Raw genomic sequence first — 85,919 nt, 5'->3', positions numbered from 1 at the left:
CAAGCGGGCTGGGCTTGACGCTTCCACGGCATCATCTATGATCTTAAAAAGTTAAGAAAAGTCTCTGCACGACCAATATTAAACAACTTTTCGTTATTTTGGTGTCCACTTTCTTGACAGAGGTCCAGAGGAACCGCCACCCCCGTAAAAAAAGCTCGAAAAAGGGAAATAACGGAACGAGGGCCCGCCTTATAGTCGGAAGCGGATTCTGATTCCGCTAATCGCATCAAAAACCGCCAAAAGGAGGACGAAGCGGATCCACACACCCCACCCACACACCACAGGCCGAATTCCAGTTCTATTTTTCACATGGGCTGTATATATATAACTACTAAACATTCGTTTGAGGCAGCAGCTAACGCAATCCAACATTTTAATCATAATCAGACCATCGGCTTAATAAACTGTTAAAAAACTGACAAACAAGATAGGTCTAAGGTGAAAGTGTGTGGGGCTTCCATTGAACAAACATTTATAATCTGAACACGCATCTTTCATACATACTCGTAGTAGACCACGACTTGAATCACCATGTCTCATTGACACCTTGGACGTACAACTTAGGGAGGCGAGTGGTGTGCACGATTACATCAAAGAGAGAACGATCAAGATCGGTCGTCATCTCGTGGAGACGAAGAAGACGGTTCGAATCATTGCCAAGGAATTCGGCGTTTCGAAAAGTACGGTCCACAAAGATTTGACGGAACGATTGCCAGAGATTAACCCCGAACTGTACAACCAAGTAAAGTATATCCTCGACCATCACAAAGCAATTAGGCATCTTCGTGGTGGGGAAGCAACCAAGCTCAAATATAATAGTGAAAACGATTTGTCCACTACTACAACGGACAACCAAGAACAAGATCAACCGATTAAACCGGTTAGTTAACAGCTAATCAGATCCTCCCAAAATACGTAAATCTATCCAATACGACAATTTTTTTTATTTCCTATAACTAAGATATTAAATTTGTGATAATATATATAAATAGAAGCATTATGTCTCGGACTTAAAACTTCGCAATTATATTAGTCAGGGAGGATCAAAGTTATGTTTTCTAGGGATATTGGAATAGACCTTGGAACAGCTAACGTATTAATTCATGTAAAAGGGAAAGGAATCGTCCTCGACGAACCCTCAGTTGTTGCCATGGATCGTACCACAGGAAAAGTGTTAGAGGTTGGCGAAGAGGCTCGTCGCATGGTTGGACGGACTCCAGGAAATATTGAGGCGATTCGCCCATTAAAAGACGGTGTCATCGCTGATTTTGATGTAACCGAAGCGATGTTAAAATATTTCATCAATAAAATTAATGTACGTGGCTTTCTATCTAAACCTAGAATGCTAATTTGTTGCCCAACCAACACCACGAAAGTAGAACAGAAAGCAATCAAAGAAGCGGCTGAAAAGTCTGGCGGCAAAAAAGTATATCTAGAAGAAGAACCAAAAGTAGCTGCAATCGGAGCTGGAATGGATATTTTCCAGCCAAGCGGGAATATGGTCGTCGACGTCGGTGGAGGTACCACAGATGTTGCTGTACTTTCCATGGGAGATATTGTCACCGCTCAATCCGTTAAAATGGCCGGGGACAAGTTTGATGTCGAGATCTTAAATTATGTCAAACGTACATATAAACTCCTAATCGGTGAACGAACTGCCGAAGATATAAAAATTAATGTAGCAACCGTTTTTCCGGATTCAAGAAGCGAAGAAATTGAAATTCGCGGTCGCGATATGGTTAGTGGCTTGCCACGCACGATCACAATTAAATCAAAGGAAATCGAAGAAGCATTACGCGAACCGGTGTCCTTGATCACGCAAGCAGCGAAATCTGTTTTAGAAAAAACACCACCAGAATTATCTGCCGATATCATTGATCGCGGTGTCATCTTGACTGGCGGCGGTGCTATTTTACATGGGCTAGACCAGTTACTTGCGGAGCAATTGAAAGTACCAGTGCTGATGGCCGAAGAACCAACCCATTGCGTTGCAAAAGGAACTGGGATCATGCTAGAAAATATTGATAAAATTGAAAGACGTAAAATCGTTTAATTTATAGAAAACTTATGCGCGGGCGCAGGCCATTTATGGTAGACGAAGCTAGATTTGGTAAGTAAACGCAAATAAGCTATCTCAACATAGGCCAAAAAGCCGGGTTTGGTAACCAAGCGTAAAAATGCAGTTCAAACTAAAGGTGCGCATACTGAACTCGGTAAAAAAATAGTAACAGCTGTGACCATGTGTCACATTAATTTTTGACTATTTTGCGAAATTTGTAAGAAAAACTCGGATAGCCCCATGCACTAGAACATGGGATAATGATAAAGAATCAATCTGATCGAACGATAATAAGTAAAAGCGTTCAATCTGGAGAGGGGAATGTATTTTGTTAAGAGGTTTTTATACGGCAGCAGCAGGAATGACAGCACAACAACGACGCCAGGAAGCTTTATCCAATAACATTACAAACGCATTAACCCCAGGCTATAAACAAGACCAGTCGACATTACGTGCTTTTCCAGAAATGATGATGCAGCGAATAGAAGGGAATACTCCTTCTAGGATTCAGAATAAAAATATACCAATGAATGCAAGAATGGGCGCGATTAACACGGGTGTTTATATGCAAGAGGCAGTTCCTGACTTTTCCCAAGGGAGTTTAAAAGAAACGGGGATTGATACGGACTTAGCGCTTGTCAATGACAGATTGCCTGATGAAACAGGTGCACTGTTTTTCACTGTGCAGCAACAGAATGGGGAACAAGGTTATACAAGAAATGGGAATTTCACGGTTGATAGTGAAGGGATGTTAGTTACCAACGATGGTAACTATGTTCTGGATCAAGAGGGGAATCCAATTTTTACGGATGGTCTTGATTTTAATGTGACATCAGAAGGAAATTTACAAGTGCAAGACCAAACGATTCCACTTGGTATTGCCTATAGTCCAGATGCCAATGATTTAGTTAAACAAGGGTCTGGGATTTTTCAATTAGCCGAAGATGGCCAAGCACCTATCAATGCTAGGGAGCAAGGCATTGATTACAAGATCCAACAAGGCTATTTAGAAAATTCCAATGTCGATTCGAACCAGGCAATGACAGACATGATGCAGGCGTATCGTTTGTTTGAAACAAATCAACGAGTGGTAAAAGCGTATGATCAAAGTTTGGATAAAGCCGTCAATGAGATTGCGAGACTTCGTTAGGAGGGGAAATAATGAGTAGAATGTCGATTCAAGCAGCAGTAACAATGGGGCAACTACAACAAAAGATGGATTTGATCGGAAACAATATGGCCAATTCCAGTACAACAGGATACAAAAGTCGAAATGCTGATTTCCAATCCTTGCTATTCCAACAAATTGACCACCATTTAGGGTCAGAAAACGAATCACCTCGTTTAACTCCTGACGGTATACGTGTTGGCGCCGGAGCAGCACTTGGTAGTACAAACAGTAATCTATCACAGGGACAAGTCCAAGATACCGGTCGTGACTTAGATGTTGCATTACTAGAAAAAAATCAGTTATTCCAAATCCAAACGACTAATGACAATGGTGAAACAGAAACCCAATACACACGAGCAGGAAACTTTTATTTAAGCCCACAAGATAATGGCGAGGTTATGCTCACCACCAGTAATGGACATCCGGTTGTCGGTGCAAATGGGGACCCTATTGTGTTAGAAGATGGTTTTGAATCGCTTAATATTAACAAAGATGGTAGTATTGAGACAACTAGAAACGGACAGTCTCAACAAGAAGCACAACTAGCGATTGTCCAAGCAGTGCGCCCGCGCGTGTTAGAAGCTGTCGGTGAAAATAATTTCCGAATCCCTGAAGATGCAGGAGTCGCAGCCGATGAGATCATCGAGGAGCTTGAAGCAGGTACAGTTGAAGTGAAAAGTAAAGCATTGGAAGGTTCCAATGTCGATCTTTCGCAGCAGATGACGGATTTGTTAACGACCCAACGTGCTTACCAGTTTAATGCACGGTCGATTTCAACGAGTGATGAAATGTCAGGATTAATTAATCAATTACGTTAAAAAACATGATTTACCCCGGTGCTTCAAAACATGAAGGAAAACGGAGAGGTTTAAGTGGGAGGAAAACGGCCGCTAACACCCCGAATGGTTCAAGGGCCTGCGGGTCTCCCTTGTCGTACTAACACTCAATGAGGGAAGAGCAACCCCTCTTACTGAGTGAGTTTTACTTTATCTTTAGTAAGGAGTCATATGCCATGCCAGAACAATCAAGTGGTCCAATTAAACGAACGGAACGGAAAGAGTTACGGAAAAAGGAACGACTATTGGATCGCAAACAAAATCGACAACAAAAGCATGAACAACGAGTAGACAAAAAGAAGCGTAAACAAGAACGAAAACAGAATAAGATACCGAAGCGCCGTCTGATTCCAATTTGGCTCAAAATCGTTCTCGTACTCGTTCTCTCTGCGATCGCACTACTAATAGGTTTGATGGTGGGCTATGGCGTACTTGGAAACGGCAATCCAACTGATGCCCTAGAGTTAGAAACATGGGAACACATCATCCGAATTGTTACAGGATAGTTCGTTTTCGTTTTGAAGCTAATCGCCTTGTGGTGGTTAGTTTTTTTTATTGGATTTATGGATGGTTTTTCTTACGTCGCGGGGCGGTAGTGATATCGAACGACGTCTGATTAACGTTTTTTAACGCGTTGAGGCACTAATTTCAACGAACGGCGTATGATTAGCAACTTTTATCCCAGCACTTACTTTTTTTATATCAAATGACTCATGATCTTGTTCGCCATCTGTTATACTAAACAAGAATCACTGATTCATACATAGGATTACATGAGGAAAGGTAGGATGAACATGCTCGATATTCAGCAAATTAAAGAGATAATCCCGCATCGCTATCCATTTTTATTAGTGGATGAAGTGACGGAAATCGAAGAAAAACGCATTGTTGGCAAGAAAAATGTAAGCATCAATGAACCATTTTTCCAGGGACATTTTCCAGATTATCCTGTCATGCCAGGTGTTTTGATTGTGGAGGCACTTGCCCAAGTTGGTGCAGTGTCCATTTTAAGTAAGGAAGAAAACAAAGGAAAAATCGGCTTCCTAGCAGGAATTGACAGCTGCCGATTTAAGCGCCAAGTAACCCCTGGCGATCAGTTGAAGTTAGAAGTGGAAATCACTCGTCTAAAAGGACCAATCGGCAAAGGGAAAGCAGTTGCCACAGTCGATGGGGAAGTTGCTTGTGAAGCAGAAATTATGTTTGCCGTAAAATAAATAAACAGATTAAAAAACGTTTGAATAGTACACACTATTCAAACGTTTTTTTTATTGGGACAAGGGGACAGGTTTGTTGTCCCACTCATATGGGACAACAAACCTGTCCCTCTGTCCCACCACTTCAAATGGTGTATAATTTTATTTTTTTTGAGGAATCTAATCATGACTGTTTTTATACAGTTCTGCTACCATAGCCTATTCGGGGGTTATTTCTTCTATATATTGGATAGAAGAAGAAAAGTACAACTTGAAAAAATTCCAGTCAACTGGGAATGCTACTAAGGAATTAAACTAAAAGGAGGATGTAGTGATGCATAAAAAATGGTTAGCTAAACTAGGTGCGTCTGCATTAGCGTTATCATTAGTAACAGCGTGTGCAGAAGACGAGGAGCCACCACCAGAAGATGATGCTCCAATCGAGAATGAAGATCCAGCAGAAAACAATGATCTAGAGGATCCAGTAGGTGACGATGCTCCAGCAGATGAAATTGAAGATGAAATGGACGACATCACGGACGAAGGCAATGCTGGTGAAAATGGCGCAGAAGAAGAGGATGCTGACACTGGCGACGCAGGCCAAGAAGGTAACATGGACAATAACGGCGGAGAAAACGGTGCTGGCGATGCAGGCGAAAATGGCAATGCCGGCGAAGACGACCTAATCGGAACTGACGACGAAGAAGACGAATAATAATCAGTGGGACAAGGGGACAGGGACCTTGTCCCATTTTTTATGTTATAAAGTGGGACAGTGGACCTGTCCCCGTGTCCCATCATTAAAAATAAAAAGTCACGTACATGTCTGTCCATTTTTCTTCATATAGTGAAGTAACAATTAAAAATGGGGGTCGTACGAATGACAGCTACTAATTATGCAACAGGAGCAGAAATTAAAACGTACCTGTTGCAACATAAGGATCAAATTTTCAGTGAATGGGACGCAGAAACAACGGAAATTTACTTATTTTTACGAGATGAACTTAGGAAAGGTCCGATTCTCGACAATACGCTGTTTAAGTTTATCTTTCGCTCGTTCTACCATATGGACAATCGCAGTGTGACAGAAGCATTTGATCAGCGCTTTTTTTCTATCATGGACAAGCAGCTAGCAAGCCCCAACCTACCAAATTTAACAACAATCACCTATGATTTATACCAAGTGAAAAATAAAAATAATAATCCATCGATGCAGTTTCCATTGGTGACAAACATGGCGAATACAATCCATCCTAACTTTCCGACCTATACACCAGAGGTTGCCAAGCTGTTTACGTTTACGTCGACTAAACATCTGTCTGGCTTTTACAAAAAAATGAAACGATTCATCGAACAGTACCGCTACCTCCATCGCACTTATGTCCAACTTGCTTTAGATCCCGACATCCAAGTCCTTCTCAACCAAATCGATGTAGACCTACCACTATTTAAAAAAGTGGACAGCCTTGTATTTGAAGCAAGCAAACTAGCCAACTGAAGTGGGACAAGAAATCTTGTCCCGCTTGTTTTTTGGAGGTTGTCTAGCTCTTTTGTTGGACAGTGAACCTGCCCCGCCCGGCGTGTTCCGTGTGTGGTGCGACTTGTTGATCCCGTGCGTGGTGCCTGATACTTGATGTGATTTGTTGTCCGTAAAAATGATGATTATTCCGCAAAAGATTCAATAATCTCGTAAAACATCCCCATTTTCCCCCAAAAATCCTCCCTATTCAGCATCAACCACCCACCCTTTCACTCGAATGATATTTCTAATTAAGGACAATCTAATATACAGAACTTTTATTCTGAGAAATAAGGGCAGGTAGGACAGAAAAAGGATGATCCGCCGGTGGATTACTCAAGCGGGACAGTGGACCTGTCCCCGTGTCCCACTGTGGGACAACATCCCTGTCCCCGTGTCCCGGAAGAGGGGGTTTTGTGTATGTGGCAATTGTTTGGGCGTTTGTTCATGATTGGGGTTATGATTTGTTTGCTTGCGGCGTGTGGGCAAGGGAATGATGATGATCCGAATGCGGGGGAGCAGGCCGACGAGGAGATGGCTGCTACGCCGGTGGAAGTTGGTAAGGTTAGCCAGGGGGATTTGGTGAAACGGAAGCAGTTCTATGGGCGGACGATGCCAACTGCTTCGACACCTGTTGTTCCTCCTGTTGCCGGAGAAATTGATCAACTTAACATCGCAAAGGGGGAGATGGTTGAAGAGGATGATGTGATTGCTATGATTACTCGTGCCGACCAAGGTGGCACAATCGACATCACAGCTCCTGCCAGTGGACAGATCACCTCATTGGAGGCACGGGAAGGTAGTATCGTTTCCAATACCGAGCCACTGGCAGTCATTATCGACCTTGATACAATTCAAATCCAACTAGGAGTTACTGCCAATAACCTCGATTTATTTAATAATAGAAAATCAGCTACCGTTCATTTTAACGATATCGAACTCGAAACGACAGCAACGGTGGAACATGTTGCGTCTGTCTCCGATGAAACGGGCCTTTATCCAATCGAATTTGAAGTAGATAATCCAGACAAAAAGATAAAAGCAGGAATGGTAGCGACCATTTTCATTAAAGAAATAGCGGTAGAAGATACACTGCTTATCCCAACCGAAGCGCTTGTCGAGCAGACGAACCAAACGTTTGTCTATGTAGTCGATGGCGGACAAGTGAAAAAAACCGATGTTACCGTTACCGAATCGCAAACGAGCCAAACAGCAATTGAGGCTTCCCTAAGAGAAGGGGACACGATCGTCACGGGTGGCCAATTGACCTTAACCGATGGAGCGAGTGTTCGCATCGTGAAGGAGGATCGGTAACCGTGAAGCTAGTCGATACGTCTGTCCGGCGTCCGGTTGGGGTAATCATGATTGTATTGGCCGTCATCGCCCTCGGGACGATTTCGGTGCGGAATTTAGCGATTGATCTTTTTCCTGAAATTGACCTACCGATCGCAGTGGTGGCGACTAACTACGAGGATGCCGCGCCGCAAGAGGTCGAACAGCTCATTAGCCGACCGATTGAATCATCGTTAAGTACAATTGAAGGGGTCAACACGATCCAATCGCAATCACAAGCAGGTGCGTCGCTCGTTATTTTGCAGTTTAATACGGGTGTTAATTTGGACAATGCCCTGCTACAAGTACGGGAAAGTGTTGATCGTGTCAAAGCGATGCTACCCGAGGGGGCAAGCGATCCTAATGTACTCAGATTTAATCCTAACCAAATGCCAATTATGTGGGTCGGTTTAACTGGTGATGATGTGGTGCAACTGCAGCAAATTGCCGAAGATCAGGTTGGTCCGCATTTTGAACGTCAAGGCGGTGTTGCATCCGTTACAATTGAAGGTGGCAAGCAACGTGTGATTGAAATCGAGTTAGACCGTGCTAAATTAATCGAGTATGGCTTGACGCCGCAACTGTTGATGCAATCGTTACAAGGTGCGAATCAATCCGGTTCAGCCGGTGTGGTGGCCAAAGGAGATAAAGATCTGCAAATTCGCATCCGTGGCGACTATGATTCAATCGATGACATTAGGGAAACGATTGTGCAAACGCCACAGGGCGCAAGGGTGCATGTGGAAGATGTGGCGAACGTGACGAGTACTTTTTCCGAATCAGGTACTTCTCTAGTTAACGGAAAGCCTGCTGTTGTGTTGTCAGTCATGAAGCAATCCGATGGCAATACGGTCGAAGTCTCTGAAAATATTGCGGCTGCAGTGGAAGAATTGCAGGCAGACATGCCGAGTGACGCTCGTTTGGATGTAGTCGTTGACACGTCTACTTTTATAAAACAGTCAATTGCGTCTGTGATTCAAAATATGATTCTTGGTGGCGTTTTTGCTGTCTTGGTTTTATTGTTATTTTTAAAAAGCATTCGAGCAACATTGGTTGTCGGTCTATCGATTCCAATCGCGCTCATCTCGACGTTTACCCTGATCTATTTTACCGGCGAGACGCTCAATGTACTTACCATGGGCGGTCTAGCGCTCGGAATTGGGATGATGGTCGACAGCTCGATTGTTATTTTGGAAAATATCGTGTCCTACCGGCAGCGAGGCTTTGCGATGGTGGAGGCGGCAAAACGCGGTGCATCGGAATTAGCGCCGGCCGTGATCGCATCCACCACGACGACATTGGTGGTGTTTCTGCCGATCGCATTTGTGGAAGGCATTGCATCCGAGTTGTTCACGCCACTCGCGATGACCGTAGCGTTTGCGCTGATTGCATCACTGATTGCATCGATCACACTTATTCCGATGTTATCATCCAAACTATTGTCCAGGGCGATGGATGATCATGGCCGTCGCTATTGGTTTGACCAATGGCTTGATCGATTTAACAACGGCTATGCTGGTGTGTTGCAGAAGGCGTTGCGATTTCGGAAAACAACCATTCTAATCACGATTTTGGCGATCGTCGGAAGTTTGGCACTGGTTCCGCGGATTGGTACCGAATTTATCCCACAAGCCGATCAAGGGCAAATCGCGGTCGATGTCGAGACTCCTGTTGGTACATCCAAGGAAAAAACAGAACAAATCGCCGAACAAGTCAATAACCAATTAGAAAAATATGAGGAAATTGGTGTCAACTACGTCACAGTTGGTGGAGGAGATCCAATGATGGGCGGCACTGGCGGTAGCGGCAACACTGCATCTTACACGATCCAGTTGGTGCCTCCAGCACAGCGCGATCAATCGACAACCGAGGTGGTGCAACAAATAAGTGCGGAACTTGAGGATATCGTTGGTGCCGAGGTCACCGTTAGTGCGATGGGTGCAACGATGGGAACCGGCAGCCCGATTGAAGTACAACTGAATGGTCCGGAGCATGAGGTGTTGCGCGAACTGTCCGATCAAGTGATCAGACAAATTTCGGAAGTGGATGGCGTGCTCAATCCGACTTCATCGGTTGCGGAAACACGCCCAGAACTTAATGTTGATGTCGATCGCGAAATGGCAGCACAATACGGGCTAAGCTATCAGGAAATTATGAGTCAAATCCAACTCGGCTTCACTGGGCAAACGATCATGCAATATCGTGAGGCAGGAGATGAAATGAACGTAAGGCTGATTTTTCCTGAAGACGAGCGAGACACGATTAGTGATTTAGAAAATATAGCCATTCAAAATCAACAAGGTACGATGGTGCCATTAGATGCAGTTGCTGACTTTGTCCAAGTCCAAGGCCCGGCAACGTTGGCGCGGCAAAATCAACAGCGTCAAGTCAATGTCACCTCCGATATTATCAATCGTGATTTAGGGAGTGTATCTGCTGACATTGAAGCGGTCCTAGCGGATATGCACTTTCCAGAAGATTACAGCTATTCTGTCGGTGGCGAAGCAGAGGACATGGTTGAGGCGTTCTCAGACCTGGCACTAGCGCTAGTGCTATCGATTTTTCTCGTGTATGCCGTCATGGCCGTCCAGTTTGAAAACTTCTTAACGCCATTTGTGATCATGTTCTCGATGCCAGCAACCGTCGTTGGGGTGATTGGTGGACTTTATATAACAAACACACCGTTAAGTATCACAGCTTTTATCGGCATCATTATCCTGGCGGGAATTGTCGTCAACAATGCGATCGTACTGGTGGATTACATTAACATCGTCCGCGCACGAGGGGTGGACCGACACGAAGCGATTGTGGAAGCAGGAGTCAGCCGCATGCGCCCAATCCTAATGACGACCCTGACCACAATCTTAGCAATGGTGCCACTCGCACTAGGGATCGGCGAAGGTGCAGAAACCCAACAACCAATGGCGATCACCGTCATATTCGGCCTAGGCCTATCCAGCATCTTCACCCTAATCCTCATCCCAGTCGTCTACACCTACACCGACGACCTCACCAGAAGAGTAAGTGGGACATAGGGACAGGTTTGTTGTCCCACTTTTGCCTTTGGTGTTGTGCTTGGCCACTTCAAAACAAGTGATGCACCAGAAAGAGCACTTCTTATGGAGAGGTGTTCTTTTTGGTGCGTCATTTTTCAATTGAAATACAAATCGCTGCTGGCTGGGGCTTATCCAATTCCGTAAAAACTGACATATATCCGTGGAAATGGGCTAAATATCCGTGAAAGTGCAATATATATCTGTAAAAATGAATGCTTATCCGTATTTCGATTCTCTATAACCTCCCCCATCTTCATCCAATTACAGTGATAGATTATCTACATGATACGACAATTTCATATAGCTAAGGAGTATCGATTCGGTTATAATAAATGCAAAAGGAGGTGAAAAAGTGAGTCAACAACAATTAGATCGAATTGAGAATATGTTAGCATCATTAATAAAAACTGTCGGCGGAGTAATGGAAGAGCAAACCTCAATGAAAGAAAACCAGGCTATTATGAAGAAAGATCAAGCCATCATGAAACAGGACCAAGCAACAATGAAGCAGGATATCGTCAAAATGAAAGAAGACCAAGCAACAATAAAGCAGGATATGATCGAGATGAAACAGGATCAGGCAACAATAAAACAAGATATTGTCAAAATGAATGAAGATCAAGCCATCATGCAACAGGATATTATTGAGATGAAACAAGGTATCGCCGAGATGAAAGAAGAAAATCAATCTCGACATCAAGAAGTAATCGGATCATTAAGCTTTGTGAAAGCAGACAATGAGCTCCTTTGGGAAAAATCTACTAAACATGAGCGCGAAATAGGACTCCTAAAAAAACTACACGAAAATTAACCTACAACAGACATGCTTTCCGAACATTTACATTCCCTTAATAGTAAAGTGGGACAGGTTTATTGTCCCACTTTTGCCCTTGGTGTGGCGTTAGGCCATTCCCGTACGCATGAAAAAGAGCACTTCTCACGAAGAAGTGCTCTTTTTTCATGTGTGTCGTGATCCAATCTGCTAAAATAAACTGTATATCCGCAACTCCCATTTCCCACCCAACAATCAGAACCGAGCAACATCATACCTCCAGCAAAAAAATTATAAACATAACATCCGCTCAAATGGTAAACAATAAACAGACAAACTCACATTTAAGTAGGGATAGTATGTTTAGTACAACAGAACTGCTGATAGCATTTTTTATTTCCTTCATTACAACACTATTACTCGTTTATCCAGTTAGAAAAATAGCAATCAAGCTGGGGATAATGGATGCCCCTGATTATCGAAAAATCCATAAAGTTGTGACACCGCGATTAGGTGGACTTGCCATATTTTTAGGCGCACTGACTGGTGCGATTTATCTTGGACCAAACCATGACTATTTACTTGAAATCACGATTGGGGCGATTGTTATTGTGGTGACTGGGTTGTTGGATGATAAATATCAACTACGCCCTGTTGTTAAGTTACTAGGCCAGTTGCTTGCTGCTGGTTGTTTACTTTATGGGGGATTAATCATTGAGCGAATTAATGTCCCATTACTTGGTTTGGTGGAGCTTAATACGACTGTTAGTATTTTGATCACAACACTTTGGATTATTGGCATTGCAAATGCGATCAATTTAATTGATGGGTTGGATGGATTAGCATCAGGAATTTCTGCGATTGCGCTAACTAGTATTTTGATCATGGCAATTGCCGATCAACGTGTTGTCGTTATTTATCTTTGTGTGATTTTAATCGGAAGTAATATTGGTTTTTTATTTCATAACTTTCACCCGGCTAAAATTTATATGGGGGATACTGGATCGATGTTCTTAGGTTATATGATTGCCGTGATTTCCATCCTCGGTCTGTTTAAAAATGTGACCCTGTTTAGTTTTGTGATACCGGTCATTGTACTCGCTATCCCCATTTTTGATACATTGTTTTCCATTATAAGAAGAGCGAATAAAGGAACCGGGATTATGATGCCAGATAAGCAACATTTGCATCATCAATTGCTTGCTGCGGGCCTCAGTCATCGTAACACCGTTCTTTTATTATATGGGTTTAGTATGACGTTTGGCGTGTTAGCAATCCTTTTTTCCGGTGCATCGATCGGGCTTTCCTTGATCATTACCTTGATTGTGCTATTTTTACTACAGATGTTTGCTGAATTCGTTGGGATTGTTGGAAAAGGAAAAATGCCAGTGCTACGCTATAGCAAACGACTGATCAAAAAGGTAACCAACCGATCGACTCAAAGTTAGAAAGTTGTTTTCTCTATGTTGAGAACAACTTTCTTTTTATTGTCCAAAAAACTGCGGCATAACCGCCGTCCTTACAATACCCCTTCATCTATTGCCAATTTAAAAATTATTACAGAATCATTTCCATTATTACGTGAATAGTAATTTTTACAACGACCAATCGAAGGCGTTGCCAATTACCGCGTCAGGCGAATTGTCCAGTTTGTGCAACCACATAAAAGCACGATTGCAAAAGGAACGTCATTAACATAATTCGGTTCGTTCCACGTTTTTCGACTTGATTTACGCTTGAAGTTTGTCGATTTGTAAAGAAATCGTAATCGTAACGGAACTTATAGACTATTGATTTTTTAAAAAGGTTTCATTATAATAAATCAGAATGCATTAGACGTAAAAAAATCTAAAAAACTTTTAAACTATTAAAACTAATAAATATCTCAATAATAGGGGGATAACGATGTCGTATATTGCTATGGCAGTTGCTTTTGTATTAGCGATTGTAATCACACCATTTGTAATTAAGTTTGCAATCAAAATTGGAGCAGTTGATCAACCAAATGATCGAAAAGTTCATAAAAAAATTATGCCTAGAATGGGCGGCTTAGCTATATATTTAAGCTTTGTCATAGGCTTTCTCATCTTTCTACCACAAACCATATCAGCGTGGCCAATCTTTGTTGGGGCATTCATCATTATTCTTACAGGATTTATTGATGATCTAAAAGAAATTAGTGCGAAAGCGAAGTTATCCGGGCAACTACTTGCAGCACTGGTAACCGTGCTTGGTGGCGTGCAAATTGATTTCGTAACATTGCCTTTTAACCTATTAGGTGGAAGAATCGAGTTTGGCTTTTTGGCAATTCCAATCACGATTTTATGGATTGTCGGCATCACAAACGCGATTAACTTGATCGACGGGTTAGATGGATTGGCAGCAGGTGTATCGTCGATTGCGTTGCTGACGATTTCAGGATTGGCGATTACAATGGGAGAACCATTGATTGCATTAGTTGGCTTCATCATGCTTGGAAGTACGTTAGGCTTCCTTGTGTTTAACTTCCACCCGGCCAAAATCTTTATGGGGGATACTGGTTCGCTATTTTTAGGTTACATGGTAAGTGTGCTTGCAACGATGGGCTTATTTAAAAACGTTGCTGTATTCTCACTAGTGGTACCAATCATTATTTTAGCGGTACCAATCATTGACACATTGTTTGCGATCATTCGCCGCATTGTTCACAACAAACCATTGTCGTCACCGGATAAATTACACTTACATCATTGCTTATTACGATTAGGGTTTAGTCATCGCCAAACCGTGATCATCATTTATGCATTAAGTGGGTTGTTCAGTGTTTCCGCGATTATCTTTACCGAAGCAACGATGTGGGGATCAACCATGCTCTTGATCACACTATTGGTCTTAGTTGAACTGATTGTGGAAGTAACAGGCTTAATCAGCGAACAATACCGCCCAATCTTAAAATTAATAGATGGCGGCAGAAAGAAATAACAAACCAACACAGTCTGTCCACCAAGGGCAGACTATTTTTTAGTGGGACAGGGACCGGGTGGGACATGGGGACAGGGCACTTGTCCCATTCTTAACTGGGACAACAAACCTGTCCCCCTGTCCCATTCTATGATAAACTATTTGTAAGTGGATTCTAGAATAGATGTATGGGATTAAAGGAGAGTAGCATATGCGAGTAAAGAAGGCGATTATTCCTGCTGCTGGTCTTGGTACACGTTTTTTGCCAGCGACCAAAGCGCAGCCGAAGGAAATGTTACCAATTGTTGATAAACCAACGATTCAATATATTGTTGAAGAAGCGGTCGCTTCCGGGATAGAAGATATTATTATCGTATCTGGTCGTGGTAAGCGCGCGATCGAGGACCACTTTGATATCTCTTATGAATTAGAAGAGACATTAGCGAAAAAAGGGAAAACAGAGCAACTTCAAGAAGTACGAGCTATTTCTGATTTGGCCAATATCCATTACATACGACAAAAGGAACCCAAAGGCTTAGGGCATGCAATCAGTGTTGCGAACCGTTTCATTGGCAACGAGCCATTTGCGGTGCTATTAGGTGATGACATCGTGCAGTCTGATGAGCTATGCTTGAAGCAATTAATCGATGTGTATGATCAGCAACAAGCATCGGTGATCGGTGTTCAGGAAGTGCCATATGATCAAGTTTCAAATTATGGGGTTATTAATCCGAAACAACCGGATGCCGACGGGCAAAAAACAAAGCAGGTGCAATCGCTTGTGGAGAAACCATCAAGAGATCAAGCGCCTTCCAACTTAGCGATTATGGGGCGCTACATACTGACGCCAGAAATCTTCCCGATCTTAGACAATCTGCCACCAGGAAAAGGGAATGAAATCCAGCTAACCGATGCAATTGAACAGTTAAATGCTACCCAACAAGTGTTTGCCTATAATTTTACCGGACGACGGTATGATATTGGTAATAAATTTGGCTTTGTCAAAGCAACCGTGGATTTTAGCTTGGAACGCGAGGATTTAAAAGAAGATCTTCTTGATTATATGGAAGGCATTGTGAAAAAATATAGACAGTAATACTCGGGGAATGCGCATCTTTAATGGTGCGCATTTTTTGCATCCTCAATCAGTACGCTCGAATGGAGAGTTGCGCGCTAGCTGATGGCAGATGCGCGCAAGTTCGAGTAGGATACGCGCAAGTTTGAGTGAGATGCGCGCAAGTTCGAGTGAGATGCGCGCAAGTTCGAGCCAGATGCGCGCAAGTTTGAGCCAGATACGCGCAAGTTTGAGCCAGATGCGCGCAAGTTTGAGCAGGATGCGCGCAAGTCTGAGTAAGATACGCGCAAGTCTGAGTCAGATACGCGCAAGTTCGAGTGAGATGCGCGCAAGTTCGAGCGGGATGCGCGCAAGTTCGAGCGGGATGCGCGCAAGTCCGAGTGAGATGCGCGCAAGTCGTAGCCGGAAACGCGCAAGTTTGAGCCAGATACGCGCAAGTCGTAGTAGGATGCGCGCAAGTGCGATCCGGATGCGCGCAAGTCGTAGTAGGATGCGCGCAAGTTCGAGCCGGAAACGCGCAAGTTCGAGTCAGATGCGCGCATGTCCCAGTATGCGCGTATCTGTAAAAAATTTGCGAAAACCCCACGCTATAACAATCAAGCTTTCATCATGATGTTATATGTATTCAAGATATTGCATTCCAACAATAGTTTATGGTTGCAGTAGCATAGAAGCATTAACAGATTATTACACTACTCTATATAAACATTTAGTTATTTTCGGATAGTTGTACTTTAACAGTAAAAAAACCGATTATATTAAAAAATCGGTTTTTATTATAATCATGGTTAATTATTTTTTTATGAATTGTTCCCATACTGGTAGTGCCCAATCAGGGATGCTACTTGATTCATAAGTAATGGTACCATTATTTATTTCGAGTACCCTATCACCATCATCTTTACTGTTATCAATTAAAACTAAATTATCAATGATGGATGCATAGTCATAAAGGTGTTGAAAAGAAGTATTGTTTCTTCTAATGATATCTTCTGTTGGGATGTGGTGACCACCGTTTCTAACCCGCATGGCAACCCGTTCAATATTTTGGTTGACATCACTGAGTGCAACGTAGAACATGGTTACTTCATAGCCCATCTTTCTGGCCTTTTGTATTGCCTGATCGCATTTTTACCGGCAAGTGTAGTCTCGATGGAAAAATCTTTTCCTTCTTTGATATACGTATGCACCGATTTAATGACTTCTTTTCCTGCAGTAACTCTGTAAGATTCCGGGTGATTAGGATTGATTCTTCGAGCGATCGCATCGGGGTCAATATTAATATCAACCCCCATTTTATCAACGATTAAATTACGTAACGTACTTTTCCCACTTCCATTATTCCCCGCAAACACAAAGAATATCGGTCGATGTGTGTGCATTAGGATTCACCCTTCTGATCAAACGGGACAATATCTCCATTGGGAAACTCCTTGACCAGTTTTCCGTTTTTCTCATAGACAATATAGGTGTTGTTTACTTTTGCGTCAATTCTTGCACGTTCACCGGTCATTTTCGCCCATTTTCCAACCCAAGCGTATTTGCTTTTGGATTCGTTGTTTTGTTGTTCTAACATAAAACCACCACCTTTCTTCATATTATATCAGATTATAACAAGTAGATAATAAGATGTACCTCTTTCCATAGTAGCATTTAATAATACGGATATATGTGTCCGAATCTTACGTCAGTATAGTTCATGTTTCTAGTCAGTATATGTATACAGATACTTTCTATTTATCAGTGTTATTGGGGGGAGTAACAGCAATAATTACCAGTTGTTGTTGTGTATAGGAATAATAATCTGGCCACAAACACTTACAGAAATATGTAAATAAGAATAAAAGAATTTCGTGACGGTTTTAGATTTCATCCGCAAAAATTAAGATGCAACCGCAACTCTCGATCTGCATCTTCAATCAGTACGCTCGAATGGAGAGTTGCGCGTAAGCTTATGGCAGATGCGCGCAAGTCCGATCAGGATACGCGCAAGTCCGAGTAAGATGCGCGCAAGTTCGAGCCAGATACGCGCAAGTTCGAGCCGGAAACGCGCAAGTTCGAGCCGGAAACGCGCAAGTCCGAGCGAGATACGCGCAAGTCCGAGTGAGATACGCGCAAGTTTGAGCGGGATACGCGCAAGTGCGAGCCAGATACGCGCAAGTGCGAGTAGGATACGCGCAAGTCCGCTAAAGTTGCGCGTATCCGCCCAAAAGTTACGCGCACCCACCCCAACCAAGCCCCCCCCACCCCACTCCAACCAAAAAAAGCGCACCCTCCAAGGATGCGCTTCATCAATTATTTCTTAACCAATCGAATTACATTATAAAAACTAGTCCGGTTCAATACATATGTTGCACCGACATAGAGCACAGCGCCTAGCGGTACAATGATGATGAGCTGCATGAGTGGTGCTAGCGCTGGAACCGGTGTGTAGCTGCGTAATAGGACCAGCGGGATGACCATGACTGCAGCGGACATGATTACTTTCCCGATTAGTAGGAACACTTTATTAAATTCGCCTTTGTCAAAGTTGCGGTATAACGAAAAGGCGCACATCGAGAAGTAATAGAATGATACTAACGAACTAGAAACCGCTAAGCCTGGGTAGCCAAACGGCTGTACCAATACGGCATTTAATATAATATTCAATAAGATCGTCGTGATGCTAATGCGGAAGATCGTCGCCACTTTTCCGAGCGAATACATCGCTTTGGCCACAATGAACTGCATCCCTTGCGTAATAATTAACGGCAAGTACATCAGCATTGCCAGGAATGTGTTCGCAGTGTCCTGGGACGTGAACGCGCCGCCTTCGTAGATCAAGGCTATCAAAGGTTGGCCAGCAACAATAAACCCAAATGAAATCGGCACGAGTAAAATCAAACTCAATTCAAGCCCACTGTAAACCGTTCGCTTAAATTTATCCAGATTGTCAGTCTGTTCCGACAGTAACGTAAAAATGATCACAGCTAGTGTCGTGGAAAAAATTTGCCCGGGAATATTGACGAGCAAGGAGGAGCTGTTTAAATAAGTGACCGCCCCCTCGGTCGTTCCTGAAGCAAAGATTTTATTAACAAACAAATTGACCTGACCAACGACCGCATTTAATAAAGCGGGAAATAATAAGGCAAGGAACTGCTTTCGATAAGTAGGTTCCATCTGTAAGGACGGTTGCCAGTGGAAATTCGTGCGCCACAGCATCACACCTTGCACGGTAATCCCTAAGATCGTTCCGACCACAAACCCATACGGTAAACTGAGAATGCCTAATTGGTCATCAAAGAATAACGCGAAAAACGCACTCATTAACGTTTGCGACAATCGCGCAATATGGGAAGGGACGAACACGCGCTTCGCCTGTAAAAACGACTCAAACATCCCGTTTAATGAAACAGCACTTAAAAATAGGGCAAACACACGCGTGGATTGCGTTGCAACAATTTCTGTTTGCCCACTAGCAGCTTGAAAAATAAACGATACAATTTGCCCAGCAAAGATAAAACAAATAATCGAAAACGCCAAGAACGCTAAAAACAGCCAGTTGATGACACTGCTGGCATTGCGATCGGATGCGGTTCCGTTTTTACTATCTTTCACATATAAAGGTAAAAATGCATTATTAAAACCGTTTGTAATCATGGCAACGACTAACGTTACAAACGTAAACGAAAGTAAATACCCATCGGTTTCTGCCGATGCACCGAATTGCCGGGCCATAATGCTTTCACGCAAAAAGCCCGACAACTTCGTGACAATCGATAAAAATGTAATAATCAGGGCGGTGCCAGCTAACTTTTTAGACATGTGCCTTCCTACGTTCATATAAAGATTGGTAAGCAGCTAAAAATTGATCAGCCGCAGCTAAGTGAGAATGCTCTGCCTCAATTTTTTCACGTGCATTTGCGGCGAGTTTTTCTCCCGTCTCCAAATCACCTAAGAGCTCGGTAATTGCTGTTTCCAATTGTTCCGGTTCTTCAGCGCGGACAAGCAGGCCGTGTACGTGGTCATCAATTAACTCTTTCAATCCACCAACAGCGCCAGCAATGACAGGGGTACCAAAGCCCATTGCCTCAAGTGCAGAAATCGAAGTTGCTTCCTCCACCCCTTTGGAATGGATGCTTGGCACGAGCACGATGTCTGATAAGGAATAGTACTCGCGCATCGTATCATGAGACACAGACCCTAACATCGTCACATTGTCTTGCACACCTAATTCATTTGCTAATCGCTCAATCGGTTGGCGTTCTTCCCCGTCACCAGCAAACAACAAGTGTGTATTCGGGAATTTTTCCAATACTTTCGGTAAAGCTTTCACCGGTTGAATCACACCATTTTTTCGTGTTAGACGACGCGGGATGAATAAAATATTGGCGTCTTGATCAATGTTGTATTTGCTGCGAAATGCTTCTTTCTTATCTTTACTTGGTGCAAAGTCGGTCACATTAATGAAGTTTTTAATCGCAATCGCATCGACATCTGCGCGTTCCTTCACATAATCTTTAATACGCTGGTCGACAGTTAGGACTTGCCCTGCGGATTGGTATGCGACCACTTCCATTCTGTGTAGGTGGTCTGCTTGCGGGCTGCCTTCTTCAACCGATCCTTTACTAATCATCTCAAACGCCATATATCCATGGGTTGTCATCACCGTTGGCACACCAGTTTTAACCGATGCTAACGTCGCATACGCATCTTGCGCGTTAATAATATCAACATCATGACTTTTTAAATAGTTTCTAATTTGGTCTAAAAGAAGTTTGCGTCGTGCTCGGCGGCTCCAAATAATGCCAGAACCTTTGACAAATTTATTCATCACAAAACTAGGTCCTCGAACCACTCCTAATTGAGCAGCCTTGCTTATGTCGGAAAAAGACAGGACATCGACCGTGTGTCCTTTTTCTTCTAGTCCAGCTTTTAACGTGTGGACGTGGGTAGACAAACCGCCTGTGTGAGGATAGTCAAAACTCGTCGTTAATAAAATATGCATAGTAAGTCCTCCAACTTTTTATCTTTCTTTCACAAAATGGTCTTTTAATAGGTCAATGTTACGTAACGCCTCTGCCCGTAGTGTTTCAAGAGACTTGGCTAAATTCGCTTTAAACGTTGCTTCGTTTTCCAAAATATGATGCGCATTATCTGCCAATTGTGCCGGGTCGATCTCATCAAGCGGGAACGAATAATCCCACAGCTCATTTCGTTTTAATAGACTTTCCACTTTCGGGTCATAACTAATCCCGATGTGTGGCACATTGCCAATCGTCGCAAAAATAAGGGCGTGCAGGCGCATCCCTACCACTAGTTTGGACGTGGCAATAAAGTTTAAATATTGGTTCGGGGTAAAATCTTCCTTTAAAATCGTACACTGTTCGGCATGCTTCATGCGCTTGACGACTTGTTCGGATGCACGCACGTCGTGTTTACCTTCCATCGGCACGAACACAGGGTACACCCCGTCTTGTTCGATCATGCGGTCCAAGCTGTCGGCAAAATTGTCGTAATGGTCCTCACGACCAAACCATGGACGGATCGAAACAGAAACGAGCTTATCTTTATTGTCTTTCCATTGTTGTGGCAAACTGTCAAAGCAACTCGTATCTTGTTTTTGTTGAAACGCAAACACAATATCAGAAGTGACCACTGTCTCTGGTCTAGTCACTTTCAATTTCTTTAACAATGATTTGGAATGCTCATCACGGACCGTAATCAAGTTCGCCATGTTGGCAATGCTAAGCATTAGTGATTTCCCGTATTTCGTATTGACGGGGCCAATCCCTTGTGAAAAAAACATCACTTTTGTGCGAGCAAGTTTTGCCATTAGCACAATAATTAAATAGTAGGGAAGTGGTCCAGAGATCACCTTAGTCGGGTACGTATCTTGTAGTAGCCCACCACCACCACTGATTAGCAGGTCGGATTCCCGTAACACTTGCCATTTGTCTTTATTTTCTTTGCGCCAACCTTTATAGACGGTTTTGACGTTATGGCGTTTCGCAGTTTGTTCAGGGTTCAATGTCAAAACCGTTATGTCTGGGGAATCTAAATGTTCCTTTAAATTATCAACAATCGCTTCTAAAATTGCTTCATCACCGGTATTTCCAGCACCATAGAAGCCTGAAAGTGTTATTTTCAATGTATAATCCACCCATTTCCATAAAATACGTGTTAAAAAACAGAGGCAACAGTCGACAAATGTGGACTTTTTCCACCTCTAAAAATCATTAATATCTTATCATCTTTAGGATATAAACACAATCTGCCTAGCGTTGGAGGGGGAATGTGGTTTTTACGAAATAATGGAGATTATTACGGGAATATGTTGTTTATTACGGAATTCTTTCATTATTTACGGAATTACGCTACCTTTTCACTGGATCCTCCGTCTCTTGGAGGTGCTGTCACCAGAGTGTATACTTAGGGGGGGCGGTGTGAGCGTTTCACGGAATTCGCCACAGTTTTCACGGTATCAACCCTCTGACCCAAAAGCCCCTACCACCCCTCTACATTAAATTTATGTAACAAACGATTACAAAACGTTAAAGTTAGCGTTCACCGTGCGGTCAAATGGGGACTGTCCGTCATCGATCCTTATTTGTCATCTCCCTTGTCCAATGCTATAATAATCTAGAATTTTTATTAAACTTAAGGATGGTACTTTGCATGCAGCACATAATAAAGGATAATACAACAATTTTGATTTCGATTCTGTTATTAGTGATTGGGGTGCTGTTCCCGCTTCGAATGGTGGCACTGGCAATCACAGCGATATTTTTTGTGATTGGATTACTACGACCGAAGCAAGCGATGCTACTGCTTGTCGTCTACATTCCAATACGGCCTTTATTAACCACCTATCAGGATGCATTAAAGGGCGTCAGTGATGCGATGATCTTTGGTGCACTTATTTCTGTGATCATTATTTATATCCTAAATGGAAACTGGAAAAAGCTCTTTCACTTTCGCCTATTCGAATGGGCATTTTTTGCCTATCTCGTCGTCGGGGCGATTTCAGCACTACTAACCGGGATTGAGCCGGTTGCGATCATTTTTCAATTCCGAGCTTTTCTTTTACTATATTTGATTTATTATATTGTGGTTCGGCTCGAGATTACGCGCGAAGATGTCAAAAAGTTCCTATGGCTCACATTTGGCATGATGATTCTGTTAATCATCCAAGGCTTGGCTGAAAAAATATCAGCACGAGAATGGTTGATGCCACTTGAATGGCAAGAAACAGAGTTGAATCACCGCAACAGATTACGTATCTATGGATTAATTAATAACCCGAATCAGTTAGCGATTTATATGGTGTTTGCGTTCATCACGACCATGTATTTACGTCGATTCATCAAGGAAAACTTGAGATGGTTGATCGACCTGTCACTTGTATTCGCTGCAGGGATCTTCTTCTTAACCGACTCGAAAGGGATGCTGTTAATTACAGCAGCACTTGTACTGATCTATGTAATCATGGTTCGAAACTGGCGAAAAATTCTTAATCTAGGATTGATTTTAGTCATCGCGCAATTGCTTGTCGTCGAACCTGTTCAATTTGTTTCTACGCAACCTGATTTTGGTTGGGAGACGATTCAACTATTATTCTCTGAAGATGGGATTAATCAATTAAGAGAAAGAGAAAGTGAAAATGAAAACAGTGTAAGCCAACCAGGCGGAAGTTTATCAGAGATTGTTAGACAAGAAGGCGGTGTTGGTTCATCTGCAGACCGAAGCGCAAACAGTGGCCGTCTCATGTTTATTAGGGGCGCGTTCGACAATCTCATGCAGCACCCACTGATTGGTACTGGCTTTGGAACGTATGGGGATTCTGCTACGAAAGCATATGGCTCCCCAATTGCTGAAGAGTATGGATTTAAAGAAGACTTTTATTCAGATGGACAATATACTCAAGTCATCGCCCAAACAGGAGTCATCGGTGTGCTTTTATTTGCGATCTTCTTGATTGGCATGCTGTATCTCGTATGGAAACAACGCGATAGCCATCCATTCACACAGTTAGGCATTTTAATCGTGCTATTTAGTTGGAGTGGCGGTGCGATTTATAATATTTGGGAAATGGATGTGTTCCCACTGTTCTTCTTTGTTCTGTTCGGTTTTATTATGGGGCAGCGCGACTTTGACACGTATTTGCCAAGAGAATCCGAATAGGAACCAAGCCACCTGTGCTTAAGAAAGGTGATCATGATGAAAAGACAACTGATTCGGTCAGCGCGACCGTTAATTACACCGTTAAATAAAACGATTCTTGCCAAGATGTACCAAGGCAATCAGTCGTTATATACCGACGTACCAAACCGGGTGCTCGTACTGGCGCCACATGTGGATGATGAAACGATCGGTGCTGGCGGTACATTGAAGGCGTGGAGTAAGCAAGGTACAGACATCCATGTCGCCTACATGACTGATGGGTCGAAAAGTAATTCCAACCTGCCAGCCGAAACGATTATGAAACAGCGTCGGGATGAAGCGATGAAGGTAAAACAGATTCTTGGCATTAATGAGATGCACTTCTTAGATTTTAAAGACCAAGAACTAGTGGCAAATGAACCGTTTATCGCAGCAATTGCGAATCTTATTAAAACCGTGAAACCTGATCTCATTTTGGTTCCGATTTATATTGATTGCCATCCCGACCATGTGGCAACGGCCAACACGTTAAAAGAAGCCGTCAAAAGGGAAGATTACCAAGGACAAATATGGTGTTATGAAATCAACTGCCCGATTGAGCCAGTCTACATCAATCGGGTCGTTGATGTTTCAGCAGTGCAAACGGAAAAAAATCAAGCGATTGAACAATTCACCTCACAAGCAATAGATTTTGACGGTTTTGTGGCATTATCGAACCATAAAACTTCCTTATTATACAGTACCGACAATGTCACTCATGTGGAAACTTTCCAAGCATTTGAGGCAGGGGAATTCGTTGCAGTATGTGAGGCGCTGGAACCATCGGCCAACTATGGCGAGATCTTTAAACAAGTCAACAAAACAGAAACATTGTTATGGGGACTGTTCCAAGCACGAAACAAAAAGCAACAATTTTACAAGCAGGCAAATCAGCGGGAAGCTGGTGACAAAGCGTGAACAAGCGAGTATTAGTGTTAAGTAATATGTACCCAACCAAGGATTATCCTACGTTCGGTATTTTTGTCAAAAAACAAGTCGAGCAACTAAAAGGGCGTGGCTGGCTGGCGTCGGTTGTGGCGATTCATGACCCACGCTCAGGAAAAGTCAATGTAGTGCGTAAATATTTGCTATGGATGTTCCAAGCCTTTTTACATGTGTTACTAAAGGGTAAACAGTACCAAGTCGTCCATGTTCATTACGTGTTCCCGGCTGGCATCTTTGGGTTAATGGCAAAAAAACTGTGGAAACGCCGGTTGATCGTCACCGTTCATGGTGGTGACATTGATAAAATGGCTCGAAAAAATGAGCGGATTTTCAACTGGACGAAACGGATTTTACATGAGGCTGATCATGTTATTTGTGTCGGCCATGGCTTGTACCAAGATTTGCGTGAAGACTTCGAAGTGGAAGCAGGTAAGCTTTCGATTATTTCGATGGGTGTGGATCAGCAAATTTTCAAGCCAAGAGACCCAGAAGCCATCAAGCAAAAGTTAAACGTCCAAGATCAAAAAGTGATCTTGTTTGTTGGAAACATTATTCGCGAAAAAGGGGTGCTAGAGCTTTTGGAGGCATTCCAAAACGTACACCAATCAGAACCAACAGCACGGCTTCACTTAGCTGGTACTCATAAACAAGCAGCCTTCCTAACCGAGGTCGAACAAAAACTGAGTGACCTGTCGATTGAAGATGCTGTTACCTTCCATGGGGTATTATCCCCTGAAGATGTAGCCGAATGGATGAACACCGCTGAGATGTTAGTGCTTCCGTCCTGGATGGAAGGCTTTGGGCTTGTGGCACTTGAAGCGATGAGTTCTGGCACGGTTGTCGTTGGCAGTGATGTCGGGGGCTTGTCAGTCCTGTTAAAGGATGAGTGTGGGATTCGAGTCCCGGTTAAAGATGCAGGAAAACTAGCTGAAGCAATGGAAAACGTGTTATCTGATGACGCGCAGGTGGCAACGATCCAGCAAAATGGATTGCGCCGTGCGAGTGAGCATAATAGTGAGGCCTTATTGGATAAGGTGATTGCGATATACAAGGGAGAATTGATTGATGAGCAACAAACAGAAACAAACTAAAAAGCTGTTATTGATTGCCTCTGTTGGTGGCCACTTGACGCAACTATTGGAGTTGAAGTCACTATTTGAACAGTATGACTATCATATTGTGACTGAATCAACGCCAGTGACGAAGCAGATGAAGGATAAATACCCGATGTCATTTTTAGTATATGGGGCAAGAAACAATCCAATCCGCTATATTTTCAAATTTAGTTTTAATATCATCAAGTCTGTCGGTTTGTTTTTACGCGAACGACCAGATATCGTGATTACAACCGGCGCCCATACCTCGGTGCCGATGTGTTACATTGCCAAGCTGTTTCGAAAAAAAGTGATCTTTATTGAAAGCTTTGCCAAATCAAAAAGCCCAACCTTATCAGGACGAATGGTGTACCCAATTGCCGATTTATTTGTCGTCCAGTGGGAGTCGATGAAGGAATTTTATCCGAACGCTGTCTATGGAGGGACGATCTATTGATACTCGTTACATTAGGAACGCATGAGATGCCATTTGACAGGTTACTTCAAGCGATCGAACAAGCAAAACAACAGCTTCAGTTGGATGAAGAGATCATCGTCCAATCTGGTAATACCAAATACAAAAGCGACGCAATGAAACTGATTCCGTTCGTTTCCTATGAGGAAATGTCAAAGTTATATGATGATGCCCGGTTGATCATTTGTCACGGTGGTACTGGATCAATCATAACTGGTTTGAAAAAAGATAAGCGCGTCATCGCAGCGGCACGTTTGAACAAATACGGCGAGCACAATGATGACCACCAACTCGAGATCATTAGCATCTTTACCGAAGCGGGCTATATCTTAGAGTGGAAAGAAGACGAATCGCTTGCTGATGTGATCGAGCAAGCGAGCACGTTTGAGCCGAAGAAGTTTGTATCGAAGAAAGAGCAGTTGTTGTCGGTGTTGGAGGATTTTATAGAGCAGGTATAGAGCTAAGAAGACTTTTACTAGTGATAGTGAAGGTCTTTTTTTTTTTTTGTCGCAATTTTAAGCTGTTTTCTAAAAAGATTGTTGTTTTTGGTGCTCCTTTTTAACTTTTTTACTAAGTTATCTTTTTCCTACTGTTAATTGAGTGGTACACAATCGCTTCGGTAGAATACTCCGCTTTCCATGGGCACGGCCTCAGCTAACTTGGTAAAGAAAACCACTTTACCAAGTGGATCTTCGGCTCGTGCTGTTACCATAGGAGTCTCCGTATTCTACCTACGCTGTATTGGTGTTCTGATTAACGTCACATAAAACACCTAAACAATAGCTGAATCTGAGCAAATTGTTATCTACGAGAAAAGGATCACGAATCAACCGAGAGCGAGACCTGTCACAGCAGATCCATGAAAAATCCCCTAGGCATCCTTCTACCAACCCATAATAAAACTAACAGACTACCCACCCTTCCGAAAAACAAAAACACGATTATTCCCCATGAAATAGACCCACTTATAACTAAAACTCCTAAATTCTACTATTATATAATATAAATCATCCAAGCTTATCCTCGCCGGTTATGTGTGATAAACTAGTAAATGTTGTTACTAGTTATCTAATAGAATGCGAGTATAATAGACAATAGGAATAGTAGAAGGGATGGGAGAAAAAGATGAGAAAAGTTAAGCCGTTACTAGTTGGATTGGTGTTAGCAATGGTTGCTTTTGCGCAAGTGGGTAGCGTAGCGGCAAGTGATGCGCAATCAGATAGTCACGAAAACCCACCGACTGCAGAAATCAACCAATTGTTAACAGAGGCAGCGATCGAACATGATGTTCCACCTGAGATTGTGAAAGCAATAGCGTGGCAAGAAAGTAGATGGCGTCAATTTGATTCAGATGGTAACCCATTATTAAATGCAAGTGAGGATGGTGGGATTGGCATCATGCAAGTGACGTTGTCAGACAGTTATTTTGATGACAACCCTGAAGAAAAAGACAAGTTAAGCTATGATATCGACTATAATATCGAAATAGGGATTGATATTCTGCTAGAGAAGTGGGAACTAGCGAATAAAACCTATGCAGAAACGGCACTACCTGTCATCAATGATGGCTCAAAGGAAAAGTTAGAAAACTGGTATTTTGCGGTGATGGCCTATAATGGTAGATCAGAGATCAATGACCCAACATTAGACGAACAAGTACGAGAAGAAAAATACGGCCATACGATCTCAGATGAATATGGTGCAGAAACCTATCAAGACAAGGTGTATCGTCATATTGAACAAAATAGTTTTACGACAGTCCCGTTAGTTAAGCCAAGTCAGCTTGATCTAGAATACAAACCAGACAGCTCGCTAATCTATTTTAACAATAAACTCCATTACAATATAGATGCTTCACCGGTGAAATCCCATCAAGTATACGAACAGGGAGATACGATTGTAACGACTGGTAATGTTAATCTTCGTGATGCTCCTGATGGTGAGGTGATCCGAGAACAACCACTACCTGAAGGTGAACTCCTTCAACTAACAGGGGAAATGGAATATCCATCCTCCCAATATAATCACTTTGTTTGGTATCCGATTGAGACAGAAGATGGGGAAGCGGGCTATGTCGCTTCTAGCTATGTTGATCTGATCCGTTTTAATGACTTTCATGCTTATTCCCCTAATCATCGTGGGTTAGAGGAAGTCAATCAACTTGTGGATCAAGGCATTATTGGCGGTTTTAATGACGATACCTTCCGTCCGAAACAAACATTAACACGCGTGCAAGCAGCGCTCATGTTTGTTCGAGCATTAGAACTCCCAACACCAGATGTGGATGACACTGGTTTTGCAGATGTTCAGGTAGGGGAAGACTTCTATCGTGAAATTGCAGCTGCAAAAGAAGCGGGGATTTTCCGTGGTGCAGGCGGTGAATTTAATCGTTCGGAAAAATTAACACGTAGCGAAATGGCCGCTGTACTTGCACGTGCATTCAAGATTAGCGGAGAGTCCGATAAACAGTTTACTGATATACCGAAAGGACATCAATTTGAAGCGGCAATCCAAGCGCTTTATGCCAATGATATTACAAAAGGGATCAATCAATCTGAATTTGGCTTCCACGATCCAATTACAAGACAAGACTTTTCAATTCTGATGTATAAAACAATCGATGCAAAATAAACAGCGAAAAACTGGAAGAGGCTCTATGGCCCTTCCAGTTTTTTATTTATCCCGCATGCCCCTATTTCAATCTACGAGGTAACACCAAATAAGGTAAGTTGAGATCAGCTGCCAGTAAATGTCCGATTAACAATCAGTGGGTTTGAAAGCCCCCCCATTGATAGAAGTTTCACTTTATTAAAAAAAGGAGTTCTAGATTGAAAATAGTGTACATAAGATTTGAAGGTTCATAGAATTTTAATAATTGATTGGGTGGTGGAAGTTTGTTACAATAGTACTAGCATTTTGGATAATTTTACCAATTACCAAATATGGAATTATTTGTCTAATCTAGTTGACTATTACCAGGATGTTTAATATACTAATCCTTGTAATGATAAACATCTAGTAATCCAACTATTACTTTAGGAAACTATTATACATAGTTTTAAATATATTCCTAAATGTATAGTCAAAATAAGGGAGGAAATTTAAATAATGGGTGAGCAAAAAAAGAACAACCGTAAAGTTTTTGCAACAACATTAACAGCTGCAGTAGCTGGTGCAGCTATAGTACCTGCAGCGGTATCTGCTGCGGATACTAACCTAACTGATGTAGCAGGTACTGAATTCGAAGCAGAAATCAGTTTCTTGGCATCTCAAGATATCATTGGCGGATTCCCTGACGACACATTCCGTCCAAAAGAAGAAGTAACACGTGCACAGTCAGCGAAGTACCTTGCAAACGCACTAGGACTTGAAGCTGACGGTGTTGAAGATTATGCAGACGTAACTCCTGTAAACTCTCCGACATTCTATGAGCACATTGATGCTGTATCAGACATTTTCGGTGGAGATTTCGATGGTAACTTCAACGCTAATGATAACCTAACTCGTGAAGCTGCTGCTGCAACGATCGTTAGAGCGTTCGGCTTAAATGGTGGCGTTGAGACTTCTTTTGAAGATCTTCAAGGTACACTAAAAGCGGAAGTTGAAACTGCTTACGCAAACGGAATCGTTAATGGTTATAGCGATACTACTTTCGCACCAAAAGATAACGTAACACGCGGTGAATTAGCTGCAATGATCTATCGTGCTCTAGAAGCTACTGATCAAATCAGCTACGAGCCAGCTGTTGATGAAGTAAGTGCTTCTAACAACAAGCAAGTTGAATTAACTCTATCTGGTGATGTAGATCTTGACGCTGTTGAAGATGTGGACAACTACATTCTTGAAGATGAAGATGGAGAAGAATTAGATATTTCTGTTGACGTTGTAGAAAGTGACGTACAAGTAGCTTCAGTTAATTCTCAAGTAAAAGTTGTTGTTACAATTGACGATAATGAAAAAGTAGCAAACAACCAAGATGTATACACTTTAACTGTTGATGAAGTTGTAACTGGTGAAGAAGTGGTTGAAGAAGTTGAATTCTTCGATACTACTATTCCAGAAGTTACTGGTGCAGAAGTTGCTGGTAAAGATACAATTAAAGTTAAATTCAGTGAACCACTTGATGTTTATTATGATGAAGATAGTAGTTCATTCAAAAACCAAGCTGGTGAAACTGTAGACTTAAAAGATGCATTTGAAGTAGATGGTGGAGACTACTACATTGAATCTGTAGAAGTATTAAACAATGGTACAGAGGTTAACGTTACTACTTACGCTGATCTTGAAGAAGGACCAGTTGATATTTCTGTAGATAGTTCACTAGAAGATTATGCTGGATACAACGTTAAGGCAACTACTGAAACTCTAAATGTTGTAGTTGATGAAGATGCTCCAGAAGTAGTTGGATACAAAGATGCTTCTCCAAGAAGTGTAACATTAGTATTCGATGAAGATATCGATATCGATGAAAATGATATAGATGCTGATGAGTTCTATCATACAAACTCTAACAACCCAGCTGTTGACTATGAACTTGATGGTAATGAACTAACATTAACTTTTGTGGACGATGATAATGACAATGAACTTCCACAAGGTACAGCATACGTTTACCTACCAGGTGAAGCTATTGTTGACCTTTGGGGTAACGATATCAAAAATCAAACAACTGTAGAAGTAGAAGTAACTGTTGATGAAGAAGCTCCAGTACTTGAAGAAATTGATGCTTCTGAATCAGAAGTAGAGCTAACATTCTCTGAAGATGTTAAAGCTGACAGAGATAACTTCACTATCCTTGATGAAGATGGCGAAGAAACTGACCTTGCTGGTTCAATCGATGTAGATGGCGATGTTGTAACAATTAACGCTACTGATGATTTAGTAGGAGATTATACTATTGTAGTTGATGGCGTAGAAGACTTAGCAGGTAACGAAATTGATAAAACAACTAAAGACTTCGCTGTTGCAGATGAGAATGCTCCTAATTTAACTGCAGATGCTACATCTAAATTCTATGAGGGCACTGATGAGCATAAGTTAGTAGTAAGATACCCTGAAAAGATGTCTACTACTGGTGAATACTCAATTGCTGACTTAGAAAAGTATGTAATTGTTGATACTACCGATGAAGATAAAGCTTATGATTTATCGGATGTAGATGGAACTGAAATTAAAACTCTAGATGATTCATCAGTAGAAATCACTATTCTTGATGAAGAGTGGGATGGTTCAACTAACTATGATGATTTAGAACTATATGTTGGACGTGTAGCTGATGATTCAGGTAATAAAACTGGTCTTCAATCCGAAGTAGATGTTGCTGGCGAAGATGTTGTTGAGTTTGACGAAATCTATGCAACAGATACTAACACTGTAGTCGCTGTACTTAAAGATCGTCTAGATGAATTTGATAAAGATGATTTTGAATTCAACGGCTTAAATGAAAGTGCAGATATTGAGAAAGTATCTACTAGCTTGAATTCAGCTGGTAACACAGTATTAACATTCGAACTTTCTGACGATGCTCTACCTGCCGACTTAGACAGTGTTCAACTTGAGGTCGTAGACGAAAATTCTGTTAATGAATACGGTGAAGAAGTTGACCAAGGTACACATGATGTAGAAGACCGCATTGCACCAGAAGTATATGATGAAGATGCTGATAGTAACACCCCTAACTTAGTTAATGAAACAGGTAATGTAAGTGAGATTGAATTAACATTTACAGAAGCTGTAGTAGCATCAAACGAAGGGGCTGCAGCAACTTACTTTACTGTTGTTGATGCTGACGGCGAAAAACTAGAACTAGCTTCTGACTTTGATACTACAAATCCAAGCGAAGGTGAGTTCAGTGTAGTATTCAGTGAAAGTGCATCAAGTACTGTAACTGTTTATGTGTATGGTGCTGACCATGAAGATGGAGATGAAATCGAAATCGACTTCACTTCAAACAAATACTTCACAGATGATTCTGATGAAGCGAACGAAGTTAAAGAATTTGGTGTAACAGTTGATGTTTACCAAGACTAATTAATAAAAAGAGTGGGCCTCGTGCTCACTCTTTTTTTGGTTATATTCAAATGAAAGTAATTTCCGCTCCAATTCATTATCCTACCCTTTCATCTTCCAATAAAATAAGATATTATATAATAGTAATGGACTACTATATTGGAGGTTAATATAGATGTTAAAGAATTTATACATACTACTAACTACAGTTTTTCTATTATTCTTGCTAACTGCTTGTAACAACTCGGATGATGAGAAGTTATTAGGTGAGGAAGGAAAAGAAGAATCTAACTTTAATATCACCTTTGGCGAAAAAGTTAACGATACAGAAGTCCAAGCCAGAAACCTATTCACCATAGGCGAAACCCCGTACTTCGTTGTGAATGCAAAAGAGACTCAAACAGCCGAAGATATTAAGATCCAACTAAGCAAAAACGAAGGGGAAGATTGGGAAGTCCTAACGGAAGCTCCATACGACCTTCAGGGTGAATGGAAACAATTCATGAATGGTCTTCCAGCTCAAACATTTGAACAATTAGGTTCTGGAGCATACAGATTAACAGTGCTTGAAGGCGATGAAGAACTGGTATCTGGAGACTTTGTATTTGAAGAACAAGAGGAAGAATAACAGACACATGTTGCCTTTTACAGGAAATGCTGTAAAAGGTATTTTTTTGTACATTGAAATGCTATAATGATGGAGGAACAATGGAAAAGGAGCACTAATTATGACGAAAAACATCGTTTTATATATTTTATTTAGCTTAGTATCTCTTACATATATTATTTCACCCTATTCAAAAGGGTTATTTTTTGATACACATTTTATCTGGTGGTCGTTGGTCATCCTAGTTAGTACATTGATTTGGGTTCTGATCAATCAAGACTTTCAATATAAGTATGCATATATATTTATCTTTCCTCTATTATATGCATTAAGTGTTTTTACCGCCGAATCACCAAATGACACCATTCATGAAGTTATTCGTTGGTCTACCTATGCATCGATGCTTTATCTTTTAATTGATGCAAAAAGACTTCCGTTCGTTAAAACAGCATTACCTTACATATTCTATTTAACCGGTACATGGATTGCTGTATTTGGTATTTTATCGAAATGGGGCGTTGTGGAATTTCAAGATAGTTTTCTAGGTAGTAGAATGAGTAGCGTGATTCAATATCCGAATACATTTGCTGCAATAACAGCTGCATTTCTTTTATTTGGCTTAATTCAACTAACAAAATCCAAGCTTTCTTGGTATGATGGCATCATTTATGCAATTCCACTCGTACCACTGTTAATAGGAGTTGTATTCTCCTCATCAAGGGGAGTATTCGTCATTTTCCCAATTGTATGGTTTGTTGGCTTAATCTTGTTAAGTAATGTCCGACGACAACTAGAGTATATGGTGTTTACGTTGTTCCTTGTCATAGGAAGTGGAATTGTTTATATTAATATGCTACAAGGTGATTTAAAAACGTTTCAAGTGTCAGAACTGATTTATCTACTTGTTGCTTCTATTTTACTAACGTTAATGGTGATAGGGTATAAACATATAACAAAGAATGTCACACCGAATCTATCAAAGCGTGTGAACATTGCGGTCATTATGGGAATTCCTACTTTGATGGCGGTCATTGGAGTGGCATTAGTACTTGATATCGTGAATAAAGGATTCATTTACGGGCTGTTACCTTCAAATTTACAAAATAGAGTCAGCACAATTAGTCTGTCCGATGGCAGTCTTGGCGCTCGTCAAGATATGTATAATACAGCTATGCAAATGTTCAAGGATGCACCTCTATTTGGCTTTGGTGGAGGTAGTTGGAGTGTCCTATTTACACAGTATCAAGAGATTCCCTTCTGGGCAACAGATGTTCATAACTTTTATATAAATGAACTACTAAACCTTGGTTGGATTGGTGGGTTGTTGTTTTTAGGCGTGCTTGTAGGTTTAATCGTATTGTCAGTACAAGTCGCTTGGAGGGAACGTAAAGTAAATGCGGAAACTCTTAATCTTGCAGCGCTTGTTTCCATTGTCATGATTTTAGCTCATAGTGCGATGGATTTTAATATGTCATATGGTACTACTGCGTTTGTATTATTTTGGGCATTTGCAATCCTTTTACCTCCTCAAGAAACGAAATGGATACATACATTAAAAACAAAGAAAATCTTAAAGTATGCTGTGATTTTACCTTTAACACTAGTAATGGTGTTTACTACTAGTAGAGTAGCATTAGCAAATTATGAATATAAGCAGTTAGCGAAAGAAAACTCTTTATCCAGTCAAGAGGATAGGTTATTAAGTGTAATAAACTACCATCCATACGATCCAGACAGAATTATTGATTTGGCCAAGTTATATGAAGAAGCGTATGCCCAATCTAACAATCCTAATATGAAAGAAGAAATCATTGATTTAATCCATCAAGCTGAAGAACTAGAGCCACATAATGGTGAATTAATGTATGATCTAGCAGGAATGGCTGAACGATTAGGTGAAAGAGAACGGGCAGTTGCTTTATTAGAAAAATCCATTAAAAATGATCGTTTCCGTGTTTCTGCTTATCACGCACTCATTGGTATTCAATCGGAGCAATCACTAAAACAGGCAACCAAAAATAAGCTAGATCGAGCACTAGATGATGCGGCTATAGCTGTTGCTTATTATGAGCAATATATGGATATAAGTGAACGATACAGCGAGCGTTTTACAGATAAAAGAAACATCAACATCAACAAAGATGCTCATTATTTTGCAGGACAGGCGTATATCATTCAAGGTGAACTTCAGAAAGCAGATCAAGCATTACAAAGGGGCTCTGTTTCCGCGGATGAGGATTTGGAACAGTACCTCAGACAGCAAGCAATAAGGTATGTAGCATTGAAGGAAAATAATCAAGACGAAGCAAATAAGCTATATGCCGAGGTATCAGAAGAATACGAACAATTTAGTGGCTATGTAAAAGGCTATGAACAAATTGTTAACAATAGAGATTAATATCAGGGGTATCGCGAGCACAGAAGTTGTCCACAGTATAGAGAGGCCTTATGATAAAAGAAGTCTTGTTGAGAGCAATCTCGCAAGGCTTCTTCTTTAGATGGGCATAACCAACATGTAATCCTTCGCATATGGAATAGCTTCGGGAACAACCCCGCAATCAATCCGTTTGACTAAGGTGCTCTATCAAGGTCTGACTTAATTGTTCCTCTAGGTTAGAAAACAAAATAGGTAGGAAATATATATCAATGAACTTTTGGGGAGGTCATCAATAAATATGTTTTCCTACCTATTTATATATATATACTAACATGATTTTACAAAAAAATGCATTGAAAAGTATAAAAATTCAGATTTTATTTAAAATTCCAAAGGTATATGTGCCTTTATCGGTATTTTTAGATGTTTTAATGGATAGGTATACAACAATTATTCCGGGCGGGTTTTGCCCGGTTTTCTTACATTGATAGAAATTATAAAATTTAACGCAGTTGAATCATCGGCGTAGTTGAAAATTTCAAGAGCACTAAGCCTATGTCTTCGCCAAAGCATTACCAATCGACAAGTTTCTATAAAAGAATAATAGATTAGTAATTTTCATATTTCAAAATGTAGAATTTTGTAATATAATGTAAATTGTTACATATTTTAATAGTTTATGATAGGCAACTATAATGCACCTTAGTACAGGTTGAAAATCGGAGTGAATGTAAATGGAAGAAGAAATATCCTTAAAGGAAATTATTGATACGTTATTAAAAGGTATAAAAACAATTGTGATCGTGACGCTTGTTCTTACGTTGTTAGCTGGTGCGTTCAGTAAATTCTTTTTAACACCATCGTATGAAACAAATGCAACCATCCTAGTAAACAGTGTCAATCAAGAAGACATATCTGGAGAGTATGCATCATACTTAAATGAAGCTGTGTCACCACAAATTATGCAAGAGCGTCTAACTTCGTTGGATTTATTAACTAGAGTAGCAGATAAATTAGATGTGGAAGACTTAGATGCAAGAGATATTCAACGAAATCTTACAGTAGAATTGGCTGAAGATAGCGAAATGATTGATATGACCTATTCAGGAACGGATCCACAACAAATGCAAGAAATACTAAATACCGTGATTGATGAATCGATCGATTATACATCAGAGACTATTACAGAACGTCTTACAACGCTAACAGAAGATTATAAACAACAAGCTGAAGTTGAGAAAGAATCTCTAGATGAATTGTTAGTCGAATACAATGACATCCGAGCAACAGAAGGGTTACCAACCATCGTTATCATGGATGCTGTCACAAGCTCATCGAATCAATTCGTTATTGATACCGAAGAAATCCAAGAGTTTGACACGTTAGATCGAAATAAGCAAGTAGAATTTGAAAAGATTAATAGTAAAATTACAAGCTTAACTAATATGTACAACCGTTATTACAACAACTATGAAGAAGGAAGAAGTTTACTAGATGTCTATCAAGTAGAAAACAAATTTTCGATTCTAGCACAACCATACGAACCAGAAAATCCAGTTTCACCAAACGTGATGCTTAACACAGCCATAGCCTTTGTCCTAGGCCTAATGCTATCCGTCGGCTGGGTATTCCTACGCGAATACTGGAAAGAAGCAAGTAAAACCGAAAAGTAAAAGTGGGACACGGGGACAGGGCACTTGTCCCACTCAGTCCCATCCGTACAACGGGAACAGTGCCTGTCATCACCCGTAATTTGACAAAAAATGTCGAATGATATACTGGTTATAAAAGGGAGCACACCTCGCTTAAGTTTATCGTGTTAGCACCTGTCTTTTAGGCAGGTGCTTTTATTATCGGGTCTAACAAAACCCTCCTGGGAGTGAACATAAATCAGAAAACAGTGAATAAACCTGGGAAAAGAGTGAACAAAAATTTGAAACTAGTGAACAAAACCAAGCCAAGCATGATCCAAAATCAAAGATCAGTCAACCATATCAACTGTCCACTCCGCATTCCAAATTCCTACCACTTACGTTGCCTTAGAAATGTTCTTATCCTCTTTCTCTTTCAAATAATTATCTAGCATGGCCTTTGCCTTCGCTACTTCTACAGGATCTGCAACCTCTTGTGAAACTGACGCAGCGGGTTTATCCTTTCGTTCCTCGAACCAACTTGGTATAATTTCCTTCTCTTTGCCAGGATTCTTATTTTGTTTTGCTGATTTAAACGCTTGTCGATCTGCTTCCACTTGTTCGATCGTTGTAAGGCCCTTTTTGTCCCATTCTCTCAGGATTCCTTTGACATAATTCCACTTATAAATATTGCTTTCCACTGCTTGTTTCATCGCTTCTAGCAGGAGTTCTTCTCCGACTTTTTGCTCCCATGCTTGTAATTCATTTTTTAAATGACCTTTTACGTTCCCAAAGTTTTCTTGATAAAAGATAACTGTAGCTGTTGTTGTATTGTCTGTGTTTTCTTTTAAAATATGTTGTTTATTTAATAGGGCCGGTTTGTCGGCTTGTTTGTGGGTCATGTTGTGGGTTGTTTTCTGTTCCTTAGTTTGGCAGGCGTCTTCTTTGTCGTCGTTTATGTGGGTTGTACTGTGGTTCGGATTGACGTCTGAATTCGTTAAACTCACCATCTGATAGATGGCTGATTGGTTCCCGTCGCGAGATTGTACATGAATAAAACCTTTTTCCTCTAATTCCGTCCGCCCATTTCTAAATTTAGCTTTGGAAAGTCCGCTTTTGCTAAGAAGTAACGGGGCCGCAACGGTAAACTCCTTTTTCCATCCTACTTTATTGTTCACTTGCAGCAAAGTATACCATAACACACATGCAGACGAGGATAGTTGGTGCAATTCACTTTGGATATAAAACGCATTCATTTCTTTGATCATATTCATTTGTTTACGCCCTTTCGGTAATGGAATTGAGAATGGGATGGTCGGTCGTGTGTTGCTGAAGTTAGACGGTAAAACGTTGGTTCTGAAAATCTGTATTGTACAAAATACAAATTGCCGTACGCTGCATTTGCTTTTCAAATACATAATAGGATTCATTCATAAATATTTGTTCACCGTTTTTGAAAGTAATAATCGTTTTGATGTCAGGATTTTTAATCGATAGGTTTGGCCTGATCGATTGGACATGGTGATAGAAGATCCAGTGGCAGTTAAACTCACTAGGTGACTGAGTAGGATAGGCGAAGAGTTTTCTCTGCGGGCATATCGGGATAGGTACTTTTCGTTTCACACCCATTTGATAAATAACAGCTTTGCGCCTGCCATCATAACTGGCGCCACCAGCTAGACATGCTTGCTTAATGAGTTGAAGCGGTGTTTTCTTGACGTAGAGCTTGCGGCCGACTTCCAGGACAATGGTGTCGTAGTCGATGTGAGTGGCTGGAAGTAGGGCGATTGTTTGTTCATTCACATGATAATCGATGAGAACATTTGTCATTTCATTGCTCCTTTTCGTTAAGATTTGAGATGCAATCTTGTTGATAGAGATGTGAAGGAAGAAAAAGCATAGGATTACAGTTAATAGTGATATAGCATTAAAATTGGTGTTTCCAATTTATTCGTTTTATAAACTCCGCGTTAAATTTACTGACATTAATATTTAAAACATACTCTAGTTTACAAACATTTGAAGAAAGCGGGGTTGTACTGCCAGTTTCAATTCGGGCTAAATTTCGATCACTCATATCAGCGCGATGAGCTAGTTCTTCTCTGGACCAACCTAATTCTTCTCTAGTTGTTCTTATAAGTGTTCCTAACTGTTGGCTATACAGCAAATTGAAATCAAAGTCACTATTTCCCATATCTATCTCCCTTTCGAATCTATTATCGATCCAGGGAGTGTGATACACCATGACATGCATGTCCTATTTGGCGAATTTAATGAAACTTTTATCTGGAACAGGGCGCTTGTCCCAGATGTGGATAACTATCAGAGCAAAGTTGTTACACAATCTATTACTAAAACTTGTTCTCTTAAAATCATTGGTGACAAGTATTCTATAGTAGAAACAAAAATCTCAAATTTTTTAAAATCGATACACACCTCCCCACCACCTCCAAACGATTATAGAAGTGAAAAGAGGAAAGGAGGTGAGCGGGACATGGCGGTAGCAACGAGAACAAATTCAAGACTTAAGCTAGAATTTGAGGATGGTTTAGATGTTGAATCAGGCAATGTGATCTTAAAGCGCAAAACATTTAACAATGTAAAAACAGCGTCGACAACGGAAGAATTATTAGCAGTAACGAAAGCTTTAGTACCATTACAACAACGTGAGCTTTATTCCATTAAGCGTGATGATACTGAATTGATCACAGAAGAATAAGCACGCCCTGAATCACAGCTGAGGGGAAGGAGGTGAATGTTTTGAAGAGTTTAGAGCTGAAATTTTTGAATGAAGATGAACATATCGTAACAATTTCGCTTGATCAACCTGTAGAACCAGTCGACACACAAGCAGTTAACGACGCAATGGATGAAATACTAACGCAAAATATCTTCTTTTCATCAGGTGGCGACCTAGTTAGTAAGAAGAGTGCACGAATTGTGGAGCGTAATGTGACACCTGTTGAATTATAAAGGGAAGGTTTCTCTCAATAGGAGATTCTACTATTGAGCTTAGCCGGAACGAAGGCAGTCGCCCCCTTGTATCTCTCCCGCAAATATTAAAAGTGAGGCTTACTACCTGTAAGGGAAAAAATGGATAGAAGAGCAACATGAAGCATGAGAAATGTTCTCATGCTTTTTTAGGATTTTCGTTATTAGTGAATTTTTTGCTATATACTTTTGCATATTTTTAATATGTTAGGCATATTTACTATTTAATTCAGTTTTTATGGTTTTTTTATAGAAGTATTTGGTATACTGAATGTAAAGAGGTGAAGTGAGATGGATAAACATACTCATGGCGAACTGAATCAACATGCTCAGCAAACGTTAGAAAACATCCTTGCCTTCATTAAAAGTGAAGGACTAAAAAGAAAACGATTGGCTAAAAAGTTAGAGATGTCGGAATCAAATTTTTCAGAGTATCTAAATGGAAAACGATCGGGAATTCTTGATTTTGCTAGCAGACTAGCTGAAGTGCTTGGACATGACCGTACCTTTTTTATTAGAGAGGATTTCGATGCTCATCGTTCTTCAGAAGAAACAGCAAAAATTGCTTTTTCTGCTGGGGACTTATCTGTGGACGGAAAAGAAGGGTTAGATCAACTGGTTAGAGTTTGTGATCTTATTGAAACGTATGATATTGGGGATGACCACAATGCCTGAGATTACGTTTCAAGATTTGCCTCGAATAATGGAAGAGAATAAGGAAATTCGTGCAGAGATTAACATGATGGTAAATCAGTATTTCAGAACGTATCATCCTAAGGGGTGGAACCGTATTGATGGAGCTAGAAAATTTATTGAACAACATCATTATTTAATAGAAGCTCCTGTCAATGATGCTACTTTTGGTGGCTTTATACGAACTACACATTCGAATAAACATATTTGTTATATCAATACGGCTCAGCCGCGAATGTATCAAAATTTCGTGTTATTTCATGAATTGTTTCATCTTATTTCGTTGCAACAGGAGATGGGAAGGTTCCATTTAGTAACAGCGGAATTAGATAATGAAAGTAATGAAAGAAAAGCCGACTATTTTGCTTCGCTAATGCTAATGGATGAGCATGAATTAAAGGCTTTCTTCACAGGGCCAGAGAATAAGGGGGAAACGGTATTTGACAAAACACTACTTTGTATGTTTGCTTTTAAAGCTCCGTACAAAGCTGTACTCATCCGTCTTTTCGAGTTGAATCTTATTTCTCGTGATTACCTTCAAGCATTCTTTGACCAAAACATCAATTTTTCGAGAGAATTCGCTCGTATTGGCAAAGATCAATTTATATTAGAAACAAGTAAAGTAAGAAACTTCCGTTGCCTAGAAACACTTATGGAAAAAAATCCCCTCCCAACATCTGCCCAAGCCTCTAATATAAAGGTATTAGAGGACATTAGGGAATTCTTCTCAGTGAAGGGAAGAAGCAATGATGAATAAAAAGAATCTTGACCATTTTATCCAATCGGAAACCAATTTTATAACAGATATCGAACAAATAGTCGATCTATTATATGAATCGGATCAAGTTTATCTTTATGATACTTCAGCGATATCAACACATGAATTAGCATTTAAAAAATATAATGATTTACTTTTCTTCGCATACTCAGATGACTTCCCTGTTTTAGTTACAGATACGATTGTCAACGAAATGAGGCTAATCGAGGATGAGGATTATCGTTACTTGACTTATCTCTCTAAATTTAGCAAAGTCCTTTTCGTTAAAGAAGAAAATTTAGTAGAGCTATTGAAGATAGATTATGAAGTCAGCGCTTCTAAATCCAAGTACTTAATTGCAAGTGAAAGGGCATTTTCGAATATACAATGGCTAAGAGAAAAGGTTATAGAAGCAAAGCGAAATTTTTCAAGTGCAGAAAAACTAGTTTACGATGCATACAGTAAATTTTTTGAACAAAATAGTAATAAAAACAGAGGAGAATTATCCTTACTGTGGGTTTCGGTAATGCTCGAACACATTGCGCCAAAGACGAAGATTACCTTTGTAGGGATCGATGATGACCTTTATGAATTCGTAGCAAGGTGTTACTTTTCACCACCTAAATTCTACCCTTTTTCGAATAATATCTTCTTTCTAAGCGATGATAAACTACTTCAAGATACCTATCAGACGACAAAAGATCAAGCGTTACTATTAAATTTAATGACGATTTATAGGAATGCAAACAGAGCAACAAGGTATCACATGCGGGAAAATGGCTTAATGAATCTAAATCGTATGAGAGAAAAAATAAATAATGACGACTACTTTTCTTGGGTAGTAGACAATAAGGTTGAAATTATTTATTGATTAAGTGCTTTTGGTAGAGTTGTTGTTGATAGAAATTTAGATGTAACGATTTTATTGCTCGTTTATAAAGTAAGAGCTAGTCTAGCGCTGCGGAAATACACCTACGCGCTTAGCAACCACAAAAGAATAGAGCTATTTTTCCTGCCACCCGTGACAAAAAAGATTGTAGAAAATATTTCTACAATCTTTTTTCAATTCCATACACACCTCCCCATCACCTCCAAACGATTATAGAAGTGAAAACAGGAAAGGAGGTGGAGGGATATGGCAGTAGCAACGAGAACAAATTCAAGACTTAAGCTAGAATTTGAGGATGGTTTAGATGTCGAATCAGGCAATGTGATCTTGAAGCGCAAGTCATTTAACAATGTGAAAACAGCGTCGACAACGGAAGAATTATTAGCAGTAACAAAAGCTTTAGTACCATTACAACAACGTGAGCTTTATTCCATTAAGCGTGATGATACTGAATTGATCACAGAAGAATAAGCACGCCCTAAATCATAAATGAGGGGAAGGAGGTGAATGCTTTGAAGAGTTTAGAGCTAAAATTTTTGAATGAAGATGACCATATCGTAACGATTTCACTTGATCAACCTGTAGAACCAGTTGACACACAAGCAGTTAACGACGCAATGGATGAAATTATAACGCAAAATATCTTCTTTTCATCAGGTGGAGACCTAGTTAGTAAGAAGAGTGCACGAATTGTTGAACGTAATGTGACACCTGTTGAATTATAAGGGGTAGACTTCCCTCAATAGGAGATTCTACATCTCCTATTGAGGCTTAGCCGGAACGAAGGCGGTCGCCCCTGTAGTTCTCCCCCTAATTTCAAAGTTGGGGGCTTACTGCTTGTTAAAGGAATAAATGGATTGAAGAACAACAAGAAGCATGGGGACGAGGGAGCACGAGAACCGTCCCCATGCTTCCTTACTTTACGGAAGGAGGAGACGATCATGGAGGAAACATGGATGTCGTTAATCACTGATGTTGGGTTTCCGGTTGCAGTAACGTTTTATTTATTGCACCGAATTGAAACGAAACTGAACACATTAATTGAATCCATCCTATCCTTACCAGATAAACTCAGAAGCGGAGGAGGGTGACACTGGGACATGGGGAATTGTCCCAGAGAATACGTACAAAACAAAGTCCCCGCTAAAAATAAGGCTGCCTGTGCGAAACTCAAAGACTTCCCAAACAAAACCACCACCTCGCTCGTGAAGCTGAGGTGGTGATCCATTTTCTCAACACTTATTTTTTCAAATCGTATGTAATTTGTGCTTGTAATGTATTCCCAGATGTTGTCCAGTTGACTTTTGCCCCCAAAATATCTGGAATTGATTTGATCGGGATAAGGGTGGAGCCATCTTGAAGGATGGAGTAGCCTTCATGGTAGACCTCAACACCATCAATTGTATAAAAGTTTGATTTAATTGGAGCAACGATTGATTTTCCATCGATAGATGCAACGGCCCCATTCTTATTGCTATCCCACTCAATCTCTCCACCTAATTGCTCTATCAGTGCGCGAAGTGGAACGTAATAGTCATCATCAACTATTTTGGAATCAATTGTAGAGCCATCGACGTTAACAGCCAGATTCAAGTTATCGATAAAATGCTTTTTGTCGATTAGCGCATGGATTCCTTTTGTTTTATCAACGACCTGAGAGACCTCATAATCAGTTGCGGCACTTAAGTAGGCTAACGCTGTATCGCGTTCCATTCCTAGTTTTTCCTCTAAAAAGGAGACAGATTCACGAACGGATTCTTTCATCGCTTCATCTAAATCAACATCAAGACCGATTGGAATCCAGTAATCTTCTGTTTCAGCAAACGGTTGGGTAAACGCGCCATCTCGAGGAATGGCAGGGTCACCTTCTTTTAATACGGTTAAACGGAATGTAGCGCGAAGGGAAGCTTCCCAAGCAGTTAGTGCAACTTCACCGTCCCCTTGAGCAAAGTGAGGATCCCCGGTGAAAAATAGCGCATCGGCCACCTCAATCGGTAAATACAGCGTTGATCCTACACCTAACTCATTGATATCAATGTTACCTCCCGTTTCAATTGGTGGTACAGAGTTAACTGGATCACTCGTATTTGCCGCTACTCCCATTAGCCCCATGAATGGCCTGAGGGGGAAGCGAACGTCATTTCCTGTTTCTGTTGGTAATACACCATAAAGTTTTTCATTAATTTCCTCAATTGGAGTGAACTTAGAGACATTGTGATAAAGGTCGGGATTTTCTGCACTTGCGTCTGGATGAGGTTCGTCACTTTCTGGGAATTCACCAGGAAGCGCCCCTTTATAATGGCGATTAGAAATGACACCATATGGCACTCTCGGTTCTAGGGAAAGGACTTCTACTTTTAACACATCCCCAGGTTCGGCGCCATCAATGGCAACGGGTCCTGTCACAACATGTGGTCCGTCATCGAAAAAGTCATGGTCAAGATCGGATTCTGCAATCGCTTTGGCGTCATCTAATACTTGATCCTCACTTATACCATATTGACTAAAATACTCAACAGGATTACGGCCCTGGTCCTCTAAAATTCCTTCATGTGACACAGTATCAAAGGTGACCGTAGTTCCAGACGAAATTCTTTTCACTGGTTCGTTATCGCGGTTTGGTAAGTACCCCCAAGTAATATTCTCGACGGCAGAAGGGACGTAATGTTCTCCTTCAACCTCTTCTGTTATAGTAGATTGCAAGATTGGTAGATCAGCTGTTGCCGCGACCGTATGTAATGGAATCGTCGCTAGTATGGTAAAACTAGCTAACACCACTCCAAATCTCTTTACTTTCACTGGTATTCTACCACGTTTTTTCACTATCCATTCCCCCTTGATTCATCGTATATGGCATATCATAGAGGAGGAACGAATGACGTACAACAATGTTGTTATATTATCTGACATACTTTTTTCCGGCGTCTTACCTGTTTTTTCGCATTTATTTAAAGATAATTGAAGTCTTCTATAATTATGGCTAGTTCATTACTAGGACAGTAAACTTGTGAACTGGTCCCAGAGTTCACGGATTCACAACAACAAAGGTAAGAAGTGAGGTGAAATGGAATTATAAGTGGGAAGATGACGAGTATAGGACAAATAACAATCCCAAAAGAACTAATAGAAAAGTTAGACGTAAGTGAGGGTGATCAATAGAAAAAGTAATAGAAAATGGTGGAGTAAGAATAAAGCCAGTTAAGAAAAAAATGTTAAGTCAAGCAATTGGACGAATTACATCCGAAGAAGAAATTGACATTGAAAAAATGAGAGAAGTAGCTCATAAGGAAGCATCAAAACATATTCTATCCGACAGAAGACGAAAGTGCTGGGCAATGATGTCAGCACTCTTTGCGGACATTCAGTACGCTATTCACACAAAAATGAGCCTGTTAACGGGTGATGCGGACATTTAATGCGCTATTTGATCCAAAATCCAAGAAATAGGCTGCTTTTGGGACAAATAACGGAACAGATGTCCGCGCAACCTCCAAATCAACCCTTTTTCCCGAGGATAGCGGAATAAATGTCCACGTAGTCGCTCCTCTGTAGGTAAATGCAACATTGTCTAAACATCCCATCAATTCTTATTGTAAATCCTACGTATATTAGATACAATTTATCATTATAACTATCAAACATAATAGAATAGTAGCTACCATTTAGTTTGCTAATAATGGACTACATAGTTATAAATAATATAAATCACTACTAAACTACCTAGGGGGAACAACGTTGACCAATAACAAAAATAAATTCATCACCGCTACTGCTGCAGCTGCAATGGTGGCTAGTATTGCAACACCAACTGCGGTTGCACAAGCAGCACCGGGTGTAGAGTTTTCAGACCTTGCGCCAGCCAACGCTTTTTATGATGAAATTCATACACTTGTACAGGATAATATCATGAGCGGCTTTACCGATGGAACAGTGCGTGCGAACGTTGAAATCACAAGAGCCCAGGCTGCCAAAATTATCGCCAATGCACTAGATCTTGATACAACTACTGTCAAAGATCCAAACTTTGATGATGTTGGGCAAGGCAACTGGCACTATGGCTATGTGGCAGCATTAAAGGAAATTGGCGTCATTAAAGGGGATAGCAATGGTACCGTCTTTCGACCAAAAGATACGATTACCCGAGCGGAACTAGCAGCATTCATTACCCGTGGGTTCGAGTATGGAGAAAACCCAGGTCTTGCTGCACAATTTGACGACGTCTCTAATTCAAACTGGTATGCAGGTTATGTCGGAGCGCTAAAAGAAAATGGTGTAACACGTGGGAAAACGGCCACAAAATTTGCTCCGCACGATAACATTACTCGTGGGGAAGTAGCAGCATTTGTTTCTCGTAGTATCGACAACCAGCAAGCCCAAGAGCAAAAAGGGACGATTGATGCCATCACAGCAACGTCTGTTGATATTGATGGAACTTCTTATCAACTATCCGATCAAGTGAAATCCATTTTACATGATACAAACCGAGATGCATTAGAAAATGCAGTACTTTCATTTGAAACGGACGACTCGACGATTACGAAAGTCACATCGTTAGAGATCACAAGCTCAGGTCAAGATCAGGAAAATCCTGTTGTATTAAATGGCCAAGATGCTACGATTGATGGAAACTTAAAAGTAAATGCAGACTATGTGACAGTCAAAAATTTGACCGTAAAAGGAAATGTGGAACTTGCTGGTGACACCCAACAGCATTTTAATGCGGAGAACGTAACCGTGGAAGGCACCACGATCATTTCTAGCCAAGCAAGCATTGCTTCTGTGGCTACGATAGTAAATAACACCAATCAATCGGAAATCATATTTGCTAACTCAAGCCTTCAAGATGTGGAAATAAGTAAAAAAGACAGTGCGATCGAGTTAAAAGACAACACTAGTCTAGCAAAAATGGCTGTTTCGTCAAATGCAACGATCCAAGCACCTGATCAAGCTGCCATTCCAGAGGTAAATGTTAAAGATGGAGCAGAACAAGTGGAATTGAACGCAGCTGTCACAGACCTTTCGATCGATAGTCGTAACAATGTCACATTAACAGGAGAAACAATGATTGATCATGTTCGTGTGACAAATGGGCAACAGGTAAGCATAGATATAAAAGGAACGATTAAAGATTTCATAACAAGTAAAATAGAAACAATGCTTAATTTTGGTTTTGATACAAAAGTAGATGCTATTGAAATCCCTGAAAATACTAGAATTGAGGATATTGTCAAAAACTTTAACGATATTAAAGGGAATATCGGTGAGAAACAAACGTCTGTTCCAGATATCGGTGGTGGATCTCCAACTGAGCCAGAGGATTCCCAAGACGGTGATGAGACAGCACCAGTTATTAACGAGCTATCCTACAAGTTAAACGGGGAAACGATTCGACCAAATCTAAGTCAAAACAGTTACACAGTCGAAGTTCCGTCCCAATCGGATAATACATTAAGTGCGCTTTCCTTGGAAGTAGAAGATGAAAGCAATGTGTATGTAACGGTGACAGATAATATTAACAGTGTCGATGTAGACGACTTCTTGGATGACGACTTACGGACATTAGAACCGAATAGTCAAGGTGTTGCAACACTTGATTTAACCAACGTTACCGATCTATTTAGCTTTATAAACTTCTCTAACTATGAAGTCGGCACAGAAAAAACGATCACGATCACCTTTACAGACGAAGCGGACAATGCAACAGATGTAGATGTGAAGGTACTTGTGGTAGAATAAGTAACTAAAAAAAGAGAGTTGCGTTAGGGTGCAACTCTCTTTGCCTTTATAGTCTACCAGCCACCTTATAAGATCTCGCGCACTTTATCTAGTATTGCGTCTTTTCGCGATTCTTTGGCTGCTTCATATTCTTCTTTGAATTCAGATGCCTCATCTTCGCTATGTCCGTTTTCTTTTAAATCTTTCTGTAAAGCTTTGTAGAGCTGTTCGAAGGCCTGATCTGTATTTTCCTCTAATCGATCTGCCCCAGACTTATACTTTTGATAAAAATAGGAATAAGATATCTTCTCGTCGTTTTCTTTTTTCTCACGATATTCATCATAAGCATTAGTTAGTAAGTTATTTAAACGGTCTGTTGCTTGTGATTCTAAGCTTTCGAATGCTGGTTTATATTGTCTATTAATTTCTGTTGCAGTTAACACATTTGATTCGCTTTCTTGTTCTGAACTAGAGTCTGAATTAGAATCATTAGTACTTTTGTTCGGTTCGCTATTGTTATTGGCCGGATCTTCGTTCGAACTATTGTTACTAGAATCAGTCTGATTAGATGTACTGTTTTGTTCCTCTTTACCATCGTTGCTCTCATCACTGTCTACCTCAGTAGAGGACTCAGTCGCATCGCTTTCCTCTTCAGTTGTTACGGGTTCTAGATCTGATGGAATATTTAATACAGGGAGATCAACGACATATTCTTTATCGGTCACTTCACTAACCTTTGCATCTTCTGTGTCATAGGTTTTAATATTGAATAAGTAATAGATCCAACCCCCAGCGGCTATGACTATAATCACAATCCCTAGTAAGCTATATTTTAATGTCTTTGACATGTGTGTTTTCCTCCAATAGTAGTATAAACTTATAGTAGCACATGTTGAGGTTCTAGGAAACAAGATATGTGAATTGGTTTCAGATGGTAAAAGTAACATCTACTTCCATAAAGTAACAGTTTAATAAATGGGGAAGTTCTGTTATACTTATGTAGTCATACAATAGTCCTAGCGAATGGGAGTTGAAGCTCTATTTTATTTCTATGCAGTTTTTATGAGGGGAAAGTTCTACATAAGCCTTTGAGTATCGAATAAAATTTTATGCTTACAACTCTATCATATTTCTAGGAACAAATATAAATGGAGGTGTATTGGTTGAATTTTAAGAAGTACCTAGCAATCTTTTTATCTGCAATTCTAGTTAGCACTTATTCATTTGCACCAGTATTTCCACAGCAAGTGGAAGCTGCAGATGAAGACTGGATCGGGACATATGTAGAAAAAATTCAAGGTTATTATGATAATCTTGATCCGTCCGAACAGGAAATTCTACGTGAAGCTAGAACATTTTTGGAAGACCAGGAAGCCCAATGGTGGAGAGATAACCTAGGTTTGTCCGAATTTGTTAATCATGTGAAAGAGGAAAAAGGGATCGATGGCAACGAGGCTATGGAGTTTATTGGCGCATTTATTAGTGTGTTCTATGGCATCGATGAAACATTCGAATCCAATCTAGCTGACTTTCGAGACACCCACGGTGATACATTTAAAGCAGTCTTTGGTAATGATTTTACATTACAGGAATTAGTTGAATTTATGGAAGCTGTCCAAGAAGAAGCCTTAACTGGACAAATTATTCCTGCAATGCTAACAGATGGTTTAACAGATACAACTATTGATGAAATTATGACAAATGCAATAAATGAAACATTTGAAACTGGAGATTACGATACATTCCAAAATAGACTAAGTGATGTTCATTTATCTGTTGAAGATCTTCTAGGCTTAAACGAGTCATTTAGTCAAGAAGAAATCTATGATGGGTTGGATATATCTGATGTACGCGCGGTATTTATCAATGCTGCTGCTCGTGAATTCGTAGAAGTAATTGACGAAGATACGGAGGAAGTAATTTCTGACTTGCCTTCTATTGATGAAGGAGATAGCAAAGAAATTTATGTAAAGGTAGCAAATATCGGAACCTATAATGGAACGATCACAACGATCCTTGATTGGGAATCAGAAGATAGTAATATTGCTACAGTTGAAGAAAATACGGACGCAGATACTTTAGTTATTAATGCGAAAAGTGTTAGTGCTGATACGTCAGCTGATATTGTAGGAAGTATTACAATTGGAGAAGATACGCTAAATTTAGTGACATTGACGTTAAATGTGAATGATACATCTAGCAGTTCTCCAGGAAGTGGTTCAGGTTCTGGCGGTTCTCCAAGCACACCTGGTGACGGCAGTGAGGATTCTCAATCTTCAGTTGACATAGGCGATGAAGATGTTGAAGAATCAACTACTGCCGATGGTAAAAAACAAACAAAAGTTAACGTAACTAAAGAAAAAATCGATAACATTGTAAACAGCAATGACGAAGTAGATGAAGTAACAATCGAAGTTCCTGAAGTGGCAGATAGTGAATCTGCTTCTGTAAGCTTACCTGCTGAAGCATTTAATGCATTAAAAGGTAAGAATGAAAATGCGAGAGTAACGGTAAAATCTAAAGCTGGTTCTTACAGCTTAGGTGCGAAAGAAATCAATGTAGAAGCCCTTGCTACATCGCTTGGAGCATCAAGCTCTGAAGATGTGAGTGTAAGCATTGAAATTACACAATCAGAAGATACGAACAATGCAGTTGTAAACAATGGTGCAGCAGCTGCTTCAGCTGTTGTTGAGTTTAAGGTTATGGCATCAAGCGGTGATAGCCAAGAAGAAGTGAATAACTTCTCAAGTTACGTATCCCGTTCGATTCCTTTAAACGCATCAGCAGATGGTGAAGAGCAAGATACGAACAACTTAACAGCAGTTCGTATTAATGAAGAAGGTACATTAACAGCTGTTCCAACTGTATTTGCAAATGGAGAAGCAGTATTCCGTAGTGTAACAAACAGTAAATACACCGTTGTGGAAAATAACAAGTCGTTCACTGATGTAAGTGACAACTACTGGGCAAGTGACGTGATTACTCGCCTAGCAAACAAGCTAGTTGTTCAAGGTACATTAGATGGTACCTATGAACCGAACGCTGACATCAAACGTTCTGAATTTGTGGCTCTTCTTACAAGAAGTTTAGGGTTAACAACTACAAATGCTGAATATGATGACAGGTTTTCTGATGTTGACGCTGATGCTTGGTTTGTCAATGAACTAGTAGCAGCAGTTGATGCAGGAATCGTTGAAGGAAAGCCTAACGGTACCTTTGATCCACATAGTACAGTAAAACGCCATGAAGCTGCAGCGATGGTAGCTAGAGCGATGGCATTCGCTAGTTATAATGCGGAAAAGTTAGACGATGCACAGTCAATCGATCAATTTACCGATAGCAAGGTTATTGCTGGCTGGTCAACAGATGCAATTCAGTTAACCGTTCAAGCAGATATCTTTAATGGTAAAGAGTTTGACAATGGGGATCGTTACTTCGATGCAACAGCTGGTACAACTCGTGCTGAAGCTGCGGAAATGTTAAACAATTTCCTATCGTTCATCGAGTTCATGAACTAATACGAACAAAAAAGGAGTAAGCCAGTTTATTCGGGTTTACTCCTTTTTTTATATTGTTTATTCCGTATACTCGACTTCATCAGTAGATGACGGTCAACTAGTTGTTTAATAGAATTAGACTTTGAATAATGGTCTGTGACTTTTTTCCAATTCCACCCAATTTAAGAAGTTACTCAACTAGTGTCATCTTATGTCGATAGGTAAAAAATCCCACAAACAAAAATCAACTCTAAAGCCTTTGTTGGCAAGGGTTTTCAGCATGTGGCGACGTCGTTCGACAAAACTTCCCATTCCTATAATGTCACAAAATTGTTACAATAACTATGACTATTGGACGGGGTGGGGAATTTATGATTGATATGCATTGCCATCTATTGGATGGGTCTAAAGATTTACAAGAGAGAGTAGAAATGGCGAGCCAGGCTTGTGAGCAAGGCGTGGATACGATTGTTGTAGCGCCGCATCATAATAACGTTCGAGCAGAGTATTCACGGATTGAGGTAGTGGAACAAGTACATACATTGCAACAAGCTCTACAACAAAAGAAGCTACCAATCACTTTGCTAGCTGGTCAACTGATTGAGTTAACTGGGGATATCGTTGAACAGATCGATCAAGGGGATGTCCTTCTATTGAATGAAGAAAATGGTTATGTACTACTTGAGTTGCCGCATTCACATGTTCCCTCTTACACCAATCAATTACTTTTTGATTTGCAAATCAAAGGATACAAACCTATCATTGCTCATCCAGAGCAGAACCAAGTAATTATCGATAATCCGAATGTTTTATATGAGTTTGTTAAACACGGGGCGTTGGCACAACTGGCAGCCCCTAGTGTGGTTGGGAAGAAAGCGAAGAAAGGGAAGAAGATAAAAAAGGTAGCCCATCAATTAATTGAGGCGAATCTTATTCATTTTATCGCTTCCGACTCCTATACCTCTTCGAAATCCGGTTATTACCTCGAGCAGGCGGAGGAAGAAATTGAACGAGCGCATGGGAAACATGTGCTTCAGCATTACAGGGAACACGCACAAGCATTAGTGGATGGGGCTTTGATCATAGGTGATGAGCCTAAGAAGGTAAGAACGAAAAAAGCTTTTGGCATACTTTGGTAATAGTGTAATATACCTACCAATTCGCTTTTCTAGTGTTGGAGATGCGCTGATTGTGATATAATTTTGTTTGTAATAGTTTTGTCATATTGTTAATTTATCGGGGGTAAATCATGGAAGAAGAAACAATTTCACTAAAAGATATAGCAGAAGTACTTAAGAAACGGTTCTTACTTATTTTGGTGCTAATGGTTGGTGCAGCTGCAATCAGTGCAGGTGTGACTTTTTATGTAATGACTCCGACCTATGAATCCAGTTCACAGTTCCTAGTGAAAAATAATACAGAATCAAACTCGGAGTTTAATTCGAGTGATATAAATACCAGTCTTCGCCTAATCAATACGTATAACGAAATTATAAAAAGTCCTAGAATTTTAGATGAGGTTAATGAAGAACTTGGTCTATCCATTTCAGGGAGTCAATTGGCGAGTAAAGTTAATGTTTCGAATGCCCAAGACTCGCAAGTGGTGACGGTAAAGGTAACAGATACGGATCCAAATCAAGCAGCCACGATTGCGAACACGATCGTGAAGGTTTTCCAAACGGAAGTTCCAACCTTGATGAATGTCGATAATGTAAATATTTTGGCCGAGGCTGAAGTTGGTGAAAACCCTACACCAGTCAGTCCGAATCTATTATTAAATACGATGATTGCGCTTGTGTTAGGTGCGATGGTTGGTGTTGGCTTAGCATTTCTATTGGAGTATCTTGATAACACGATTAAGTCTGAGACAGATGTGGAAAACCAATTAGCATTGCCTGTTCTTGGTGTGGTTTCCCATGTTAAAGAATCGGATGTGGCAAGTCCGTTAGATGCTAGAGTGAAGCGGAGTAGAAGGAAGGGAGAAAAGTTTGATGTTCCGACGACGAAAAAAACAGTCTAATGTAAATACAACCAGGCATTTGATTACAAAAACAAACCCTCGTTCCCCAATATCGGAACAGTATCGAACGATTCGGACCAATCTTCAATTTTCTTCAGTTGATACCGAATTGCGATCGATGCTCATTACTTCCTCTGGCCCCGCTGAAGGGAAATCTTCGGTCGTATCTAATTTAGCGATTGTGTTTGCGCAGCAAGGAAAGAAAGTGTTATTAATTGATGCCGATATGCGGAAGCCGACTATGCATTACACGTTTCGACTAGATAACCGCCAAGGGTTGAGTAGTGTGTTAGTTGGGGAAACGGCTTTAGCAGAAACCGTTGTTAATAGTGGTGTCGACAATCTAGACATTCTTTCGTGTGGCCCTATACCACCGAACCCATCCGAGTTATTGGGGTCTAAAGCGATGGGGAAGATGTTGAAAGAGGCGATGGCTAACTATGACCTTGTTATTTTTGACACGCCACCGGTTCTTGCGGTAACCGATGCACAAATTCTCGCCAACATTTGTGATGGGGTATTGATGGTTGTCAGAAGTAAAAAAACAGAATATGAAGCAGCAAAAAAAGCGCAACAATCATTGGAACCGGCCAAAGCGAAAATGCTTGGCGTTGTCTTAAATGACCGTGAACAAAAGAAATCAAACTACTATTACTATTATGGAACGTAATAGAGGTTTATAGCTTGGATAGTCTACAAATCGGGTTGATTAGACATGGAGTTAACACATACGGCTAATAATCTGGTAAAATATTTAGGATTCGACAAAATTAGTAATTCATTTTGTAATAGAGTTATTTTTTTTGTGTAATAATCCTGTTATACTGTTGATATTGGTGAAAAAGTCCTATAAAACAACAAGGGTGTGAAGCAGATGATTGATATTCATTGTCATATTTTGCCGCAAGTTGATGATGGGGCAAAAACAATAGAAGATAGTATCGCTATGGCGAAGGAAGCGTCGATTCAAGGAATTGATACCATTATTGCGACACCACACCACTTAAATGGGGCGTACGAGAATGTTACATTGGATATTATGGAAAATGTACGGATCCTTAATGAAAGACTACTAGAACAAGAGATCGCTGTTACCATTCTACCAGGACAAGAAACGCGGATAAATGGTGAGATGATCGATGACTTGGAGCGTGGTGATGTCCTACCTTTAAATGTGACAAGTGGGTATTTGTTTGTAGAATTACCCTCTAACCATGTCCCGCGCTATACGAAACAACTTCTATTTGATTTGCAAATGTATGGCGTCAAGCCGGTTATCGTACATCCAGAACGAAACAAAGAGATTATGGAACACCCAAATATATTATATGAGTTTGTTAAAAATGGTACATTAACGCAAGTAACGGCAGCAAGTGTTATTGGTAAATTCGGAAAAAAGATTCATAAGTTCACCCATCAATTAGTCGAAGCAAATTTGACGCACTTTGTTGCATCAGACGCACATAACACAACAACACGTGGTTTTTGCATGCTGGAAGCCTCTGAGGAGATAAAGAGCGTCTTTGGTATGGTGAAAGCAAATGAATTTATCGAAAATGCCCAATATCTTATTGACGGGGCTACTGTTATTGGGGATGTACCACAACCTATTAAAAAGAAGAAGTTTTTGGGAATTATATAATAGAGTATACCCATCTAACTAGGAATATAAACCTTTTTTATGAAAATGAAGTTCAACTATGATAGACTTTTAGTTTCGCAATCCGAATATACAACCAATCCGGTGCAGGTGGTTAATGATGAATTATGACCCTCAACTGGAAAAGGAGAAGTGTATTCGGACTGCGGTCATATAACAACTTTCTCTAAAATGCGACATAATGAATCAAATGAATTACTGATAAAGCATACTTACTATTATATACTGGAGGAACACATGATGAAAAAGGTCAGAAAAGCAATCATTCCAGCAGCAGGACTTGGCACAAGGTTTTTACCAGCAACGAAAGCAATGCCTAAGGAAATGCTGCCGATTGTGGACAAGCCGACGATCCAATACATTGTCGAAGAAGCGATTGCTTCAGGAATTGAAGACATTATCATTGTGACAGGCAAAGGCAAGCGTTCGATTGAGGACCACTTTGATAACAACTTTGAACTAGAAGGCAATCTAGTAAAAAAAGAAAAATTTGATTTGCTAGAAAAAGCGAAACAACCAGCCAAAGTCGATATCCACTACATCCGTCAAAAAGAGCCAATGGGACTGGGGCATGCAGTATGGTGTGCACGGAAGTTTATTGGCGATGAGCCATTTGCAGTACTGTTGGGTGATGACATTGTGCAATCGGACGAGCCATGTTTGAAACAACTAATCAATCAATATGAAGAAACAGGTGGTTCGGTGATCGGGGTGCAGCAAGTTTCTGATGATGAGACGCATCGTTACGGGATTGTTGATCCGAATGGACAAGAAGGCCGTCGTTACAAGGTCGACCATTTTGTCGAAAAACCAGCCAAAGGCACTGCGCCATCGAACTTAGCGATCATGGGACGTTATGTGCTATCCCCGAGAATTTTTGACTTCTTAGAGCAAAAACAAATTGGTGCCGGTGGCGAAATTCAGTTAACCGATGCGATTCAAAAGTTAAATGTTGACCAAGGCGTGTTTGCTTATGACTTTGAGGGCAGACGTTATGATGTAGGGGAGAAGCTTGGGTTTGTGCGGACGACTGTTGAGTTTGCTTTGCAGAATGAGGAGATTGGGGAAGAAGTGGAAGAGATGTTGAGAGATTTATTGGGAGCTAGAGTGAAAGTCTAAATCAATTCGTGTATTGAAGCAGATTAATAGAAACCAATATCTCTATCTTTAAATATTGTTATGAAATAGGTGTTGAAATGTACCCTAATGTGAAAAGAATAATAGATTTCAACTTAGCATTCATTGCGCTATTGATACTGTTACCAATATTGTTGGTAATCTCTCTTTTAATAAAAGTTGATTCCAGGGGTCCAGTAATGTTTACGCAACAACGAGTGGGGCGAAAGAGACAACCTTTTGATATTTATAAGTTTCGAACAATGAGAATTGATACACCAAACGATGTCCCTACTTGCCGGTTAGAAAACCCAAAGGCTTATATTACAGGGATCGGAAGTTTTCTTAGAAAAACGAGTTTAGATGAACTCCCGCAGCTTATCAATATATTAAAGGGAGACATGAGTTTTATTGGTCCACGCCCAGTTGTGCTAAATGAGTTGGATTTAGTTAACCAACGAGAAAGATATGGTGCGAATGATGCGCTACCAGGTATTACAGGTTTAGCGCAAATAAATGGAAGAGATGAGTTATCTAGTGAAATTAAAGCTAAGTATGACGGTAAGTATGTAAATGACATTTGCTTTGTGACAGATTTGAAAATCTTACTTAAAACTATTTTATATGTTTTGCAAAGTAAAGGTGTCATAGAAGGTGCTTCACTAAGAAATGTTGATCGCTCTGATATACGGAATAAACATGTTGCTGAAAAGAAAACCGGGATTAGGTGAGAGTTAAACTTACTACATATCCCGATGTTCCTGAATTTATTTTAATAATAAATAGTAATGGTACGTTGAGAACTTAAAGGCAGAGGTGACCACTTGATGGAAAAAGTTTGTGTAGTAGGATTAGGTTATATTGGTTTACCCACATCAGCTATGTTTGCTAAAAATGGTATAGATGTTTTAGGTGTCGATGTTGATGAATACGTGGTTGATAAACTAAATAACGGAATGATCCATATTGTAGAAAATGGACTTGGGGAATTAGTAAAGGAAGTTGTAAATAAAGGTAAGTTGCGTGCTAGTACGAAGCCGGATAATGCTGATTGTTTCATATTGGCTGTACCTACTCCAATTCGAGAAGATGCATCGGCAAACATTGATTATGTCAAGGCTGCGACGGAATCGATTCTTCCTTATCTAAAGCAAGGGGATGTGATTATTGTTGAATCTACCATTCCACCACGTACTGTTGATGATGTTGTAGCGCCAATTCTTAAAGCCTATGGTTGGAATCTAGATAACGACATATTTTTAGCACATTGTCCTGAAAGAGTTTTACCAGGACAAATTCTTAAAGAATTAGTAGAAAATACTCGTATTGTTGGTGGGTATAATGAACTGTCAGCAAAGAAAGCTGCGGATGTTTATCGTTTATTTGTTGAAGGGGAAATAGTTGAAACGACAGCTATTAGCGCTGAAATGTCTAAGTTGATGGAAAATACATTTAGAGATGTAAATATTGCTTTAGCGAATGAGTTAGCAAAAATCTCTGAAAAACTTGGAGTAGATGCGCTTGAAGTAATTAATCTAGCTAATAAACACCCTAGAGTTAACTTACATCAGCCAGGGCCAGGTGTTGGTGGTCATTGTTTAGCAGTTGATCCTTATTTCATTATTGAAAAAGCGGAACAAGAGTCTGTTTTAATATCTGATTCTAGGAGAATAAATAATTCGATGCCTCAATTCGTGGTAGATAATGTGAAAAAGGTTGTTAGTAAAAAAGGAAAAGTAACTGTACTAGGCCTATCTTATAAAGGGAATGTGGATGATGTGAGAGAGAGTCCCGCAGTGGAAATCGTTGAATTGCTATTAGAATCAGGGTTTGATGTAGCGGTTCATGATCCCCATGTGAAACAGAGGAATGTGATTTATCCTTTAGCAGACTTTGATTATTCAATTAAAGATTCGGAGTGCATCCTAGTTCTAACAGATCATAATGAGTTTAAGCAATTAAACGAAACGCTAGTAACAGAAACAATGAGTAATCCATTAATTATTGATACGAAGAATTGTGTAAATGTAACGGATGAAACTATTGGCTATTATAACTTTGGGAATCTATATAAATTAAATGAGTTAGTTGCTAGAAATATGGTATCAGCATTAAATTAAGATAAAATTGGAGAAATGATCGTGAACATTAAAAAGCTTTCTCTCTATTACCATACACTTAAACACCTTAAATCAACCCAGTTTGTATATAGAGTTAAGAACACACTTAATTATAAAGCTTCCTCAAGCTTATCAGGATATATTCATTGGAAGTATAAAAAAGTCATTGATGATGCTTCAAAATCGGCCTTTAAGAGTAATGCAAAATTCTTTAAAGGTTATATTCAACTGAATCCTAATATATTGGAACGATATCATTTCAGTTTTGAAGTGACAGATCGCATCTTACGTAAGAACTTTAAATTTCTTAATTATAATAAAACTTACGAGCAAGATATCGAGTGGAAGGACTCCAATGTTCCAAAATTGTGGCTTTATAATTTACATTATATGGATTATATCAAGGATTTGGCTATTGCCTATCAAGTGTCAAAAGAACAGGAATATTTGAATAAATATAAAAAAATTATCCGTTCCTGGATTGATAGCAATGAAGTAGGAAAAGGTGATGGTTGGGAGCCATACACCCTTTCTTTAAGAACAGTAAATTTGGTGAAATCTTATCTGATTTTAAAAGAACAGCTTATTAAAGATGATGAATTTATCCGATTATTTAAAGAAAGTTTATATACGCAGTTCGCTTTTCTATTCCGTAATTTAGAGTTTCATTTATATGGCAATCATTTAATGGAAAATATAAGATCACTTATCTACGGCGGGCTATTATTCGAAGGAAAAGAACCAAAAAAGTGGTTGGAAAAAGGCTATCAATTATATGTCCAACAAATGAGAGAGCAGTTTTTGGAAGATGGTGGTCATTTCGAAAGAAGTCCCATGTACCATTTGATTATGCTAGAAAACACAACAGAAACCTATCTGCTTTTAGAAAATAATAAATTTAACGTACCAGAGGATATTAAGCAGCGTTTAAAAAATGGCTATAATTTTGCGCTTGATATACTCCATCCGGATAATAATATTTCTATATTTAACGATGCTGCATTTGGGATAGCAAAGAAACCAGAAGAGATACTCCCTGTTGGCGGATATTTATTTAGTATTGAAGAAATTAAAGCTAGATTCCCAATTGGTAGTTTGAACTTATACTTATTAATGGGTACTCAAGATGATCGAATTTCGGAAATTGAAACAAAAGCAGTTTCTACTGTTCAATATTCACAAACGGGATACTATATGATGACGGATCAAAATTCTAAGATGATTATTGATTGTGGTGAAGTTGGCCCGGATTATAACCCAGGCCATGCACATTCAGATACCTTAAGTTATGAGCTTAGCTATGAAAATAACAGGTGGATCGTAGACAGTGGTACGTTTGAATATGCTGGTAATCACCGTCATTCATTTAGAACGACTGAAGCACATAATACAGTGAAAATAGATGGCGTGGATCAGTCAGAAGTATGGTCTACATTTAGAGTAGGGAAGAGAGCAAAACCAATTGATGCTAAATTAGAACAAAAAAATGATCACGCTATTTTTATCGGAGAACATGATGGTTACAAGCGATTAGCGGATCCTTTAATCCACCAAAGATCGATTGTTAATAAAGATAATGCTTATCTAATTTTGGATACATTTAGGTGCGATAGTAATCATCAGTTTGATAGTTTTATTCAATTACATCCATCTATAGATGTTAAATATAAAAACAATTATTTGGAAACAACTGACGGTCTTCGTTATATATATATCATTCCTTTTTATATGAAAGAACAAGTGCTTATAGATAGTGAATATTCTGATGAATTTGGCTTGAAATACTCAAATAAACGGATTAAGTTTAGCGGTGATACATCTTACTCCAAAGAAACAGGTTATATTCTTTTTAAGTCTGATAGCATTATTAATAACCTTAATTTAAGTATAAATGAGTCGGGTAATGAAAAAGAAATACAACTATTAACAGATGGCGGGTTAATTTGGAGCCATACTTTTTCAATGGTGGGGGAATTGAATTGAAAATATTATATGTATCACAACATTTTCCACCTGAAACGGGTGCTGCACAAGGAAGAGCGTATGATATGTGCAAAAATTTGGTGAAACTAGGACATGATGTTACTGTCGTTACTGGTTTGCCAAACTATCCAACTGGAAAAATCCCAAAAAAATATAAAGGGAAACTTCAATATAGGGAGAAAATTGATGGTATTAATGTTATTAGAACTTTTTTGGTACCAGATACAAAATCAGGTGCTCTTAAAAGACTAATGAATTATTTCTCATTTATGTTTTCAAGTATGATAAGTGGTGCATTGTTTGTTCGAAAACCAGATGTAGTTATTGCGACTTCTCCTCAACTATTTGTTGGTTTTTCTGGGTATGTTTTGAGTAAAATTCATCGAAGTAAATTTGTTTTTGAGGTTAGAGATTTATGGGTGGATTTTGCTGAAGGATTAGGTGAGTTTAAAAATAAAAAACTATTGAGAATGGCCAAAGAATTAGAAAGATTTCTCTATTACAAAGCCGATTCTATTGTTACAGTGACAAAGGGATACAAGCAACATCTAATAGATCATGAGGGTATATTTGAAAATAAAATAGAAGTAGTTACCAATGGGGTAGAGGTAGACAAATTTAATCCAATTAAAAGTGAAACAGAAAAAGATGTTTTGAAAAAGGAACATAATTTTAATGACAAATTCGTTGTTTTATATGCTGGTAATCTAGGTGCTGCCCAAGGCCTTGATGTGGTAATAGATTCTGCACATATACTGAGGAACAAAAAAGATATTGTGTTTTTGATGATTGGTGAAGGTGTAGAAAAAGTTCGATTGAAAGAAAAAAAAGAAGAATTAGACTTAAAAAATGTAATTTTTGAAGATGGTAAGACAAAGGATGAAATACAGGAATATTATAATATGGCAGATGCCTCATTAGTTTCATTGAAAAGTTTTTCATTATTCGATATAACTCTCCCATCCAAAATTTTCGATTCCATGGCAATGGCCAAACCTGTGTTAATTGGAGTGAATGGAGAAGGCAGAAAGATTATAGAAAAAGCCAACGCAGGGATCTACTTTGAGTCGGAGAATGGTAAAGAACTTGCAAATGGTGTAATTAATTTATATGAAAATCCTAATATGAAGAAACAAATGGGTGTGAATGCAAGAAATTATGCAATTAAGAAATTTGCTAGAGATGTACTAGCATCCAGATTAGATAAGTCACTAAGAAAAGTAGCGAAAAATGGGTTAAGAACGTTATTTCGATTCGGCAGACAAAATAAGAGTTTACAGCACAATGGGTTTAATCTTCAACCTGTTGGTATGATGGATAAAAAAAACTTTACTCCTACATTAAGTGTGGGTGAAACTATTGCGCAGGATACATTAAAGACACCTACTATTGATGATTTTGTTCATCAACTCTTAGAGTGGACGTCGGATAGTAAACTTATATTGATCATGACTCATCGCAGAGAAAACCTTCATGAGTCGATGAAGGAAATGTCTCGAGCTATTCGAAGACTTACTGATGAACAAATAGATATGAAAGTTATTTTTTCTACTCACATGAACTCTACGGGATATGCAGTCGCAAATGACATATTTGGGGGTTGTGAAAGGGTAAGAGTAGTGGAACCATTAGAGTCATTAGACCTTCAAACTCTAATAAACAACTCCTACCTTATCTTAACTGATAGTAGTAGTGTTATAGAAGAAAAAATTAACTTTAACAAACCAACATTGGTTTTAAGTGAAACTATGGAAGACTTGGAAAGTATTGAGGCTGGCAATTCTAAGTTAATAAGGTTTAGCGAAGGACATATTTATGATTCAGTAAATTTATTATTTACGAATGATGCAGAATATATAAGGATGAGTCAAGCAAGTAATTCTATTGATGATGTTACTATTAATAAAGCAGCCGCTACATTGGAGCAAAAACAGTAAATTTGTAAATGATTTTCAACTTAAGAAATATGATAAAAGGTGTGTATAAATGGTACTAATGAAGGTTTATAATCATCTCCCTATATTTGCTCAAAATGTTGCGTGTTTTTTTGAAGGTACAAGAATTCAAAAGACACGATTTAGTTATGATTTTTGGGAAGTTTTTAATGAGTTTGAGAAACGAAAAAATTGGTCCTATGAACAGATGTGTGAATTTCGAGATAGGAGATTAAGAGAAATAGTCAAACATTGTTATGAGACGGTACCCTATTATAATAGAGTGTTTAATCAATATGGGATTAATTATGAGTCAATTAGAACAGTTGATGATTTAAAGAAATTACCAATATTAACTAAAGAAATAGTAAAAAAGAACCCTGAAGATTTTATTTCGAATAATTACCAAGGAAAAAGGTTGAAAGTTCACACTAGTGGGACTACTGGGTCAGGACTACAACTCTACTGTTCTCCAAATACAATCCATGAACAGTTTGCGGCCTTTTGGCGTGCAAGACGTAATGTAGGGATAGAACTTGGACAATGGAGTGGGACAATGGGGGGGAAAAGTGTAGTTCCTCAACAGCAAAAAAAACCTCCTTTTTGGAGGATAAACCATCCAGGTAAGCAAGTATATTTTAGTGTATATCACTTGAACGAGGAAAGTATAGAAGCATATCTATATGAAATTGAGAAAAGAAAATTAATTTGGATTCATGCTTATCCTTCCGCGATTAATTTAATTGCAAGCTATATGAATGCACATAATCGTAAGTTGGACCATAACGTTAAATTTATTACTACAGGCTCAGAAAATTTAATGCCATCACATAGACAATCTATTCATAAAGCTTTTGGTGTAATGCCTTACGAACATTATGGTCAAATGGAAAATGTAGCTATTTTCTCAGAAAGAGAGGACCATAAAATATTTGTTGATGAGGATTTTTCTGCTGTAGAATTTTTACCTGACTCTAAAAGCGGTTTGTTTAAGATTGTAGGTAGTTCTCTTAATAATTATGTAATGCCTCTACTAAGATATGATATTGGTGATATTGCTGATATGAAAGAAACAAGTCAAGGAAGGCAAGTTTTATCGATTGATGGAAGGAGAGAGGATTATATTATTCTCTCTAATGGTAACAAGATAGGGCGACTAGCCCATGTATTTAGTAATATGACAAATATATATGAGGCGCAAATAATTCAAAAAAATATAGGTGAAATAAAAATAAAGATAGTAAAAGGCAGTAACTACGGTAAAGAAGATGAGAGCGTATTATTAAATAAAATGCGACTAAAACTTGGTGATTCTGAAAAAATTGCTCTAGAATATGTTGATGAAATTCCTAGAACTAAAAATGGAAAATTAAGATTTGTAGTTTCAGAGCTTAAGTGATATCTAAAAATATAAACACTATTAGTTATAGTAAAGGAAGTGTAACTATTGAAGGTAGCACTATTACTTCCAGCTAATATCATGCATACTCCGTATTTAAACTACTACACAAGGATTCTAAATGAGAATGGTGTAGATTATGATATTATTAATTGGAATAAATTAAATATAAATGAAAACGTAAAAGGATATACTTATAATTTTAAATGTGATTACGAAACAAATGCTATAAATAAAATTAAGGGGTATTACTTATTTTCAAGGTTTGTCAGAAAAACATTGAAAAAGGAAAATTATGATAAGTTAATTGTGTTCATCCCCCAATTAGCGTTATTTATAAATGATTTACTAAAACATGAGTATAAGGGGAAATATATTTTAGACATTAGAGATTTCGGTAAGGCAAATAGATATAGTGAAAAGTTAGATAGCATCATTAATAATTCCGAGTTTACAGTTATTTCTTCTAAAGGTTACAAGAGTTGGCTTCCATCTAAATATAATTATGTTATTTCACATAACACCCTTCTAGAAAAAAATTCGGTTATCAAAAAAAATCTGGCAACTGACCTAAGAAATAAAAAAGAAGTAATAATAAGTAATATTGGTGTAATAAGAAATTACGATGAAAACTGTAAATTAATAGATGCTCTAAGCAATTCAAACAGATTTAAACTCAAATACATTGGTGAGGGCATATCTGAGGATGATTTAAGATTACTTTGTAAACAAAGTAATGTATATAATGTTACTTTTTTTGGAAGGTATAAAAAAGCTGAGGAATTAGAGTTTTATCAAAAAAGCGACATTATAAATGTAATAACTCCCAAAAAAAAAATTGGCAATCACACGGCTATGGCTAATCGGTTTTATAATGCATGTATTTCAAAACGCCCAATGCTAGTAACAAAAGGTTCTTATATGGCAGAAGTGTTGAAAAAGCATGACTTGGGAATTGAATTAGATTTAGATAATGATAATATACCTAAGAAAATTGACACATATATAAATAGGTTTGACTATAAAAAATTTTCACAAGGCTGTAATGATTTCTTAAATGAAATTGAAAATGATCAGAAGATATTTGTAGCAAAAGTAACTGAATTTATAAAATACAAATGACCCATAGATGTTTCAAAAATCTACGATCGTCTTAACACTTCTGATAAAAAATTTTAAAAGGATATGGATATGCAAAGACAAAAACAAGATAAAAAGAACAATAAAATATTAATTCCTTTAATAATGTTATTCCTTATTGTTATAACTTCGACCCTAACATTTTCTTTTTCTGTATTTATAATGCAATTAATCTTTGCATTTATAACCACACTCTTATTAATTAAGAAGGATTTTAATATAGCAAAAATATACCTAGTTATCCTTGCTGTATCGTTATTCTTTATTTTTCTAGTTTATAATGCAAATTTAACAAAATACGGTATCCCCTATTATATTGGTGGATCGGATGATTTGATGTTTGAGAAAATGGGGTTAGCCGTTTATAATTCTAGTATTTTTAACCCTGTAAAGTTAATGGAATTAGGTATTGTTCCTAGTTGGCATAACTCTTCATTCTTTCTAGTTTATATTGCTCTATTAATAGGGTTTTCTAATCTATTTGACGGATATTCCATTTTTCTACCTTTAATAGCAAATGTTTATTTCTTATTATGGGTAACTATGTTACTAGAATATTTCATAAGAAAATATGCAAAGTTTGATGATTTGAAAATAAAGTTAAGTATAGCTATATTTGCTCTAACTCCTAACATTCAGTATATAAACTCGCACATCTTCCGAGACACTTTTAATTTGTTACAGGTATTTTTAATAATTTACATCTTCGATAGGTTATTAAGTAAAAAATTCATTCAAAAGTTTTACTTAGTTGTGTTTTTAGTTCTTCTAATCTATACAACATATTATACAAGAACCACTTCCTTAGTTTTTGCGGGAGCAATCTGCCTATTTATACTAGCAGAAAAGTTAAGGATTAAGAAAAGGTATTTAACAATAACTATTATACCGATATTATTAGTGAGTGATTTTTTTGAAATTATCGGACTGAAAGATTATATAGAGGGTTATAGTGATTATGTTTACGATCAAGCGGGACAAGGATTAAGTTCATATGTATTTGGTCAATCATTATTTCCTTTTGGTATTGTCATTAGAACATTATACGCTTTTATAACGCCATTTCCTAATTTTTTTGGCCTATTTAAAGATTCAAGTAGTGTTTTATTTGATATTACAATGCTATTAATTTATATGGGTGTTATATTTCAAATTATAGCTATTCCTTTTATTATTAATAGAGTATTGAAGTTAGATTGGCTATCATTAAGTTTTTTAACCTGGTTTTTAGCTATAATTTCTACGACGTTTACATTTAGGCATGTTATGTTTTATTATCCATTTATGGTAGCAATCATGGTTGATGGATATTTACAAACTTCTAAAAGAAGGAGAAAGCAAACTCTATTCTTTAGCTGCTTTTTTGGTTTATCCTTTGCACTAATTTATGTGTCATTAAAATTTCTTTCATAAATAGAAGTTCGTATTTATTTTTTATATTTTTTGTATAAATCTATTCTTATGTGATTTTAGGTCGTTGTAAGAAAGTGAATACCTACTTTGAGGTGATTAAAGAGGGGAGATTTATGAGAATACTTATAGTAAAACTATCGCCAATAGAAATAAATGATTCTGCAAATATAAGAACTTTGGGACTTGTTAAAGGATTAATAGGGTTAAATCATTCAGTAGATTATTTGACTATACCAACAAGTATCAAACATGTAAAAACAATTGATCCGATGGGTCTAGGATTAGAAAATATAATTAGAACTCATAACAATACCGCATATAATACTGTTATCAGTAGCGAAGGCAAGATTAAAAAGAAAATAGTAGGAATACTAAGAAATGTTTATCATGCTTTTAGCTTATATGACTATACTCATTCAATTGCAAAAAAAATAGATCTCTCTCTTTTAAATAATGCCGAATATGACCTAGTAATTTCATCTTCTGATCCCAAAAGTTCTCATTTAGCCGTTCAAAATTTAATAAAACAAGGATTGAAGTGCAAAAAGTGGATCCAGTATTGGGGGGATCCATTAGCTTTAGATATTACTAATAAGTCAGTTTACCCACAATGGTTTATATTAAATAAAGAAAAAAAGTTATTATCCGTAGCTGATAAAGTAGTATATGTTTCTCCCTTTACTTTAACTGAACAGAGGAAATTATTTGCCGATTTAAATGAAAAAATGTGTTTTTTGCCTATACCTTATATAGAAGAAAAAATATATGGAGAGACCGATAATAATAAATTTACTATTGGGTACTTTGGTGCCTACCATAGCAATGTAAGAGATATATTACCATTATATAGCGCTTGCTTAAAAATAAAAAGAGATATTAACCTTAATATAGTTGGGGATTCAGATGTGAACCTAGAACAATCAGAGAGTATTAGGGTCTATCCACGCGGTGATATTTCTGATTTTGAAAGAAATGCTGATTTATTAGTGTGTTTGCTTAATAAGAGGGGGACTCAAATACCAGGAAAAATTTATCATGCCGCAGCAACAGATAAACCAGTATTAGTTATTTTAGATGGGGATAATTTAGAACAAACAAGAGATTACTTGAGCAACTTTAACCGTTTTATTCTCTGTGAAAATAATAAGGAAAGTATTTCGAATGCATTAATAGAAATTATAGATAAAGGGGAAAAATACAGACCTGCTCAGCAATTTAATCCAGAAACAATAGCAAGAAACTTTATCCAAAATCTTAATAAAGAATAATTGAATTTTATCAGGTAGTATATGAAAGATTTGTTTGAAATAAATTTATTGAATAAGTAATAGCATTATTCCAAATTCACAAGGAGTACCTTGTTTCCATTCACCTTCTTACCATAGATGTAAAGCTAATATAGTTTTATTAATAAACTTTTTTGTCTTAAATATTGTATATCTAAATATTTATACAATATTTAGGTATAACAACCGGAAATTGGAAGGGGTAATTATGAGACTATTAAAAACAGAAAGTGAAATTATACAAAAATGGAATGGAGAACTTACTTCCCCTCCTCACGTCAGCATATGCTGTATCACTTATAATCATGAACGTTATATTGAGGATGCATTAGAAGGTTTTTTAATGCAAGAAACTGATTTTTCTTTTGAAATATTAGTTCATGATGATGCGTCAACAGATAATACAGCAAATATTATAAGAGAATATCATGATAAGTATCCAAACATAATAAAACCAATTATTCAAACTGAAAATCAATATTCTAGGGGGATACGGCCAAATCTTGAATATAATTTTTTTCGTGCTAAAGGAAAATATATAGCTCTATGTGAAGGTGACGACTACTGGATAGATAAATATAAACTACAGAAACAAGTTAATATACTAGACTCAAATCAGTATATTGCAGTTACTCATAACGTTAATACTGTCGATGAAAATGGAATGTTATTAGAATTTAAGACCTATAAAAAAATAACATCACCCAAAGTTTTTACTATAAAAGAAGCGCAAAAAATTTTGTTACCAGGACAAACAGCTTCTGTTGTTTATCGTAATATATGGTCGGAACTAGATAGCGAGATTATAAGATTATATAGAAAATGTTCTGCAAATGGTGACCAAAAAAATGCTGTACTGTATGCACTACTAGGAGATATTTATTGTATGACTGATTGTATGGCTGTGCATAGAAGGATTGTTACGCATGGAGATAGTTGGTCCGCTCGTAATTATAAAAAGGATTTATCCATTAAATTATATAGGACGTTATTAGATATCAATGAATTTGCATTAAAAGGGTTTGGTGTACAATTGGAAAATAAAGAAAAGAGAATGGATATCATTATAGGTAGTTTTATGAAGCTAATGCGTAAACCTTCCAAAGAAAACCTTAAGATATTCCAAAAATTACTTGAACTAAATATTGATACATACCACGGGTTAATAATTAGGTTTGTATATAAGCTTTATTATAAATTAGCTCAAAAATTTATAATAAGAAAAGCAGCTTAATTCGTTTGAGGGAGAACAATTATGAGTAACGAAAATGTAAGTTCAAGAACATCAATTTTTGGATTGGTATGGAGTTTTACAGAATTATTATCAAAGCAAGGGATATCATTCCTTATTCAAATCTTTCTAGCTAGGCTATTACTTCCGGAACATTTCGGTCTAATAGGTATGATAACCATATTCATAGCCTTCTCAACATCACTAGTACAGAGTGGATTAGATCAAGCATTAATCAGAGAAAAAGAGTTAGGACAACGAGACTACTCTACTGTCTTTTTCTTTAACCTATCTGTATCGATTGTAATTTATGTTATTATATTTTTCACCTCGCCATTCATTGCTGAATTTTATAATGAGCCAGTAATCGTAGAAGTATTACGTGTATTAATGCTAGTCGTTATTATTAATGCTGTGTCTGTTATTCAGCGCGTAATGTTAGTTCGAAAAATTGACTTTAAAACTCAAACCAAGATATCTATTATAGCCAGTTTTACATCAGGTGTTGTAGCAATTGTTTTAGCCCTTTGTGGCTCTGGGGTATGGAGTTTAGTAGCGCAACAGGTTACGATGCAATTTATAACTATGACTCTATTATTGGTATATAATAGGTGGATTCCATCATGGGTTTTTGATGTTGTCTTATTCAAACGTTACTTTAATTTTGGATATAAGTTATTACTTTCAAGCCTAATAAATGTAGTGCGACAAAATATTTATCAAGTAATAATAGGAAAATTATATCCTGTGGCGCAATTAGGTTATTATACAAATGCTTTAAAATTGCGAGATGTGAGTTCAAAATCTTTATCGCAAGCCTTACAAAGAGTTTCATATCCATTATTAAGCAAATCCAAAGATGATAACGATAAATTATCTTTGAATTATATACGGTTAATTAGAAGTACTGCTTTCATTCATTTTCCTTTAATTACAATTCTAGCTGCAATATCTCCAATATTAATTCCATTATTGTTAGGAGAGCAGTGGGAGCCTTCAGTGCAATATTTTCAATTATTATGTATTGTTGGTTTGTTTTATCCAATTCAATCTTTAAATCTGAATATTTTAAAAGTAATTGGTAGAACAGATATATTTTTGTTACTGTCTATTATCAAAACGGTTATATTATTTTTATCTTTAGGAATGGCCATTACTTTAAGAACAGAAATAGAAGGATTAATTGTTGTAGCAATACTAAATTCTTGTTTTGCCTTGTTAATTCATATCTCTGTTACAAGCAAACAAATAACATATAAAATTAGTGATCAACTATACCATTTAATAAAGCTATTTATAAGTGTAATAGTTGTGTTTATAGTAATGAATGTTTTGAGAATACAAATAGATATAAATGAATTTATGTTAATGTTTTTATTAATGTTTATTGGATCTATAGTTTACATAGGCATTAGCCTTGTGATCAATAGATGGGAGTTGAAAAGTACTTTGCGATTAATCAGAGATATAAGGAAATAATGAAAGGGATGGTAAATTTGTCTCAAAAAGTCTTTTGTATAGGTAGAAATAAAACTGGTACAACATCTTTAAAAAGAGCTTTTGAAGATTTGGGGTTTAAAGTCGGAAATCAAAGAGAAGCAGAAAAATTATTTGTAAACTATATAGAAAATGATTTTGACACAATTATAGATTATTGTAATACAGCGAATGTGTTTCAAGATGTCCCTTTTAGTTGGCCTGACACCTATAAATATTTAGATAAAGCATTTCCAGGAAGTAAATTTATTCTAACAGAAAGAGATAGTGCAGAACAATGGTATAATTCTATAACCAAGTTTCATTCAAAAAAGTTTGCTGATGGACATAGAATTCCTACCAAGAAGGATTTAATGAATGCTACCTACATTTTTAAAGGACGACCTTGGTTAACACACAAACATATCCATGGGATAACTGGCGAAAACACTTATGATAAAGAAACTATGATAGACAATTATCTGAAGCATAGCCTTGAAGTTAAGGAATGGTTCAAAGATAGACCAAGGGATTTATTGGTATTGAATGTTGCTGATAAGGGGTCTTATCAGAAGTTCTGTGAGTTTTTAAAAGTCGAACCTCAATATGATGACTTTCCATGGGAAAATAAAACATCAGATATTTCTACGAAGCAAAACAAACCAAAATTTTTTGTGAGAAATGTGTTAAGAAAAGTTAAGGAGAAGTTATAGTGTTAAATAGATTTACAGAACCTATTTTAGTTACTAGACCATTATTGCCAGATTTGACTAAAGTTAATAACCAATTAGAAGAGGTATGGCAAAGTCATTGGATAACGAATAACGGACCCAAAAGTAAAGAACTAGAAAACTCTTTAAAAGATTATTTGGAAGCAGAAAATGTTTCTTTGTTTAATAATGGAACGCTCGCATTACTCCTAGGACTTAAAGCGCTGGGAATAAAAGGGGAAGTCATAACTACACCTTTTACCTTTCCTGCTACAACAGAAGTGTTAGATTGGTTAGGTATTACGCCTGTATTTTGCGATATAGATCCAGATACATTGTGTATTGATGCCAATAAAATTGAAGGTTTAATTACAGATAAAACAACTGCAATATTACCTGTCCATGTATTTGGTAATTTTTGTGATGTAATAACAATTCAAGAAATTGCAGATAAATATAAATTAAAGATTATTTATGATGGTGCACATGTTTTTGGTTCTAAATTAAATAATAAATCAATTTCATCGTATGGAGATATGACAATGTTTAGTTTTCATGCAACAAAGTTATTCAATACTATTGAGGGTGGAGCAGTTGTCTTTAAAAATGATAGGTTAAAAGAAAAACTAAATCAATTGAAAAATTTTGGTTTAAACCAAAACGGTGAAGTTGAGCGATCAGGATTAAATGCTAAGTTAAATGAAATACAAGCTTCCGTTGGATTAGAAGTGTTGAATATTGTACCAGAAGAAAGAGTGCAACGTGAACGGGTTAGGTTATTATATGAAGAAAATTTAAAAGATATTCCTGGAATTAGAATTATTACAAAAAACAAAGGAGTAGAAAGTAGTTATCAGTACTTTACTATTGAGATTGAAGAAGAGTCATTTGGTATTAGTCGTGACAAACTGTTTGATAAATTAAAAGAATTCAATATTTTTACAAGAAAGTACTTTCACCCTCTTTGTAGTTCATTTCGGTGGTATAAACATTTAGAGTCAACTCATCATTTACCTGTTGCTGAAGAGACCGTTCAGAAGGTTTTAGCAATGCCTTATTATGGTGAATTATCAAATGATGATGTATATAAGATATGTGAAGTTATTAAATATATTCATGAAAGGAGCCTGACATAATGAAAGCAATCATTCTTGCAGGTGGCTCTGGTACTAGATTATATCCTTTAACAAAATCAGTTTCCAAACAAATTCTGCCTATCTATGATAAGCCTATGATTTATTATCCTTTGTCCGTCTTAATGTTAGCTGGAATTCGTGAAGTGCTAATAATTTCAACGAAACGTGATTTGCCTATTTTTCAAGAGTTATTAGGCAATGGCAAACATTTGGGGATGTCGTTAGAATATATTATCCAAGATGAACCGAATGGGTTAGCCGAAGCTTTTATTATTGGGGAAGAATTCATTGGTGATGATAATGTAGCGTTAATTCTAGGTGATAATGTATTTTATGGATCTAATTTTAGTAATCAGTTGAAGAAAGCAGCTTCTCTTGAAGAAGGTGGATTAATTTTTGGTTGCTTTGTAAATGACCCGAGAGCATATGGTGTGGTTGAAGTGGATGAAAATAGAAATGCTATATCAATTGAAGAGAAACCTAAAAATCCAAGATCATCATATGCTGTTCCAGGCTTGTACTTTTTTGATAATAATGTTGTAAACTATGCCAAAAATGTAAAACCGTCTTCTAGAGGGGAATTAGAAATAACATCTGTAATAGATCAATATTTAAAAGAGAAGAAACTAAAGGTTCAACTAACAGGTCGTGGTTTAGCATGGTTAGACACTGGAACTCATGAAGCCTTACTTGAGGCATCTAACTTTGTAGAAGCTGTCCAGAAACGTCAAGGGTTATACATTGCGTGTGTTGAAGAAATAGCTTATCGAAAAGGTTATATTGATGGGGCCCAATTGGAAGAATTAGCAAAACCCTTATTAAAAACAGATTATGGCAAATATTTAATGGATACTATAAATAATGAGGAAGGTATTCGTTTATGAAAGTTTTAATTACTGGTGGAGCTGGATTTATCGGCGGTAACTTTGTTCAATATATGGTGAATAAATATCCTAATTATGATTTCTATAATTTAGATTTATTAACATACGCTGGAGATTTAACTAAACATGAAGCTATTGAAAATAAAGACAATTATCACTTTATTAAAGCTGATATTGCTGATCGTGAGATCATTATGCCACTTTTTAAAGAGAAGAATTTTGATTATGTTATACACTTTGCAGCAGAAAGTCATGTAGATAGGTCTATTAGTGATCCAGAGATATTTATTCGTTCAAACGTAATGGGGACCCAAGTTCTACTTGATGCTTCCAAGGAAGTTAATGTTAAAAAATTTGTGCATATTTCTACAGATGAGGTATATGGAGAACTTGATTTTGATCCAAATACATTCTTCACAGAAGAAACACCATTACAACCGAATAGTCCTTATAGTGCTAGTAAAGCATCCTCTGATTTATTAGTACGTTCCTATCATGAAACTTATGGATTACCGGTAAATATAACAAGATGTTCAAACAATTATGGACCATATCATTTTCCAGAAAAATTAATACCTCTAACAATTTCAAGAGTGTTAAATGATGAAACGGTCCCAGTGTATGGTAATGGGAAAAATATCCGTGATTGGTTACATGTGTATGATCACTGTTCTGCCATTGAACTAGTTATGCATGAAGGAATTGATGGTGAGGTCTACAATGTAGGTGGACATAATGAAAAAACTAATCTTGAAGTTGTACTAACGATTATTAAATCATTAGATAAGTCTGATAAACTAATTGAATTTGTAGAAGACCGTTTGGGCCATGATAAACGGTATGCAATTGATCCAACCAAATTAGAATTGTTAGGTTGGAAACCAAAATATAACTTTAACTTAGGAATTAAGCAAACGATAAACTGGTACTTAAATAATAAAGATTGGTGGGAAAAACCTATTAATGGGAATCTTAGAGATTAATATAAAAGTTTAATAAGAGAAAGATGATTTTAATATTTTAGGAGTGCAATTAAATGAAATTAGCAATTATGCAACCTTATTTATTTCCTTATATTGGTTATTTCCAGTTGATTCATGCTGTTGATAAATTCGTAGTCTATGATGATGTGCAATATATACAGAGGGGGTTTATTAATAGGAATAAAATTTTAGTAAATCAAAAGGAACATCTATTTACATTTAGTGTAAAAAAAGCTCCCAGACAATACAATATCAATGAGAGATATTTCACTGAAAACTTTTACCATGAGAGGGATAGTTTTTTGAAAACAATAGAAAGGTCATACAAAAATAATACTGATAACTTTAGTGAAATATATAATCTATTACGTGAGTGCTTAGATGTTAATGTGGAAAAGTATAATGTTGCCCAAATTAATGAAAGAACTATTCGGTTATTGTGTGATTATATGAATGTAAATGTTAAATTTATTAAGTCATCAGAACTCAATTCCATTAAAGGCTTGAAAGGACAAGAGCGCATATTGAATATAAATTTAGAACTAGGAAGCTCTCACTATATTAATGCAATCGGTGGTGAGGAATTATATTCAAAAGAATACTTTTTGGGTAATGGAATTGATTTAAACTTTTTAAAAACTAAATCAATTTCATATAAACAAAACAATCCTAACTTTGTTCCGAATTTATCAATCATAGATGTACTAATGTTTAATTCAAAGGAAGAAATTAGAAGTCTTCTGGCTCAGTATGAGTTAGTTTGAATTTCCTATATTATTATAGCTATATTGGATTGGAGGTTTAAAATGAATTTTAAAGAAATAATATCAATCCATGGTGTTCCTAGGTCAGGTACCACTTGGTTAGGTCAAATTTTAGATAGTTCGCCGGAGGTAAGATATAAATATCAGCCATTGTTTTCCTATGCTTACAAAGATAGGATAAATTTACAAAGTTCAAAAGATGATATATATAACTTTTATAAAGAGTTGTATAAAAAGTATGATGACTTTTTAGATCAAACAAAACAGAAGAATATTGGGATACACCCTACGTTTTTGGAAAAAAATGAATATCCAGATAGGTTAGTTACAAAAATGGTTAGGTACCACTTTTTAATTCCTCACTTATTAAACAATGTAAGTGATTTGAAATGCTTACTTATTGTAAGAAACCCATGCGGCTCTTTGAAATCATGGAAGAATGCACCTAGAGAATTCAGTAGTGAATGGAATTTTGATGAACAGTGGGAATTTGGACAGAATAAGAACAACTTTCGTCCAGAGGAATATTATGGCTTTCATAAGTGGAAAGAGGCAACCAAATTATTTTTAGAGATGAAACGTCAACATAAAGAACGAGTATTTTTAGTGAAATATGAGAATTTAGTTAAAAATCCAGTAGATATGTCAGAGAAAATATTTGACTTTTTTGGCTTAGATTATACAAGCCAAACTAGTAATTTTATTAAAGACTCTACGAAAATTAAACAAAAAGATGTTTATAGTGTATTTAAAGGGAAAAAGGATGTTAATGATTGGAAAAATGATTTAAATGGGAGTATTGTAAATAAAGTTTACCAAGACATAAAAGGTACAGAGTTAGAGCAGTTTTTATAACTTAATAATTTAGTAGAACAGGTGTTTACAAAGTGAAAACTAACGATACATCACCATATCACTGTAGGATAATACTTTAGAATGATGTTTTGAGAATAAAACCATTCTAAATAAAGTTTATTGTATTGGGCCTTCTGAACATTTTTGTTACCCCCTTATATAATAAATATTATTTTGTTTAGTTTTACTCTAGAAAGGATGGAATGAAATAGTGTCTATGTTTTTTTTAATGTGCTCCGAAAGGGCAGGGAGCAATTTAATAACTAAAATGGTTAATGCTCATTCAGATGTGTGTGGTCCTTCTACAAAACATATCATTAATCCTGTTGTTAGGAACTTATTTCGATATAAAGATTTATCAAAAGAACATAACTGGGTTGAATTGCTAACCGATATAGAGCGGTTAATCAATGTGAACTTTTCTATATGGAAAACACATATAGATATGGCAAGGTTAAAAAGATTAGCACCGCAAGGAGATATTGTGTCATTATTAGAAAATTTATTTATGGAAGAAGCAAAGGCTAATGGGAAAAAACATGTGTTTATAAAAGAAAATCACCTATATGAATTTCTATCATTTCTTCTGATAAACTTTCCTAACGCTAAGTATATATATCAAGTTAGAGATCCTAGAGATATGGCACTTTCGTGGAAGAAAAGTAAAATCCATAAAGGTGGAGTGATAGCTGGCGCAAGACAGTGGAAGAAAGATCAAATTAACTTTTTAAAGGACTTTACTGCTTTACAGGCAATAAATAAAGGGCTACTAATTAAGTATGAAGATTTAATCTCTAACTCGGAAAAAGAATTAAGAAGAGTCTGCCAATTTTCAGGACTCAAATTTGATAATAATATGTTGAATTATCATCATGATGATCTAACTAAGGTAAATGCAAATAATAATGATGCATGGAGTAATTTATCAAAAGGTATAATTAATAATAATAAAGAAAAGTTCAAAGAAGAACTTAATAAGGAAGAAATACAATGCATTGAAAAAATATGCTACCGAGAGATGCGTGTTTTAAATTATACGCCCCTTTATAGTGAAGAAGAGTTAGAAAGCTTTGCTGAAGAGAAATTAATAAATCTTGAAAAAGAAGAACTTCCCCCAAATAGAGATAACAATTCAGGTGTTAGGAAGAATATAGATGCAAAAAGAGTTTTTTATCAAAAATTGTTACCTTAAATTAAACATTACTTAAGGTAATTTAAATTTTATATAAAAATACAAGGAGGCTACATCAATGCCCGAACTTACCCACCTCGACCAACTCGAGGCTGAAGCGATATATATTATTCGTGAAGTAGCGGCAGAATGTGAAAATCCAGTCATGCTATATTCGATTGGAAAAGACAGTTCTGTGATGCTACATCTTGCAATGAAAGCTTTTTATCCAGAGAAGCCACCATTTCCTTTCATGCATGTAAATACGACATGGAAGTTTAAAGAAATGATTGAGTTTCGTGACCGAAAAGCAAAAGAACTAGGAATAGAAATGATAGAGGAAATAAATGAGGAAGCCGTCGAGCAAGGCATTAATCCATTTGATCATGGAGCATCTTATACAGACATTATGAAAACACAAACGTTGAAAAAAGGGTTGGATAAACACGGATTTGACGCTGCTTTTGGTGGCGGACGACGTGATGAAGAAAAATCTCGCGCCAAAGAACGTGTCTTTTCATTCCGTAACAAAAACCATGCTTGGGATCCAAAGAACCAAAAGCCTGAAATGTGGAAATTATATAATACAAGAATAAATAAAGGCGAAAGTATGCGTGTATTCCCACTTTCCAATTGGACTGAAAAAGATATTTGGCAATATATTCATAAAGAAAACATTGATATTGTCCCATTATACTTTGCCAAAGAACGCCCTGTTGTGGAACGTGATGGCAATATTGTGATGGTGGACGATGATCGTATGAAGCTTGAACCTGGTGAAGAGATTGTCAACAAAAAGGTTCGTTTCCGTACGTTAGGTTGTTACCCGCTTACTGGTGGTGTAGAGTCAGACGCAGAAACGTTGGATGAAATTATTGATGAAACATTAGGTGCGGTTTCTTCTGAACGAACAAGCCGTGTGATCGACCAGGAAGCTGCTGGTAGTATGGAACGTCGTAAGCGGGAGGGGTATTTCTAAAATGCGAGATTTGTTGAAGTTTATCACATGCGGAAGTGTAGATGATGGAAAGTCCACTTTAATCGGACATATGCTTTATGATGCCAAACTATTATTCGCAGACCAAGAAAAAGCATTAGAGCTTGATAGTAAAGTCGGAAGTCGTGGTGGAGAAATCGATTATTCTCTTCTTCTTGATGGTTTAATGGCAGAACGTGAACAAGGAATTACCATCGATGTTGCCTATCGTTACTTTACAACGGATAATCGCTCGTTTATTGTTGCGGATACTCCAGGGCATGAAGAATATACCCGTAACATGGCCGTTGGGGCTTCTTTTGCAGATTTTGCTGTTATTTTAGTCGATGCAACGAAAGGTGTCATCTCCCAAACGAAACGACATGCAAGAATCTGTTCGTTAATGGGAATTAACCATTTAGTATTAGCTGTCAATAAGATGGATTTAGTTGGATTTGACCAAAAGCGATTTGAAGAAATTAAACAAGACTTCATGAGTATGACATACGGATTAAATATTGACAGTGTTCAAGTCATCCCTGTATCTGCGACAGAAGGGGATAATATTACCAAGAAGTCTGAGAATACGCCATGGTATGATGGGCAAGCCCTATTACCTTATCTTGAAACAGTCGATGTAAGTGAAGATAAGGATCAAGACAGCTTTGTTTTGCCTGTACAACGTGTAAGTAGACCAAATCATACTTTTAGAGGTTTCCAAGGACAAATTGAGTCAGGAACGGTTGCGGTAGGGGATGAAGTGATCTCTTTACCAAGTAATGAGAAAGCGAAAGTGAAAAGTATTTTAGTTGCAGATCATGAGCAGACGGAAGCTGTAGTTGGACAACCTGTTACCATTCAATTAGACCGTGAAATGGATGTGTCTCGAGGTAATGTATTGACAACCAGTGATAGTATCCAAGTAGCTGACATGTTTACTGCCTCGATTCTTTGGATGGATGATACGGAACTCGTAGCAGGCAGAAACTACTTCGTGAAAGTCGGTACAAAAACATTACCAGGAACAGTTATGTCGATCAAACATAAGATTGATATTAATACAGGCAAGCAAGTTCCAGCTGATCGTGTGTTTAAAAATGAATTGGTAGAATGTGATATTTCTCTATCGGAAAACATGGTGTTTGATAAGTTTGAAAACAACCAAGCATTAGGTGGCTTTATTTTAGTCGACCGTGTCTCCAATATGACCTCTGCATGTGGTGTGGTTGAGCACTCCCTAAGACGATCTACTAATGTTGTATGGCAAGAGACAGATATTAATAGAGAGATTCGCTCGCAACAAAAAGGGCAAAAGCCATTAACACTTTGGTTTACGGGTCTATCTGGATCAGGGAAATCCACCCTTGCCAACGAAGTAGAGAAGAAGCTTGTTGCCATGGGTAACCACACCATGCTTTTAGATGGGGATAATGTTCGACATGGACTAAATAAGAACCTTGGCTTTAAAGAAGAAGACCGTGTCGAAAATATCCGAAGAATCGCAGAAGTTGCGAAACTAATGAATGATGGTGGACTTATTGCGCTGACATCATTTATTTCCCCATATGAAGCAGATCGAAACAATGCAAGAGAAATTATTGGGGATGAATTTATCGAGGTGTTTGTAAGTACACCACTAGAAGAATGTGAAAACCGTGATGTCAAAGGATTGTACAAGAAAGCTCGTGCAGGAGAAATTCCTAACTTCACTGGCATATCGAGCCCATATGAGCAACCAACAAACCCTGAAATCGAAATTGATACAAGTCAGTATTCGATTGAAGAGGCAACAGATATTGTTGTGAAGAAGATCATGGAATATTTGGATTAATGAGGTGGAAAGCTACTATCTTAGGTAGTAGCTTTCTTTTTCATACATAATTTTATTGAATTAGGCGAAAGGGCAGGTCGCTCATGTCATTAGAAATGATCTTTGTATTAATTATGATAATCGCAATGTTAGTGGGACTTCTATTTGAAGTGGCCCGCCCAGATATGGTCATATTTTCTGTATTAGTGGTGTTTCTCATCACGGGCTTATTAACCCCAGAAGAAGCGTTAAAGGGTTTCTCCAATCAAGGGATGCTGACGATTGCGTTATTGTTTATTGTCGCTGGAGCTGTACAAAAGCATGGTATGATCGACCAAATGATGAACAATTGGCTGAACAAAAGTAAAACAATACGCGGTTCAATGCTTAGGTTCTTTTTACCATCTTCCTTGTTTTCCGCGTTCTTAAACAATACCCCTATTGTTGTTACTTTCACCCCTATTATTAAGAAGTGGTGTGAAGAGCGAGGAATTGCTCCATCTAAATTTTTAATACCATTATCTTATGTCACGATCCTTGGTGGAACATTTACCTTAATGGGGACATCTACGAATTTAGTTGTACATGGGATGCTGTTGGATTATGGATTAGAAGGATTTACTCTATTTCAACTTGCTGTTGTTGGGGTACCGATTGCTTTGGTAGGGTTTATTTATTTGTTTACTGTCGGAATTCGTATTTTGCCAGAACACTTAGGTTTTCGTGAACAAGTAATGGCTGACTCTAGAGAATACATTGCAGAAATGACCGTTCAGCGTGACTTTGCTTATTTAAATCAATCGGTCGAGCAAGCAGGTTTACGAGAGTTAAAAGGGCTTTATTTAATTGAAATCATTCGTGGTAAAGAGCGAATTTCACCAGTACGATCAACGACGGTTGTCCAACCAGGTGACCGTCTCGTATTTACTGGGTTAATTTCTACGATTGCTGATTTGCAAAAGATAAAGGGCTTAACACTTGAAACTGGATCGGAGTTGGAACTAGAGGATTTAAAAGATGGCAATACACAACTAGTGGAAGCTGTTGTATCAGACCAGTCTTCCTTGTTAACAAAATCAATTAAACAATCCCAATTTCGTTCTGTCTTTGATGCAGGGGTATTAGCAGTTCACCGAAATAATGAAAGAATTATGAGTAAAGTAGGGGACATTGTCCTTCGACCTGGTGATACGTTGTTACTACTTACTGGTCCTGACTTTATTCAGAAGTATAAACAATCGTCTGACTTTTATGTTGTTTCTTCCTTAGATACCCCTTCGACTTTAAGGGAAAATCGAGCTAAGGGTTGGTTTACGATCAGTTTGTTACTTGTCATGATTTTATCGGTTTCGTTTGGGTTGTTTAGTATGTTTAAGGCAATGCTTCTTGCTGTCTTTATTCTGTTAGTAACGAAGATTATTTCACCAGAAGAAGCGAAGAAGTATGTGCAATTTCATGTGTTGTTGTTAATTGCTAGTGCTTTTGGGGTTGGGGCGGCAATGACTAAGACAGGACTAGCTTCATGGATAGCTAATGGATTGCTAACGGTAGGGGAACCACTAGGGCTTGTGGTTATTTTGCTTCTTGTCTATTTATTAACGAATGTATTTACAGAATTAATAACTAATAGTGCTGCTGCTGTGTTGATGCTGCCAATTGGATTAGAGATGGCGGAAGCTTTACAGGTTCCTTACATGGGGTTTGCTGTGGTGATTGCTATTGGAGCATCTGCGAGTTTTATTACTCCGATTGGCTATCAAACAAATTTGATTGTTTATGGTCCTGGTGGGTATCGATTTAAGGATTATGTGAAGGTTGGTACGCCATTAAGTATTTTGGTGATGATCGTGACTGTTGTAATTGTGAGGATGGTTTGGTTTTAAATATATGGAGGAGAGGTGTTTTTCGTGAGTAAAGTGAATTTGGTTGATTTATTGAATGTGTCCTTAGAGGCTGGAAAAGAAATCATGGATGTTTATGCACAGGATTTTGATGTGGAGTTTAAGGAAGATGATTCACCATTAACTCAAGCAGATCAACGTGCACATGACGCGATTATGAAAGGTTTGCAGGATATTGATTCAAGTATTCCTGTACTAAGCGAAGAAGGAAGAGACATTGCTTATAGTGAACGTAAACATTGGGACCGATTTTGGTTAGTAGATCCACTGGATGGCACGAAGGAATTTGTAAAGAAGAATGGCGAATTTACAGTTAATATTGCGCTTATTGAAGGTAGATATCCTACAATGGGTGTTATTTATGCGCCAGCTTTAGATGTGTTTTATTTTGGTCGTGAGGGAGAAGGGGCTTACAAACTAGAACAAGCTTCTGAATTTGATTTTAATAATGATGAAAAATTTATTGCGGAAAGCGTTTCTTTACCTGAAAAGAAAGAATCAGATGTTGTGAATGTGGTTGCTAGTCGTTCGCATATGTCAGAGGATACGGAAGCATTTATTAATGAATTGAAACAAGAGCATCATGAGGTAGATGTTGTTTCAGCTGGAAGTTCATTGAAGTTTTGTTTAGTGGCAGAAGGCAAAGCGAACTACTATCCACGTTATGCACCTACTATGGAATGGGATACAGGTGCTGGACAAGCGATTGTTGAAGCTGCTGGTGGTAAGGTTACTAGATATGAGGATAATGAGAGATTTTACTATAATAGGGAAAAATTGTTGAATGGATGGTTTTTGGTAGAGAGGTAAGTTGGGGACGGTCCCGTAAGGGACAGAGTTTATATCCTATCATATGAACAAGCCAATTGCTATAATAATAGCATTATAAATGTAAGGGGAAAATAGTATGAAACTTACTGTAAATGATTTCAGGCAACATTTAAAGGAACAAATAGAATTTTTGCAATTGTCCGCAGAGTCCTATGACCACGGATATACTGCTGAAGGTAAAAGATTAGCAGTTATAATTAGGGTGTTAGTGCATCATACTAAACATTCACATTCGTTATTATCCTCTCTCAATAGATCTAGCATTGATTTTTATGATTCTGCTTATAAATTTAACTCTAAAAACCTATTGCCTCATATGGGTTTGATGGCAATTCAACAAAAAAGTGGACAAGGAGCATACTCAAAATATATACCTTTAATAGAAAGCCCTAATGACACTCCTCGATTGAAAAAACGCTCATTTAAAAGCTGGTGGTCTAAACAAATTGTTCTTGAGGACTCTAATAAGAACTCATTTACTCGGAAAGATCTAGTCTTAGGTCTTTCTAATAAAGATGGTGGTGCCCATGTTGATCCTAAGCTTTCAGACAAATATGCTAGTCTATTTCGACATAACTCATTAGGTTGGCATTTTAACGATGGGGTGAATAAGTCTTTGATTGCTGGTGTCGAATTAGCTGCAGTACGTCAAATAGTTCATGAGGTACTTGTTACATTAAATGATGAATTTCCAAATTTATTTTAATATGATGAATAAATTAATTCTGCCGATATGAGAAGAGATTGTTAAGCTCAACAGTAACTTAAGTGTTATGGATCAGATTGGTGGCTACTTACCATTAGGTATTAATAATCTCACTTTAATTAGACTATGTATATTTAATAGAGTAAACGAATTTATGGGAAATTAGGTGTTTTTATGCTACTAAGTAACAATGATATTAAAAGGGAAATTGTTAAAAGAAAAAATATATGTATTTATCCACTAATTTTGGAAAATATCAAAGGGAGTTCAATTAACTTAACTGCAAGCCCACATGCATGGAATATTGATACAGGTGAGACTGTAGTAAGCGAAAATAAAAAGAAAATAACTTTACCTGCTAATGGTACAGTATCAATATTTACAAATGAGGCAATTTGGGTCTCGAGAAGTATCGGTGGAACTTATCATCCAAGAGTATCTTTGGTTGCAAAAGGGTTGAGTAATATTTCTACTACCCTAGATCCTCAATGGTATGGTTTATCTCTAGTTACTTTAAGTAATACTACTAATAAAAAAATAGAAATAAGAGTAGGACAGGCTTTTGTTTCAGTTATGTTGTATTACCTAAAGACTAAAGCTACAAAGGGAATTATAGATAATCAAGCTAGTAGACCCGATTTGTATAGTAAGTTTAATCTTACAGATGAAGATGAGGAATTTCTATCTCAACAATGGCATAGAAACTATCATGGTATTGGTCAAAAAATGAGGGAGTCTGAAACTTATAAATACCTTATCAAGGATAAGAATAAATTTAGGCAGAATGTCAATGAAGTGTTTAAACATCCAATTATTATTGCAATATTTACAGCTTTACTGACAATAATCACTACCCTAATAATGAATCAATATGGCATAACTGGTAAATAGTGATGCAAATGAAATGGTACAGTTAACACTCAGGCTATGGAAATTAGATATCGGGTCAGTGAGCGTACCCCTGTCAAGTAGACACAAAAAGGTTTAGGGTCAATTAAGCGCTAATTTTTTGTTTGAATTGTATTGGTGCTAGTGATCTTAAGCCTTTTTGTTTTCTTTTATGGTTGTAGAAATCCATATACCAATCTATCAGTTGATACACTTCTTTTATGGTACGTGGCTTCTGGATACGGATTGATTCTTCTTTAAGACGTCCGAAAAAACTTTCCATTGGCGCATTATCCCAGCAATTTGCTTTTCTAGACATGCTTTTTTTCATCTTTAAAGATTGCAGGTATTCTGTATAATCAATCGATGTAAATTGATGGCCTTGGTCACTATGTAATATAGTTCCCTTCACATCAACTTTTTTCGTAGCGCTTCTCAAAGCCTCTAGGACTAATTCGTTGTCGTTATGATCGCTAATATTATAAGAGATAATTTCGTTGCAATATAAATCTAAAATAGTATCGGTGTCAGACCCCTTGAAAACACAATTGTCCATGTAGGGAGGACGGTTTGTAGACATGTTTTCCAGTACTGTGTGTTCACCAACAAAAGACTTATAAAATAAAATGAAAAGGAGAGTCAATCATTTAGATAAATGATCGGCTCTCCTTTGTAGCCTATGGAGTTAGGTGATTACTTTCTCTGTAAAAATATCATTGGTCTTCCGTTCATTTAGCGGCATGTAGTTGTGTTGACTGGGCCGGGATGTTTTAAGCAGATAGACATACTTTTTACGTAAGTGAAAAGTCATCCCAAATACTTTTTTGATTTACTAAAAGATTCTACTATGTTTGCGGTTTTCATAATAATCTGGATTAGTACCAAGTTTTCGTAAAACTGGTTCAGTAATATTATCCAGTCTTGTTAGTATTTCCGAAGAAAGTTGTAGATTGGCGCCATGCTTATTTAATTTAAGGTGGTCAGTAGTCCTTGAGCCAGCTATGATAGTGGAAATACCTTCCTTAGCAATTGCCCAAGCTAACGATAGTTGAATAATGTGAACATCAAGTTCCTTTGCAATTTGTTCTATTTGTTTTATAGCCACTTTTATTTCATCTTCAGCACCATCTTCTCCATGCCTTGAGCCTTCTCCACGGCTATGGTGAAAATGCCTAGAGCGTGCCTGCATAGGTTTTACGTCAGAAAGAGAACGGTATTTCCCTGTAAGTAGTCCTTGTTGTAATGGCATATATCCAATTACTCCTACGTTAGTCATTTTACAATAAGATAAGAGTTCATCCTCAATGGCTCTCGATAGAAGATTGTAGGCCAGTTCGTTTGTGACAAAAGGTAGATTGAGATGTTCTAATTCTTTCATTTGATATTTCCCATGGTTGCTTACACCAATGTGACGTATTTTCCCCTCTCTCTTTAATTCCATAAGTGTATCAACAGTTTCTTCTAAATGAGGTGGATTTGATATTATTTCCTCGTTGTTTGAAAAATGACGGATCGAGTTATCGTTTATCGGCCAATGAAGCATGTAAAGATCAATATAATCTGTTTGTAATCGTCGCAGACTATCTGATTACGGCCACTGAAATGTACCACCTCTGACATAGTTTTTACCACCGAGTGACACAAAATTTACCAGTAAATGCCATGCGTTTACCAACTAATACCTTTGTATAATTAATGAGCATACCTGTTGG

76 protein-coding genes and 1 pseudogene are annotated in these 85,919 nt (G+C 38.0%); 64 read left to right on the top strand and 13 right to left on the bottom strand.

Going from position 1 to position 85,919, the window contains the following annotated elements:
- Nucleotides 1-577 precede the first annotated feature (577 nt).
- The 14 genes from spoIIID to galU (FCI53_RS15075) all read left to right on the top strand — a co-directional run bounded on the left by spoIIID (nucleotide 578) and on the right by galU (FCI53_RS15075) (nucleotide 15,974).
- The gene (gene spoIIID / locus FCI53_RS15140; protein ID WP_138419894.1) at nucleotides 578-889 is read left to right on the top strand and encodes a sporulation transcriptional regulator SpoIIID; all 312 of its coding nucleotides are present in this window, start codon (nucleotides 578-580) and stop codon (nucleotides 887-889) included.
- 162 nt (nucleotides 890-1,051) lie between these two features.
- The gene (gene mreB, locus FCI53_RS15135; protein WP_138419893.1) at nucleotides 1,052-2,053 is read left to right on the top strand and encodes a rod shape-determining protein; all 1,002 of its coding nucleotides are present in this window, start codon (nucleotides 1,052-1,054) and stop codon (nucleotides 2,051-2,053) included.
- Between the two features lie 334 nt (nucleotides 2,054-2,387).
- Nucleotides 2,388-3,209 carry a flagellar hook-basal body protein gene (locus tag FCI53_RS15130; protein ID WP_138419892.1) on the top strand — a complete coding sequence of 274 codons (822 nt, stop codon included), beginning with the start codon at nucleotides 2,388-2,390 and terminating at the stop codon, nucleotides 3,207-3,209.
- 11 nt (nucleotides 3,210-3,220) lie between these two features.
- On the top strand, nucleotides 3,221-4,048 hold the full coding sequence (locus FCI53_RS15125; protein ID WP_138419891.1) for a flagellar hook-basal body protein: 828 nt from the start codon (nucleotides 3,221-3,223) through the stop codon (nucleotides 4,046-4,048).
- 194 nt (nucleotides 4,049-4,242) lie between these two features.
- Nucleotides 4,243-4,572: a DNA-directed RNA polymerase subunit beta gene (locus FCI53_RS15120; RefSeq protein ID WP_138419890.1), complete on the top strand. Its 330-nt coding sequence runs from the start codon at nucleotides 4,243-4,245 to the stop codon at nucleotides 4,570-4,572.
- A 288-nt stretch (nucleotides 4,573-4,860) separates the two neighbouring features.
- A complete protein-coding gene (fabZ, locus tag FCI53_RS15115; protein ID WP_138419897.1) occupies nucleotides 4,861-5,280 on the top strand; it encodes a 3-hydroxyacyl-ACP dehydratase FabZ in 420 nt (139 codons plus the stop codon).
- A 313-nt stretch (nucleotides 5,281-5,593) separates the two neighbouring features.
- Nucleotides 5,594-5,974 (top strand): hypothetical protein, encoded by a 381-nt coding sequence (locus FCI53_RS15110; protein ID WP_138419889.1) that lies wholly within the window; start codon nucleotides 5,594-5,596, stop codon nucleotides 5,972-5,974.
- Between the two features lie 165 nt (nucleotides 5,975-6,139).
- Nucleotides 6,140-6,757: a hypothetical protein gene (locus FCI53_RS15105; protein WP_138419888.1), complete on the top strand. Its 618-nt coding sequence runs from the start codon at nucleotides 6,140-6,142 to the stop codon at nucleotides 6,755-6,757.
- Between the two features lie 441 nt (nucleotides 6,758-7,198).
- A complete protein-coding gene (locus tag FCI53_RS15100; protein ID WP_138419887.1) occupies nucleotides 7,199-8,092 on the top strand; it encodes an efflux RND transporter periplasmic adaptor subunit in 894 nt (297 codons plus the stop codon).
- Between the two features lie 2 nt (nucleotides 8,093-8,094).
- Entirely contained in the window at nucleotides 8,095-11,145 is a 3,051-nt protein-coding gene (locus tag FCI53_RS15095; RefSeq protein WP_138419886.1) for an efflux RND transporter permease subunit, read from the top strand.
- A gap of 373 nt (nucleotides 11,146-11,518) precedes the next feature.
- On the top strand, nucleotides 11,519-11,977 hold the full coding sequence (locus FCI53_RS15090) for a hypothetical protein (protein ID WP_138419885.1): 459 nt from the start codon (nucleotides 11,519-11,521) through the stop codon (nucleotides 11,975-11,977).
- 320 nt (nucleotides 11,978-12,297) lie between these two features.
- On the top strand, nucleotides 12,298-13,386 hold the full coding sequence (locus FCI53_RS15085; protein ID WP_138419884.1) for a glycosyltransferase family 4 protein: 1,089 nt from the start codon (nucleotides 12,298-12,300) through the stop codon (nucleotides 13,384-13,386).
- A gap of 457 nt (nucleotides 13,387-13,843) precedes the next feature.
- Nucleotides 13,844-14,899 carry a glycosyltransferase family 4 protein gene (locus FCI53_RS15080; RefSeq protein ID WP_138419883.1) on the top strand — a complete coding sequence of 352 codons (1,056 nt, stop codon included), beginning with the start codon at nucleotides 13,844-13,846 and terminating at the stop codon, nucleotides 14,897-14,899.
- A gap of 190 nt (nucleotides 14,900-15,089) precedes the next feature.
- Nucleotides 15,090-15,974 carry a UTP--glucose-1-phosphate uridylyltransferase GalU gene (galU, locus tag FCI53_RS15075; protein ID WP_138419882.1) on the top strand — a complete coding sequence of 295 codons (885 nt, stop codon included), beginning with the start codon at nucleotides 15,090-15,092 and terminating at the stop codon, nucleotides 15,972-15,974.
- A gap of 771 nt (nucleotides 15,975-16,745) precedes the next feature.
- Here galU (FCI53_RS15075) and FCI53_RS22160 read toward each other — a convergent pair.
- The 6 genes from FCI53_RS22160 to csaB form a co-directional block, all read right to left on the bottom strand.
- Nucleotides 16,746-17,051 (bottom strand): hypothetical protein, encoded by a 306-nt coding sequence (locus FCI53_RS22160; RefSeq protein ID WP_342774220.1) that lies wholly within the window; start codon nucleotides 17,049-17,051, stop codon nucleotides 16,746-16,748.
- Nucleotides 17,036-17,335: a zeta toxin family protein gene (locus FCI53_RS22155; protein ID WP_342774219.1), complete on the bottom strand. Its 300-nt coding sequence runs from the start codon at nucleotides 17,333-17,335 to the stop codon at nucleotides 17,036-17,038. Before FCI53_RS22155 ends, FCI53_RS22160 begins: the two co-directional genes overlap by 16 nt.
- Entirely contained in the window at nucleotides 17,335-17,529 is a 195-nt protein-coding gene (locus FCI53_RS15065) for a hypothetical protein (RefSeq protein ID WP_138419881.1), read from the bottom strand. Before FCI53_RS15065 ends, FCI53_RS22155 begins: the two co-directional genes overlap by 1 nt.
- Nucleotides 17,530-18,248: 719 nt before the next feature.
- A complete protein-coding gene (gene murJ, locus FCI53_RS15060; protein ID WP_138419880.1) occupies nucleotides 18,249-19,757 on the bottom strand; it encodes a murein biosynthesis integral membrane protein MurJ in 1,509 nt (502 codons plus the stop codon).
- Nucleotides 19,750-20,940: a glycosyltransferase family 4 protein gene (locus tag FCI53_RS15055; protein ID WP_138419879.1), complete on the bottom strand. Its 1,191-nt coding sequence runs from the start codon at nucleotides 20,938-20,940 to the stop codon at nucleotides 19,750-19,752. The genes murJ and FCI53_RS15055 overlap by 8 nt, the downstream gene beginning before the upstream one ends.
- An 18-nt stretch (nucleotides 20,941-20,958) precedes the next feature.
- On the bottom strand, nucleotides 20,959-22,083 hold the full coding sequence (gene csaB / locus FCI53_RS15050; protein ID WP_138419878.1) for a polysaccharide pyruvyl transferase CsaB: 1,125 nt from the start codon (nucleotides 22,081-22,083) through the stop codon (nucleotides 20,959-20,961).
- A 527-nt stretch (nucleotides 22,084-22,610) separates the two neighbouring features.
- Here csaB and FCI53_RS15045 point away from each other — a divergent pair.
- The 10 genes from FCI53_RS15045 to FCI53_RS21540 all read left to right on the top strand — a co-directional run bounded on the left by FCI53_RS15045 (nucleotide 22,611) and on the right by FCI53_RS21540 (nucleotide 37,314).
- Nucleotides 22,611-24,116 carry an O-antigen ligase family protein gene (locus FCI53_RS15045; protein ID WP_171038204.1) on the top strand — a complete coding sequence of 502 codons (1,506 nt, stop codon included), beginning with the start codon at nucleotides 22,611-22,613 and terminating at the stop codon, nucleotides 24,114-24,116.
- A gap of 36 nt (nucleotides 24,117-24,152) precedes the next feature.
- Nucleotides 24,153-25,052 (top strand): PIG-L deacetylase family protein, encoded by a 900-nt coding sequence (locus FCI53_RS15040; RefSeq protein WP_171038203.1) that lies wholly within the window; start codon nucleotides 24,153-24,155, stop codon nucleotides 25,050-25,052.
- Entirely contained in the window at nucleotides 25,049-26,170 is a 1,122-nt protein-coding gene (locus FCI53_RS15035) for a glycosyltransferase (RefSeq protein ID WP_138419875.1), read from the top strand. Before FCI53_RS15040 ends, FCI53_RS15035 begins: the two co-directional genes overlap by 4 nt.
- Nucleotides 26,145-26,630 carry a PssD/Cps14F family polysaccharide biosynthesis glycosyltransferase gene (gene pssD / locus FCI53_RS15030; RefSeq protein ID WP_138419874.1) on the top strand — a complete coding sequence of 162 codons (486 nt, stop codon included), beginning with the start codon at nucleotides 26,145-26,147 and terminating at the stop codon, nucleotides 26,628-26,630. Before FCI53_RS15035 ends, pssD begins: the two co-directional genes overlap by 26 nt.
- Nucleotides 26,627-27,106 carry a PssE/Cps14G family polysaccharide biosynthesis glycosyltransferase gene (pssE, locus tag FCI53_RS15025; RefSeq protein ID WP_138419873.1) on the top strand — a complete coding sequence of 160 codons (480 nt, stop codon included), beginning with the start codon at nucleotides 26,627-26,629 and terminating at the stop codon, nucleotides 27,104-27,106. Before pssD ends, pssE begins: the two co-directional genes overlap by 4 nt.
- A gap of 667 nt (nucleotides 27,107-27,773) precedes the next feature.
- The gene (locus FCI53_RS15020) at nucleotides 27,774-29,279 is read left to right on the top strand and encodes an S-layer homology domain-containing protein (RefSeq protein WP_138419872.1); all 1,506 of its coding nucleotides are present in this window, start codon (nucleotides 27,774-27,776) and stop codon (nucleotides 29,277-29,279) included.
- Between the two features lie 477 nt (nucleotides 29,280-29,756).
- Nucleotides 29,757-32,678 (top strand): S-layer homology domain-containing protein, encoded by a 2,922-nt coding sequence (locus FCI53_RS15010; RefSeq protein ID WP_138419870.1) that lies wholly within the window; start codon nucleotides 29,757-29,759, stop codon nucleotides 32,676-32,678.
- A 154-nt stretch (nucleotides 32,679-32,832) separates the two neighbouring features.
- Nucleotides 32,833-33,285, top strand: coding sequence for a hypothetical protein (locus FCI53_RS15005; RefSeq protein WP_138419869.1), 453 nt, complete (start codon nucleotides 32,833-32,835; stop codon nucleotides 33,283-33,285).
- A gap of 100 nt (nucleotides 33,286-33,385) precedes the next feature.
- Complete coding sequence (locus FCI53_RS15000) at nucleotides 33,386-35,662, top strand: O-antigen ligase family protein (RefSeq protein ID WP_138419868.1); 2,277 nt, start codon at nucleotides 33,386-33,388, stop codon at nucleotides 35,660-35,662.
- A gap of 713 nt (nucleotides 35,663-36,375) precedes the next feature.
- Nucleotides 36,376-37,314, top strand: a complete 939-nt coding sequence (locus FCI53_RS21540; protein ID WP_171038202.1) for a Wzz/FepE/Etk N-terminal domain-containing protein — start codon at nucleotides 36,376-36,378, stop codon at nucleotides 37,312-37,314.
- Nucleotides 37,315-37,670: 356 nt separating this feature from the next.
- Here the strand turns inward: FCI53_RS21540 and FCI53_RS14990 are convergent, their stop codons facing one another.
- From FCI53_RS14990 to FCI53_RS14980, 3 genes are all read right to left on the bottom strand, one after another.
- Nucleotides 37,671-38,546 (bottom strand): DnaD domain-containing protein, encoded by an 876-nt coding sequence (locus FCI53_RS14990; protein ID WP_171038201.1) that lies wholly within the window; start codon nucleotides 38,544-38,546, stop codon nucleotides 37,671-37,673.
- 61 nt (nucleotides 38,547-38,607) lie between these two features.
- Nucleotides 38,608-39,102 (bottom strand): competence protein ComK, encoded by a 495-nt coding sequence (locus tag FCI53_RS14985; RefSeq protein ID WP_138419866.1) that lies wholly within the window; start codon nucleotides 39,100-39,102, stop codon nucleotides 38,608-38,610.
- A 97-nt stretch (nucleotides 39,103-39,199) separates the two neighbouring features.
- Nucleotides 39,200-39,466, bottom strand: coding sequence for a helix-turn-helix domain-containing protein (locus tag FCI53_RS14980; protein WP_171038200.1), 267 nt, complete (start codon nucleotides 39,464-39,466; stop codon nucleotides 39,200-39,202).
- Nucleotides 39,467-39,766: 300 nt separating this feature from the next.
- Between FCI53_RS14980 and FCI53_RS14975 the strand changes: the two genes are divergently transcribed.
- The 8 genes from FCI53_RS14975 to FCI53_RS14940 all read left to right on the top strand — a co-directional run bounded on the left by FCI53_RS14975 (nucleotide 39,767) and on the right by FCI53_RS14940 (nucleotide 43,693).
- The gene (locus FCI53_RS14975) at nucleotides 39,767-39,991 is read left to right on the top strand and encodes a DUF1659 domain-containing protein (RefSeq protein WP_138419864.1); all 225 of its coding nucleotides are present in this window, start codon (nucleotides 39,767-39,769) and stop codon (nucleotides 39,989-39,991) included.
- 41 nt (nucleotides 39,992-40,032) lie between these two features.
- The gene (locus FCI53_RS14970; RefSeq protein WP_138419863.1) at nucleotides 40,033-40,245 is read left to right on the top strand and encodes a DUF2922 domain-containing protein; all 213 of its coding nucleotides are present in this window, start codon (nucleotides 40,033-40,035) and stop codon (nucleotides 40,243-40,245) included.
- A 309-nt stretch (nucleotides 40,246-40,554) separates the two neighbouring features.
- On the top strand, nucleotides 40,555-40,938 hold the full coding sequence (locus tag FCI53_RS14965; protein WP_138419862.1) for a helix-turn-helix transcriptional regulator: 384 nt from the start codon (nucleotides 40,555-40,557) through the stop codon (nucleotides 40,936-40,938).
- Complete coding sequence (locus FCI53_RS14960; protein WP_171038199.1) at nucleotides 40,931-41,713, top strand: ImmA/IrrE family metallo-endopeptidase; 783 nt, start codon at nucleotides 40,931-40,933, stop codon at nucleotides 41,711-41,713. The genes FCI53_RS14965 and FCI53_RS14960 overlap by 8 nt, the downstream gene beginning before the upstream one ends.
- On the top strand, nucleotides 41,706-42,584 hold the full coding sequence (locus FCI53_RS14955; RefSeq protein ID WP_138419860.1) for a hypothetical protein: 879 nt from the start codon (nucleotides 41,706-41,708) through the stop codon (nucleotides 42,582-42,584). The genes FCI53_RS14960 and FCI53_RS14955 overlap by 8 nt, the downstream gene beginning before the upstream one ends.
- 264 nt (nucleotides 42,585-42,848) lie before the next feature.
- Complete coding sequence (locus FCI53_RS14950; RefSeq protein ID WP_138419859.1) at nucleotides 42,849-43,073, top strand: DUF1659 domain-containing protein; 225 nt, start codon at nucleotides 42,849-42,851, stop codon at nucleotides 43,071-43,073.
- 41 nt (nucleotides 43,074-43,114) lie between these two features.
- Nucleotides 43,115-43,327 (top strand): DUF2922 domain-containing protein, encoded by a 213-nt coding sequence (locus tag FCI53_RS14945; RefSeq protein WP_138419858.1) that lies wholly within the window; start codon nucleotides 43,115-43,117, stop codon nucleotides 43,325-43,327.
- 216 nt (nucleotides 43,328-43,543) lie between these two features.
- The gene (locus FCI53_RS14940; protein WP_138419857.1) at nucleotides 43,544-43,693 is read left to right on the top strand and encodes a YvrJ family protein; all 150 of its coding nucleotides are present in this window, start codon (nucleotides 43,544-43,546) and stop codon (nucleotides 43,691-43,693) included.
- Between the two features lie 148 nt (nucleotides 43,694-43,841).
- On the opposite strand, the gene FCI53_RS14935 is transcribed toward FCI53_RS14940, so the two are convergent.
- Nucleotides 43,842-45,425, bottom strand: coding sequence for an acetamidase/formamidase family protein (locus FCI53_RS14935; RefSeq protein ID WP_246050125.1), 1,584 nt, complete (start codon nucleotides 45,423-45,425; stop codon nucleotides 43,842-43,844).
- A 261-nt stretch (nucleotides 45,426-45,686) separates the two neighbouring features.
- Here FCI53_RS14935 and FCI53_RS22240 point away from each other — a divergent pair, with 261 nt between their 5' ends.
- From FCI53_RS22240 to FCI53_RS14925, 3 genes are all read left to right on the top strand, one after another.
- Nucleotides 45,687-45,761: an AbrB/MazE/SpoVT family DNA-binding domain-containing protein gene (locus FCI53_RS22240; RefSeq protein WP_425457185.1), complete on the top strand. Its 75-nt coding sequence runs from the start codon at nucleotides 45,687-45,689 to the stop codon at nucleotides 45,759-45,761.
- 50 nt (nucleotides 45,762-45,811) lie between these two features.
- Nucleotides 45,812-46,018, top strand: a complete 207-nt coding sequence (locus FCI53_RS14930) for a hypothetical protein (protein WP_138419856.1) — start codon at nucleotides 45,812-45,814, stop codon at nucleotides 46,016-46,018.
- A 319-nt stretch (nucleotides 46,019-46,337) separates the two neighbouring features.
- Nucleotides 46,338-48,338 carry an S-layer homology domain-containing protein gene (locus FCI53_RS14925; RefSeq protein WP_138419855.1) on the top strand — a complete coding sequence of 667 codons (2,001 nt, stop codon included), beginning with the start codon at nucleotides 46,338-46,340 and terminating at the stop codon, nucleotides 48,336-48,338.
- 65 nt (nucleotides 48,339-48,403) lie between these two features.
- On the opposite strand, the gene FCI53_RS14920 is transcribed toward FCI53_RS14925, so the two are convergent.
- Entirely contained in the window at nucleotides 48,404-49,165 is a 762-nt protein-coding gene (locus FCI53_RS14920; RefSeq protein ID WP_138419854.1) for a hypothetical protein, read from the bottom strand.
- Between the two features lie 315 nt (nucleotides 49,166-49,480).
- Between FCI53_RS14920 and FCI53_RS14915 the strand changes: the two genes are divergently transcribed.
- The 29 genes and pseudogenes from FCI53_RS14915 to FCI53_RS14775 all read left to right on the top strand — a co-directional run bounded on the left by FCI53_RS14915 (nucleotide 49,481) and on the right by FCI53_RS14775 (nucleotide 84,210).
- Nucleotides 49,481-51,835 carry an S-layer homology domain-containing protein gene (locus FCI53_RS14915; protein WP_171038198.1) on the top strand — a complete coding sequence of 785 codons (2,355 nt, stop codon included), beginning with the start codon at nucleotides 49,481-49,483 and terminating at the stop codon, nucleotides 51,833-51,835.
- A gap of 350 nt (nucleotides 51,836-52,185) precedes the next feature.
- Entirely contained in the window at nucleotides 52,186-52,953 is a 768-nt protein-coding gene (locus FCI53_RS14910; RefSeq protein ID WP_138419852.1) for a tyrosine-protein phosphatase, read from the top strand.
- 110 nt (nucleotides 52,954-53,063) lie between these two features.
- Nucleotides 53,064-53,336 (top strand): annotated as a pseudogene (locus tag FCI53_RS22235) (YveK family protein); the annotation flags it as partial.
- A gap of 469 nt (nucleotides 53,337-53,805) precedes the next feature.
- Nucleotides 53,806-54,504: a CpsD/CapB family tyrosine-protein kinase gene (locus FCI53_RS14900; RefSeq protein WP_138419850.1), complete on the top strand. Its 699-nt coding sequence runs from the start codon at nucleotides 53,806-53,808 to the stop codon at nucleotides 54,502-54,504.
- A gap of 204 nt (nucleotides 54,505-54,708) precedes the next feature.
- Nucleotides 54,709-55,476, top strand: coding sequence for a tyrosine-protein phosphatase (locus FCI53_RS14895; protein WP_138419849.1), 768 nt, complete (start codon nucleotides 54,709-54,711; stop codon nucleotides 55,474-55,476).
- Between the two features lie 258 nt (nucleotides 55,477-55,734).
- A complete protein-coding gene (galU, locus tag FCI53_RS14890) occupies nucleotides 55,735-56,613 on the top strand; it encodes a UTP--glucose-1-phosphate uridylyltransferase GalU (protein ID WP_138419848.1) in 879 nt (292 codons plus the stop codon).
- A 77-nt stretch (nucleotides 56,614-56,690) separates the two neighbouring features.
- Nucleotides 56,691-57,341, top strand: a complete 651-nt coding sequence (locus tag FCI53_RS14885) for a sugar transferase (RefSeq protein WP_138419847.1) — start codon at nucleotides 56,691-56,693, stop codon at nucleotides 57,339-57,341.
- A gap of 96 nt (nucleotides 57,342-57,437) precedes the next feature.
- A complete protein-coding gene (locus tag FCI53_RS14880) occupies nucleotides 57,438-58,730 on the top strand; it encodes a nucleotide sugar dehydrogenase (RefSeq protein ID WP_210238501.1) in 1,293 nt (430 codons plus the stop codon).
- Between the two features lie 21 nt (nucleotides 58,731-58,751).
- Nucleotides 58,752-60,713 (top strand): alginate lyase family protein, encoded by a 1,962-nt coding sequence (locus FCI53_RS14875; RefSeq protein WP_171038197.1) that lies wholly within the window; start codon nucleotides 58,752-58,754, stop codon nucleotides 60,711-60,713.
- Complete coding sequence (locus tag FCI53_RS14870; RefSeq protein WP_138419844.1) at nucleotides 60,710-62,650, top strand: UDP-N-acetylglucosamine 2-epimerase; 1,941 nt, start codon at nucleotides 60,710-60,712, stop codon at nucleotides 62,648-62,650. Before FCI53_RS14875 ends, FCI53_RS14870 begins: the two co-directional genes overlap by 4 nt.
- Nucleotides 62,651-62,699: 49 nt before the next feature.
- Entirely contained in the window at nucleotides 62,700-64,046 is a 1,347-nt protein-coding gene (locus tag FCI53_RS14865; protein ID WP_138419843.1) for a phenylacetate--CoA ligase family protein, read from the top strand.
- 48 nt (nucleotides 64,047-64,094) lie between these two features.
- On the top strand, nucleotides 64,095-65,168 hold the full coding sequence (locus FCI53_RS14860) for a glycosyltransferase family protein (RefSeq protein ID WP_138419842.1): 1,074 nt from the start codon (nucleotides 64,095-64,097) through the stop codon (nucleotides 65,166-65,168).
- A gap of 69 nt (nucleotides 65,169-65,237) precedes the next feature.
- Complete coding sequence (locus tag FCI53_RS14855) at nucleotides 65,238-66,599, top strand: hypothetical protein (RefSeq protein ID WP_138419841.1); 1,362 nt, start codon at nucleotides 65,238-65,240, stop codon at nucleotides 66,597-66,599.
- Between the two features lie 113 nt (nucleotides 66,600-66,712).
- Nucleotides 66,713-67,867 carry a glycosyltransferase gene (locus FCI53_RS14850; RefSeq protein WP_138419840.1) on the top strand — a complete coding sequence of 385 codons (1,155 nt, stop codon included), beginning with the start codon at nucleotides 66,713-66,715 and terminating at the stop codon, nucleotides 67,865-67,867.
- A gap of 226 nt (nucleotides 67,868-68,093) precedes the next feature.
- Nucleotides 68,094-69,119, top strand: a complete 1,026-nt coding sequence (locus tag FCI53_RS14845) for a glycosyltransferase family 2 protein (protein WP_138419839.1) — start codon at nucleotides 68,094-68,096, stop codon at nucleotides 69,117-69,119.
- Between the two features lie 21 nt (nucleotides 69,120-69,140).
- Entirely contained in the window at nucleotides 69,141-70,595 is a 1,455-nt protein-coding gene (locus FCI53_RS14840) for a lipopolysaccharide biosynthesis protein (protein WP_138419838.1), read from the top strand.
- 17 nt (nucleotides 70,596-70,612) lie between these two features.
- A complete protein-coding gene (locus FCI53_RS14835) occupies nucleotides 70,613-71,305 on the top strand; it encodes a sulfotransferase (RefSeq protein WP_138419837.1) in 693 nt (230 codons plus the stop codon).
- On the top strand, nucleotides 71,305-72,438 hold the full coding sequence (locus FCI53_RS14830) for a DegT/DnrJ/EryC1/StrS family aminotransferase (protein WP_138419836.1): 1,134 nt from the start codon (nucleotides 71,305-71,307) through the stop codon (nucleotides 72,436-72,438). The genes FCI53_RS14835 and FCI53_RS14830 overlap by 1 nt, the downstream gene beginning before the upstream one ends.
- Complete coding sequence (rfbA, locus tag FCI53_RS14825) at nucleotides 72,438-73,322, top strand: glucose-1-phosphate thymidylyltransferase RfbA (RefSeq protein ID WP_138419835.1); 885 nt, start codon at nucleotides 72,438-72,440, stop codon at nucleotides 73,320-73,322. Before FCI53_RS14830 ends, rfbA begins: the two co-directional genes overlap by 1 nt.
- Nucleotides 73,319-74,305 carry a dTDP-glucose 4,6-dehydratase gene (rfbB, locus tag FCI53_RS14820; protein ID WP_138419834.1) on the top strand — a complete coding sequence of 329 codons (987 nt, stop codon included), beginning with the start codon at nucleotides 73,319-73,321 and terminating at the stop codon, nucleotides 74,303-74,305. The genes rfbA and rfbB overlap by 4 nt, the downstream gene beginning before the upstream one ends.
- A gap of 53 nt (nucleotides 74,306-74,358) precedes the next feature.
- Nucleotides 74,359-75,069, top strand: coding sequence for a WbqC family protein (locus FCI53_RS14815; RefSeq protein WP_138419833.1), 711 nt, complete (start codon nucleotides 74,359-74,361; stop codon nucleotides 75,067-75,069).
- 42 nt (nucleotides 75,070-75,111) lie between these two features.
- A complete protein-coding gene (locus FCI53_RS14810; protein ID WP_138419832.1) occupies nucleotides 75,112-75,924 on the top strand; it encodes a sulfotransferase family protein in 813 nt (270 codons plus the stop codon).
- 217 nt (nucleotides 75,925-76,141) lie between these two features.
- The gene (locus FCI53_RS14805) at nucleotides 76,142-77,116 is read left to right on the top strand and encodes a sulfotransferase family protein (RefSeq protein WP_246050126.1); all 975 of its coding nucleotides are present in this window, start codon (nucleotides 76,142-76,144) and stop codon (nucleotides 77,114-77,116) included.
- Nucleotides 77,117-77,174: 58 nt separating this feature from the next.
- Nucleotides 77,175-78,074, top strand: coding sequence for a sulfate adenylyltransferase subunit CysD (cysD, locus tag FCI53_RS14800; RefSeq protein WP_138419830.1), 900 nt, complete (start codon nucleotides 77,175-77,177; stop codon nucleotides 78,072-78,074).
- 1 nt (nucleotide 78,075) lies between these two features.
- A complete protein-coding gene (gene cysC, locus FCI53_RS14795) occupies nucleotides 78,076-79,902 on the top strand; it encodes an adenylyl-sulfate kinase (protein ID WP_138419829.1) in 1,827 nt (608 codons plus the stop codon).
- Nucleotides 79,903-79,985: 83 nt separating this feature from the next.
- On the top strand, nucleotides 79,986-81,764 hold the full coding sequence (locus FCI53_RS14790; protein ID WP_138419828.1) for an SLC13 family permease: 1,779 nt from the start codon (nucleotides 79,986-79,988) through the stop codon (nucleotides 81,762-81,764).
- A gap of 24 nt (nucleotides 81,765-81,788) precedes the next feature.
- Nucleotides 81,789-82,592, top strand: coding sequence for a 3'(2'),5'-bisphosphate nucleotidase CysQ (gene cysQ / locus FCI53_RS14785; protein WP_138419827.1), 804 nt, complete (start codon nucleotides 81,789-81,791; stop codon nucleotides 82,590-82,592).
- A 97-nt stretch (nucleotides 82,593-82,689) separates the two neighbouring features.
- A complete protein-coding gene (locus FCI53_RS14780; RefSeq protein WP_138419826.1) occupies nucleotides 82,690-83,319 on the top strand; it encodes a hypothetical protein in 630 nt (209 codons plus the stop codon).
- A gap of 174 nt (nucleotides 83,320-83,493) precedes the next feature.
- Nucleotides 83,494-84,210: a dCTP deaminase domain-containing protein gene (locus FCI53_RS14775; protein ID WP_138419825.1), complete on the top strand. Its 717-nt coding sequence runs from the start codon at nucleotides 83,494-83,496 to the stop codon at nucleotides 84,208-84,210.
- Nucleotides 84,211-84,313: 103 nt separating this feature from the next.
- Here the strand turns inward: FCI53_RS14775 and FCI53_RS14770 are convergent, their stop codons facing one another.
- Nucleotides 84,314-84,787, bottom strand: coding sequence for a DDE-type integrase/transposase/recombinase (locus FCI53_RS14770; protein ID WP_138419824.1), 474 nt, complete (start codon nucleotides 84,785-84,787; stop codon nucleotides 84,314-84,316).
- A 252-nt stretch (nucleotides 84,788-85,039) separates the two neighbouring features.
- Complete coding sequence (locus FCI53_RS14765; RefSeq protein ID WP_281279543.1) at nucleotides 85,040-85,786, bottom strand: aldo/keto reductase; 747 nt, start codon at nucleotides 85,784-85,786, stop codon at nucleotides 85,040-85,042.
- Nucleotides 85,787-85,919: the final 133 nt, after the last annotated feature.

This window comes from Aquibacillus sediminis (assembly GCF_005870085.1).
Taxonomy (GTDB): Bacteria; Bacillota; Bacilli; order Bacillales; family Amphibacillaceae; genus Aquibacillus_E; species Aquibacillus_E sediminis.
This window is presented reverse-complemented; position numbering and strand designations above follow the sequence as displayed.

What these genes read in the sequence shown, in the direction of transcription:
- FCI53_RS14975 (WP_138419864.1), top strand. Translation starts at nt 39,767, where the DNA reads ATGGCGGTAGCAACGAGAACAAATTCAAGACTTAAGCTAGAATTTGAG.
- FCI53_RS15040 (WP_171038203.1), top strand. Translation starts at nt 24,153, where the DNA reads ATGAAAAGACAACTGATTCGGTCAGCGCGACCGTTAATTACACCGTTA.
- FCI53_RS15055 (WP_138419879.1), bottom strand. Translation starts at nt 20,940, where the DNA reads ATGCATATTTTATTAACGACGAGTTTTGACTATCCTCACACAGGCGGT.
- FCI53_RS14775 (WP_138419825.1), top strand. Translation starts at nt 83,494, where the DNA reads ATGCTACTAAGTAACAATGATATTAAAAGGGAAATTGTTAAAAGAAAA.
- FCI53_RS14790 (WP_138419828.1), top strand. Translation starts at nt 79,986, where the DNA reads ATGTCATTAGAAATGATCTTTGTATTAATTATGATAATCGCAATGTTA.
- FCI53_RS14845 (WP_138419839.1), top strand. Translation starts at nt 68,094, where the DNA reads ATGAGACTATTAAAAACAGAAAGTGAAATTATACAAAAATGGAATGGA.
- galU (WP_138419848.1), top strand. Translation starts at nt 55,735, where the DNA reads ATGAAAAAGGTCAGAAAAGCAATCATTCCAGCAGCAGGACTTGGCACA.
- mreB (WP_138419893.1), top strand. Translation starts at nt 1,052, where the DNA reads ATGTTTTCTAGGGATATTGGAATAGACCTTGGAACAGCTAACGTATTA.
- FCI53_RS22160 (WP_342774220.1), bottom strand. Translation starts at nt 17,051, where the DNA reads ATGGGCTATGAAGTAACCATGTTCTACGTTGCACTCAGTGATGTCAAC.
- FCI53_RS14980 (WP_171038200.1), bottom strand. Translation starts at nt 39,466, where the DNA reads ATGGGAAATAGTGACTTTGATTTCAATTTGCTGTATAGCCAACAGTTA.
- FCI53_RS14990 (WP_171038201.1), bottom strand. Translation starts at nt 38,546, where the DNA reads ATGAATATGATCAAAGAAATGAATGCGTTTTATATCCAAAGTGAATTG.
- FCI53_RS14900 (WP_138419850.1), top strand. Translation starts at nt 53,806, where the DNA reads ATGTTCCGACGACGAAAAAAACAGTCTAATGTAAATACAACCAGGCAT.
- pssD (WP_138419874.1), top strand. Translation starts at nt 26,145, where the DNA reads ATGAGCAACAAACAGAAACAAACTAAAAAGCTGTTATTGATTGCCTCT.
- FCI53_RS14780 (WP_138419826.1), top strand. Translation starts at nt 82,690, where the DNA reads ATGAAACTTACTGTAAATGATTTCAGGCAACATTTAAAGGAACAAATA.
- FCI53_RS14805 (WP_246050126.1), top strand. Translation starts at nt 76,142, where the DNA reads ATGTTTTTTTTAATGTGCTCCGAAAGGGCAGGGAGCAATTTAATAACT.
- FCI53_RS14810 (WP_138419832.1), top strand. Translation starts at nt 75,112, where the DNA reads ATGAATTTTAAAGAAATAATATCAATCCATGGTGTTCCTAGGTCAGGT.
- FCI53_RS14850 (WP_138419840.1), top strand. Translation starts at nt 66,713, where the DNA reads ATGAGAATACTTATAGTAAAACTATCGCCAATAGAAATAAATGATTCT.
- cysD (WP_138419830.1), top strand. Translation starts at nt 77,175, where the DNA reads ATGCCCGAACTTACCCACCTCGACCAACTCGAGGCTGAAGCGATATAT.
- FCI53_RS14955 (WP_138419860.1), top strand. Translation starts at nt 41,706, where the DNA reads ATGAATAAAAAGAATCTTGACCATTTTATCCAATCGGAAACCAATTTT.
- FCI53_RS14910 (WP_138419852.1), top strand. Translation starts at nt 52,186, where the DNA reads ATGATTGATATGCATTGCCATCTATTGGATGGGTCTAAAGATTTACAA.
- FCI53_RS14965 (WP_138419862.1), top strand. Translation starts at nt 40,555, where the DNA reads ATGGATAAACATACTCATGGCGAACTGAATCAACATGCTCAGCAAACG.
- FCI53_RS21540 (WP_171038202.1), top strand. Translation starts at nt 36,376, where the DNA reads ATGGAAGAAGAAATATCCTTAAAGGAAATTATTGATACGTTATTAAAA.
- FCI53_RS15110 (WP_138419889.1), top strand. Translation starts at nt 5,594, where the DNA reads ATGCATAAAAAATGGTTAGCTAAACTAGGTGCGTCTGCATTAGCGTTA.
- FCI53_RS14815 (WP_138419833.1), top strand. Translation starts at nt 74,359, where the DNA reads ATGAAATTAGCAATTATGCAACCTTATTTATTTCCTTATATTGGTTAT.
- FCI53_RS14950 (WP_138419859.1), top strand. Translation starts at nt 42,849, where the DNA reads ATGGCAGTAGCAACGAGAACAAATTCAAGACTTAAGCTAGAATTTGAG.
- FCI53_RS15045 (WP_171038204.1), top strand. Translation starts at nt 22,611, where the DNA reads ATGCAGCACATAATAAAGGATAATACAACAATTTTGATTTCGATTCTG.
- FCI53_RS15120 (WP_138419890.1), top strand. Translation starts at nt 4,243, where the DNA reads ATGCCAGAACAATCAAGTGGTCCAATTAAACGAACGGAACGGAAAGAG.
- FCI53_RS15080 (WP_138419883.1), top strand. Translation starts at nt 13,844, where the DNA reads ATGTCGTATATTGCTATGGCAGTTGCTTTTGTATTAGCGATTGTAATC.
- cysC (WP_138419829.1), top strand. Translation starts at nt 78,076, where the DNA reads ATGCGAGATTTGTTGAAGTTTATCACATGCGGAAGTGTAGATGATGGA.
- FCI53_RS15125 (WP_138419891.1), top strand. Translation starts at nt 3,221, where the DNA reads ATGAGTAGAATGTCGATTCAAGCAGCAGTAACAATGGGGCAACTACAA.
- FCI53_RS14770 (WP_138419824.1), bottom strand. Translation starts at nt 84,787, where the DNA reads ATGTCTACAAACCGTCCTCCCTACATGGACAATTGTGTTTTCAAGGGG.
- FCI53_RS14840 (WP_138419838.1), top strand. Translation starts at nt 69,141, where the DNA reads ATGAGTAACGAAAATGTAAGTTCAAGAACATCAATTTTTGGATTGGTA.
- FCI53_RS15085 (WP_138419884.1), top strand. Translation starts at nt 12,298, where the DNA reads ATGTTTAGTACAACAGAACTGCTGATAGCATTTTTTATTTCCTTCATT.
- FCI53_RS15010 (WP_138419870.1), top strand. Translation starts at nt 29,757, where the DNA reads ATGGGTGAGCAAAAAAAGAACAACCGTAAAGTTTTTGCAACAACATTA.
- fabZ (WP_138419897.1), top strand. Translation starts at nt 4,861, where the DNA reads ATGCTCGATATTCAGCAAATTAAAGAGATAATCCCGCATCGCTATCCA.
- galU (WP_138419882.1), top strand. Translation starts at nt 15,090, where the DNA reads ATGCGAGTAAAGAAGGCGATTATTCCTGCTGCTGGTCTTGGTACACGT.
- FCI53_RS15005 (WP_138419869.1), top strand. Translation starts at nt 32,833, where the DNA reads ATGTTAAAGAATTTATACATACTACTAACTACAGTTTTTCTATTATTC.
- murJ (WP_138419880.1), bottom strand. Translation starts at nt 19,757, where the DNA reads ATGTCTAAAAAGTTAGCTGGCACCGCCCTGATTATTACATTTTTATCG.
- FCI53_RS14930 (WP_138419856.1), top strand. Translation starts at nt 45,812, where the DNA reads ATGTTAAGTCAAGCAATTGGACGAATTACATCCGAAGAAGAAATTGAC.
- FCI53_RS15065 (WP_138419881.1), bottom strand. Translation starts at nt 17,529, where the DNA reads ATGTTAGAACAACAAAACAACGAATCCAAAAGCAAATACGCTTGGGTT.
- FCI53_RS14895 (WP_138419849.1), top strand. Translation starts at nt 54,709, where the DNA reads ATGATTGATATTCATTGTCATATTTTGCCGCAAGTTGATGATGGGGCA.
- FCI53_RS15000 (WP_138419868.1), top strand. Translation starts at nt 33,386, where the DNA reads ATGACGAAAAACATCGTTTTATATATTTTATTTAGCTTAGTATCTCTT.
- FCI53_RS15105 (WP_138419888.1), top strand. Translation starts at nt 6,140, where the DNA reads ATGACAGCTACTAATTATGCAACAGGAGCAGAAATTAAAACGTACCTG.
- FCI53_RS14885 (WP_138419847.1), top strand. Translation starts at nt 56,691, where the DNA reads ATGTACCCTAATGTGAAAAGAATAATAGATTTCAACTTAGCATTCATT.
- FCI53_RS15100 (WP_138419887.1), top strand. Translation starts at nt 7,199, where the DNA reads ATGTGGCAATTGTTTGGGCGTTTGTTCATGATTGGGGTTATGATTTGT.
- FCI53_RS14985 (WP_138419866.1), bottom strand. Translation starts at nt 39,102, where the DNA reads ATGACAAATGTTCTCATCGATTATCATGTGAATGAACAAACAATCGCC.
- rfbB (WP_138419834.1), top strand. Translation starts at nt 73,319, where the DNA reads ATGAAAGTTTTAATTACTGGTGGAGCTGGATTTATCGGCGGTAACTTT.
- rfbA (WP_138419835.1), top strand. Translation starts at nt 72,438, where the DNA reads ATGAAAGCAATCATTCTTGCAGGTGGCTCTGGTACTAGATTATATCCT.
- FCI53_RS14880 (WP_210238501.1), top strand. Translation starts at nt 57,438, where the DNA reads ATGGAAAAAGTTTGTGTAGTAGGATTAGGTTATATTGGTTTACCCACA.
- FCI53_RS14865 (WP_138419843.1), top strand. Translation starts at nt 62,700, where the DNA reads ATGGTACTAATGAAGGTTTATAATCATCTCCCTATATTTGCTCAAAAT.
- FCI53_RS14920 (WP_138419854.1), bottom strand. Translation starts at nt 49,165, where the DNA reads ATGTCAAAGACATTAAAATATAGCTTACTAGGGATTGTGATTATAGTC.
- FCI53_RS14940 (WP_138419857.1), top strand. Translation starts at nt 43,544, where the DNA reads ATGGAGGAAACATGGATGTCGTTAATCACTGATGTTGGGTTTCCGGTT.
- FCI53_RS14855 (WP_138419841.1), top strand. Translation starts at nt 65,238, where the DNA reads ATGCAAAGACAAAAACAAGATAAAAAGAACAATAAAATATTAATTCCT.
- FCI53_RS14960 (WP_171038199.1), top strand. Translation starts at nt 40,931, where the DNA reads ATGCCTGAGATTACGTTTCAAGATTTGCCTCGAATAATGGAAGAGAAT.
- FCI53_RS22155 (WP_342774219.1), bottom strand. Translation starts at nt 17,335, where the DNA reads ATGCACACACATCGACCGATATTCTTTGTGTTTGCGGGGAATAATGGA.
- FCI53_RS15020 (WP_138419872.1), top strand. Translation starts at nt 27,774, where the DNA reads ATGAGAAAAGTTAAGCCGTTACTAGTTGGATTGGTGTTAGCAATGGTT.